Consider the following 115055-nt stretch of genomic DNA (forward strand, 5'->3'; position numbering starts at 1 on the left):
ATGCCCGGGTCAAGCCCGTCATGCTCCACCAGGGTTTTTAAACCGGCAATGACAATGCTGTGCTGATCCACCTCAAAGAATGCCCTGAGGTTGTGCCGATTATCGCTGCGGCCAAAGCCGTCGGTGCCCAGGGTGGTGTAGGGCGCCTTCAGGTATTGGGCAATCAATTGCGGCCAGGCCCGGATGTAGTCGCTGGCGGCAATGATCGGGCGGGTGCCGCCCAGCCACCTGTCGAGGTGGCTGTGACGGGTGGCCTCGGTCAGTCGATTGTCGCGCTCGACCTCTCGGGCCTCGCGGGCCAATTCGCTGAAGCTGGTGGCGCTGAACACCTCGCTGTGGATGCCCCAGTCCCGCGCCAGAAGGGCGCTGGCGGCGATCACTTCACGCAGGATCGCGCCACTGCCCACCAGCCGCAGGCGCACCTGGGACGGCTGTTCACAGCTGGACGAATAGCGATAGAGGCCGCGCAACACATCGGCGTGCAATTCAGCATCGAGGGACGGTTGCGGGTAGTTTTCGTTCATCACCGCCACGTAATGAAACTCGTCGCACTGCTGCTCCAGCAGGCGCCGCGCGGCGTGGTCGAGGATCACCGCCAACTCCCCGGCAAAGCACGGGTCCCAGGCCCGGCAGTTGGGCACCATGGAGGCCATCACCAGGCTCGAACCGTCCTGGTGTTGCAGGCCTTCGCCGCCCAGGGTGGTGCGGCCTGCGGTGGCCCCCAGCAGGATGCCGCGGGAGCGTTGGTCGGCGGCGGCCCAGATCAGGTCGCCGACCCGCTGGAAGCCGAACATCGAGTAGTAGATGTACACCGGCAGCATCGGCTCGCCGTGCACCGAATACGAGGTGGCCGCCGCGACCCAGGACGACAGGGCGCCGGCCTCGGTGATGCCTTCTTCGAGCAGTTGGCCGTCCCGGGATTCACGGTAGGAAAGGATCGATCCGCAGTCTTCGGGCTCGTACAGCTGGCCGTGGGGCGAGTAGATCCCGATCTGCCGAAACAGGCTGGCCATGCCGAAGGTGCGCGCCTCATCGGCCACGATCGGCACCACGCGCGGCCCCAACTGCGGGGCCTTGAGCCAGGCGGTGAGCATGCGCACCGCGGCCATGGTGGTGGACATTTCCTTGCCGTCGGCCTGTAAGGCAAACCCGCCTGCCGTGGCCAGGGCTGGCACCGGGATCTGCGGCGCCTGGCTCTTGCGTGCCGGCAACGGCCCGCCCAGGGCCTGGCGCCGGGCGTGCAGGTAGCGCATTTCCGGGCTGTCGGCAGGTGGGCGATAGAAGCGCAACTGCTCGACATCGGTGTCCGACAGCGGCAGGTGGAAGCGATCACGGAACGCCAGCAGGGCGGCGACATCGAGTTTTTTCGCCTGGTGCGCGGTCATCCGCGACTCGCCGGCGGCGCCGATGCCGAAGCCTTTTTTGGTCTTGGCCAGGATCACCGTCGGCCGGCCCTTGCAGGCCTTGGCGGCAGCGAAGGCGGCGTAGAGTTTGCGCAAGTCATGGCCGCCGCGCTTGAGGCCGTTGATCTCCTCGGCGCTCATGTGCGCCACCAGGCGCCGCACCTGCGGGTCCTTCTCGAAGAAGTGTTCCAGGTTGTAGGCGCCGTCATGGGCACCGAGGGTCTGGAACTCGCCATCCGGGGTGGCCGCCAGGCGCTTGAGCAGCAGGTTGTCGCTGTCGCGGGCGAACAGTGCATCCCACTCCGAACCCCAGAGCACCTTGATCACGTTCCAGCCGGCGCCGGCAAACAGCGCTTCCAGCTCCTGGATGATCTGGCCGTTGCCGCGCACCGGTCCGTCGAGGCGCTGCAGGTTGCAGTTGACGATAAAGGTCAGGTTGTCCAGCTGCTCGCGGGCCGCCAGGGACAGGCCGGCGATGGATTCCGGCTCGTCCATCTCGCCGTCGCCGAACACGCCCCACACATGGCGGCCCTCGGTCTGGGCGATGCCCCGGTGCTGCAAGTAGCGCATGAAGCGCGCCTGATACACCGCGCTGATGGGGCCGATGCCCATGGAGCCGGTGGGGAACTGCCAGAAGTCCGGCATCAGCCAGGGGTGAGGGTAGGAACACAGGCCCTGGCCGTTGATTTCCTGGCGGTAGTTGGCCAGTTGTTCCTCGCTCAGGCGCCCTTCGAGAAAGGCCCGGGCATAGACTCCCGGCGCTGAGTGCGGCTGGAAAAACACCAGGTCGGCGTTACGCTGCCCGGCCTCGCCGTCGCCACGGAAAAAGTGCTGGAAGCCAACCTCGAAAATCTCCGCCGCCGAGGCGTAACTGGCGATATGTCCGCCCAGTTCGCCATAGGCGTGGTTGGCCCGCACCACCATGGCCAGGGCGTTCCAGCGCAGCAGGCCGGTGATGCGCTCTTCCAGCGCCAGGTCGCCGGGGTAGCTGCCCTGTTGCGCCAGGGACAGGGTGTTGCGGTAGGCGGAAAAGGCCTGGGCCTCGCGGTTGATGCCGTGTTCGCCGGCGAACTCCTCCAGGCGCTTGAGCAGGTAGCGCGCCCGCTCCGGGCCGCAGGCTTCCAGGGTTGAAGCCAGGGCATCGAGCCATTCCCGGGTTTCCTGCGGGTCCAGGTCTTCGGCGCTGTGCTCGCCAGGGGGCATGGTAATAGGCGTGGCCATGGCAACCTCCCTCACGCGCAGGCATCCAGGGCCTGGGTCACGTCGGCCAGCAGGTCGGCGATGTCCTCCAGACCCACCGACAGGCGTACCAGCCCCTCGGAGATCCCGTGGTGCGCGCGCTCTTCAGGGGTGTAGGTGGAGTGGGTCATGCTCGCCGGGTGCTGGGCCAGGGATTCGGCATCCCCCAGGCTCACGGCGCGGCTGAACAGCTCTAGGGCATTCATGAAGCGCTTGCCGGTGGCCAGCCCGCCCTTGAGTTCAAAGGCGATCATGCCCCCCGGCAGTTTCATCTGGCGCTGGGCCAATTCGTATTGCGGGAACGATGGCAGGCCGGGGTAGGTGACCCACTCGACCGCCGGGTGATTCTGCAGGTACTGCGCGACCTGCAGTGCGTTGCTGCAATGGCGCTCCATGCGCAGGGACAGGGTCTTGAGGCCGCGCATCAGGAGGAAGGCGTCCTGGGGCGAAAGCACCGCGCCGGTCAGGTCCTTCAGCCCTTGCAGGCGAATGCGGTCGGCCAGGGCCTGGCGGGTGACCACCATGCCGGCAGTGATGTCGCCATGGCCGCTGAGGTACTTGGTGGCGGAGTGCACCACCACGTCCGCACCCAGTTCCAGGGGGCGTTGCAGGTAAGGGGTGCAGTAGGTGTTGTCCACCACCAGGGTCAGGTTGCGGTGGCGCGCGGTGATTTCGGCCACGGCCTGGATGTCCACCAACTGCATGTTGGGGTTGGCCGGGGTCTCGAAATACACCATGCGGGTGTCCGGGCCGATGGCGTCCCGCAGTTCGGCGAGGTTGGACATGTCGACATGCCGCACCTTGACCCCGAACTCGCCGATGCCGTGGTGCAGCAGGGCGAAGGTGCAGCCGTACAGGGTGCGATTGACGATGATCTCGTCACCCGGTCGCAGCAACGTCCAGAAGGTCGCGGCAATCGCGCCCATGCCGGAGCTGAAGGCCACGCCGGCTTCGCCGTTTTCCAGGGCGGCCATGCGGGTTTCCAGCAGGGCCAGGGTCGGGTTGGAAATGCGCGTGTAGAAGTGCCCGCTTTCTTCGCCGGCAAAGCAGCCGGCGCCGTATTCGGCGGTGGCAAAGGCAAAGGTCGAGGTCAGGTAGATCGGCGGGATCAGCGCGCCGTTGTTGTCCAGCGGGTTGTAGCCGTGATGGATCGCACGGGTGGAAAAGCCCAGTTCATTGTTTTTATTGTGCATGGTGAATGCTCCCGGTTTTGTTGTAATGCTATGCTCAATTTCGCTGCGATAAATTCCAAATTTGCCCGCGAATTCACGGCGAAATGGAACAAAACCAAATAAAAACAAGATAAAGAGGCAAAACATGCCTATTGGCCTGGACCGTACCGACAAAGCCCTGCTCAGCGCCCTGCAAGGCAACGCCCGACTCACCGTCGCCGAGTTGGCCGACAGTGTTTCCCTCACTACCTCGCCGTGCTGGCGGCGGGTGAAAATCCTCGAAGAAAACGCAGTCATCGTCGGCTACCAGGCGATCCTCTCACCCAAGGCCCTGGGCTTTGGAGTCACGGCGTTTGTCAGCGTGATGATGGAGTCCCACTCCCAGGACACCGCCCGCGCCTTTGAACAGCGGCTGCTGGAAATCCCGGAAATCGTCGCCTGCCACAACGTCTCCGGGCGCTATGACTTCCTGCTGGAAGTGGTGGCCAAGGACCTGGAATCCTTCGGCGAATTCGCCCGCGAAGTCCTGCAAACCCTGCCGGCGGTGAAAGAGATCTACTCGAGTTTTTCCTTCAAATCGGTGAAGCCGTCACGGGTGATTCCGGTGCTGGGGTGAGCGTTGCGGGTGTTGCCGGGCTTGCGACGGCCGCGCTAACGCGGTAGTCGTGGCGGGGCAATTACCTGCAACTACCCCTTAAGGATGAGCACCATGACCGATGATTTGAAGCAATCGGGTTCCACCACCACGACCCAAACCACCACCTCCCTGGAACAGGTCAAGACCGGGCGGGTCCTGGACTTCAGCTGGGCGCCGAACAGCAACACGACCACCACCACGGTTTCCGCGGATTTTGTCGATTATCGGGTCGATACCGCCCAGGGCAGCCCTACCGGCGACAGCCATTCGATTGCGCGCTTTACCTACGTGCAGGGCAAGGGCGGCGGGCAGATCAGCCAGTTGTTCCTTGAAGAGCTGCGGGCCGGGGTGCGGGCCAATACCCAGCTCGGCCTGCTGGTGGGACGCAAGTGGGTTCTGGACCCGGACGCCGAGACCTCGGGCAGCGTTGGCACCTATGTGATCGAGCAGTTCGATGACATGCGCGCCAGCGTCAACTACGTCGCGCGCTTTGCCCGGGTATTCGCCGACCCGCGCATGGTCACCTACCATGCTGGCGGCCATGTCCACCCCAACGTGTCGATCAGCACCAGCCAGTCCCTGGGCATGGCCGACTCCGGCAAATCGTTCCTGGTGATCAGCGACAGCGATGTCACCCTGACCCTTGGCGCAGACGTGACCGAAGGCTTCAAGTCCACCTTCATCCAGGCCGGTGCCGGCAAGATCAACATCGCGGTATCGCCCAGCCATACCCTGTACAGCAACGCCGGGACCCGGACCCACACCCTCAACCCGCTGGATGAACTGGAGGTCAGTACCTTCCCGTTCGGGCCGGTATACCTGGCGTTCCGCGTGCGGCCGACGGCCTGATGAGTGCGCGTGCCGCCCAGGGGCCGGGCGGCACGCCAACGCCGCGCTAGCCCACGCTCGATAGCCGCGCGGTTTGATGCCGCACTGATTACGTCTGCCACGCGGCTACCCGTTGGCGATGGCAAAAGCACCGGCGGCAAGCCAGGCAAATCATGAGCATTGCATGGCTGGGGTGACGGTGCAAAAGGGCTCGAGGCGCGGCATCGCTTATAACCAGAAAATATTTTCTATGCGATAGAACTATTGGAATGTTTATAAGGGAATGCTTTTAATCCCCGCCTCAACCTTTTGTGTTCGCTGGATTTTTTAGCGGCCATCCTGTTCCGGGATTTTTTATGAGTGCGCCTGTCGCCGTGGCACCCGAGCCGCTGATTCGTGTGCGTGAACTAAGCAAGACCTTCGGCGCCAACCGGGCACTGGACCGGGTCAGCCTGGATATTTTCCCCGGTGAAGTGGTGGCCTTGCTGGGCGCCAACGGCGCCGGCAAATCGACCCTGGTCAAGATTCTCGCCGGCAGCCAGGCCGCAGATGCCGGCGAACTGTGGCTCGACGGCCAGCCCCGGTGCTTCAGCTCGCCCTTGTCGGCGCGGCGGCTGGGCATTGTCGCCGTGCACCAGCAGGTCAACGATGGCATTGCCCCGGGCTTGAGCGTGGCGGAAAACCTGCTGCTGGATGAACTGTGCCAGCCGGGTGCGGACTTCTGGCTCAACCGCCGGCGCCTGCTGGAACGTGCCGTCAGCATCGCCGCCGGCCTGGGCCTGGAATTGCCCCTGGAGCACCCGATCGAACACCTGGGCCAGGCCGAGCGGCAGCTGGTGGTGCTGGCCCGGGCCCTGGCCTTGCAGCCACGGCTGCTGATTCTGGATGAGCCCACTGCCGCCTTGTCCGATGTCGAGGCCCAACGCCTGTTCGGCTTGATCGATACCTTGCGCGGGCGGGGGGTGGCGATCCTGTACATCTCCCATCGCCTGTCCGATCTGCAACGCCTGGCCGACCGCGCGCTGGTGCTGCGCGACGGGCAACTGGCCGGTGAGTTTGGTGCCGGGCAGTTGTCGGCGGCAGTAGAGGCCATGCTCGGCCAGGCCCTGGACACCCATGTCTACCAGCCACGTGCGGCCGGAAGGGAAGTCCTGGCCCTGCGTGCGGCGCAAGTCTGGCCCCATAGCCAGGCCTTTGACCTGCGCCTGCATGAGGGCGAAGTGGTGGTGCTGTGCGGGCTGCTGGGGGCCGGTAAAACCGAGATCGCCGAGTTGCTGTTCGGCCTGCGCGAAGCGGCGGCCGGCACGTTGCAGCTGGATGCTGTCGACTGGCAGCCGGGCTCGCCGCGCCAGGCGATTGCCAGCGGGGTGTATTACGCCGCCGAAGATCGCGCCAGCCAGTCGCTGATCGCCGACTTTTCCCTGCGCCGGACCCTGACCCTGCCGTTTCTGGAGCGCTTCACCCGGGCCGGTTTCATCCGCAACCGCGCCGAGGCGGCGGCGGTCCAGGCCCAGGTTGCGGCCCTGGGGATCAAGACCGCCGGTATCGACCTGCCGATGAGCGCGTTGTCCGGTGGTAACCAGCAAAAAGTGGTGCTCGGGCGCTGGTTGCTGGGGCAGGGCCGGGTGCTGATTCTCGATGAGCCGTTCCAGGGCGTCGATGTACGAGCCCGGCGCGAGATTGGCCAGTTGCTGCGCGACAGCGCCGATGGCCGCGCGACCCTGGTGATCTGTGCCGACGTCGACGAAGCCCTGGAAATTGCCGACCGCATTCTGCTGGTCCGCGACCACGCCGTGGTCGCCCAATACCCCCGTGCCAATCTGGCCCGCGCGACCCTGGTCGCCGCGCTGGCCGGTGCCGGCGCGCCATCGACGATTGCGCCGATTGCCGCCACATCAAGGAGTAGAGCCAGTGCCTGATTCACGTTCGCGGGTGCTCAGCGCCCCCCCTGTCACCGAGCGTCTGCTGCAGGCCGCGATCCGTTATGGGTTGTTGTGGCTGCTGGCGCTGATCCTGGTGTTTTTCAGCGTTGCGGAGCCGGCGTTCTTGCGGGTCGGCAACCTGTTCAGCATCTTGCAGTCGGTGTCGATCGTCGCGCTGCTGGCCCTGGGTGTGACCCTGACCATGGCTGTCGGCGGCCTCGACCTGTCGATCGGCGCGGTGGCGGCCATGAGCCTGATGATCGCCAGTTACGTGATGGTGGTGCTGGGCTGGGGCGCGCTGCCGGCGGTGTTGATCAGCCTGGCGGGCGGGGCGCTGGTGGGCCTGTTCAATGGCTGGCTGATCGTCAAGCTGCGGGTGCCGGACATTCTCGCGACCCTGGGCAGCATGTTTCTGGTGATCGGTGTGCAGTTGATCCCCACGGGCGGGCGTTCGATTGCGGTGGGCATGACCCTGCCCAATGGCGACGAGGCCGAGGGCAGCTTCAGTGCGCTGTTCCTGGCCCTGGGCCGTGGGCGGCTATGGGACACGGTGCCGGTGCCGGTGCTGATCACCGCCCTGGTGGCGCTGGTGGTCTGGCTGTTCCTGGAGCGCACGCGCATCGGTCGGCTGTTCTACGCCATTGGTGGCAACGAGCAGGCCGCGCGCCTGGCCGGTGCGCCGGTGCAGCGCTTCAAGTTGCTGGCGTATGTGCTCTCGGCGTTGCTCGCTTCCCTGGGGGGCTTGCTGTTGGCGGCGCGCCTGGGGCGGGGGGATGTCAGCTCCGGCAACGGCCTGGTGCTGGATGCGCTGGGCGCGGCGCTGATCGGCTTTGCCGTGCTCGGTGCGCGCAAGCCCAACGCCTTCGGGACCCTGGTCGGGGCCTTGCTGGTGGCGACGCTGCTCAACGGCCTGACCATGCTCAACGCGCCGTATTACGCCCAGGACTTCGTCAAGGGTCTGGTGCTGGTACTGGCCCTGATGTTCACCTTCGGCCTCGCGCATCGGGCGCGCTGAGCCGGTTTTGTTGGTTGCCTAGGAAATCTCATGCACGGATCAATCAAGCTGTTCGTTCGCCACTGCCTGGCCGGGGCGGTGCTCTCGGCCCTGGCCCTCAACGCCCAGGCCAAGCCGCTGCCCGGCGCCCCGGCGCCGTTCGACAAGGGCCAGGTGCAAATCGCCTTGGTGGGTTACCTGTTCTCCGGCGATTTCACCGAAGCCTACCTGCGCGGAGTGGAGAAACAGACCGAGGCCCTGGGGGCGACCCTGCGGGTATTCGATGCTCGGCAACAGGCTGCCAGCCAGCGGGAAATGATCGATCAGGCGATTGATCTGGGGGTGGACGGCATCATTGTCCAGCTGGGCCTGGCGGAAACCCTCAAGGGCCCGATCGACCGCGCGATTGCCAAGGGCATCAAGGTCGTGGCCTTCGATGTCGACCTTGGCAGCCCCCAGGTGACCCAGGTCGAACAGGACCACCACGCCCTGGCGCAGTTGGCCCTGGACCAGGCGCTGAAGGATAACGGCCCGCGCTTCGATGCCGGTTATGTCTACATCAGCGGCTTTACCCCGATGGAGCGTCGCGACGAGATCTGGCGCCAGGTCAAGGCCGCGAACCCGGGGATTGTCGAGAAGGCCCGCTTCGGAACTCTAAACCCGCCGATCGCCAACTCGGTGGCCGACCAGGCCAGTGCCGTGCTGCGGGCCAACCCCAGCATCAGCGTGATCTTCGCCCCGTTCGACGAGTTCGCCAAAGGCGCGAAAATTGCGGTGGATGAAGCCGGTCGCGGGCAGCAGGTGAAAATCTACAGCGCCGACATTTCCACCGCCGATATTCAGATCATGAAAGAGCCCGGCAGTGCCTGGGCCGCCACCGCCGCGGTTAACCCGCAGGTGGCCGGGGCCATCAGTGTGCGCAGCCTGGCCATGTTGATCGCCGGCGACAACCCGGGGCACAAGGTGCTGGTGCCGCCGACCCTGATCACCCGTCAGCAACTGCTGGACCTGGACGTGAAAAACGTCCGCGACCTGGCGCAGAAGCTGCCGGCCTTTGGCGACAGTGCCCAGGTGGCGCGCGCGCCGTGGATCCCCGTGGCCGACTGAGGACTTGCCATGCATGACAAGGCTGCCCGGGTGCGCAAAAGCCGCGCGCCCAAGGCCGATCCGGCCCATGGCGGGCGACTGCCGCCGGGTCAGGTGCTGACCGAGCGTTTCCCGATCCTGCACGAGGGCGCGGTGCCCGAGTACGACCTCGACACCTGGTCCCTGAGGCTGTCCGGCGCCGTCGACCGGCCGCGGCAACTGAGCTACGCCGATCTGCTGGCCTTGCCCCAGCGGCAGTTGCGGTGCGATATCCATTGCGTGACGCGCTGGTCCAAGTTCGACACCCAGTGGAGCGGGGTGCACCTGAGCGACCTGTTGCAGGCCCTGGATATCCAGCCGCGCAGCGGGTTCGTCATGGCCCATGCCGACCCCGATTACCAGACCAATCTGCTGCTGGACGACCTGCTGCACCCCGACAGCCTGCTGGCCCTGACCTATGACGGCCAGCCCCTGGCCCCGCAGCATGGTTGGCCGTTGCGCCTGGTGGTGGCCGGGCGGTACTTCTGGAAAAGCGCCAAATGGCTGCGCGGCCTGGAGTTTGTCGAGTACGAACAACCGGGGTTCTGGGAGCGCAATGGCTTTCATCTGCACGCCGATCCGTTTCGCGAACAGCGCTTCAGCGGCGAGGCCCTGGACATTGCCGAGGATGAATGGCTGAACAAGGACTTCGATTAGCCACTGCTGCAACTAAGCATTGACTCGTGACTATTAAAGTCTTGGAACTTGTTGATCATCGACAAGGGTTTTTCTGTGCCCGGCTTAGTTGCATGAAAGTTAAGCCGCCTGTTGTTGCAGCAGCACTTTTGCTGCCTGGGCAGCCGTTGGTTCGGCTGATCTAACCTAAGCGTTATTAGTTCTTTTGCAATGTGCGGCGTCTCGCCTAGCATCGGTGCCATGGGGCGTTTTACTGACATTGGGGTGTGCACTAAACCCTTCTTTCCAGGCGTTGATTAATCGCACTTTCTGGGATTAAGCGCGTTCTGCCTTTCGGATTACTTAAAACTAAAGCAGAGATAAACCAGCCTTGATGGTCGACTACTTTTGTCGGCCAGGGCCGGTATCAGCTGCGATTCAAGGAGCTGTTCCATGTATCACCGATCTCGTTCTTTACTGGCGGCGGCTGTCGTCACTGCGATTGCCCAGTTCCCGGCCCAGGCCGAAGAAGCCACCCAGGCAAACGGCGATGCACGCCTGGGCACGGTGCTGGTCACCGGCACCCGCGGCACCGCGCGCACCGTGCTCGATTCACCGGTGCCGGTGGACGTGCTGACCGCTGCCGACCTGAAGTCGACCGGCGCCAGCAACGGTGAACTGGGCCAGGCCTTGCAGACCCTGCTGCCCTCGTTCAGCTTCCCGCGCCAGTCCAACTCCGGTGGCGCCGACCATGTGCGGGCCGCGCAACTGCGGGGCATGAGCCCGGACCAGGTGCTGGTGCTGGTCAACGGCAAGCGCCGTCACACCTCGGCACTGGTCAACGACTCGTCGAAGATCGGCCGGGGCACCGCGCCGGTGGACTTCAACTCGATCCCCATCAGCGCGATCAAGCGCATTGAAGTGCTGCGCGACGGCGCGGGTGCGCAGTACGGCTCCGACGCAATTGCCGGGGTGATCAACATCATCCTCGACGACGCCCCGGAAGGCGGCGAAGTCTCCACCACCTACGGTGCCTATCACACCCACCAGGACGCGATCGGCAAGACCACCACCGACGGCCAGAACAGCCTGACCACGGCCAAGATCGGCACGCGCCTGGGGGAGGACGGCGGTTTTGTCCGCGGCGGCACCGAGTACAAGGATCGCAACCCGACCAACCGCGCCGGCTTCGACGGTTTTGCCGATACCCCGGGCCAGCGCAACTACGTGATGGGCGATGGAGTGGCGCGTGACGTCAACGCCTGGTTCAACTCCGAATTGCCCCTGGCCGGCGGCAAGGCCTATTCCTTCGGCACCTACAACCAGCGCCACACCACCGGCGCCGAGTTCTACCGCTACCCCTCGGAGCAGCCGCAGTTCTATCCCAACGGTTATCTGCCGCAGTCCCTGAGGGACAACCTCGACCTGTCGGCCACCGCCGGCTTCAAGGGCCTGATCGGCGAGGACTGGGATTTCGACAGCAGCCTGACCCATGGTCGCAACCGTTTCGAATCCGCCACCCGGCGCACCCTCAACGTGACCCTGGGGCCGGACTCGCCGACCCGTTTCGACACCGGCGACTACGAACTGCGCCAGACCACCGCCAACCTCGACTTCAACCGCGAACTGCGCCTGGGTGGGCGCTCATTCGTGCTGGCCCTGGGCGGTGAATACCGCTACGAGCACTACCTGACCACCGCTGGCGACGAAGCCTCGTACACCGGCAGCGGTGCCGATGGTGCCAACGGCTTGCGCCCCAGCGAAGAGGCCGACCTGGATCGCAATGTGTTCGGCAGCTATGCCGAGCTGTCCGGGGACGTGACCGACCGCCTATTCGTCGACGCCGCCACCCGCTGGGAGCATTACGACGATGCCGGCAGCAAGCTCACCGGCAAGCTCAGCGCGCGTTATCGCCTGACCGATCAGTGGGCGTTGCGCGGCGCGGTGTCGAACAACTTCCGCGCGCCGTCCCTGGCGCAAACCGGCTTCCAGCACACCACCAGCAACTTCGGCACCGGCGGTACCCTGACCGATGTCCGCGTGCTGTCGGTCAACGACCCGATCGCCCGCGCCCTGGGCGCCGAGAAGCTGGACCCGGAGACCTCGAAAAACTTCAGCCTGGGCCTGACCGCGCAATTGAGCGAACGCTTCGACGCGTCCCTGGACGTGTTCCGCATCGATGTCAAAGACCGCATCACCCTGTCCCAGCGCATTGGCAGCGACGCCCTGGAGCAGTACATCAATGACAACTTCGGCGTGGCCGGGGTGCATGACGTCAACTTCTTCACCAACGCCGCCGACACCCGCACCGATGGCGCCGAGCTGGTGCTCAACTACCACCAGCCGTTCTTCGAAGGGCAATTGGGCCTGACCAGCGCCTACACCTACAACCACACCAAGGTCACCAAGACCAAGGGCACGCCGTCCCAGCTCAGCGCCCTGGGCATTGGCGCCGACGCCCTGGTGGGCGTCGAGGAACGCAACACCCTGACCGACGCCGCCCCCAAGGATCGCCTGGTGTTCTCGGCCAACTGGGCCAGCCAGCACTGGGGCCTGCTCGGGCGCCTGACGCGCCAGGGCGAGACCACCCGGGTCTTCGACTTCGGCGACTCGCAGCCGGAGCAGACCTACGGCGCGGTGTGGCAGCTGGATGCCGAGGTGCAGTACAAATTCACCCCGACCTTCGACATCGCCCTGGGCGGCAACAACCTGACCGACAACTACCCGGACCGCTCCAACTCGCAGATCAACTACGGCGGCAACCTGCCGTATGACGTGCTGTCGCCAATCGGCACCAATGGCGCCTATTACTACGCGCGCGCCACCTACGGCTTTTGAGCCAGGGCGCCACCGTTCGCGGTGGCGCCTACCTGACGAGTATTGCCATGAGTGAACACGCCAACGCCGGCCCCGGGCGCCATCTGCCGGTGTTCCAGGCGCTGTTGGTGACCCTGGGCATGGTCATCACCACCGATATCCTCAAGACCGCGCCGACCGTGGCGCTGAATGTGGGCCTGGAGCATTTCTACTGGGTCTGGATCCTCGGCGGGCTGGCGTCCATGGTCGGCGCCTTGTGTTTTGCCGAGATGGCCACGGCCTTTCCCCATCCCGGCGGGGACTACCACTTCCTGCGCACCGCCTACGGCGAACGCCTGGGTTTTGTCTTCGCCTGGTCGCGGTTTTCGGTGATGCACACCGGCTGGATCGCGCTGTCGGCGTTTATGTTCGCCGACTACTTCAACGCCGTGTTTCCCCTGGGTCCGTATGGCAGCGGGCTGTTTGCCGCCGGGCTGATCGTGGCCCCGGTGCTGCTCAATCTCAGCGGCAAGCACATTGGCTTTATCACCCAGACCTGGCTGGTGGCCTTGCTCGCCCTGGGCTTTTTAAGCATTGCCGGGGCAGGGGTGTGGCTGGCCTGGCAGGGGATTGAGCCGCCACTGCCTACGGCCCCGGTGCTGGCGGAAAACAGCGGCCTGGGCGGATTTTCGGCGGCGCTTATTTTTGTGTTCCTGGCCTTTGGTGGCTGGAGCGATGCGGCGACGCTGTCGGCCGAAGTGCGGGACGGGCGGCGCGGGATCTTTATTGCCATGCTCGGCGCCCTGACGGTACTGCTGGTGATTTACCTGGCGCTGAACTGGGCGTTCGTCCGCGGCCTGGGGTTTGCCGGGCTGGCCGCGAGCAATGCGCCGGCGGTGGAGTTGCTGGAGCGTGCGTTCGGCGCCCCGGGCGCACTCCTGATTCTGCTGGTGGTCGGGGTTTCGGCCATCGCCAGCATCAACTCGACCTTGCTGGTGGGCGCCCGCACCACCTACGCTGCCGCGCGCGATGTACCGCAGTTGCGGGGCCTGGGCAGTTGGGAGGAGCACGATGGTGTACCGCGTCGGGCGTTGCTCGCCGAAGGAGCGGTGGCGTTGTTGCTGGTGCTGTTTGGCAGCCTGACCCACAGCGGCTTCAACAGCATGGTCGAGTACATTACTCCGGTGTATTGGCTGTTCCTGAGCCTGAGCAGCCTGGCGCTGCTGATCTTGCGCCGGCGCTTTCCCCAGGTGCCGCGCCCGGTCAAGGTACCGTTGTACCCGGTGCTGCCGCTGCTGTTTTGCGGACTGTGCCTGTACATGCTGTATTCCAGCGTGGCCTTTGTCGGCTACGGCGCCTTGTTCGGGCTTGGGGTGTTGCTGGCAGGGGCGCTGGTGCTGGGGCTGTTGGGCCGGGGCGGGCGCCGGGTGGCGCTTGAATCGGCCGCACCCGGCGTCAGCCCCGAGTAGCCGAACCTAGAACGAGACTTGCGCCGGCTGCGACAGGCGCAACACCGACAGGTCGCCGGTAATGCGCTTCCAGGCCAGGCGAATGGCTTCGATGTCGGCTTCATGCCGGGCGTTGTTCTCATGCAGCACCACAATCACCTTGGTGCCCAGGCGCTCCGGTTCCTTGGCGCCCCGGTCGCGCCATTGGCCGTAGGCATCGAGCACGCTGAAGCCATCCGGAAAGCGCGGGGTCACTTCCTGGTCGAGAAACACCCGCCAGCGCTCCGGGCTGATCACGCCTTCCGTGCCTTGCAGCGGCCCCACCGAAAAATACAGCTCGGTGCGCACCCACTGCGCTTGCGCCGGGCGCCCGGCATCACCGATCAGGGTTGAACTGGCGGGGTCCTTGGTGTGCACAGAGGCGGGCGGCTGGCTGACACAACCGGCGACCGCCAGGCACAGCGCGGCCAATAAAAAGCGTCGAGGCATGGAACGTCCTTAGTTGAATAGTTGAACTAAGTGGCCAGTATAGGGGCGGCGCCTAATAGCGATAAAAGATTAAAAAGTATTCGGATTGCAGTTGAGTGGAATAAGCGGCGCCACTGAAAAAACTTTCAGTTGTTTAGAACGAATATTTCTTTCGGTTATTTATATAGTTTCTATTCGCATATCTACAACCGACTAAACACTGTGATGGCCTGCACTTTATCTGTCGTGACGATGTTTAGGCTGCTGTAGCAGCGTCTACTGTTCCGGCGCACACACTAAGGACGTTTGAGCAGCGGTTATTGCTGTTCGATAGCCACCTTGTCGCCTGCCGGGGAGTCCTTAGAATCGCCTCCATCCGCTTCGTCCAACTATCGAAACCTTCAGGGAGCAACACCATGATGAACGCCATGCAGATGCAAATGCCGATGAACGCCAACATGCCGATGATGCCGATGATGGGCATGCCGATGATGATGGCGACCATGAGCTGCGAAATGATGGACGACGGCATGCAGTGCAAGATGATGCCGGCCGCTGGCATGGACATGGCCATGTTCAAGAACAGCGCTGAAATGATGCAGATGATGATGAACTGCGGCATGCCGATGATGATGCACTGCGGCAACATGAGCATGATGTGCATGTCCCAGTCGGCCATGGCCATGCCGATGATGAACATGATGATGCCAATGCCGATGATGGGTATGCCCATGCCTTCGATGAAGTGCGTGATGGAATGCACCATGATGGCCGACGGCATGCTGTGCAAAATCATGCCGATGGCCGGCATGAACATGGACATGATGAAAAACTGCTGCGCCCTGATGATGAAAATGATGAACGACTGCAGCATGCCGATGATGATGAGCTGCAACGGCATGCCGCTGATGTGCTGCACCTGCTGAAGCACCCGCCATTGAAAAAGCCCGGCAGGGGTGACCCTGCCGGGCTTTTTCGTGGCTGCGATCTGGCTGGGTCAATCAGTCCAGGCGTTCCGGGTAGGTCACCACCAGGTAGGCGACGGCCTCGCTGTCCGCCGGATTGCGGTAGCGGTGCGGCTGGTCGGCATAAAACAGAATCGAGTCGCCGGTGGACAGCAGGTAGCGCTCGTCGTTGACGCTGATTTCAATCACGCCCTGGGCCACCACCAGGTTCTCCTGCACCCCCGGGCCATGGCCTTCGGATTGATCCTCGCCCAGTGGCCGCAGGCGCAGTTCGTAGAATTCCGATTGGCGTGCCACATCGAACGGGAACAGCGCGCGGCTGACAAAGTCACCGCTGGCGCTGACCAGGCGCTTGCTCTGGTTCACCGACAACACCGCCACGCCTTCAAAGGCCCGGTGTTCGAGAAACGCCGCCACCGACACCTTCAAGCCCTTGGCGATTTTGCACAGCACCTTGATCGACGGCACGCTGCGCCCGGACTCGATCTGCGCCAGCATCGCCCGGCTGACCCCGCACTGGCGGGCCAGGGCGTCCAGGGACAGGTGGCGCTTGCCGCGCAGGCGCTGCAGGTTCTGCCCGACCCGTTCACTGGTCGGGTCTTCCTCCTGGGTGTCGAGGGCATTGAGCTCCAGCACGGGATCGTCGGCGCTCGCCAGAAAGCGCGAGGGTTGCTGCGCACTCACCCGTGACGGGTCTCGGTCGACTGGGCTGCCTGGACCCATTGCAAGGCCTGGTAGCCGGCGTTGCGTGCGTACATTTCCCACATGGCCCGTGCCCGTTGCTGAGCGTGTTTGCGTTTGCGGTAGCTGACGAAGTCGATGAGGTTGGCAGTCGGATTCATGGGGCACTTCACTGTGGTCATCAATGACGGGATGAGGCGAGAGTACGCCCCTATTTTTATAACTATAAATATCGATTATTTATTTATTAATTCCTTTGTGTTCTATGTGCTGGTGCTGCCTGCCGGTATTGATTCCAGGTGTTGGTGGAGCAACAGAGATTAAGCAGGCTGCGCTGGGGTGATACAGGTCGGGCCCCACGGGCTGTTTTATAACTGATTGATAAATATAGGTTTAGTGGCTGGCACGGAGGCTGCAATGGCGTTTGCCTGAGCATTTCCCAAGGAACCCTCCATGACCCAGACCTTGCCCCTGGCCCTGTTGCAACAAGCCGCCACCCGAGGCGCGGCCACGGCCCTGCGCTATAAGCGCCTGGGCATCTGGCATCCGCGCAGTTGGCAGCAACTGGCTGACGAGGTCGGCCGGCTGGCGGCAGCGCTGCAACAGAGCGGGTTTGCCCGCGAGGATGATCTGTTGATCATCAGCCAGGCCCGGGCCGAAGCCTTGCTGTTGGCTCTGGCTGCGCAATGGCTGGGGGGCAGCGTGACGTTGCTCGACCCGGACCTCGACCACCGCCCGCTGTTGCGCCGTCTGCAACCGGCCTTTGTCCTGGCCGAAGCCGAGGCGGGGGTGCAGCAGGTGCGCGAGGCGCAGAGTTCGACCCGGCTGCTGCTGTTCCTGGATGGACGCGGGCTGGATGCCGGCGCCGACCCGACGCTGACGGCCTATGAAACGTGGCTCGCCGGCACGCTGGCTGCGGCCCCGGCGCACGTGGCCGAATCCACCAGCACGGCTTTTGTCTTCCACGACACTGACGACCAACCGCCCCGGCGCCTGAGCCATGGGCAGTTGCTGGAGGGGGCGCGCAAGTTGCTGGCGCGCGAACGCCTGGGGTCGGATGAAGAGGCCCTGGCGGCCCGGGTTTTCGCCGCCAGCGGCCAGGCGCGCTACCTGCTGACGCCCTGGCTCAACGCCGGGTTCTGCCTGAACTTCCCCGAGGCCCTGGCCACCCGCGACACCGACCGCCGCGAGCTGGGGCCGACCCTGGTGCTGGGCACCCGCGAATCCTATGCCCGCCTGGAACTCTGGGCCCGGGAGCGGCTGCCGCTGCCCGGCACCTTGAGCCATCGCCTGTACCACTGGGCAATGGCCCCGGGCGGCAACGGCGTAAGGCGCTGGCTCGGCCATTGGCTGATCCGCCGGCCGCTGCTGGATGTGCTGGGCATGAGCCGGCTGCGGGTGCCGTTGCTGGCAGGCCCGGCGCTGACCCCGCAGAGCGCCGAGTTCTTTGCCGCCCTGGGCGTACGCCCGGGCAACTGGCAGGAGCCCGGCAGCCAGCACGCCAGCGCCGATGCGCCGACCCGACTGCTTCCTCAATCAGTGTAGCGAGCCCCCATGAGCGCAACCCCAGAATCCGTACTGCTGCGCCTGGATGACATCTCCCTGTCGTTCAAGGGCGTCAAGGCCATCACTTCCATCAGCTTTGCGGTGCAGGCCGGGGAGATCTGCGCCCTGATCGGCCCCAACGGCGCCGGCAAGAGTTCGCTGCTGAACATCATCAACGGTGTCTACCAGGCCCAGAGCGGCAGCATCCACTATGCCGGGCAAACCCGGCGCCGCATGCGCCCGCACCAGGCCGCCGAGCGCGGCATCGCCCGCACCTTCCAGAACATCGCCTTGTTCAAGGGCATGAGCGTGCTCGACAACGTGCTCACCGGGCGCAACCTCAAGCGCCGCAGCAGTTGGCTGGAACAGATGCTGCGGCTGGGCAGGGCGCCACGGGAGGACGACGCCCAGCGCCTGCACGCCGAGCGGGTGATCGAGTTTCTACGCATCCATCCCTGGCGCGATGTGCTGGTGGGCAAGTTGCCCTATGGCCTGCAAAAGCGCGTGGAACTGGCCCGAGCCCTGGCGGCCGAGCCGCGCCTGTTGCTGCTGGACGAACCCATGGCCGGCATGAATGCCCAGGAGAAAGGCGAAATGAGCCAGTTTATCCGCGACATCAACCGTGAATTCGGCACCACGGTGGTGTTGATCGAGCACGACATCGGCGTGGTCATGGGTTTGTGCGACCACGTGGTGGTGCTCGACTACGGACGCAAGATCGGCGATGGCAGCCCGCAACAGGTGCGCGCCAACCCGGAGGTGATTGCCGCCTACCTCGGCTCGCGCCGCCCACGCAGCGAGGGGCGCTGAGCATGGAATTCTTCTTCGAAGTGCTGATCGGCGGGCTGCTGGCCGGGGGTCATGTACGCCCTGGTGGCCATCGGTTTTGTGCTGATCTACAAGGCCAGCGGGGTGTTCAACTTTGCCCAGGGCGCCATGGTGCTGTTTGCCGCGCTGACCTTTGTCAGCCTGCTGGAGCGCGGCCTGCCGTTCTTCTGGGCGTTTGTCGCGACCCTGGCGAGCATGGTGCTGTTGGCGCTGCTGATCGAGAAAGCGGTGCTGCGGCCCCTGGTCAACCGGCCGCCGATCATCCTGTTCATGGCCACCCTGGGCCTGTCCTACCTGATTGAAGGCTTGGCCCAGATGCTCTGGGGCGCCCAGGTGCACGGCCTGGAACTGGGCATCGCCGATGAGCCGCTGGAGATCCGCGGCATGCTGCTCTCGCAGTTCGATCTGTTCGCCGCCGGCACCGCCGCGCTGCTGGTGATTGCCTTGTCGCTGCTGTTCAACCGGACCCGGGTCGGCCTGTCGTTGCGCGCGGTGGCCGACGACCCCCTGGCCTCCCTGGCGGTGGGCATTCGCCTGCCACGGATCTGGGCTCTGGTGTGGGCGGTGGCGGGTTTTGTCGGGCTGGTGGCCGGGCTGCTCTGGGGCGCGCGGCTGGGGGTGCAGTTCTCGCTGTCGCTGGTGGTGCTCAAGGCGTTGCCGGTGCTGATCATCGGCGGCTTCTCGTCGATCGGCGGGGCGATCGTCGGCGGGCTGATCATTGGCGCCGCGGAAAAACTCGCCGAGATCTACCTCGGGCCGATCATCGGCAGCGGCATCGAAAACTGGGTGCCCTATGTCCTGGCCTTGCTGTTTCTGCTGGTGCGTCCGGCCGGGTTGTTTGGCGAACGGGCCATCGAGCGGGTCTGAATTTATTCAAGGAATGCCTTCATGCTGTATCAAGAAGCCGGTCAACTGAGCACCACTTACGCCGCCCAACGCCGTACCTTTCGCCTGCGCCAGGACCGCCTGGGGCTGTGGCTGCTGCTGGCGTTCGCGTTTGTCGCGGTGCCCTGGCTGGGCAATGACTACTGGTTCAGCGCGATCCTGGTGCCGCTGCTGGTGCTGTCCCTGGCCGGCTTGGGGCTGAACCTGCTGACCGGCTATGCCGGGCAACTGTCCCTGGGCTCGGCGGCGTTCATGGCGGTGGGCGCGTTTGCCGCCTACAACCTGCAACTGCGGGTGCCCGGCCTGCCGTTGCTCGCCAGCTTCGCCCTGGGCGGGGTGATCGCGGCGCTGGTGGCGGTGCTGTTCGGCCTGCCGAGCCTGCGCATCAAAGGCTTTTACCTGCTGGTGGCGACCCTGGCCGCACAGTTCGTGGTGGAGTGGGTACTGACCCGCTTCAGCTGGTTTACCAACGACAACGCTTCCGGGGTCATCACCTCACCGCCGTTGCTGATTGCCGGGCTGGATTTCAGCTCGCCCCGGGGCCGTTACCTGCTGACCCTGAGCCTGGTGGCCGGGCTGTTCTGGCTCGGCAAGAACCTGGTGCGCAGCGAGCTGGGGCGCAACTGGATGGCGGTGCGCGACATGGACACCGCCGCGGCGGTGATCGGCATCCGTCTGTTCAAGGCCAAGCTGCTGGCGTTCGCCATCAGCGGCTTCTACCTGGGGGTGGCTGGCTCGCTGTGGGCGTTCGCCTACCTTGGCACCGTGGAACCCCACGGTTTTGACCTCAGCCGGTCCTTCCAGGTGTTGTTCATCATCATTATCGGCGGCCTGGGCAGCATCCTCGGCAACTTCCTGGGGGCGGCCTTTATCGTGCTGTTCCCGATTCTGCTGGGCAACCTCTGCGCCTTGCTGCCGACCGGGCTGATCGACTCCGGGCAACTGGAAAACCTGCAGAAAATGCTGTTTGGCGCCTTGATCATCGCATTCCTGATCAAGGAACCCGAAGGCCTGGCCCGGCTCTGGCAGCGCTTGCGCCAGCGGGCCCGGGTCTGGCCGCTGCGTTACTGAACCGCCCTTGAATTCAACCACCCCCCGCTACTGTCCCCACGAGGAACTGCCTACATGACTCACCGCACATCGCTGCGCCGCCTGGCGCTGGGCCTGGCTTTGCTCACCGCCGGGCTCAGCGCCGGCGCCCAGGCCGCCAACGAACAGTACTTCCCCCTGCAAAGCTATCGGGTCGGACCCTACGCCGCCGGCGGCACTGGGTTCTTCGGCGGGTTTATCGACTACCTGCAATACATCAACGCCAAGGGCGGGGTGAACGGGGTCAAGCTGACTTGGAGCGAGTGCGAAACCGAGTACGTGGTGGAGAAGGGCGTCGAATGCTACGAGCGCCTCAAAGGGGGCCTCAACGGTGCGCCGGCCGCAGCCACCAACCCGTTGTCGGTGGGCATTGCCTACGCCACCCTGGAGCGCTCCACCGCCGACAAATTGCCGCTGATCACCATCAACCACGGGCGCACCGATTCCACCGACGGCAGCGTGTTCCCCTATGTGTTCCCGTTGCAGCTCAACCCCTATTCGGAGGTCTCGGCCATCATCAATTACATCGGCCAGCGCGAAGGCGGGGCCGACAAGCTCAAGGGCAAGAAAATCGCCGTGCTCTACCACGGCTCGCCCTATGGCAAGGAAACCAACGGCGTGCTGCAGACCCTGGCCAGCAACGCCGGATTTGAACTGACCCTGCTGGAAGTGCCGCATCCGGGCAACGAGCAGCAATCGCAATGGCTCAACATCCGGCGCCTGAAACCGGACTGGGTGATTCTGCGGGGCTGGGGGGTAATGAACCCGGTGGCGCTGAAGTCGGCGCAGAAGGTCGGTTACCCGGCCGATCACATCATCGGCAATATCTGGAGCAACTCCGAAGAAGACGTGGTGCCGGCCGGTGCCGCTGCCAAGGGCTTCATCGCCATCACCACCCACCCCTCGGGCACCGATTTCCCGGTGCTGCAAGGCATCAAGCAAAGCGTGGTCGACGCCGGCAAGGGCAACCTGGCCGACCCCAAGCGCTTTGGCACCGTGTATTACAACCTGGGCGTGGTCAACGGCATCCTCAACGTCGAGGCCCTGCGCCTGGCCCAGGAAAAATACGGCAAGCAACCGTTGACCGGGGAACAGGTGCGCTGGGGCTTCGAGCACCTGAACCTGGACGATGCGCGCTTGCAGGCCCTGGGCGCCAAGGGCCTGGTGCAGCCGTTGCAGTTGTCTTGCGCCGACCATGAAGGCGGTGGTGCGGTGCGCTTCCAGCAATGGGATGGCCAGCGCTGGAACCTGATCAGCGACTGGGTCCAGGCCGACCGCGCCTTGCTGCGTCCGATCATCGAAGCCTCTGCGGCGCAGTACGCCAAGGAAAAAGGCATCACCCCGCGCAACTGCAGCCAGGAGCAATAAGGTCCGATGAGCCAGAGCCCGGAGATCGCCGCGCCATTGCTGCGCGTGGAGCAGGTCGAAGTTTTCTACGAGCAGTCGATCCTGGCCTTGCGCGGGGTCTCGCTGCAGGTCGGGCAGGGGCAGATGGTGGCGTTGCTTGGGGCCAATGGCGCCGGCAAGAGCACCACCCTCAAGGCGATTTCCAGCCTGGTGCGGGCTGAGCGCGGGGAGGTGACCCAGGGCCGGATTGTCTACCAGGGCCGGGAAATTACCGGCGCCGACCCGGCCAACCTGGTGCTGGCGGGGCTGGCCCAGGTGCTGGAGGGGCGGCACTGCTTCAGCCACCTGAGCGTGGAGCAGAACCTGCTGATCGGCGGCTTTGCCGGGCGCCCGTCACGCAAGGTGCTGAACCAGCGGCTGGAGCGGATCTACGGCTACTTCCCGCGCTTGCGCCTGTTGCGCAAACGCCTCACCGGCTACACCTCCGGTGGCGAGCAGCAGATGGTCGCCATCGGCCGCGCGCTGATGTCCGAGCCGCAACTGCTGCTGCTCGACGAGCCATCCATGGGCCTGGCGCCCCAGGTGGTGGAGGAGATTTTCGAGACCCTGGCCCGGCTCAATCGCGAGCAAGGCTTGAGCCTGCTGGTGGCTGAACAGAACATCAACATCGCCCTGGATCACGCCCAATACGCCTATGTGCTGGAAAACGGCCAGGTGGCGCAAGCGGGCCCGGCGGCGGAACTGGCTGGGCGTGAACAGTTGCAGAACTACTATCTGGGCGCGGCTGGCTAGGACGGCGCGAGCCGGTTCAACGCTGCCGCGACAGTTCGGCCACGGCCCGGGCCAACCCGGCGACCGGGCTGCTCAGCGGCGGCGGTCCGTTGCTCACACGCTCGCTGGCACCGGCCATGGAGGCCTGGGCCAGGACCACCAGGCTGAAGCCTTCGGCATAAGCGGCACTCGCCGCGTCGGCAATGGCCTCCAGATAACCTTCGCCATCGCCGGCCTTGAACAGCGCCCAGGCGCCAGGCACCAGGCGCACCTCGACCTCGACCTCGATTCCACTGCCACTGGCCGCTGCGCTGAACAGCGCCAGGGTCGGCTGCAGGGTGGTTTCCACGGCGCACAGCGCCAGCACCCGGCCGCCATGCTCGACGGCCTGTGCGGCGAGTGCCGCGTCGACCCGCAACAGCGGCACTGCAGATGCCTGCGCCGCCCCCAGCACTGCCGGGCCCAGGGTGGAGCAGGTGAGCATCACCGCATCGGCCTGCTGCGCCAGTTGCAGCAGCGCCGTGCGTACCCCGTGTTCGATATCGGCCGTCAGGCCGCCGGCCTGTTCCGCCAAGGTCAGCCACTGCGGCTGCACCTCATGCAACAGTGTGCCGTCGGCCAGCCCCAGCTGGCGTGCGGCGGCTTCAAACACGGCGATGTTGCTGTGGGCGCTGTGCAGGCAGGCAATTTTCATGGGCGCTCGGACACCCGTTCGGCGCCGCGCAGCAGCGGACTATGGTGGGTGCAGAGTTCCATCAGGTAGTCCCAGACAATCCGCAGCCGCACCGAGTGGTGCAGGTCGCGCCGGGTGCACATCCAGTAGTGGCGCTCGATGCTCAGCTCCGGCAGCACCGGGCGCAGCAAAGGGTCCTGGTCGCCCATGTAGCGCGGCAGCACCGCCAGGCCCAGGCCGCTTTGCGCCGCCTGCTGCTGGGCGATCACGCTGGTGCTGGTGAACACCACCCGCGGGTGGCGGCAGAAGTGAGTCAGCAGCGACAGTTCCTGGGTGAACAGCAGGTCGTCGACATAACCGATCCACTGCTGGGCATTGAGGCTCTCGCGCTGCTCGATCGGCGGCATGCGCGCCAGGTAGTCGGGGCTGGCGTAGAGCGCGAGGGTGTAGGGCGTCAGCTCACGCACGATCAACTGATCGATGCTGGGTTTTTCCAGGAGGATGCTGATGTCCGCCTCGTGGTTGATGATGCTGACAAAACGCGGCACCGCCACCAGTTCCACCTCCAGCCCCGGGAAGCGTTCGAACAACGGCCCCAGGCGCGCCGCCAGAAACATCACCCCCAAGCCTTCGGTGACCCCGATCCGCACCTTGCCCAGGGGCGAGACGGTCTGGGTCAGTTCTTCCTGGGCCAGCAAGGCCACGTTTTCCATGGCTTCGGCATGCTTGAGCAGGGCCTGGCCGGCGGGGGTCAGGGTGTAGCCCTGGGCCTGCTGCACGAACAGTTGACTACCCATGGCCTTCTCGATGGCATCGATATGCCGGGCCACGGTGGCATGGGTGGTCTTGAGGCGGCGGGCCGCCAGCAGCAGGCGCCCGCTGCGGTGCAGCTCAAGGAAAAAGCGCAGGTCGTTCCAGTCGAACATGGTGGGATTTCCATCGGCAGGGCGCGAGGGGCACTGTTTAAAAACGCACAGGGGGTGTTCTTAAATGGATAGTTTTTTTTGAAAAACAAACTTATAGCATGGGCCCCGGATAACAACAAAAGTCCCGCGAGGATCCCATGCAAGCTGCTGATGTGCTCTATGACTACGTGATTGTCGGTGCCGGTCCAGCCGGTTGCCTGTTGGCCAATCGACTGTCGCAAAACCCCCAGCATCGGGTGCTGCTGCTCGAAGCGGGCGGGCAAGACAACTATCCCTGGATCCACATCCCCGTGGGTTATCTGTACTGCATCGGCAACCCGCGCACCGACTGGTGCTTCAAGACCGAACCGGAACCGGGCCTCAACGGCCGCTCCCTGAGTTATCCCCGGGGCAAGGTGCTGGGCGGCTGTTCTTCGATCAACGGCATGATCTACATGCGTGGCCAGGCCCGGGACTACGACCTGTGGGCCGAGCAGGGCAATGCCGGCTGGGCCTGGAAAGACGTGCTGCCACTGTTCAAACGCTCGGAGAGCCACTACGCCGGCGACAGCGCCGAACATGGCGCCGGCGGCGAGTGGCGGGTCGAGGAGCAACGCCTGTCCTGGGGCATTCTGGATGCCTTTCGCGAGGCGGCGGCGCAGACCGGCATCGAGTCCATCGCCGACTTCAATGGCGGCGACAACGAAGGCTGCAGTTACTTCCAGGTCAACCAGAAACGCGGTGTGCGCTGGAATGCCTCCAAGGCCTTTCTGCGCCCCGTGGCCCAGCGCAAGAACCTGACCGTGCTGACCGGCGTCGAAGCCTCGCGCATCGAGCTGGACAACGGCCGTGCCAGCGCCGTGCTGGCCCAGTACCAGGGCCGGGAACAGCGCTTTCGGGCGCGCCGGGAAATCATCCTGTGCTGTGGCGCCATCGGTTCGCCGACCTTGCTCCAGCGCTCGGGGATCGGCCCGCGACCGTTGCTGAAAAAGCTGGGGATCGGCGTGCGCCACGAGCTGCCCGGCGTCGGCAACAACCTGCAGGACCACCTGCAACTGCGGCTGATTTACCGCATCGGCAATGGCCGCACCCTGAACCAGATGGTCTCCAGCCTGTGGGGCAAGATGAACATGGGCCTGCAATACATGGTCAGCCGCAGCGGCCCGCTGGCCATGGCGCCGAGCCAGTTGGGCGCCTTCGCCCGCTCTGGCCCGGAGCAGACGAGCGCCAACCTCGAATACCACGTGCAGCCGCTGTCTCTTGAACGCTTTGGCGAGCCGCTGCATGAGTTCCCGGCCTTTACCGCCTCGGTCTGCGACCTGCGTCCGCAAAGCCGCGGCAGCGTGGCGATTCGCGATGCCCAGTTGGGCTCGGCGCCGCTGATCCGGCCCAATTACCTGAGTCATGAAACCGACCTGCAAGTCGCCGCCGATGCCATTCGCCTGACCCGGCGCATTGTCGCTGCCCCGGCCCTGGCCAGCTTTGAACCGGTGGAGTACCTGCCCGGCGCCAGCTTGCACAGCGAGGCCCAACTGCGCGAAGCGGCCAGCGCCATCGGCACCACGATTTTTCACCCGGTGGGCACCTGCAAGATGGGCCAGGGCCGGGATGCAGTGGTCGATGAGCGCCTGCGGGTGCACGGCATTGCCGGCCTGCGGATTGCCGATGCGTCGATCATGCCGACAATCGTCTCCGGCAATACCTGTTCGCCGACCCTGATGATCGGCGAGAAGGCCGCTGAAATGATCCTGGCAGATGCCGCTGCGGCCCAGCGCGCAGCGTCCGCCGTCGAGCAGGCCCTGGCCTGATCGTCCCCCACAAGAATCTATAAAAAAGGAGCTGAGCGTGAACGCCCCAACTGAAATCCTGACCCTGAAAAACTACATCAACGGCCAATGGCAGGCCTCGCGGACCGAGCACTTCGACACCGTGCGCAACCCGGCCACCGGCGAAGTGCTGGCGCGGGTGCCGCTGTCCACCGCCGCCGAACTGGATGACGCGGTGGCGGTGGCGGCCGAGGCGTTCGACAGCTGGCGCCAGGTGGCCGTGCCCCGGCGTTCCCGGGTGTTGTTCCGCTATCAGCAGTTGTTGATCGAGCGCCAGGAAGAACTGGCAAGGCTGATCACCCAGGAAAACGGCAAGAGCTACGAAGAAGCCTACGGCGAAGTGCAGCGCGGCATCGAGTGCGTGGAGTTCGCCGCGGGGGCGCCGACCTTGATGATGGGCAGCCAACTGCCGGATATCGCCACCGGTATCGAGTCGGGCATGTACCGTTACCCGCTGGGGGTGATCGCCGGCATCACGCCGTTTAATTTCCCGATGATGGTGCCGTGCTGGATGTTCCCGTTGGCCATCGCCTGCGGCAACAGTTTCGTGCTCAAGGCCTCCGAGCGTACGCCGCTGCTGGCCCAGCGCCTGGTGGAACTGTTCACTGAGGCCGGCCTGCCCAAGGGCGTGCTCAACCTGGTGCACGGTGCCCACGACGTGGTCAACGGCATGCTGCGCCATCCCGAGGTCAAGGCCGTGTCCTTTGTCGGCTCGCAGCCGGTGGCCGAGTACGTCTACCGCGAGGCCGCCAGCCACGGCAAGCGGGTCCAGGCCCTGGCCGGGGCCAAGAACCATTCGATCGTGCTGGCCGATGCCGACCTCGACATCACGGTGAAGAACATTATCGCCGCGGCCTTCGGTTCGGCCGGTGAGCGCTGCATGGCCTGTGCGGTGGTCGTGGTGGTCGAGGAGATTGCCGATGCCCTGGTGGCACGCCTGAAACAGGAAGCCGACGGCCTGAGCATCGGCAACGGCATGGACAAAGGGGTGTTCCTCGGGCCGGTGATTCGTGACGAACACCGTCAGCGCACCCTGGGCTATATCGAAAGCGGCGAGCGCGAAGGCGCCACCTTGCTCCGCGACGGCCGCCAGGACGCGGCCTGTGCCGGCCCCGGCTATTTTGTCGGGCCGACGCTGTTCGACCACGTCACGCCGCAGATGAAAATCTGGCAGGAGGAAATCTTCGCCCCGGTGCTGTCGATTGTCCGGGTCAAGGACCTGGCCGAAGCCATCCGCCTGACCAACCGCTCGGAGTTCGCCAACGGCGCCTGCCTGTACACCGACAGCGCCAAGGCCGTGCGCCAGTTCCGCGACGACATCGACGCCGGGATGCTCGGGGTCAATGTCGGGGTGCCGGCACCGATGGCCTTCTTCCCGTTCTCTGGCTACAAGAAATCCTTCTACGGCGACCTGCACGCCAATGGCCGCGACGGCGTGGAGTTCTTCACCCGCAAGAAAATGCTCACCGCTCGCTACTGAGCCGCCGCAAGGCAATAGCGCAATACCCATAACAAGAAAAAGGCCGTGCTCAGCGCGGCCGCAACACCTTTTCTAACTGTCGAGCACCGTCAATTTTTCTGGCTGAGCCAGCCGCTTCGGACATTTAGGGAGATACCCATGACTTGGTTCATTTCGCGCATAAAACAACAAGGAAACGCAGATGAGTAAGTTCAAAGAGTGGTTTCAGGGGCCTCAGGACATCACTGAGGCCGAGGCAGTGGAAGACTACGCCGTCGGCCGGGTGCCGAGCCGCTATCGCTGGCCGATCCCGGCGATCATCCTGGTGTTGCTGGGCAACTCCACGGCCATGTTCTGGTTCAGCCTGGGGGCTGACATGAGTTACAAGGTGGGCTGGCCGACGCTGTTGCTGCCCATCGGCTACATGGTGGTGCTGGCGACCATCATCGGTGCCTGCATCATGAAACTGGCGAGCAAGGAAGGGCTATCGCTCAACCTGCTGACCCGGGGGCTGGGTTTCGGTTACCTGGGCTCGGCGTTCACCTCGTTGATCTACGCGGTGAACTTCATCTTCTACTTCCTGTTCGAGGGCACCATCGTTTCCCATGCGATCGCGCACTATGCCGGGGTCGAGGTGGATTCGTTCAAGGGCGTGCTGATTTTTGCCAGCATCGGCCTGGTGACCATCTGGTTCGTGTGGAAGGGCATGTCGTCGATGCAGTTCCTGCAGACCTGGGGCGTGCCGATCTTCATCCTGCTGTTCGGCTTCTGCCTCTATCAACTGACCCACAACTACGACGCGGTCGGCCCCAGCGGCTGGTTCGCCCGGGGCGAGGTCGACGGCACCGCGCTGTGGGTGGTGATGAACATGGCCAACGGGCAGATTGTGTTCCAGGGCCTGCTGGCCACCGACTACGGGCGCTTCGCCAAACCCGGGATCAGCCACAAGGGCACCGCCACCATCATGCTCGGGATGCTGATCCCGATTGTCGCGGTGATGCTCTGCGGCGCATTCCTGGCCTACACCCTGATGCCGCATATCCAGAGCGGTGATCCCTTTGCCCTGGCCCTGGATCCGGGCTTCGTGTTTCCGTTCGTGATTGCCCTGGTGGGGGTGATCTTCACCATCATCACCCAGATCCGGATCAACGTGATGAACCTCTATTCGGGGTCGATCGCGCTGTCCAACACCATGGACATGGCCTTCAACTACCGCCCGGGCCGGCAGTGGTGGATGGTGCTGGTGTGGGGGTTGGGGGTGGTGTTCTACATCTTCAATATCCTGCAATACACCGGGACCTTCCTCGCGATCACCGGGATCCTGACCAACACCTGGGTGTTCATCATCCTCGCCGACTATTTCGTCTGCCGCAAAATGCTCAACCTGGCGCCCAGTGATTTTGTCGAATTCCGCCGCGAATACCTGCGTTCCTGGAACCCCTGCGGCGTGATTTCGCTGCTGGTCGCGGTGGCCATCGGCGCGGCGGGCATTCTCGGCGCCTATCCGCTGTATTACGCCTCGTTCATCGCCATGCTGGTGGGCCCGCTGCTTCACGTGGCCTTCACCGTGGCGACCCGTGGCCGTTACTATTTCAAGACCTTCCCCCAGGACATGCCTACCACCTGGCGCCCGGCGCAGGACTACCAGGGGCCGCGCCCGGACGGGCTGGCGGCGCAAGCCTGAATCACGGAGAAACGACCCATGAGCACAGCATCGATCAACGTCGCGGCGGTTCAGTTCGAGCCGACCCTGTTCGACAAGCAAGGCAATATCGAGCGCCTGTACGCGCTGGTGGAAGAGGCGGCCGAGGCCGGGGCACAGCTGATAGTCGCCCCGGAAATGGCCACCACCGGCTACTGCTGGCAAAGCCGCGAAGAGGTCGCGCCCTATGTGGAGCCAATCCCCGGGCCTACCAGCGCGCGCTTCGCCGAATTGGCCAGGCGCCATGGCTGCCACATCGTCGTCGGCATGCCGGAGGTCGACCCGGTCGACGACCTGTACTACAACTCGGCCTTTCTGGTCGGCCCCGAAGGGCTGGTGGGGGTGCACCGCAAGACGCACCCCTACATCTCTGAACCCAAGTGGGCGGTGTGCGGCGACCTTGAGCACCAGGTGTTCGAGACCCCCATCGGCAGGATCGCGCTGCTGATCTGCATGGACATCCACTTCCTGGAAACCGCGCGGGTCACGGCGCTGGCCGGCGCCGATGTGATCTGCCACCTGAGCAACTGGCTGGCCGAGCGCACCCCGGCGCCGTACTGGATCAACCGCGCCTATGAAAACGGCTGCTACCTGATCGAGGGCAACCGCTGGGGTCTGGAGCGCGGGGTGCAGTTCAGTGGCGGCAGTTGCATCATCGAGCCCGACGGTTCGGTACAGGCCGCACGCGACACCGGCGACGGCGTGGTGCTGGGCCAGATCGACCTGGCGCGGGTGCGCGCCGAGCGTCAGGCACGCCAGGGCTTGCGGCGCCCGGCGCTGTACAAGGAACTGCTGAACAATTCCTACACCTGGAACCCGCTGGACTTTTTCCGCCTGTACGGCCTTGAGCCGCTGCCGGCCGGTGGCGTGGCCCAGGTCGGCGTCGGCCAGTTCAACCCCGGCCCGGACAAAGCCGAGAACCTGGGGTGCATCCGCGAACTGGCCCATGAGGGGCAACGTGCCGGAGCGCGCCTGCTGGTGCTGCCGGAACTGTCGCTGAGCGGGCCCTTTGCTGGCGCGCAGATGGCCGAACCCCTGGACGGACCGAGTGTGGCCGGGTTGATTGAGCTGGCGGGCAGCCTCGACCTGTACCTGGTCGCCGGCCTGGTGGAAGCGCACCAGGGGCAGCTCTACAACACGGCAGTGCTGGTGGGGCCCGAGGGCCTGCTGTGCAGCTATCGCAAGATCCACCTCAGCGCGCAGGATCGGCGCTGGGCCGAGGCGGGCGGGCAGTGGTGCACCTACGATCTGCCCTTCGCGCGGGTCGGCCTGTTGCTGGGCGACGATGCCCTGGTGCCGGAAGCCGGCAGGATCCTGGCGCTCAAGGGTTGCGACCTGATTGCCTGCCCGGCGGCGCTGAGCGGGCCGGTGCCGGGTGCCCATGCCGGCAGCCAGATACCGCAGCAGGCACCGATCCCCATGGGGGCAGACGCGTATCACTGGCACCTGGGGCGGGTACGCGGGGGCGAGAACAATCTGTATTTCGCCTTTGCCAACAGCCAGGACGCGGCCAGCGGCAGCTTCGGCGCCAGCGGCGTATTCGGCCCGGACACCTTCGCCTTTCCCCGGCAAGAAGCGCTGGTGGAGACGACCCGTGGGGTGGCGGTGGCGAGTATCGATACCGGCAACCTGGCCAGCGGCTATGCCACCAACGTGGTGCGGCGCAAGGACCTGGTGCTGATGCGCAAACCTCACCAGTACCGGTCGTTGATCAAACCTTCGGCGCTCTGAAAGGCCGCGCCGACACCTGGCGTCGGGCGCAATGCCCACGCCAGGTTCGGTTATTCAGGGAGGGCCGCAGGGCTGCGGCCTTTGCCCGGCCGGCAGCAGCGTGGGTGCCGCTGCCGGATCTTGCCCGGCAACCTAGTGCTTGAACATCACGTGGCGGATGGTGGTGTAGTCCTCCAGGCCATACATCGACATGTCCTTGCCATAACCCGAGAGCTTGGCGCCGCCGTGGGGCATTTCGCTGACCAGCATAAAGTGCGTGTTGACCCAGGTGCAGCCGTATTGCAGGCGTGCGGCCAGGCGGTGGGCGCGGCCGACATCGGCGGTCCACACCGAGGAGGCCAGGCCGTAGTCGGAGTCGTTGGCCCAGGCCAGGGCTTGGGCTTCGTCGTCGAACTCGGTCACGGAAACCACCGGGCCGAAGATTTCATGGCGCACCACTTCGTCGTCCTGGCGGGCGCCGGCGAGCACCGTCGGCTCGAAGAAGAAACCCGGGCCGTCAACGCGCTGGCCACCGGTCACCACCTCGATATGGGACAGCTCGCGGGCACGTTGCACAAAGCCCTCGACCCGCTCCAGGTGCTGGCGGGTGATCAAGGGCCCAAGCTCGGTGTTCGGGTCGTCCTGCAGGCCGTACTGGAGGCTGGCCACGGCGGCGCCGAGCTTTTGCACGAACTGCTGATAGATGCCTTTTTGCACGTAGATGCGGCAGGCGGCGGTGCAGTCCTGGCCGGCATTGTAGAAACCGAAGTTGCGCACGCCTTCGACGGCGGCGTCGATGTCGGCATCGTCGAACACGATCACCGGCGCCTTGCCCCCCAGTTCCATGTGCATGCGCTTCACGCTGTCGGCGGTGCCGGCGATGATCCGACTGCCGGTGGCCACCGAGCCGGTCAACGACACCATGCGCACCTTGGGATGGCTGGTCAGGGGCGCGCCGACACTCGGGCCACGGCCGAAGACTACGTTGACCACGCCGGCCGGGAAGATCCCGGCCATCAATTCGGCCAGCTTCAGCGCGGTCAATGGCGTCTGCTCGGACGGCTTGAGGACCACGGTATTACCGGCCGCCAGGGCCGGGCCGAGTTTCCAGGCGGCCATCATCAGCGGGTAGTTCCAGGGCGCGATGGAGGCCACCACGCCCACCGGGTCGCGGCGGATCATCGAGGTATGGCCCGCCAGGTACTCGCCGGCAGCACTGCCTTGCAGGCAGCGGCTGGCGCCGGCGAAGAAGCGGAACACGTCGGCGACCCCCGGCAGCTCATCGTTCAGCGCGGCGGCGTAGGGCTTGCCGCAGTTGTCGGATTCCAGGCGCGCCAGGTCCTGGGCGTGGGCGTCGATGGCGTCGGCCAGTTTCAGCAGCAGCAGCGAACGGTCCTTGGGCGTGGTCTGGGACCAGGCGTCGAAGGCGGCGTCGGCGGCGCAGACCGCGGCGTCGACCTGGGCCAGGCTGGCCTCGGGGATTTCCACCAGGGTGGTGCCCAGGGACGGGTTGAGCACCGACAGTTTTTCGCCTTCACCGGCGATGAGTTGGCCATTGATCAGCAGGCAGGTTTGCATGGATTCTCCTGTGGGGCGGGGGAGGCCGCCGCCTTGAAAAAGTCGCAACTGCCCCGGCAGGCGCATGGAGCATGCGCATGAAGGGGCCGTTACAGGGGGGCTTGGAAGAAGGGGGTCAGAGCGCCGGTTCCGGCACCGCAACACTGAACAGGCGGGTGCGGCAGGCCAGGTACACCAGGCCCAGCAGGACCCAGCAGCAGCCGAGAATCAGCGCGTCCTGGTCCAGGCTGATCAGCATCCAGCCGGAGGTGAAGGCGCCGGCCAGGGGGAACAGCACCCCGCGCAGCACGCCGGCCTTGTCGCCGACCTTGCGGTCGAAGGTCAGTTTCAGCGCGCACAGGTTGACGGCGGTGAAGGCCAGGAAGGCGCCGAAGTTCACCAGCGAGGTGGCGGTGGCGATGGTCAGGCCGAACCCGACCAGGCCAAAGGCACCGGACAGCATGATGTTGAACACCGGGGTCTTGTAGCGCGGGTGGAGCACGCCGAACAGCTTTTGCGGCAACTGGTTGTCGCGGCCCAGGGCATACAGCAGGCGCCCGACACTGGCCTGGAACGACAGACCGGCAGCGAAGTGGGCAATGATGATGCCGGTCAGGACCACGCCGAAGAACAGGTCGCCACCGATGGTCTTGGCGATTTCGAAGGCTGCGCCGTCGATGTTCTCGAACACGCCCGCCGGGTGTGCCAGGTACATGAAGTACGAGGAACCGATGTACAGGCTGCCGCCAATCAGGGCCACCAGCAGGATCGCCCGGGGAATGGTGCGTTCCGGCTCGACGGTTTCTTCACTCAGGGTCGACAGCGCATCGAAACCGAGGAACGAATAGGCCGCGATGGCCGCGCCCGCCATGGTCGCCGAAAACGGCACGTCGACGTTGAAGAACGGCTTGACCGAGAGCAGTCCGCCCGGGCCGTTGATTGCCGCCACGTAGTGCCAGCACAGGCCGATGAAGACCGCGATGATCGTCAGCTGGATCAGCATCAGGATGATGTTGAAACGGTTGGCGACCTGGATCCCGAGGATATTGAGCAGGGTGGTGGAGACAATGAAACCGGTGATCCAGCACCACTGCGGCACATCGGGAAAGGCCAGGCTCAGGTAGCTCGCACCCAGCAGCCAGATCAGCATCGGGATAAAGAAGTAATCGAGCAGGGCGGCCCAACCGACCATGAAGCCGATGTTGGGGTTGAGCATCTTGCGGGTGTAGGTGTAGGCCGAGCCGGCTGCGGGGAACACCCGCACCAGGCGACCGTAGCTCAATGCGGTGAAGATCACGCCGATGGACGCCACCACGTAGGACAGCGCCACGGTGTTCTGGCTGGCCTGGGCAATCACGCCGTAGGTGCCGAATACGATCAGCGGAGCGATGAAGGCCAGGCCGAACAGCAGCACTGAGACCGGCCCGAGGGTCCGGCGCAGATGAGGAGAGGAAGTCGATGCGCTCATGGGTCTGGCCTCAAGCTGAGTAGTTGTAGGCGGCGCGGATCACATCGAGGTAGCTCTCGACGGACATGTCTTTGATGTTGCTCGCATCGGAAATATTGCTTTTGGACTTCTGCGCGATGGCCAGGAAGTCTTCTTCGCGCACCCCGGCCACATCGGCGAAACGCGGGATGCCCAGCTCCCGGTTCATGCAGAACAACTGCTCCACGGCCGCTTCGGCTGCAGCCACCGCACTCAGGTTGGGGTCGATGCCCAGGGCGTAGGCGACATCGGCGTGGCGGCGCAGGTCGGCGTCGCGGTTATGGCTGAACACAAACGGCAGGAAGATCGCATTGCCGACCCCGTGCGGAGTGTCGTACATGCCGCCGATGGCTTCGGAAATGCAGTGCACGCTGGCGATGTCGGCGTTGCCGAAGGCCATGCCGGCAATCAGGCTGGCGATCAGCATCTGTTCCCGGGCCTCGCGGTTGTCCGGCTCTTGCACGGCGGGCTTGAGGTGCTGCGCGATCAGGCGGATGGCATGCAGGGCCAGGCCGTCGCTGATGGGGTTGGCCGGCTTGCCGGTGTAGGCCTCGATGGCGTGGGTCAGGGCGTCCATCCCGGTGGCGGCGGCAATGTGCGGCGGCAGGGTGGCGGTGATGTCCGAGTCGAGCAGCGCCAGGACCGGGCCGATGCGGTAGTCGAGCAGGCTCATCTTGAACTGGCGGCGGGTGTCGGTGATCACCGAGAAGAAGGTCACTTCGCTGCCGGTGCCGGCAGTGGTCGGAATCGCCACGATCGGCAGCACCGGGCCCTTGAGGGTAAAGGCGCCTTCATAGTCTTCGACCCGGCCTTCATGGGTCAGCAGCACGCTGATGGCCTTGGCCGCGTCCATCGCGCTGCCGCCACCGACGGCCAGCACGCCGTCGATGCCCTTGCCGCGGTACAGCTCGGCGGCACGGTTGACGTCTTCGCTGCGCGGGTTGGGCTTGACGTCGGCGATCTCATCATAGCGGATCCCGGCCTGCTCCAGGCTGGCGTAGATGCTGTCGAGCAGGCCGGCGTTCTTGACCCCCGGGTCGGTGACCAGCAGCACATGGCGCAAGCCGAGGCCGGTCAGGTATTCGCCGGTGCGCTGGCGCAGGCCGGGCTCCATGACGATTTTGGTGGGTAACAGAAACTGGAATTGCATGGGTAGGTTCCTCTCGCTCTCTGGCGCTCTTGCAATGTTGTAGTTATGGCAGACGAGTCAGGGCGCCGCGTGTGCGGCCAATGCTGGTTTTTTATTGTTCCGGATGCCGATCGGTCGAGCCCGTGGGGCTGGCATCTCCAAGGCTGCGCGGCGAGCGCAGGCCGGTATGGATCGAGAGACTAAGACCCGGGGGAGCAATCGACAAATACTAAAAACTCAAGGGAGCATTCGATTTAATCGAATGCTCGGGGAGCGCCTCGTTTGGCAGCGGTGCCCAGCGCTGCAGCTCGGGCAGATTGCAGCGCAATTGCAATTGCGTACTGCCATCAGGCAATATACGAAACATATACACTTCGTATCAGGTGATGTTTGTGGGAATCGTCAAAATTTCAGACGCCATGCATGAGAATCTGCGCGTCGCCAGCCATGCCCTCAGCCGTTCGATCAATGCCCAGGCCGAGCACTGGATGCGCATCGGCATGCTCGCCGAGCTGTACCCGGACCTGGACCACAGCGGTATCTGCCGCTTGCTGATCCGCGCTGAACAGGCCGGTGGCCTCGACCTCAAGCAACTGAGCGAGCTGGCGGAGACGTCTCGCGGCGCCACCATGCGTGCCGTCGGGGGTGCCCGCCCATGAATGGCAAAGTCGTGTTGAAGACGCGCGAGGAAGTGGCCCAGTCCAAAGTGGCCGGCACCTTGGCCGCCGAAGTCCTGGCCATGATCACGCCCCACGTCAAGGCCGGGGTCAGCACCGATCAGCTGGACCAGATCTGCCATGACTACATCGTCAACGTGCAGCGGGCGATTGCCGGGAATATCGGTTATCACGGCTTCCCCAAGACCGTGTGCATCTCGGTCAATGAGGTGGTGTGCCACGGCATTCCTTCGGGCCGGGTGCTCAAGGACGGCGATATCGTCAATATCGACATCGCCGTGGTCAAGGACGGCTGGTACGGCGACACCAGCCGCATGTATTTCGTCGGCGAGCCCAGCCCCGAGGCGCGGCGCCTGGTCGCCACCACCTACGAGGCGATGTGCGCCGGCATCCGCACCGTGCGCCCGGGCGCGACCCTGGGCGATATCGGCCATGCGATCCAGAGCGTGGCTGAACGCGACGGCTTCAGTGTGGTGCGCGAATACTGCGGCCACGGCATCGGCAAGATCTACCACGACGAGCCCCAGGTGCTGCACTACGGCTACCCGGGTCAGGGCCTGAAGCTGAAAGCCGGGATGATCTTTACCATCGAACCCATGCTCAATGCCGGCAAACGCCACGTGAAGACCCTGGCCGATGCCTGGACCGTGGTGACCAAGGACCACTCGCTCTCGGCCCAGTGGGAGCACATGGTGGCGGTGACCGACCAGGGTTTCGAAATCCTGACCCCGTGGCCGGACAGCGTCGAGGGCTTTCCCGCGATCGTCTAGCGCGGTGAGGCGCTCCACCCCGGCTGCGCCAACGCCCCTATCGGCCAGCACCGGTGGGGGCGTTTTGCCAGGTCGGAGGCTGGCTGTACGGTGGGGTCGACCGACGATTGGACAACAGCCCGGCGCGGGGCGGTAAACTGCCGCGCAGATTTTTCCTTACCCACTCCTTGAACAAGAGCAGCCCATGGCCCACCACGACATCACCTTTATTCCCGATCCTGACGCGGACTCCATTTCCTCCGACGTTGCCGGTTTCGGCGGCCTGCTGGTCTCGACCCAGATCCCGACCCATGCCGATGGCAGCCTGGAGCTGGGGGACATCACCCGGCAAAGCGAATGCACCCTGCAAGCGTTGAAAGTCGCACTGGAGAAGGCCGGCAGCTCCATGGACCGGGTCCTGCACCTGACCATCTACCTCACCGACATGGCCGACCGCGGCGCATTCAACGAGGTTTACCAGCGTTTCTTCGCCAAGCCCTGGCCGGTGCGCGCCGCCGTTGGCGTGGCGGCATTGGCGGTCGAAGGCATGCGGGTGGAAGTCACCGCCATGGCCGCCAAGGCCTGATTCACCGAGGGTTTCGGCGGTTGCGCGCAAGGCGTGACCGCCACCTGGCAGCACACGGGTGCCGGTCGCGCATTTGGCCGCTACAATGCACGCCTCGACCGTGACCAGCCTGACTAAAAAAATTATGTCCCTGCCTAAACATCACCTGGAATTGCTCAGCCCCGCCCGTGACGTGGCTATTGCTCGCGAGGCCATCCTGCATGGCGCCGACGCCGTGTACATCGGTGGCCCCAGCTTCGGCGCACGGCACAACGCCTGCAACGAAGTGAGCGATATCGCCCAGTTGGTGGAGTTCGCCCGGCGCTACCATGCCCGGGTGTTCACCACCATCAACACCATCCTCCACGACAACGAGCTGGAGCCGGCGCGCAAGCTGATCCACCAACTGTACGATGCCGGCGTCGATGCGCTGATCGTCCAGGACCTGGGGGTGATGGAGCTGGACATTCCGCCGATCGAGCTGCACGCCAGCACCCAGACCGATATCCGCACCCTGGCCCGGGCCAAGTTCCTCGACCAGGCCGGCTTCTCGCAACTGGTGCTGGCCCGCGAACTGAACCTGCAAGAGATCCGCGCCATCGCCGACGAGACCGACGCGGCCATCGAGTTCTTCATTCACGGTGCTTTGTGCGTGGCCTTTTCCGGGCAGTGCAACATCTCCCACGCGCAGAACGGCCGCAGCGCCAACCGTGGCGACTGCTCCCAGGCCTGCCGCCTGCCGTACACCCTCAAGGATGAGCAGGGCGGGGTCATCGCCTACGAGAAACACCTGCTGTCGATGAAGGACAACAACCAGAGCGCCAACATCCGCGCCCTTGTGGAGGCCGGCGTGCGTTCGTTCAAGATCGAAGGCCGCTACAAGGACATGGGCTACGTGAAGAACATCACCGCCTATTACCGGCAGCGCCTGGACGCCGTGCTCGAAGACCGCCCGGACCTGGCCCGGGCCTCCAGCGGGCGCACCGCGCACTTCTTCGTGCCCGACCCGGACAAGACCTTCCACCGTGGCAGCACCGACTACTTCGTCAGCGAGCGCAAGATCGACATCGGCGCCTTCGACTCGCCGACCTTCACCGGCCTGCTGGTGGGCGTGGTGGAAAAAGTCGGCAAGCGTGACTTGCAGGTGGTGACCCGCGAGCCACTGTCCAACGGCGACGGCCTCAATGTGCAGGTCAAGCGTGAGGTGGTGGGCTTTCGCGCCAACATCGCCGAGGCCAAGGGCGAATTCGAGGAAGACGGCGAGAAACGCTACCGCTATCGCGTCGAACCCAATGAGATGCCCGAAGGCCTGCACCGCCTGCGGCCCTTGCATCCCCTGAGCCGCAACCTGGACCACAACTGGCAGCAGGCGTTGGTCAAGACCTCCGCCGAGCGTCGGGTAGGCCTGGCCTGGACGGTGCAGTTGCGCGAAGAGCGCCTGGAGCTGAGCGCCACCAGCGAGGAGGGTGTCAGCGCCAGCGTGGTGCTGGATGGCCCGTTCGGCGTGGCCAACAAGCCGGAGCAGGCCCTGGAACAACTGCAGGACCTGCTGGGCCAACTGGGCACCACCCAATATCACGCCACCGGGATCAAGCTGGATGCGCCTCAGGCGTTCTTCATTCCCAACTCCCAGCTCAAGGCCCAGCGCCGGGAAGTCATCGAAGCCCTGACCGCCGCGCGGATCGAGGCTCACCCACGGGGTAGCCGCAAAGCCGAGACCAGCCCGCCACCGGTGTACCCGGAAGCGCATCTGTCGTTCCTGGCCAACGTCTACAACCAGAAGGCCCGCGACTTCTACCACCGTCACGGGGTGAAGTTGATCGATGCCGCCTTCGAGGCCCACCAGGAAACTGGCGAAGTGCCGGTGATGATCACCAAGCACTGCCTGCGTTTCTCCTTCAACCTGTGCCCGAAACAGGCCAAGGGTGTGACCGGGGTGCGGACCAAGGTCGCGCCGATGCAATTGGTGCACGGCGATGAAGTGCTGACCCTGAAGTTCGATTGCAAGCCGTGCGAAATGCACGTGATCGGCAAGATCAAGGGCCACATCCTCGGCCTGCCGTTGCCGGGCAGCGTCAACGAGCAAGTGGTCGGCCATATCAGCCCCCAGGATCTGCTCAAGACCATCCCCCGCGCACCGCACTGAGTGCCTGCCGGGCGCGCCGCAATGGCGCGCCCGGCGGCCGAAAAAAACGCCGTTTGCTCACTCGGGGCAAACGGCGTTTTGCGTTGGGGGGAGGGGGGATGCTCAGGCGATTTTCAGCACCGTGCGCCCCACCAGTTGCCCTTTGCGCATGCGCTCGAATATCTGGTTGATTGCTTCCAGCGGCTCGGTGACGATCTGCGCCGTGACCTGGCCCCGGGCGGCGAAGGCCACCGCTTCGTTGAGGTCCTGGCGGGTACCGATGTTGGAGCCGGTGATGGTCAGTTCCCAGCCGCTGATGGCCGAGATCGAGGCGCGCACGGTGTCGGCGTCGCCGCCGGGCAAGCCGATGAAGACGGCGGTGCCGCCCGGGCGCAGCATGCCCACGGCCTGTTCGAAGGCGGCGTTGGCCACTGCCGTGACCAGGGCCGCGTGGACCCCGCCGAGTTGCTCCTTGATCGCCTGCACTGGCTCTTCCCGGGCGTTGATCAGGCGGTCGGCGCCCAGGCTGCGGGCCAGCTCCAGTTTGTCGGCCGAGACGTCCACCGCCACCACGCGAAAGCCCATGGCCTTGGCGTATTGCACTGCCACGTGCCCCAGGCCGCCAATGCCGAGCACCGCCACCCATTGCCCGGGACGGGCTCTGGAGCGCATCAGCCCGCGATACGTGGTGACCCCGGCGCACAGAATCGGCGCCATGGCATACAGGTCCACGCCGTCAGGAATCCGCGCGACAAACGCCGCTGGCGCCAGCATGTATTCGGCGTAGCCGCCGGGTTGGCTGTAGCCGGTGGATTCGCGGTGGGCGCAGATGGTTTCCATGCCCGCCAGGCAGTACTCGCAGGTGCCGCAGGCGCTGTACATCCACGGTACGCCCACCGCTTCGCCAATCGCCGGTTGCTGCACGCCCTCGCCCTGAGCCACCACGTGCCCGGTGATCTCGTGGCCGGGTATCAACGGCAGCAGGGGCAGCTCAGACCAGTCGCCGTCGATGGCGTGCAGGTCGCTGTGGCACACGCCGCAGGCGACCACCTTGATCAGCACTTCACCGCGCCCGGGTACTGGAATCGGCACCTGCTCGATGCTCAACGCTTCGCCGACACGGTGCAGTACGGCAGCCTTCATGGTGTTGCTCATGGTGTTCCCCTGTGTTTCAAGGGCAGCCCGCCTGGGCTGCCGGATCGTTCGAGAGTGGAGGGCGGGCTTACTGGGCGACGAACAGGGCAAAACGCTTCTGCATGGCGTCCTGGTTATCGACCCACCAGTCGGGGTTGACCATCACCACGCGCGAGGCGTTCTGCGGCGAGGTCGGCAGGCGCTTGGACAGCTCTTCGCTGATCAGCCCCGTCTGGTAGGCATGGCTGTTGACCGGCGCGTAAGGAATAAAGGTCGCGAGCATGGCCTGGCTTTTCGCGCTCATGATCTGGTTGATCACCTGCATCGCCAGTGCCTTGTTCGGCGCGCCCTTGGGCACGATCAGGCAGTCGTGGCTGAGCAAGGCGCCGTCGAAGCTATAGTCGACATTGGCGTCGTCATGCTTGACGTCGTTGACCCGGCCATTCCAGATCGCCAGGAAATCCACCTCGCGGCTGCGCAGCAATTGCGCGGAATCGGCGCCCGCGCTCCACCAGTTGGCGACTTGCGGCTTGATCCGCTCCAGGGCGCGGAACGCTCGCTCCACATCCAGCGGGTAGAGCTTGTCCGGGGCCACGCCATCGCCCAGCAGTGCGGCTTCCATGGTCAGCCAGGGTTGCCGGTACAGGGCGCGGGCGCCTTTTACCGAAGGGTCGAAGAACTGGTTCCAGGTTTTTGCCACCGGTTTGCCAGTGTCATTGGCCCAGGCCACCACCGTGGCGTAGGCGTGGGTGCCGATCCAGTTCTGGCCGACCACGTTTTTATCCACGCCATCGGTGCCGATCACGCTGTAGTCCAGGGGTTCGGACAGGCCTTCGCGCTGGGCCTGGGCGCATTCCATGCTGCCCAGTTCGACGATGTCCCACTTAGGTTTGCCCGACAGCACCTGGGCGCGCACCGCGGCCAGGCCATCCATGCTGTCTTCCTTGATGGTGATGCCCAGGGCCTCGGCGGCCGGTTGCAGGTAGGCCTTGCGCTCGGCGTCCTGCAGGGCACCGCCCCAACCGGAGAAGGTCAGGGTGGCGGCGCCGGCGCTCAGGTGCGCGCTCAACAGCAGGCAGCCGGCGATGCAGCGGGGAAGGGAAAGAGGGGACAGTTTCATATCGATTTTCCTATGAGGTGCGTTTCGGGCAGCCGTCAGCCCAGATACAGGGGTGGTTGGCAGGCTGGCACAAGGTGGCGAAACGTAAATTTATTATTGTTCAGGCGTCATCGAGGTCGCTGATTCGCTGTTAAATATCGCATTGCGATAATTAAAAATCGAATAAAGTCAAGTCTTATGGTTATTTGATTGCCTGTCAATGCGATTTTCGAAATCGACAGCGGGGAAAATTGTTAAAAATAATCGTTGACCGATATCGGTATTCGCTTCTAGTCTGTTAAAAACCGATTAGTTGATATCGCACAGCGATAATGCGAGGCCAGATGTACGATCCATTGGTGCATTCCCATCCCGGCACGGGCGAAGCTCACTCCGCTTCCTATTGGGTCGATACCGCCGGCCAGGCGCCGGCGGATGACGGCCCGGTCACCGGGCCGCTGGACGTCGACGTGGCGGTGATCGGCGCCGGCTATACCGGCCTCAGCTGTGCCCTGCACCTGGCCCGGGATCACGGCGCCCAGGTGCTGGTGCTGGAGGCCAACACCACGGCCTGGGGCTGCAGCGGGCGCAATGGCAGTTTTGCGCGGATATCCGGCGGCCGTGTGCCCCTGGCGGAATTGATCGGCCGCTACGGCAAGGACACCGCCCGGGCCTACTTCGGCGAAATGCAGGCGGGCCTGGCCACGGTCAAGCGTCTGATCGCCGAGGGCGGGATCGAGTGCGACGTGCAGCCCGACGGGGTGTACAAAGTGGCGACCAAGGCCGCCCACACCGAAAGCCTCAAGCGCGAGGCCGGGCTGTACAACGAGGTGCTGGGTTACCCCGCGCATTTTGTCGGGGCCGAGCAATTGCAGGGCGCCCATGCCGGGGCCGAATCCTTTGGTGCGCTGCGCATGCCCGACGGCTTTGCCATGCACCCGTTGAAACTGGCCTGGGGCGTGCAACGCATGGCCCGCGCCGCCGGGGCCAGGGTTCACGTGGCGTCGCCGGTGACCGGCTGGAGCAGTGACGCCAAGGGCCACCTGCTGGTGACCCCGGGCGGTGTGGTGCGGGCCCGCAAAGTAGTGGTGGCCACCAACGGCTACACCTCGTCGGACCTGCATCCGCAACTGGCCGGCCGGGTACTGCCGGTGCATTCGCAGATCATCGTCACCGCGCCGTTATCCGCCGAGCAGGTGCGCAACAGTCTGCCGTCCACTGACTGCATGTTCGATACGCGCAACCTGTTGTTCTACTACCGCCGCCTGCCGGACAACCGCCTGCTGTTTGGCGGGCGCAGCGCCGTGACCGGGCGCGAGGCCGAGAACCCGGTGCACCGTCAGTTCCTCCTCGACTCCCTGCGGCGCAAGTTCCCGGTGCTCGGCCAGGTGCCAGTGGACTACGGCTGGGGCGGCTGGGTCGCGGTGAGCCAGAACTCGCTGCCCTACATCTATCAGGTGCCGGACCTGGACCAAGTGTTCAGCGCCGGTGGTTATGCCGGTAGCGGCGTGTCGTTTTCGCTGCACGCCGGCCAGCGCCTGGCGGACATGGTGATGGGCACTGGCCTGCCGAGTGCCGCGAGTTTCCTGCACCAGGTGCCACAACGCTTTCCCTTCCAGCCGTTCCTGCGCCTGGGCCAACGCCTGGCCTACAGCTGGTATCGCTTTCAAGACGCCCGCTGAGGCGGGTCATTTTTCTGGAGCTTGTCATGATCTACCGTGAGTTTTTGATTGATGGTCAGTTGGTCCCGGGCCTGGGTGCCGAAGAGCGGGTAATCGCCCCGGCCGATGAGCGCCAACTGGCCGTCATTGCCGAAGCCACTCCGGCACAGCTGGACCAGGCCGTGGACGCCGCCGAACGGGCCTTTCCGGCCTGGGCCGCGACCCCGCCGCGCCAGCGTGCCGCGCTGCTGCTCAAGCTGGCCGATGCCATCGAGCGCCACGCCGAGGCCCTGGGCACCCTGGAAAGCCAGAACTGCGGCAAGCCGTTGCAAAAAGCCATAGGCCATGAAATGCCGGCGGTGGCCGATGTGTTCCGTTTCTTTGCCGGGGCCAGCCGCTGCCTGTCGGGCAGTGCCGCCGGGGAGTATGTGGCGGGGCGCACCAGCATGATCCGTCGCGATCCGTTGGGGGTGGTCGGGCTGATCGCACCCTGGAACTACCCGCTGCTGATGGCCGCCTGGAAACTCGCGCCGGCCCTGGCCGCCGGCAATACCCTGGTGTTCAAGCCATCGGAACTGACGCCCCTGAGTGCCCTGTACCTGGCCCGGTTGTGCGCCGAGATCTTCCCGCGCGGGGTGGTCAATATCCTTTCCGGGCGCGGCGCCAGCCTGGGCGAGCAGCTGTCGAGCCACCCGAAGATCCGCATGGTCTCGGTCACCGGCGATATCGCCACCGGGCAGGCGGTGGTGCGGGCGGCGGCGAGCAACTTGAAACGCACCCACCTGGAACTGGGGGGCAAGGCGCCGGTGCTGGTGTTTGCCGATGCCGACATCGACGCTGCGGTGAACATGTTGCGCACCGGCGGCTATTACAACGCCGGCCAGGACTGCACGGCTGCCTGCCGGGTGTATGTGGCCGATGCAATCCATGACCGCTTTGTCGAAGCCCTGAGCGCGAACATTGCCACGCTCAAGACCGGTGCCCCCACCGACCCGAGCAGCGATTTCGGGCCCTTGATCAGCCGCCGCCAGCAACAGCGGGTAGCCGGCTTCGTCGAGCGTGCCCGTGGCCTGGCCCATGCCGAAGTGCTGGTGGGCGGCGCGGTGGTGGATGGCCCCGGATTCTTCTACGCCCCCACCCTGATTGCCGGAGTGCGCCACGAAGATGAAATCGTGCAGAAGGAAGTCTTCGGCCCGGTGGTCAGCGTCACCCGCTTCGACGACGAACAGCAAGTCATGGCCTGGGCCAATCAGAGCGAGTACGGTCTCTCGGCCTCGGTCTGGACCCGCGACGTGAAGCGTGCGCTGCGCACCTCCAGCCAATTGCAGTACGGTTGCGTGTGGGTCAACGATCACATGACCCTGGCCACGGAAATGCCCCACGGCGGCCAGCGCCAATCCGGCTACGGCAAGGACCTCAGCGTCTATGGCCTGGAGGACTACACCTGCGTGCGGCATGTGATGCTGAATTTCAACGATTGAGTACCCGCGACACCGGCGATACCCAGAATAAAAATCAGGATCGAGTTCGATTGGAGGGCAGGACGCCCGCGTTTCAGCTGTTGCCTGTCCTTTGACAACGACCCAGGGAATACACCCAATGCAGATCACCGCCAGCACCAGAACCATCAGCGCCTTGACCCTTTCACTGCTGTGCATCGGCGCCGCCCAGGCCGCCCCGAGCATCACCTTCGCGGGCTGGGGAGGGGCCCTGCAGGATGCCGAGCGCAAGGCCTACCTGGAACCCGCGGCCAAGGCCCTGGGCGTGACCATCAAGGAGGACAACATGGATGGCCTGGCCGCCGTGCGTGCCCAGGTGCTGTCCGGCAAGCCGCAGTGGGATGTGGTGGAACTGGCCTCCAACGATTGCGTGCTGGCCGAGCGCCAGGGCCTGACCGAACCCCTGGATTTCTCGGTGATCGACACCTCGGGCGTGGCCAAGGGGCTGTACGGCAAGAACTGGATCGCCAGCAATGCCTATTCCACGGTCATGGCCTGGGCCACCGACACCGGCAAGGCGGTGCCCAAGAACTGGAAAGAGTTCTTCGATCCCAATTTCAAGGGCGCGCGCTCGCTGTACCGCCAACCGTTCACCACCCTGGAACTGGCGCTGATGGCCGATGGCGTGGCGCCGAAAAACCTCTACCCGCTGGACGTCGAGCGGGCGTTCAAGGTGCTGGAGAGGATCAAGCCGCAAGTGGTGAACTGGTGGCGCAGCGGCAGCGATTCTGCACAGTTGCTGCGCAGCCGTGAAGTGGACTTCCTGTCGATCTGGGCTTCGCGGGTCAATGAGCTGAAACAGGGCGGCGAAGCGGTCGACTACACCTACGACCAGGCGCTGCTGGACTACGATTGCGTGGTGGTGCCCAAGGGCGCGCCAAACAAGGAACTGGCGATGAAGCTGATCGGCCAGATCATGTCCGCAGAGAGCCAGGCACGGCTGGTGATGCTGATCCCCAACCCGCCGATCAACAGCAAGGCCTACGACACCGGGATCATTCCTGCGCAGATGGCGGCCACGCTGCCCACCGCGCCGGCCAACATCGACAAGGTGGCGATGTTCGACCCGGTCTGGTGGGTGGACAACCAGGCCGAGCTGCAACGCCGCTTCGACCTGTTTATCCAGAACTGATTCATGCTCGACTCCCCGCTGGCCCAGGCCGCCGGGGAGGTTGCGGGCCGCGTGGTTGGCGGCCCTGAAGTTGAGCCTTTACCTTGCGCTGAGTTGACTATGTCCCAAGAAAAAAGCCAGTCGATCGCCATCGACATCGAGCGATTGACCAAGACCTACGGTGCCTTTGCCGCCCTGGACGATGTGTCGTTGAACATCCGCAGTGGCGAGTTCATCTCCCTGCTGGGTTCGTCCGGTTCGGGCAAGACCACCTTGCTCATGGCCCTGGCCGGGTTCGTCCAGCCCGACAGCGGCAGCATTCGCTTCGGTGGCCGCGAGATGGTCTTCGAACCGCCGCACAAGCGCGACGTGGGGATGATGTTCCAGAACTACGCGCTGTTTCCCCATATGAACGTGTTCCAGAACGTGGCCTATCCGCTCAAGCTGCGAGGCTACAAGCGCGAGGACATCCGCCGTCGGGTGCACGAAGCCCTGGCCACGGTGGAACTCGATCACCTGGTGGAGCGGCGCATCGATGAAATGTCGGGTGGCCAGCGCCAGCGCATCGCCCTGGCGCGGGCGATTGTCTTTGAACCGAAGATCCTGCTGATGGACGAACCGCTGTCGGCCCTGGACAAGCGCCTGCGGGAAACCATGCAACTGGAGATCCGCCGTCTGCACGAGCGCCTGGGCATGACCGTGGTCTATGTGACCCACGACCAGCGCGAAGCCCTGACCCTGTCCGATCGCATCGCGGTGATGACCAAGGGCCGCATCCAGCAGATCGACACCCCGCAAAACCTCTACGAGCGCCCGGCCAACCGCTTTATCGCCGAGTTTGTCGGCGAGTCCTCATGCCTGCCGGTGCAGGTCCGCGATGGCGCGGTGTGGCTCGGCGAATCGCAGTTGCAATGCACGCCGCCCGCAGGCCCGCTGCTTAACCCGAACCTGGTGGTGCGCCCGGAAAAACTGCAATTTATCGGCGCCGACACGCCAGGTTTCAACGGCTTGCAAGGCCAGGTCCGCGATGTGATCTACCAGGGCGACAGCCAACTGATCCAGATCACCCTGGAGCAGGGCGCCGAAGTCTCGATCCGCCGCCCGACCCGCAGCTCCGAGGTCGAGCGCTTGCCGCAGCGTGGTGAACAGGTACGCCTGGGCCTGCACCCGATGGACACCCTGGTGGTGGGGGACGCGCCATGAACCTGGCCCTCAACCCTGGCGAGGCCCCCCATCGCCAGCAATTGCAACGCGCCGGGCGCCGCCATGGCTGGTGGCTGCTGAGCCCGGGGCTGCCGGCCTTGCTGTTGGTGCTGGTGACCTTTGTGCTGCCGATCGGCTGGCTGTTTGGCCTGTCGCTGTTCGACGCCGAGGGTCAGTGGACCACCGAGAACTACAGCCGCCTGCTGCAGCCGATCTACACCCTGGCCTTCAGCCAGACATTCAGCGTGAGTTTTATCGTCACCGCGATCTGCGTGGTGATCGGCTACCCCTACGCCTATTGCATGGTCCACGGCCCGCGCCTGCTGGCCAACCTGGCCATGGCCTTGCTCCTGGTGTCGCTGTGGACCTCCTTGCTGGTGCGCACCTACGCCTGGCTGGTGATCCTGCAACGCCGTGGCCTGGTCAACGAAATGCTGCTCGGCCTGGGCCTGGTGGACACGCCCCTGGCCCTGGTGCACAACCTCACCGGCACGGTGATCGGCATGACCCACATCATGCTGCCGTACATGATCCTGCCGCTGTATGCGGCGATGAAGAGCATCAACCCGATCTACCAGCAGGCCGCCGCCACCTTCGGCGCTTCGCCGGCGCGGGCCTTTCGTGATGTGTTCCTGCCGTTGTCGCTGCCGGGGCTGACCGCTGGCGCGACCCTGGTGTTCGTCCTCAGCCTGGGCTTCTACGTGACCCCGGCACTGCTCGGCGGCGGCAAGGTGCAGATGCTGTCGATGCGCATCGAAAGCGACGTATCGATGTACGCCAACTGGGGCGCGGCCTCGTCCCTGGGGGTGATTCTGTTGTTGGCGACCCTGGCCCTGATGTACCTGGTCAAGAAGGTCGCCGGCCTTCGTCAGCGGAGTGAGTGAAGCCATGTCCCGTCTATCCCGAAACCTGGTCCGCGAGGCCAAGCGCAGCTGGCTCTACCTGTTCATGCTGCTGGCGATGGTGTTTTTGATTGCGCCGACCTTGATCGTGCTGCCGATGTCGCTGTCGGATGCGCGCTACCTGAGCTTCCCGCCCAAGTCCCTGGGCTGGCAGTCGTACCTCAATTACTTCGGCTCCCTTGAGTGGCAGAGTGCGACGCGTATCTCGCTGTTCACCGCGACCCTGACCATGCTCATCGCCACCAGCCTCGGCACGGCGGCGGCCTATGCCCTGCATGTCAGTGGCAAGCGCTTCACCGCGCTGCTGCGCGGGCTGATGCTGGCACCGATGATCGTGCCGGTGATCTTCACCGCCATCGGCCTGTTCTTCGTCTATGCGCGGCTGGAGCTGAACAACACCCTGTTCGGCCTGGTGCTGGCCCATACCCTGGTGGCCTTGCCCTACGTGATCATCAACGTCGAGGCCGGGCTGCGTTCCTATGACATGACCCAGGAACACGCGGCGTGCATCCTCGGCGCCACCAGGCTGCGGGCGTTCTTTGACGTGACCCTGCCGCAGATCCGTTTTTCGGTGATCGGCGCGGCGATGTTCGCCTTTGCCGTGTCCCTGGATGAGGCGGTGATTTCGCTGTTTATCAGCGGCGGCGACACCTCGACCCTGACCCGCAAGATGTTCAGTTCGCTGCGTTCGGAAATCGACCCGGTGATCGCGGTGGTGGCGACGCTGATGACCCTGCTCTCGATCATCATGCTGGCCATCAGCCTCACGGCCCAGAGCCGGGCCAAGAAGAGGGCGCAGCCATGAGCCGGCCGTGTCCGCGCCTGGCCCACGGTGCGCAGCAGGCGGTGGAGTTTTTCTGGAATGGCCACGCCCTGCAGGGCCGGCCGGGTGAGCACCTGGCCGCGGCCTTGCTGGCCAACGGCGTTCGCACCCTGGCCTGGACCCGCAAGTCGCACCGGCCCATGGGCCTGTCGGGCAGTTACGTGAATGGCGTGCTGGCGCGGGTCGATGGCGTGCCCAATGTGCGCCTGGATCAGGTCCGGGTGCGCGCCGGGCTGCGGGCCGAGATGCAGAATTGCTGGCCCAGCGCCGGTTTCGACCTGTTGCGCCTGGCGCGCTGGATCCCGTCGGGCTGGATCCAGGGCGGCTTCGAGCACAGCAACCTGATCCCCAGTGGCAACCGGCTGTTTCAGGTGTGGGAAGCCCTGCTCGCGTTCCTGGCCGGCGTAGCCCGGCCGGCAGACCGTGCGCGCCTGGCGGGCCAGACATTGCCCCAGGCGCGGGCCCTGAGCTGCGAGGTGCTGGTGATTGGCGCCGGCCCTGCCGGGTGCGCGGCGGCCAATGCGGCGGCCGAGCAGGGGCGGGATGTGTTGCTGGTGTCCCGTGGCCCTGGTCCTGGGCGCGGGTTGCAGGCGGCCGGGCAGCGGGTGCCCGAGGTGGCGGCGGCGGTGCGCACCCTGTACGGGGTCGAGGTGTTTGGCGCCTATCGCGACGGCGACTTGTTGTTGGCCGCGCCCCAGGACCCGAGTCAGGGTGCCGTGGCCCTGAGTGCCGGCGAGGTGCTGCTGGCCACCGGCAGCCGCAGTTGTCCGCCGTTGGTGCCGGGGGCCTGGCTACCGGGGGTGATGGACGCCCGCTGCGCCCTGGCCCTGGCCCATGAATGCGCAGTGGCACCAGGGCGCGCGGTAGTGGTGGCCGGCACCGGCCAGGAAGCCCAGGTCGCCGAACGCCTGCGTCAGCTCGGGGTGACGGTGGTGGCGGTCAAGAGCCTGGAGGGCTTGCGTTGCATCAAGGGCCGGCATGCGGTGGAGAGCGTCATGTTCGACCAGCCGATTGTCTGTGATGCCTTCGTGCACGTCGGCCCCTGGTTGCAGGAGGCCAGCCTGGAATTTCAGAGCGCGGCCCACGGCCTGGGCCAGTTGCGCAGCGGCAACAGTCGCTTCCAGCGCATCGGCCGCGCGGCGCGGGCCGACCAGGTATTGCCGGTCAGTGATCTTGAGCCGCTGCTGCTGTGCCCCTGCATGGACGTGTCAGGCAAGGAGGTCGCGGCGCTGATCGATGAGGGCATCGTCGACCTGGAAGTGATCAAGCGCCTGACCTCCTGCGGCATGGGCCCGTGCCAGGGACAGCCGTGCTGGGATGCCTTGCGCGCCTTTGTCAGCGCCCGCAGCGGTCTGCCGTTGCAGGCCCTGGCCCGACCGACCCTGCGCCCACCCAGGCGCAGCCTGACCGTGGCCCAGGCGGCGGGGCTGGTGGATGTGGTGGAGCCTTTGCAATGACGGAATCAAGCAAGCTGCCGCGCCAGGCGTCGGTGGTGATTGTCGGCGGCGGCATCCAGGGCCTGGCCCTGGCGTTCAACCTGGCCGAACTCAAGGTGCGCGACATCCTGGTGCTCGACGCCGGCTACTGGCAGGGCGGGGCTTCCGGGCGCAACGGCACGCTGATCCGCGGTGCCTTCAGTTCGCCGGAATGGACGCGCTTTTTCGCCCACTCCAACCGCCTGTGGCTGGGGCTGTCCAAGCGCCTGGGGCAGAACGTGATGTTCTCCCGCCGCGGCTACACCATGGTCGGCGAGCGCGAGGCCACTGCCCAGTTGCTGCAGCGCACGCTGCAGGTCCACCGTGACTGCGGCATAGACTCGGAAATGCTCAGCCCCGGGCGCTTGCGCAAGGTTCTGCCGGCCCTGGCCCATGAACGGGTCAGCGCCGCGTTGCACCTGCCCGACAGCGGGGTGGCGCCGCATCATGCGGCGATGCATGGCTACCTCAAGGCCTGTCAGGCCCGGGGAGTGGATGTGCGCTATCGCACTGAAGTCAGCGCCATCGACCGTCGCGACGGCCAGGTGGAAGGGGTGTGGGTCGGCCAGCAGCGGATTGCCTGCGACACCCTGGTCCTGGCCGGCGGCGCCCAGAGCAATGCCTTGGCGGACATGGCCGGGGTGCCGCTGGAAGGCTACCCGATGCGCCTGGAGGCCATGGCCCTGGAGCCGACCCGGGCCCTGATCGGCCCGGCGGTGGCCTTGCTCGACCGCCTTTGCTACATGCACCAGACCGCCCGTGGCGAAGTGGTGGGCGGCGCCGAAGTGGCCGAGCGCCCGCAAGTCAGCCTCGGCGCCGACGTGCCGGTGATGGCCGCCACGGCCAAGGCCTACGCCGAAATGTTCCCGCAACTGGGGGCGGCGCGGATCCTGCGGCAATGGGCCGGGCTGGTGCATATCTCCAAGGACTTCGGGCCGCTGCTCGGCGCCCACCCGCACCTGGGCGGGCTGCACCTGAGCGCCGGCTGGTGTTATGGACATGCCGGCGCGCCGGCCGCTGGCGAGTTGCTGGCCAGGGCCCTGGTCACCGGGGTGGTGGACGAGCGCATGCAGCCGTTCGCGGTCGACCGTTTTCAACGCAATTGCCCAGTGCTCGAACCGGGAATTGTCCTGAGCCACTTCGAATGAACGCGGGCAGCCAGTATCCTGCACACTGTCCGGCTTTTAGCCGCGCCCCAGACGCGGCAGTCACACTCAATCAAGGATTTGTTGCCTGATGACCACACCTGAAGAATCCCCGCTGTTTGTCACTGCGCTGTCCAAGGGGCTGGCCATTATCGCGATCTTCCGCGCCGGGCAGCCGAGCATGAGCCCGGCGGAAATCGCCGAGGCCACCGGGCTCAACAAGAGCACGGTGCAACGCTCACTGTTCACCCTCGAGGCCCTGGGCTACCTGTGCAAGGAGCCGGATACCAAGCGCTACCGGCTGACACCCATGTCCCTGGACCTGGGCACCGGCTACTTGCAGACCAGCGACCTGATCGAGCGCGCCAACCCGTACCTGCATGAACTCAACCGCGATATCGAAGAGAGCTGCAACCTGCTGGAGCCCTGCGGCCTGGACATGCTCTACGTGGCGCGCTTCCCCAGCCACAAGCAGATCTCGCTGCATATTCCCCTGGGCCGGCGCCTGCCGATGTACTGCACGGCGGCGGGGCGCGCCTACCTGTCGGCGCTGCCGGCGGCGGAGTCCGGTGCGATCCTCGAACAGTCCAACCGCCAGGCCTACACCGCCAACACCGTGACCGACCTCGGGCAACTGCAGGCGGTGATCGAGCAGGCACGCACTGAGGGTTATGCCTACGCCAACGAGGAGTACTACGCCGGTGATATCAGCGTCGCGGCAGCGGTGGTGAATGCCGCCGGCTACCCCCTGGGGTCGGTCAACGTGGCGGTGCCGTTCAGCCGCTGGAACCTCGAGGACGCCCGGCGCGAACTGGCACCCAAGGTGATCAATGCCGCCCGCGCCATTTCCAGTGCGGCCCGCAGCCTGCGGCGCATGCCTGGCTGATTGACGGCCGCCCGCCGGGGTGGCCGCTGCCTGAACCTGTGAACTGAACCTGCCCGACGGCGATTGATCGCCGTCACGGGTTTCGTTCGCCCGCGATTTCTTGAAACCGGCCGAATACCTCGGCCGCACCGACCCCTGAAGAGAGGCCAGCATGACCATCAAACGCTACCAGCCCAACGGCAAACGCCTGAGCCACGCCGTGGAATACAACGGCATCGTCTACGTCACCGGCCAGGTCGCCGCCGACCGCAGCCAGGATGTCCAGGGCCAGACCCGCCAGGTATTGGCCCGCATCGACGAACTGCTGGCCGAAGCCGGCAGTGACAAGAGCCGCATCCTGTTCGCCCAGGTCTGGCTCAAGCACGCGGTGCAGGACTTCGCCCAGATGAACGCCGCCTGGGATGCCTGGGTACCGGAAGACGCACTGCCGGCCAGGGCCACCGTGGAATCGAGCCTGGCGGCCGAGAACATCCTGGTCGAGATCGCCGTCCAGGCGGCCCTCAGCCATTAATTTTCCGGGCGCCACGGCGCCCGCTTCAGCGAGGTTGTACCGAGCATGAGCATCGAACATTTGATCAATGGCCAACTCCTGGCCGGGGGCACGCGCCAGGTCGCGGTCTTCAACCCGTCCACCGGCGCCAGCATCGCCCAACTGACCCTGGCCGACAGCGCCACCGTGCAGTTGGCGGTAGAGGCGGCCGTGGCGGCTTTCCCGGGGTGGCGCGACACACCGCCGGCCAAGCGCGCCCAGGTCCTGTTCCGTTTCAAGCAGCTGCTCGAAGAGCATCAGCAAGCCATCGCGCAACTGATCAGCCTGGAGCACGGCAAGACTCTGGAAGACGCCCTGGGCGAGCTCAAGCGCGGCATTGAAAACGTCGAGTACGCCTGTGGCGCCCCGGAGCTGCTCAAGGGCGAATACAGCCGCAACGCCGGGCCGGCCATCGATTGCTGGTCAGATTTCCAGCCCCTGGGTGTGGTGGCCGGGATCACCCCGTTCAACTTCCCGGCCATGGTCCCGTTGTGGATGTACCCCCTGGCCATCGCCTGCGGCAACTGCTTCATCCTCAAGCCTTCGGAGCGCGATCCCAGCTCGACCCTGCTGATCGCCCAGCTGTTGAACCAGGCGGGCCTGCCCAAGGGCGTGCTCAACGTGGTGCACGGCGACAAGGAAGCGGTGGATGCGCTGCTGCAAGCGCCACAGGTCAAGGCCCTGAGCTTTGTCGGCTCGACCCCGGTCGCCGAGTACATCTACGCCGAGGGCACCCGTCGCGGCAAGCGCGTCCAGGCCCTGGGCGGGGCGAAAAACCACGCACTGCTGATGCCCGATGCTGACCTGGGCAGTGCGGTCGGGGCGTTGATGGGCGCGGCCTACGGTTCCTGCGGCGAGCGCTGCATGGCGATCTCGGTGGCGGTGTGCGTCGGCGATCAGGTGGCGGATGCCTTGATCCAGCGCCTGCTGCCACAGATTGCGGCATTGAAAATCGGCCCTGGCACATCCCCAGGGTTGGACATGGGGCCGTTGGTGACGGCTGCGCACCTGGCCAAGGTCAGTGCCTATGTGGACGCCGGGGTCGAGGAGGGTGCCGAGCTGCTGGCTGACGGTCGCGGGCTGCAAGTGCCGGGGCATGAACAGGGCTTTTTTATCGGCGGTTGCCTGTTCGATCGGGTCACGCCGCAGATGAGCATCTACCGCGACGAAATCTTCGGCCCGGTGTTGTGCGTGATGCGGGTGGCGAGCCTGGAGCAGGGCATCGCCCTGATCAATGGGCACGAATACGGCAATGGCACCTGCATCTTCACCCGGGATGGCGAAGCGGCGCGGCTGTTTGCCGATCAGATCGAAGTCGGCATGGTCGGGATCAACGTGGCCTTGCCGGTGCCGGTGGCCTACCACAGCTTTGGCGGCTGGAAACGCTCGCTGTTCGGCGACCTGCATGCCTATGGCCCCGATGGCGTGCGTTTCTACACCCGACGCAAGGCCATTACCCAGCGCTGGCCGAAGGCGGCCACTCAGGAATCCACGCAGTTCGCGTTTCCCAGCCTGTAAGCGTCGAGGCCGATGACCAGGGCAGCGTCCCTGGTCATCGGCCTGGGCCCGGGGTTACACGCCGAGGCTTTCCAGGTCCCGGGCCAGCATCACCAGTTGGTGGGCCAGGGAGTTTTCGAGTTTCTCGCTCGACAGCTGGAAGCTCGGGGCACCGCAGGTCAGGGCCATGATGCTGCCGTCTGCCAGGTGCAGCGGCACGCCGGCGCCATTGACGTTGCGGTCCCACTCGCCCAGGGACAGGCAAAAACCCAGGGACTCGTATTCGCGGAACGAGGCTTCCAGGGATTTTTCCAGGGCCGGCCATTCGTCGCCGGCCTTTTTCGCCACTTCCCCCAACAGATGGTCGCGCTCGTTTTTCGGCGTGGCGGCCAGGTAGGCACGCCCGGCGGCGCTGGTGGCCAGGGGCAGGCGTACGCCGGGCTCCATGCGCAGGCTGGCGACTTCCGGCGGGCGGCTGCTGTCGACGTGAATCATCGACAGCCGATCGCGGCAGGTCAGGCTGACGGTGGTGTTGGTCCGGCGCGAGAACTCATCCATATACGGCTTGCCGAGCTGGCGCACCCGCAGACTGGCGGAGTAGGCGTACCCGAGGGCCAGCACGGCGGAGTCGAGCTGGTACTTCTCCAGGTCCTGGTTGTACTTGAGGTAGCCCAGTTGCGTCAGGGTGTAGGTCAGGCGCGAAACCGTCGGTTTCGGCAGCCCGGTGATGCGTGCGATGTCCTGGTTGCCGCGCACCGCATGGCCATGGGTAAAGGCCCGCAGGACTTCCAGGCCACGGGCCAGGGCCTCGACGAACTTGCGGTCCTTGGGGTCTTTTTCCGGGGAATCGTTCTGGTCGTGCATAGGCGTATCCGATGGGGGCTGGTGCCGGTCCAGTGCCTAAGGTCTGCACGAAAACTACCTGCGCTTCGATCATGCTGCGTTAAAAACACGCTCAGAATGCTCATGTAGGCCTCTACACTCCGCTTCCTCGCCTGTTTTTGCCTTGCCTGATCTTTGCTCGGCAAGTTTTCCTACAGACCCGAGTGACCACACAGCAGGTTCGTGAAATTCAACTGAAAAATGGTAGCGCGGAACCGCTTGAATTGACATCGCCGATTCCCTGTCGAAACCCGGTTTCGCAGGTGCGTGGCAGGCGCGTGTATTGGGCTTGTCTGCACGCGCGCCGCGCAATCGCCTCAGTCGCCATCCGGCGCGAGGCGCCCGCGCTTGAAAACCCCTTCTGCGCTCGCGAGTAATTGCCCCTCGACGTCGAGCAGGTCGCAGGTTGCCATAAAGATCTTGGCGCCACCGCCCCGGGTCCGTGCCACGGCTCGGACCTCGGTCCCGGGGGGGGCAGCAGCCATGTAGATGATGTTCAGCGACAGGGTCAGGGCCAGTCGCCGTTGGGCGGGAACGGCGTGCCAGGTTCCGCTCATGCCCATGGCCGAGTCCGCCAGTGAGGCGATCACTCCGCCGTGCAGGTTGCCGGCCCGGTTCAGGTGATGGGCCTGCACGGTGAAGCCGATGATGGTTTGCGCCTGGCTGTACTCGTGCAGGACCAGGCCGATATGGGCGGAAAAACCGTTGAAGGGGTCTTGCTGCGGTGGTTGCGGATGAACGGCGGTCATGGGCGATAGCTCGTGTGGGTCAGTCAGTGAGACAGGAATCAAGGGTTGCTTCCCGTGCCAGCGATGGCTGTACGGTGTTTCGCAAAGGTCTATTTAAGTCCAGTTAAGCGGATGAATCTAATTATTTCATGAGATATATGGAACCATATTCCGCAGTGCGAAATAAAAAAGATTGAAATAGGCTTGCGTCATGGGGCAGGATCGGCCCTGATGTGACGGCCATTGCGACCTGTGCCTGCCTTATCGCGTTCAGCGCCGGCAAGCCGCGAACAGGGCCCAGGCGCCAGGTCGCGCAAGCGTTGCCGGCCCTGATCCAGGCCGCTCGGGGGACATCCGCAAGAGCCCCTGCCAGCGCAACTCGTGCTTGATCACCTTCGGAGTCAAGGAGTCTCGATGCCCACTATCAGCAGCGTGCGCCCCCACCAACGCGTCTGGCCTAAACGCCTGCCACACGCGTTATCGGTCCCGGCCACTTCCCTGTGGTTCAACCTGGAGGTGTCTGCGCGGCGCTACCCGGACAAGACCGCCTACCTGTTTTTTGGCCAGTCCCTGAGTTTCAGCGCCTTGCAGGCCCAGGCGCAGGCCGTGGCCGGCTGGCTGCAAAGCGTGGGGGTCAAGGCTGGTGATCGGGTGGCGCTGTACCTGCAGAACTGCCCGCAATTCGTCGTTGCCTATTACGCCATCCTGCGGGCGAATGCGGTGGTGGTGCCGGTCAACCCGATGAACAAGATGGAGGAGTTGACCTACCAATTGCAGGACGCCCAGGCACAGGTGGTGATCTGCGCTGCCGACCTGGCGGCGACCGTGCAGGCCGCCCAATCAACCCTTGAACCTCACGAACGCCTGCGGCAGGTGCTGGTGACCCATTACAGCGACGCGATGCCGCCTGTCTCCGCCATGGACCCGGCCGAGCTTGCTGCCGAGGCCACCGATGCCTGGCTGCGCGCTGAGCCGGCATTGCCCGCAGCCTGCCTGCGCTGGAGCGAGATCCTCGGCCAGGCCTGGCCCCTCGGTCCGCACACCGCCGAGGCGGACGATCTGGCGATGCTGCAATACACCTCGGGCACCACTGGCCATCCCAAAGGCTGCATGCACAGCCACCGCAGCTTGATGAGCAATGCCGTCACCGGCTGCTGGACCCAGTCCACGGTGGCCTCGGTGGGGTTGGGCGTGGTGCCGTTTTTCCATATCACCGGCCTGGTGTGTTTTGTCCTGCGCGCGGTGTTCGATGCCACCAGCACGGTGATCCTGCCGCGCTGGGACCGGGAGCTCGCCGGGCGCCTGATTTCGCGGCACAAGGTCACCCACTGGACCTGCATTCCAACCATGGTCATCGACCTGTTCGGCAGCCCCAACTACAAGGATTTCGGCCTGGGCGGGCTGGTTCATATCAACGGTGGCGGGGCGGCGATGCCCCAGGCCGTGGCCGAGCGCCTGCAACAGGAGTTCGGGCTGACCTTCCTCGAAGGCTACGGGCTCACCGAAACCGCAGCGGCCACCCATGGCAACCCACCCGAACGGGCCAAGCTGCAGTGCCTGGGCATGCCGTTCTTCGGCGTCGATTCGCGGGTGGTCGACCCCAATACCCTGCGCGAGCTCGAACCCGGCGAGGTCGGGGAAATCGTCAGCCGTGGGCCGATGCTGTTCCAGGGCTACTGGCGCAACCCCGAGGCTACGGCGGCGGCCTTTATCGAGTTTGAGGGGCAGCGGTTTTTCCGCACCGGCGACCTGGGGCATATGGATGAAGAGGGCTACTTTTTTCTCACCGACCGGCTCAAGCGGATGATCAATTCCAGCGGCTTCAAGGTTTGGCCGGCCGAGGTGGAAGCCCTGCTGTTCAAGCATCCGGCGGTGCACGAGGCCTGCATCATCTCCAGCCAGGACGCTTACCGGGGCGAGAGCGTCAAGGCGCTGGTGGTCCTGCGCAGCGAAGCCCGGGGCCAGACCACCGAGCAGCAGATCATCGACTGGTCCCGTGAACACATGGCGGCCTACAAGGTGCCGCGCCAGGTGCAATTCGTCGAAAGCCTGCCCAAGTCCGGCTCGGGCAAAGTCATGTGGCGCCTGTTGCAGGAGCGTGAAACCGCGGGCACCTGAGCACCGATCCCCCCGTCCCAGCAATTACCCACTCTGCCGGAGATGACCATGACAACAAAAATAATAAACGTCCAAGGTCCGCAATCCCTGCCGACCCATGCTGCTCGGCTCGACTCGCTGTATTCCAGGATCCGCTGGCGCCTGCTGCCGTTGTTGATGCTGTGCTACATGGTTGCCTTCCTTGATCGGGTCAACATCGGCTACGCACAATTGCAGATGAAGCAGACTCTGCCGTTCAGCGACGCGGTGTACGGCTTGGGCGCGGGCATTTTCTTTGTCGGCTATTTCCTGTTCGAAGTACCCAGCAACCTGATGTTGCAGCGCAGCGGGGTGCGCAAGACCCTGCTGCGGATCATGGTCTGCTGGGGCCTGGTGGCATCGGCGATGATGTTCGTGCGTACCCCTCTGCAGTTCTACGTGCTGCGGTTTTTGCTTGGGGCGTTTGAAGCCGGGTTTTTCCCTGGGGTCATCCTGTATTTCACCTTCTGGTTCCCGGCGGCCCGGCGTGGCCAGGTGATTGCTTTGTTCATGACGGCTGCGGCGTGCGCCGGCCTGATCGCCGGGCCATTGTCCGGCAGCATCTTGAAGTACCTCAACGGCGTGGCCGGTTTTAATGGCTGGCAATGGCTGTTCGTGCTCCAGGGGCTACCGGCCAGTGTGCTGGGGGTGGTGGCGTTCCTTTACCTGCAGGATGGCCCGGATCAGGCAAAGTGGCTGAGCACCGCTGAGAAACGCCTGCTGAGCGACGACCTGGTGCAGGAATTGAAGAACCGCAAGGACCGCTCCCTGCACACCGTGGGCCAGATGTTTCGCGATCCCAAGGTGTACCTGCTTTCCACGGCGTACTTCATGTTCCTGGGGGCCACCTACATGCTGGTGTTCTGGATGCCGAGCCTGATCCAGGGCTGGGGTGTGGCGGACCTGTTGCTGGTGGGATTGATCACCACCATCCCCAACATCGTCGGCATCGTCGGCACCATCGTCATTGGTCTGCACTCGGACAAACGCCGTGAGCGGCGCTGGCACTTTGTCTGCTGCATGGGGTTGGCAGTGTTCGGCCTGGGCATCACCACGCTGTTGAACGGTCATCTGGTGATGTCGGTGGCGGCGCTGTCCTTGGCGTACCTGGGAATCAAGGCGGCGACACCGTTGTTTTTCGCCCTGGTCAGCGAATACCTGTCTGTGGCCTCCGCAGCGGCCGGCATTGCCCTGATCAGCAGCCTGGGCAACCTCGGGCCGGCGGTGACGCCGTGGCTCAACGGGGTCATCAACAGCCATACCGGTGGCCACGTATCGAGCATGTACCTGGGCATCGGCATGTACCTGCTGGCCGGGTTGCTGGTGTTGCTCTCTGCCGGAACCGCCGGGGCGGCGAGGGTCAGTCCGGGGATCGCCCTGGCCACCAAGTGAACAAACGCCTTATGCCGCCGGCCCTGGAGCGGCAGGCGCATGGGGCCTGGCTCAGTTGCCGAATTTCGTCGGTGACGGGCATGTTGATCGATCTGAAAGGAGGTGTTCCATGAGCTTGCCCGAGGTGTTGTCCCGGCGTCTGCGCCTGCCGTTGGTGGCCGCTCCGCTGTTTATCATTTCCACCCCGGAGCTGGTGATCGCCCAGTGCAAGGCCGGGATCGTCGGTTCGTTTCCGGCACTCAATGCCCGCCCTGCGGCACAGCTGGAGCAGTGGATCGAACGCATTACCCGGGAGTTGGCCGAGCATGATCGGCTGCACCCCGAGCGGCCCTCGGCCCCCTTTGCCGTGAACCAGATTGTCCATCGCTCCAACGAGCGCCTGGAGCAGGACATGGCGGTCTGTGTGCGGCACAAGGTGCCGATCATCATCACGTCCCTGGGTGCGCGCCCCGAGATCAACCAGGCGGTGCACAGTTACGGCGGCATCGTGTTGCACGATGTGATCAACAATAAATTCGCGCACAAGGCCATCGACAAGGGCGCTGACGGCTTGATCGCAGTCGCGGCGGGGGCGGGCGGGCATGCCGGGACGCTGTCGCCCTTTGCCCTGGTGCAGGAAATCCGCCAATGGTTCGACGGGCCCCTGTTGCTTTCGGGTTCGATTGCTTCTGGAAGCTCGATCCTCGCGGCCCAGGCAATGGGAGCTGACCTGGCCTATATCGGTTCGGCCTTTATCGCCACCCGCGAGGCCAATGCGGTGGATGGCTACAAACAGATGATCAGCCAGGCGAGTGCCGACGACATCGTCTACACCAACCTGATCACCGGGGTGCATGGCAATTACCTCAAACCGTCATTGCAGGCGGCAGGGCTCGATCCGGAGAACCTGCCCAGTAGCGACCCCTCACAGATGAATTTCGGCAGCGACCGCCAGCGGCCCAAGGCCTGGAAGGAAATCTGGGGCTGTGGCCAGGGTATTGGCGTGCTTGACCATGTACCGACAGCCGAGGCTCTGGTGGCACGTTTTGCCAGGGAGTACCGCGAAGCGCGCCTGCGTCTGGACAAGGTATCGGGCGAGTTCCAGTGGCCCACGGCGGCCGTGAGCCGGGAGTAGGCAACTGCCGGCCAGTGCCGGCAGTTGGGGGCGGGGTTACCAGATTTTCAGGTTGTATTCGACGATCAGCCGGTTCTCATCGACGTTGGCCGCATAGTTGGCGCGATACACCACGTTGCGCCAGCGCAGGCCGAGGTTTTTCAGCGGGCCTTGCTGGATCACATAAGCCAGGTCGGTATCGAGTTCTCGTTCTCGGCCATTGCGTTGTCCGATCTTGAAGTGGTTGCCCTGCACGTAGCGGCTCATCCACGTCAGACCGGGCAGGCCTGCTGCGGCGAAATCGTAGCGGTAGCGCAACTGCCAGGCGTCCTCCCCGGCGTTGATGAAGGATTTGTAGGTCGAGGTGTTGAATCCGTAAGGGTCGGTACCGTTGATAAAGGGCAGGCCGCTGCGCCCGCTCTGGTTGTGATAGATGAAGCCCAGGGCATGGCCCTTGTAGCTGAAGGTTTCCATGATCCCCAGGTAACGGTTGTCCACCTCAGCCCGGCCCTGGCTGCCGCTGTTGAAGTAACGCACTTCGGATTTCAGCGAGAGGCTGTCGGTCAGCCGCGCATCATGGGTCAGGTTGCCGTAGTGCTGATCATAGTTGTCCTTGAGCTCGGCGTAGAAGTAGCTGGCCTTGAGCGCGGGCGTTACGGCGTAGCTGGCCCCGGCATAGCTGAAACGATCGCTGCTGACCCGGCCTGCGACCTGGCGGCCGTTTCTGGCGAGGGCCGACATGCTCATGTCCTCGTAGTCCGTGGAGTTGCGCAGGCGTACCGCCGTGAACTGGCCGAGGGTCAGGGTAAGATCCTTCAGGTCACTGGAGACCAGTTGCGTCCCCCTGAAGGTCTGCGGCAGCAGGCGGGTATCGTTTCTGAAGGCGACTGGAAGCAGCGGCTCGTGGGTGCCGATGCTCAATACGCTGCTGGCGGCCCGGGCTTTGGCGGTCAGGCCGAACGAGCCGTATTGATCGGCGACATCGCCACTGCGGTCGGCCAGCAGTGCCCCGGTATGGGCCGTGCCACCACCGGAATCGAGCTTGAGGCCGAGTGTACCCAGTGCGTCAACGCCAAAACCTACGGTGCCTTCGGTGTAGCCAGACTGGTAACGCAGGGTAAAACCCTGGGCCCATTCTTCCGCCTTGCTTTGAGGCGGTGCCTCACCGTGGAAGTCGCGGTTCATGTAGAAATTGCGGGCGCCCAGGGTCAACTGGCTGTCTTCAATCAGTTGTGCCTGGCACACCAGCGGCAGCATGCAACCACCCAATAGGGTGGAAAGGGGCAGTAAAGGTTTGGATGCCGAATGCATGGATCTTACCTATGTTGTTGTTTTTATTTTTAGGAGCGCCCACGTCGTATTCGTCCATGCCGGGGTTAGCCTGCTCGCAGCACCTGAAGGCTGCTGAGGAGGCAGCAGGCTATGCCAGGCTTCGTCGCGGGCGTAGCAACCCCTGACCCAGCCGAAGGCGAGGGTCATGCAAGCGGGCGCGAAAGACGAGGGGGCTGAGTGGGGGGCTCAACTACGCTTGCCGGGGTATTTCAACCCTGGATAGCGCAGTTGCGGACCCGCCCGGTGGAGGCTTTCAGCGCAGCGTGAAGTAGCCCGCTGCGCGCCAGTCAAGGAAGGCGGCGACACCTGCGATGGTTGCGGCGGCGCGATGCCGGGTCATCGACATGGAGTTCATGCGGCGAGTTCTTTGCCGAGGGCAATAAAGCGCTGCAAGTGGTGATCTTCATCGCCCAACTGATGGTCGATCATCACCAGGCGCTTGGCGTAATGGGCCAGCGGCAGTTCCCAGGTCATGCCGATGCCGCCGTGCAACTGGATGCTTTCCTCGGCCACCAGGGTACCGATGCGCCCGATGCTGACCTTGGCCGCCGACAGTGCCCGCTCGCGAGTCAGCCGGTCGGCGTCCAGGGCGGCGGCAGCGTTGATCACTGCCGAGCGGGCTTGCTCGATCTCCAGCAGCAGCACTGCCATGCGGTGTTGCAGGGCCTGGAAGCTGCCGATCAGGCTGCCGAATTGCTTGCGGGTACGCAGATAATCCAGGGTGGCTTGCTTGGCCACCTCCATCGCCCCCAGCGCTTCTGCGCACAGGGCCAGCACCCCCCGGCCAATGGCACGCTCCAGGGTGGCGTAGCCCTGGTGTTCGGCCCCCAGCAGGGCGTCGGCCGAGAGCTTCACGTTGTCCAACTGCACCTGGGCGACGCGGCCGCCATCGATGGTGGCGCAACCCTGTATCTGCAGACCCGCAGTGTTGCTCGGCACCAGGAACAGGGAGATTCCCGCTTCGTCGTCAATGGCACCCGCGGTGCGTGCCGAGACCAGCAACAGGTCGGCGTGCTCGCCTTGCAGCACCATGGCCTTGCTGCCATTTAGCAGCCAGCCTTGGCCGTCATGCTCGGCGCGGGTGGCGACCCGACTGGTTTCATAGTGAGTGCCAGGTTCTTCATGGGCGAAGGCGGCGAGCAGACTGGCGTCGACAATGCCCTGCAGCAGGGCCTTCTGCTCAGGGGAACCGGCCGTGGCGATGGCGTCGCCGACCAGTATCGCGCTGCCCAGCAACGGCTCGACCAGCAACCCGCGACCGATGGCTTCGAATACCACGGCAATGTCGAAACCGCCGCCGCCAAAGCCGCCGTGCTCTTCGCTGAGCAGTGCGCCGATCACACCGAGCTCGGCCAGTTGCTGCCAGATCTCGCGGCTGAAGCCGTGGGTTGCCTGGAGAATGTGTTCGCGTTTGTCAAAGCTGTATTGCTCCGCGATAAAGCGGTTCAGGCTGTCGGCGAGCATGCGCCGCTCTTCGCTGTGTTCGAAGTTCATGTGCGTGCCCTCATAGCCCGAGAATCGTTTTCGAAATGATGTTTTTCTGGATTTCGTTGGACCCGCCGAAAATCGACAGCTTGCGGTTATTGAAGTACTGGGCGCTGGCATTGGCGGCAAACGCCGGGCCCAGGTCCAGGGCACTGAAGTCGTCTGCCTCGGCTTCAGGCACCAGGGCCCGGGCGCTGGAACCCATGGCCCGGCGCATCAATGAGGTCAGCTCCTGGCGGATTTCCGTGCCGCAAATCTTCAGCATCGAGCTTTCTGCGCCAGGGACGCCGCCTCCGGCCACTGCGGCGATGACCCGCAGGTTGGTGGTCTTCATGTTTTCCAGGTCGATCTCGACCCGTGCCAGTCGCGCAGCGAAGGCCGGGTCTTCGGCCAGTGGCCGGCCGTTGCGGCTCTGCAGGGCGGCCAGGCGCTTGACCCGTTCAAGGGCTGCCATCGAAAGGCCGACCCCGGCGATGTTGGTGCGTTCGTAGGTCAGCAGATATTTGGCACAGGTCCAGCCCTTGTGTTCCTCGCCCACCAGGTTGCCTACCGGCACCCGCACATCGGTGAAAAACACTTCGTTGATTTCGTGGGCGCCTTCCAGGGTAATGATTGGCCGCACCTCGACCCCAGGCGAGTTCATGTCGATCAGCAGGAAGCTGATGCCTTCCTGCTTCTTCGCTTCGCGGTCCGTGCGCACCAGGCAGAAAATCATGTTGGCGTGCTGGCCGAGGGTGGTCCAGGTCTTCTGGCCGTTGACCACATAGTGGTCACCGTCGCGCACGGCGCTGGTTTTCACCGCTGCCAGGTCCGAGCCCGCGCCGGGTTCCGAATAGCCCTGGCACCACCAGTGCGTGCCATCGAGAATGCGCGGCAGCCAGTAGCGTTGCTGCTCCGGGGTGCCGTATTTGATCAGCACCGGGCCGAGCATATTGACGCCGAAGGGCACGATGCGCGGTGTATTGGCGAGGCTGCATTCGTGCTCGAAGATAAACTTCTCGAACGCACTCCACCCCGGACCACCGTGTTCGACCGGCCAATGATTGGCCAGCCAGCCACGGGCATTGAGGATCGAGTGCCACTGCTCCATGTCGGCCTTGGACAGGTGCCTGCCGTTGGCCACTTTTTCGCTGAGGTCCGCAGGCAACTGTTCGGCGAGAAAGGCCTGTACTTCGCTGCGAAAAGCTTCTTCTTGCTCGGTAAAACGCAAATCCATGTTGGCTTCCCCCGGTTAGTGCGGCTGGTTGAGGCTGTCGAAGCTGGCGCCGCGTTCCACCAGCTGCACCAGTAACGGCGAGGGCTTCCAGAACTGCGGGTCGGTTTTGGCGAACTCGTGGATATCGGCGAGCACCTGGGGCAGGCCGATCCCGTCGGCGTACTTCATCGGGCCACCCAGGTGCCGGGCGAAGCCGTAGCCATGGATAAAGGTCACATCGACATCCAGGGGGCGCAGGGCGATGCCTTCATGCACCACATTGGCCCCCTCGTTGATCATGGCGGCCATGTAGCGGCGGACGATTTCCGAGTCGCTGAAGCTGCGAGGGGTGATGCCGGCCCGAGCGCGTTCGGCGTCGATGATCGCCAGCACTTCGGGATCGGGCGTGGCGCTGCGCGCGCCGGCGGGGTAGAGGTAATAGCCACGGCCGGTCTTCTGCCCGAACCAGCCGCGTTCGCAGAGGCGGTCGGCAATCTGCACATAACGGGCTTCGGCGGGGCGGGTGGCGGCCTTGCGTTTGCGGGTGGCCCAACCGATGTCGCCACCGGCCAGGTCCGACACCTGGAACGGGCCCATGGGGTAGCCGAAGTCGCGCAGGGCCTGGTCGATCTGATAGGGCGAGGCGCCGTCTTCCATCATGCAGTCGACTGCCTGGCGATACACCGCGAGGATCCGGTTGCCGATAAAACCATCGCAGACCCCGGCCCGGACCGGAACCTTGTTCAGTTGCCTGGCGAAGGCGAAGGCACTGGCCACCACCTCGGCCGAGGTTTTGGCCGGGACCACGATTTCCAGCAGTTTCATGATGTTGGCGGGAGAGAAGAAGTGCAGCCCGAGCACATCGGCAGGGCGCGAGGTGCTGTCGGCAATGGCATTGATATCCAGGTAGGAGGTGTTGCTGGCGAGGATGGCGCCGGGCTTGCAGACCTGATCCAGCTGGCTGAATACCGCCTGCTTGACGGCGAGGTCTTCGAATACGGCCTCGATCACCAGGTCGGCCTGGGCCAGGCTGGCGTAGTCGAGGCTGGTGTTGAAGCGTGTGAGGGTTGCGACTTTGTCGGTGGCCTTCAGGCGACCCTTGGCGATCAAGGCGTCGTAGACCTGCTCGACATGGGCCTGGCCGCGCGCAAGTGCACCTGGGTCGCGCTCGATCAGGGTTACGTGCAGGCCGGCATCAAGTGCAGCCACGGCAATGCCGGCGCCCATGGTGCCACCGCCGATCACGCCCACCCGTTCGATTCGGCGGGGTGTGGCGTCGCGGGTTTCGGGTGCCTTGAGCACTTCGCGCTCGGCGAAGAAGGCATGCACCAGGCCTTTGTGCTGCGGGCTGGCGAGGCATTGCAGGAACAGCTCGCGTTCCAGGCGCAGGCCGTCATCGAAGGGCTGCTCCAGGGCTGCCTCGACCGCCAGGATAATGTTCAGCGGGGACAGCAGGCCCCGGGCTTTGCTGATGGTTCCAACGCGTGCGGCATCGATTGCGGCGTAGTGGCTGGCTGGCTCGGCCAGGGCTTGGGCGTCCCGGGTGCGGCGGACTCCGGCGTTTGCCGCGAGAAGTTGACGGGTATAGGCCAGACCCTCGGCGAGCACATCGGCGCTGCCGGACAATTGATCGACCAGACCCAGGGCCTGGGCTTCTTCGGCTCCCAGGTGACGGCCGCTCAGCATCAGGTCCAGGGCCGGGCCGGCGCCGATCAGGCGTGGCAAGCGCTGGGTACCGCCGGCCCCCGGGAGCAGACCGAGCAAGACCTCGGGCAAGCCGAGCCGCGAGCCGCTGACGGCCAGCCGGTAATGCGCGGCAAGCGCCACCTCCAGCCCACCTCCCAGGGCCACGCCCTGGATCGCTGCCACCACCGGTTTGTGGCAGCTCTCGATGCGGTTGACCACCTCGGGCAATGAAGGCGGCTGGGGCGGCTTGCCGAATTCGCGGATATCGGCGCCCCCGGCGAAGTGGCGACCGGCCCCGACCAGAAGCACGCCTTTCACCTCGGGGTCATTGTCGGCCTGTTCGATCGCGGCCAGCAGTCCGCGTCGTACCTCGACCCCCAGCGCGTTGACGGGAGGGTTGTCGAGGGTCACCACCAGGATATTTCCGTGCAGGACAGACTCCACGGCTGGGCGGGGGGTATCGGGGCTCATCGCAAAAATCTCCAAAGTGGGGGGAGGTTTGAGGTCGTTTGCGTCGACAGCGTGTTGTTCGAGACACCTGTCCAGCGACAAAGTCTGTTTCGCTGGGCGTTTATTTATTCGAAATTGATCCTGTCATCAATAAATTGTGTGGTCAATACGGAATCTACTTCCGCACAGCGGAATAAGAAATTTCATTTAAGCACTGAAGACTTGTGCTGATTCATGCAGAAACAGCCCTGTGTACAGGGGGCGTGACTGAGGGGCGGGATGCGGGAGGCTGGTGCGGTTTGAAACCTGGCCTGTGGCGAAGGCGCTTGTTCCTGTTCGGCCGTGGGGTGGGCGCAGGGGCTGCTATCGCGATCTATCTGTTACACCGCGAATGCTCGGTTTAGGGGCACTGCGCACCCCAGCGGGAGCAAGCTCCCTCGCCACGCTGTAGGGGCTGTATTCGAGGTGCTTTGAGGGATCGCGAGGTCGGGCATGCTCGGATCGTCTTGCGGGCAGGGGAGCTTTCTGTGGCGAGGGAGCTTGCTCCCGCTCGGCTGCGTAGCGGCCGCAGCGATCTGTCTCTCAGACCGCAACGGCCGCTTTTGCAGGCGCCGCTTACCAGCGATAGGTGATGGAGCTGACCAGTTGCCGCTCGTCGCCATAGCGGCAGATGGCGGCTTCGCAGTAGGTGTAGCGTTTGTTGGTGACGTTGTTGGCGTTGACCGCGACTTCCCAGTTGGTGTCGATTTCGTAGCTGGCCCGGGCGTCGAACAGGGTGTAGGCCGGCATTTGCGACGGCACTGCCGAGGCCTGGGTGGTGCCTTTGTAGCGGGCGCCGCCGCCGATCCTGGCCTTGGGCAGTCCCAGTTCGGCCAGGCGGTAGTCGGCCCAGAGTGCGGCCTGGTGGTAGGGCGTGTCTTCGCTGCGCTGGCCGACTTGGCCGACGACGTTGCTTTTGGTGATGCGCGCGTCGATGTAGGCGTAGGAGCCGATCAGGCTCAGGTTGGCAGTGGCCTCGGTCTTGGCTTCCAGTTCCAGGCCCCGGGAGCGCATTTCGCCAGTCTGGACAAAGTAGGTGGAGGTGGTGTCGGTGGGGTCCGGTGTCAGCACGTTTTTCTGCACCAGTTCGTACACCGCCGCGCTCAGCAGGGTGGCGCTGCCTTCGGGCTGGTAGCGGATACCGATTTCATACTGCTTGCCTTCGGTGGGTACAAAGGCCTGGTTCTGCTTGTTCAGGCCCGCCACCGGGAAGAACGACTCGCTGTAGCTCAGATAAGGCGCCAGGCCGTTGTCGGCCTTGTACACGAGGCCGGCGCGCCAGGTGGTGGACTCATCACTCTGGCTGGTCTTGGCCGAGGTGCGAAACAGCTCGGTGCTCTGGTCGGCCCAGTCATGGCGTCCGCCCAGCAGCGCAATCCAGTGTTCGTCGAATTTGATCTGGTCCTGGAAATAGATGCCTTTTTGCAGGGTGTCGACCTGGGAGCCCCGGTCCTGGGCCAGGGATTTATTGACCACCACCGGCTGCCCGTAGTTGTAGGTGCTCAGGTTCAGGGCCGGCGCATTGCCCCGGAAGTTGTGCGAGTCGTAGCTGGTGTCGTAACCGTCGAAACCCACCAGGAAGGTGTGGTCCCATTGGCCGAACTGCCATTTGCTTTCGACGCTGGTGTCGCTGGCCAGGCCCCGGGAGCGCTCTTCACGGTCGCTGTATTGGCGGCTCAATATGCCGGTGCGTAGCGAATTGTCGAGGGTGGTTTTGGTGGCATTCACTTGCAGATAACGCCAGGTCACGTCCGACTGGTAGTAGCGCAACTTGTGGCTGATGCGGGTGTGCTCGTCGAAGCGGTGCTCGAATTCATACCCCAGGGCGGACATCTCGCCGTTCATTTCGTCGTAGTCCGGCTCGCCGATAAAGTCATGGCGACCGATCTGGTAGCGGTTGTCACCCACACCCTTGACCAACTGATAAGGCAGCGGCGCGGAGAAGCGGGTTTCGGTCTTCTGGTAGAACGACAGCAGGGTCAGCGAGGTGTCATCGTCCGGACGCCAGGTCAGGGCCGGGGCGACGTAGATCTTGTCGTTGCCGATGTGGTCGCTGCTGGTGTCGCTCTTGCGATCGAGCAGGGTCAGGCGATAGCTGAGGGTCTCGCTGTCGCCCAGGGGGCCGGTGAAGTCGGCGGACAGTTGCTTGCGGTTGTTCTGCCCGGCCTGCACGTTGACTTCATGGTAGGGCGTCTGGCTTGGGCGCTTGCTGACGGTGTTGATCAGGCCGCCGGGTGACAGTTGGCCGTAGAGCACCGAGGCCGCGCCGCGGATCACTTCGGCGCGTTCCAGGCCGTAGGGCTCCTGCACCCCGTCATAGGAGTTGTTCTGCAGGCGCAGGCCATCGCGCAGGGAGCCGCCAGTGGCCGACTCGACATCGAAACCACGGATGCGGAAACGGTCCGAGGTGCGGTTGAAACTGGTTGGTTGGCTGGTAAAGCCCGGCGTCATGTCCAGGCTCTGGGACAGGGTTTCCGATTGCCGGTCGCGGATCTCGTCGCTGGTCACCACCGACAGTGATTGCGGGGTTTCAATGATCGGGGTGTCGGTCTTGGTGGCGCTCATGTTGCGTTTGGCGACATAGCCCTTGAGGTGGCCGGTGGTGCTTTCTTCGCTGTTCAGCCCGGTAATGGCGGTGGGGGCCAGCTCCAGGCTGCCGGTGGTGACGGCGGGGACCAGCACGAAGCCGTTGTCGCTTTGCCGGGCCTGGTAGCCGCTGCCCTGGAGAATCCGCGCAAAGCCCTGGTTGATTTCAAACTCGCCCTGCAGGCCCGGGCTGTTGAGGCCGGCGACGGTTTTGGCGTCGAACATCAGCGCAACTCGCGATTGCTGGGCAAACAGGTTCAGCGCCGGGCCCAGGGGGCCGGCGGAAATGTCATAGCGCTGTTGAGCCTGGGCCTGGGCCGCGAGGGGCATGCACAGCCCAAGCCCCAGCAGGGTGCAAGTCGCCAGATTGACGGCCAGGATCAGGGGAGCGAAGGGCACGCGGGGACGCTGGATGTGGGGCATTGGGGTGCAATCTGACGGCATGGAAGAAGTTCCTGTCATGGGGTTCTTTCTTCCTTGACGCGGCAGGTAAAAAAAGCGGAACCCTGCCTGCAGAAATTAGTGCGGGTGCGCCTCCAGGCGCTCAACCCTGATCCACCAGGGGCCGTACGAATGGACCCGGACCGGGAAGGCATCGGCAATCAATTGCAGGGCGCGGCGCGGGTCGTCCAGCGGCAACACTGCCGATACCCGCAGGTCGGCCAGTTGCTCACGGTCGAACTGCACATGGCCGCCATACTGCCGGGCCAGTTCATCAAGCACTTGCGGCAATGGCCGGTCCTGGACCACCCATTGATGGGCCTGCCAGGCGTCGTTGAACAACGCGCTGTCGACGCTCCCCAGCAGCTCGACCTGCTCCGAGGTGATGCGCGCCTGTTGCCCGCCCTGAACCTGGGTCTCGACGCTGCTGTGGGCGCCCTTGGCTGCCACTTTGGATTCCAGCATGGTCAGCAGGGTGCCCGGCGCTTCGCGTTTCACCGTGAAGCGGGTGCCCAGTGCCTGCATGCGTCCATCGTCGGTGACCACGGTGAATGGCCGGGCGGGGTCGTGGGCGACCTGCACCAGGATTTCCCCGCGCAACAATTCGACCTCGCGCTGCTGGCCGTTGAAGGTGATGTCCACTGCGCTGTTGCCGCCCAGGACCAACTGCGAGCCATCCTCCAGGCGCAGGCTGTGCCATTCGCCCGGCGCCGTGCGCTGGTCGGCCAGCAGGTAGCTCGGTGGGTAGCTGCGCAGCATCAGGGCCAGGGGCAGGGCGAGCAGCACCCCGAGCACGGCCGTGGCGCCCAGATGGCGCCGACGATTGACCAGGGCCGCATCGAGGGCCGCCTGGACCGGCGCCTGCTGCGCGCTCAGGGCTTGCAGGTGGCCGACAAAACCTTGCAGGCGCGCCAAGCTGGCGGCATGGCGCGGGTCCTGGGTTTTCCAGTGCTCGAACGCCTGTTGCTCGTGGGCGTCGAGTTCGCCTTCACCGAGGCGGATCACCCAGTTGGCCGCTTGCTCTTCAATCGTCGGTTTCGGCTGGCCCATCAGCGGTTACACATCCAATGCATGGTGGCAATGCACCAGGGCATTCATCAGATGCTTGCGTACCATGCGCTCGGAAATCTGCAGGCGGCTGGCAATCTCGGCCTGGCGCAAGCCTTCGAGAAAGTGCATCAGGAACACTTGCCGCGCCTTCAGGCCAAGGCCATCGAGGACGAAGGCAATCTGCTCCAGGGCTTCGAGGGTGACCAGGATCTGCTCCGGCGACTGTTGGCAGCCTTCGAGCAGGTCAATGGTCAGCGCCAGTTCCCGCAGGTAGGCGTCTTCGATTTTGCGCCGGCGGGCACGGTCGATAATCAGGTGCCGCGCGGTGGTGGTGAGGAACGCCCGCGGCTCGCGCATGCCACCCAGGGCCTCGCGCGAAGAAAGGATGCGGACAAAGGTGTCATGGGACAGGTCGGCGGCATTCTGTGGGCAGCCGAGCTTTTTTCGCAGCCAGCCCAATAGCCAACCGTGGTGCTCGGTGTAGAGCACATTGACGGCATGTTGCATGGGCAGTTCGGCGGTCGACATGGAGATGCATCTGCGGATAAGAACTATTCGCGATGTTAGCGGGGCCGCAGTCCCGAACGCAAGCGGCAGAAGTGCCGGTGCTGGCGATTTGCCTCAAGGCGCGTCGACGGCACCCGATTGAGTGAATGGCCCAGTATCCGAGCACTGTTCGCCAAGCAACAGCCGATCAATAGACTGTCATCCCGCGTACAGCGCCGACCTCCATATGTCGGTGTTAAGTCATTGATTTTGCGTGATTATATTGTTGGCATGGATTGTGGTTCAGGTCAGGCGCAACCGATGACTCGACCCGGCCACGGGAGGGCGACCCCTTACCCTTGATAAGAAGCCACCCCCATGCGCAAAACCTTGCATCGCACCCTGGCTGCCAGCCTCCTGGCCCTCGGTCTCTTTACCGGCTTGGCGCCGGCTGGCGCCCAGGCCGCCGATAACCAGCAGTTCATTCCCCTGGCCACTTACCGGGTCGGCGCCTATGCCTCCAGCGGGATTCCGTGGTGGGCCGGGGAGATCGACTATTTCCGCTACATCAACGAGGTCGAGGGCGGGGTCAACGGGGTCAAGCTGGTCTGGCAGGAGTGCGAGACCGAGTGGAACACCGACCGGGTCATCGAATGTTATGAGCGCTACAAGAAAGGCCTGGACGGTGCGCCGACGGCGTTTTTCTTCACCCACAGCACGCCGGCCTCCTATGCCTTGATGGACCGCGCGGCAGTCGACCATATCCCGCTGATCGACGGGGCCGGCGGCCGCACCGAGTCCACCGACGGCAGCGTATTCCCCTATGCTTTCCCGCTGCTGCTGAACTACTACGGCCAGGCGTCGGTGGGCATCAATTACATCGCCCAGCGCGAGGGCGGGTTCGACAAGCTCAAGGGCAAGAAGATCGTCACCGTCTACCACGATTCGGCCTACGGCCGCGAAACCCAGGCGCCGATGCAACTGCTGGCGCAGAAGTACGGTTTCGAGAATATCCAGATACCGGTGGCGGATCCGGGCAGCGAGCAATCGACCCAATGGCGCCAGGTGCGGCAGATCAACCCGGACTGGGTGTTTTTGCGCACCTGGGGCGTGTCGACTCCTGTAGGAATCAAGACCGCAGTGCGTTTTGGCATCCCGGTGGACCACATCATCGGTGACGTCTGGGCCGGTTCCGAGGCCGATGTGATTCCCGCCGGCACGGCCGCCAAGGGCTACCAGGCGCTGGCGCCGTTTCCGGGGGGCGATGGTTTCGAGATCCATCAGCGGCTCAAGCAACACCTCCTCGATGCCGGCAAGAGCAACCTCAAGGACCCGAGCTACTTCGGCAAGGTTTACTACAACATCGGCCTGATCAACGCCGCGATTGCGGTGGAAGCGCTGCGCACCGGCCAGGCCAAGTTTGGCCAGCGTCCACTGAACGGCGAGGAAACCCGCTGGGCGTTCGAGCACCTGGACATCGACGCCGCGCGCCTCAAGGTCATGGGGTTCGAAGGGCTGCTGGCACCGTTGAAACTGTCCTGCGCCGACCACGAAGGCGGCGGCTCCGCCCGGGTGCAACAGTGGGACGGGCAGAAGTGGGTTCTGGTCAGCGACTGGCTGCAAGCGGACCGCGCCACCCTGCGTCCGCTGATCGAGGCCAAGTCTGCGGCCTATGCCAAGGAGAAGGGCATTACGCCGCGCGACTGCTCGGCGGAGTAAACCGGTACTCGGCGCGGATAGGGGCCAACCCTGGGTTAGTGGAGTTGGCCCGGGCATGAAGGAGGGCGCTGTGCACGGTTGCGCCAACCCGGCGCAACGGGAGCAGGCTGCCTCCTTTCAGGGATTTTCCACGAGGATGTTTTCGCGAATAACCACAATGTTATAAGATAACCACAAATCCGGTTCTGCGCTGCGTCCAAGGCAGAACCTTCAACCCCTGCGTTGCGAAAACTCCATGCCTGAAACTGTTGTTCGTCCTACCGTTGCCGGTCGCCTGCTCTCCATCGATGCGTTGCGGGGGCTGGTGATTGTGTTCATGTTGCTGGACCACGTGCGTGAAACCTTTTTCCTGCATCGCCAGGTCACGGATCCCATGGATGTCGCTGGCACCGAGCCGGCCTTGTTCTTCAGCCGGACCCTGGCCCATTTGTGCGCCCCGGTGTTTGTCCTGCTGACCGGCTTGTCGGCCTATCTGTTTGGCGAGAAGTACGCCGGCAAGGCTGACGTTTGTGCCTTCCTGTTCAAGCGCGGGCTGTTCCTGGTGCTGCTGGAAATGACCCTGGTGAACTTCGCCTGGACCTTCCAGGTGCCGCCGACGGTGATCTACCTGCAGGTGATCTGGGCCATCGGCCTGAGCATGCTTGCGTTGTCGGCCATGGTCTGGCTGCCACGGCCGCTGCTGTTGCTGCTGAGCCTGGCGATCATCGCCGGGCACAACCTGCTGGACGGCCTGCACTTTGCGCCGGAGTCGGCCTTGCACCTGCCGTGGGCGGTGTTGCATGACCGCGGCTGGATCGAGTTTTCCGAAACCCTGCGCCTGCGCACCTCGTACCCGGTGCTGCCGTGGATCGGCGTGATCGGCCTGGGTTACGCCCTCGGACCCTGGTTCGGCAGGGCGGCGGATGCTGCGCTGCGCCAGCGCAGCCTGCTGGTGGCGGGGCTGGCCGGGCTGGTGGGGTTTGGGGCGCTGCGCCTGCTCAATGGTTATGGCGAAAAGCCGTGGGCGGTGGGGGAGACCTGGTTGCAGACCCTGATGAGTTTTTTCAACATCACCAAGTACCCGCCGTCGCTGCTGTTTATCAGCCTGACCCTGAGCCTCGGCCTGTTGCTGCTGTTGTGGCTTGAGCGCCGCCAGGGCAGTCGCTGGCTCCTGCCGCTGACGGTGTTCGGTTCGGCGCCGATGTTTTTCTACCTGCTGCACCTGTATGTGCTGAAGGTCCTGTACCTGGTGGCCGTGGCCTGTTTCGGCCTGAATCAGGGCCGCTACTTCGGCTTCGATTCGGTGTGGGCGGTATGGCTGGTGGCGGGGTTGCTGGCCCTGGCCTTGTACCCGCCGGTGCGCTGGTTTTCCGCGCTCAAGGCGCGGCGTCGGGACATTGCCTGGCTCAAGTATTTTTAAGCCTCGGGCGGACCCCGTCCGGATCTATTGAAGGTCAATGTCAGTGCCGGGCCGCAGGCGGCTGGCTTGAAAATCCGTTCGATGAGTGCAAACAGGCATCGCACAAGCCTATAGAATGCATCCCCTGCGGGTGCCGTTCGCCAGGATGCGCCGCCTTGCCCGCAGCCTTGGGTCCAGCCTGGACCTGTTTGATCATCGATTGAGTACTACGACCTTTACATGAGCAATTCTGCGGCTACACCTCAGGCTACTTGGCAGCCGGTCATCGCTCTGGCGCTGGCGGCCTTTGTATTCAATACCACCGAGTTCGTGCCGGTGGGGCTGTTGAGTTCGATCGGCAGCAGCTTCGACCTGTCCACCGCACGGGTCGGGCTGATGCTGACGATTTATGCCTGGGTAGTGTCCCTGACGTCACTGCCGGTGATGCTGCTGACGCGCAACGTCGAGCGCCGCAAGCTGTTGCTGGTGCTGTTCGGGATGTTTATCGCCAGCCATATTGTGTCCAGCCTCGCCACCAGCTTCGGCATGTTGCTGGTCAGCCGGATCGGCGTGGCGCTGTCCCATGCCCTGTTCTGGTCCATTACCGCCTCCCTGGCCGTGCGCCTGGCGCCGGAGGGCAAGCAGGTGCAGGCTTTGGGGCTGCTGGCCACTGGCACGTCTCTGGCCATGGTGCTGGGCATTCCCCTGGGCCGGCTGCTGGGCGAGGCCATGGGCTGGCGCACCACCTTTCTGGTGATCGCCGGGTTTGCTGCGCTGCTGGTGTTGTGGCTGACCCGGGCCTTGCCGCTGTTGCCGAGCCAGAACTCGGGCTCCCTGCGCAGCCTGCCGCTGCTGTTCAAGCGCCCGGCGCTGGTGGCCGTGTATGTGCTGACGGCGCTGGTGGTGACCGCGCAGTTCACCGCCTACAGCTACATCGAACCCTTCGTGCAGGAAGTGGCTGGCCTCAGCGGTGAGGTGGTGACCCTGATCCTGCTGCTGTTTGGCGGTGCCGGGATCCTGGGGTCGCTGTGCTTCAGCTGGTTTCACCGCTACGGCCCGCAGCGCTTCCTGATGACCGCCGTGACCTTGCTCACCCTGTGCCTGCTGCTGTTGTGGCCGGCCAGCGCCGGGGTCGAGTACCTGGGGATCCTCAGTGTGGTCTGGGGTATGGCGATCATGGGGTTTGGCCTGGCCCTGCAATCCAAGGTGCTGGTGCTGGCGCCGGATGCCACCGATGTGGCGATGGCGATGTTTTCCGGCATCTACAACATCGGCATTGGCGGCGGCGCACTGCTGGGCAGTTGGGTCGGCGGTCAGCTCGGTTTCGCCTACATAGGGCTGGGCGGTGGATCTCTGGCGGCCCTGGCCCTGCTGTTTTACGGGGTGGCCATGCACCGCCTCGCTCGCTCGGCGGGCTGATTTGCCCGGGGCGTCAGGCCGGCGATTTCGCTGTCGGGTAGCTGACGTCCCGCAAGACCCCGATGTAGCCGTTATAGAGATTGCGGCTCGGCACCAACTGTTGCGCGACCAATTGCCGATGCACCCGCTGCAGGTGGTAGAAGGGCAGCCGCACATAGAGGTGGTGCTCGATGTGGTAGTGGATGCCATGGGGGCCGAAGATAAAGGTCTGCCAGTTCGGCCGTACAATACTGCGCGCGTTCTGGCTCTGATCGTCGCAGGCGGGCAGGCCGGCATGTTCCATGATCGCCCGCACCCGGCCCATCAGCGGCAGCAGGGTAATGGCTGGCAGCAACCACAAGCCCAAGTAGAGCCAGGGGTGTCCCGCCCAGGCCAGCAGGCCGAACAACAGCCCATTGCCGAGCAGCATGGAACAGACTTCCGAGAGCACTTGCCGCGGCGACTTGTCGACCTTGGGCATGATCGCGCGGTAGTCGCCCCGGGCGAACCTGAAGGCGCTGATGACGTAACCCACCCCGCATAGATCCGCCAGCAGCCGCGTCGCCAGCTTGCCCCGTGGCAGTGGGTAGTCCCCCAGGCCAAACACCGCGACCACCGGGTCGTCATGCTGCATGGGGTCGAGGTGATGCTTGAGGTGCCCGGCGCGGTAGGTCTGCATCGAAATAAACAGCGGGCCGGCGGCGCACCATTGGCCGAGCAGGTCGTTGAGCTTCTGACGCGGCAACAGCACGCCATGGGCGCTCTCATGCATGATCACCGCCAGCGCCAACTGGCTGCGGGCGATGAGCAGCGCCGCCAGCAGGTAGGTCACGGGGTGCGGCCAGAAGATGGCGCCAGCGAAGGCCGCAGCGATCAGGCCCCAGTCGGCCAGCAGCGCCAACAGGCTGATCCAGGGCTTGAGCGCAAACAGCTCGGCGGCCGGCGCAAAGGCATTCAGCGCCGGGTTGTTGCCGGCACGGGAGTTAGACGGGGACACGGGCGTTGCTTCCTTGTCGTTGGGTGGCCAGGGCACAGGTCAGGGCCAGCAGTACACCGCCGGCGACATCGACCAGCGTGTGTTGCTTGAGGGTCAGGGTCGACAGGCAGATCAGCAGCCCGACGCCTGCGGTGAGCCAGCGCCGGGGGTGATCCCAGAGCGCCCGGCAGGCGAGGCCAGTCACTGCCACGTGCAGGCTGGGGCAGCCATTGGACGCCAGGTCCAGCTGCCACATCCGGCTCAGACGCTGTTGCAGAAAAGCATTGTCGAGTGCGCCGATATCGGGCCGTGGCACGAACTCGGGGAACAGCCAGAAGCACAGCAGGGCGACCACGAACGCCAGCCCGGTGGCGCTGCGCAAGCGCCTGAAGCCGTCGGCGCTGGTGTAGGCCGCCGCCAGCACCACAAACGGGAAAAACAGCACATACAGCCACCACGAATGAGGGATGAACGGGATCAGCTCATCCAGCGGCGTGACCCAGTTGTAGCGCGGGGTAATGCTGTGCTCCAGGGCGATGAAAACCCCCAGGCCCAGCAGCAGGCCGAGCAACGCCAGCAGCGCCTGGCGATAGTCCGGGACCGGGTGCGGCAAGGGGCGCTGGGGGGAGGGCTGGCGCATTGCAGAGGACTCAGAGGCTGAGCAGGCGGCTGACCCAGGCGTCGATCCGCGCCTGGGCGCGCTCCGGGCCTGCCGCGCTTGCCGGGCTCGGCGCCGCGGCGGCCAGTTGCGTCGCTGCCTGAGTCACCTGGCGCTGGAAGTCGGCCCCATCGCCGCGCCAGGTCACCACTCGGTGCAGCACCTGCAACTGGGCGGCGCGGGCCGCATTGGTGGCTTGTTCGGGCTGGTCGCTGAGGACCAGGATGATCGGCCGCTGGTAGACCAGGGCAATCGACAGTGCGGCCATGCCCGGTGCCGACACCATCAATTGCGCCTGCGCCGCACGGCTGGCCCAGTCCGGGTCCACCGCCAGCCAGCCGTCGCGCCCGGCATAACCCTCACCTACCCGGTGCGCATCGAGGCCCGCAGCCGCCAGGCCCGCGCTCAAGGCGTCGGCCAGGGCCGGCTCGCTGAAATGCGGGTTGAGGTACACCGCCGCACCGTCGCAGGGTTCGGCGGGCAATGGGTTTGCCAGGGCCACCGGGGTCGGCAGGCAATACAGGGCCGGGGCCTGGGTGTCGTCGATGTCGTAGGCGAAGTCATGTTCGATCGAGGCACGCGCCGCGTCGATCTGGCGCCCGACAATCCAGCCGAACAGGCGCCCGAACTGGCGTGGCCACATGCCCTCGAAATTGTTGATCAGGGCGACCTTGAGGCTCGCCCCGTACACATGCACCACCTTGCGCCGCCAGCCGGGCAGCATGCCCATGTACAGCAGCGCCGGGTGGAAGGAGTCGTTGATCACCAGGTCTGCGTGCTGCAGCCGCCGACGCAGGCGGCCGATATCGCGCAGCATGCGGGCGGGGCGGAACAGATAATGGGCGACATTGCGGTTGGTGGCCTTGCGCAGCATGTTCTGCTCGCTGTCGAACTGCACCGCGTAGTGCTCGGACAGGATCTCGGACTCGACGCCAAAGCGCTGCAGGAAGCGCTGCCCTTGTTCAGAGGTGGTCAGTACATCGACCTGGGCCCCGGCCTGGCGCAGGGCATGCACCAGCAGTTGCGCGCGCATCAGGTGGCCGCGGGCGTCGGCAGTCGCCAGGTACAGAATGCGTGAACTCATCGGGCATGGCCGCCTGTGCTGCGCAAGCCGCCAAACACCCAGCCGGCGATGTACATCGCCAGCGCGCCGGTCACGCCAAAACGGGCGTCGACGGCACGAATCTCTTTCAGCAAGCGCGCCAGATGCGGCAGCTCCCGGGGCGCGACGATGCGGCGCAGGGTGTTCTCGCACAGGCGCACATGGCCTTTTTCATCGGCGAGCACGCGAGACAACAGCGGGTACAGGCCGTGTTCGGCACCAATCACCCCACAGTGACGGCCCAGCACGCGCTCGGCCATCTGCTCGGCGCAGAGCCCGGTGGCATAGGCGGGCACCAGCAGGCCGTGTTCGAAATGCCCGGCGTACTCATGGGCCAGACGTTGCCAGCGCTGGATCTTGCGCCGGCTGAGCCAGTCCGGTTCGAGGCGTGTGGCGCCGTCGTCGCCGACCGCGCGCAAGGCCTCGGTGAACAGCGTCACGTGCCGGCGTTCATCGGCCAGGTGCTGTTCGACCTGGCGTTCGAGCCAGGGCGGCGATTGCGGCATCAATTCGTCGAGCAGCGCGCGTTCCGTGGCGTCTTCGCCGGCCAGGTACATGCGCAGCAGCAGGCGCTCGCCACGAGGGCTGCGGTGCAGGCGCGACAGGGCTGCGCGCTTGATGCGGTCCACCAGACGCGCTTGCAGCGCGCCCAGACCCTCGGGGCTGGGCGTGGCCAGGCAACTGAAGTCAGCGGCGTCGGCGCTGTGTTCGAGCACATTCATTGGGCGGGCTGCGGCGCGCCGCCGCTGGCCACCGAAGTCACAACCTGTGGGCTGCGGTGCCACGCCAGGATCAGGCCGATAAAGCTGTCGCGCATAAAGGCAGCACCTGAGGCGGCTGCCTCGGGAAAGCTTTCTTCAACACCGTTGTAACGCAGGTAACCCTTGCCGTTGATGGCGCCCAGTTCCAGGGTGTCGCGCTTGTTGAACCCGCGCTGGCGCACGTCCTTGAGCAGCGGGCTGTCTTCCAGGCCGAACACGAACAGTTGGCGCTGCACCACCCAGTCCGGGATCTGGCCGCTCAGGGCCTGCAACTTGAGGTTCCAGGTGCCGCTCGCCAGCAGTGGGTTCAATTCGGCGCTGTTCGGTTGGTCCGAGGTAAAGCTGGCGCGCATCAGGGACTTGGAGACGCGACCGACGCCGAGGGCGATGGTGATGTCATCGGCGGCCGGGTTCTTGGCGTCGCTGGGGCGTACGGCGACGAAGTAACTGGCGACACGAGCGGCCAGCGACGGCTGGGCCAAGACCTTGCGGGCCTGCTCGGCAGTGAACAGTACGCGTTCGCTGCTGCCCTCGCGGACGCTGATCTGGTACGGATCGAGTTCGATCGCGCTGAACTTGCCGCGCACCGGGGAGTGCACGTAGGTGTCGGACTTCCACACCTGGCCCGTGCGCCGCAGCAGCACATGCAGGCTCAGGGGTACGCGCTGGCCATCGGCGGCCAGGCCGCTGCCGTGCAGCAACACATCGCCGATCACGGTCTTGCTGTCGTGCTTGGCGTCGGCGGCAATCACGATGGCGTGGGTCTGGGCGTCGACGCTGGCGCGGGCGTCGGCCACGTCCAGGGCGATGCGGTTGCAGCTGTTGTCAACGCTGCTGGCGGTGGCGCAGCCGGTGCCGGAGGCGAAGTGGAACACCCCGCGCCCGCTGAACTCGGAGGGCGCGGCCTGGGCCTGGCCGCTCAGTGTTAGCAGTGCCAGGCACGCCAGGGAATAGCCGAGTGACGCAATCGAATGGGGTTTCATGCTGACTTCCTGTGGGCACTTGATGGGCGGCGACAAAGGGGGAGGGATGGGGATCAATCCAGGTTGCGGTGGTAAGACAGCGCTTCACTGTGACGGGCACTGGCGCGACCCACCGAGACGCCGCAGCCACGGATCACCGCGCCGGCGGTGTCCAGCAGCGACATGCCGATCACGACGGCCATCGCCGCCAGGCGCCGTACGCCGTGCACGGGCGGCAGGTCCTGGTGATTCAGCGCTCGCAGGCTGTAGCCCAGGCGACCGGCCATCACGCACAAGGGGCCGATCGGCCCGCTGCGTCCCAGCCATTGCAGCCAGCTCGGCATATAGGCGCGTACCAGGTAGGGGGTGAGGTCGACGCTGTCGCCGCCCCGTAGCCAGCGCAGCTTGATCACTTCGCCCTGGCTGTCGGGCAGGCGGTGTTCGGTATGCGCCCGCGGCGCATAAGCCACCGCCACGCCTGCGGCCTGCATGCGCAAGCCCATGACCTGGCAGTGGGCGCGGTACACGCCATCGAGAGGCTCGTAGCGGTGCTGCTCGAAAGTGTCACAGCGAAAGGCCACGTTGTTGGCGTAGAAATTACGCGTGGCGCCGCTGCGCAGCGGGCTGGGGAAGTACATGAAGTCGATGGAGGTCAGTGCGCTGCCGGTGATGCTCGGCGCGTAACTGGTGCGCCCGGCCACCGCGACCGGTGCGTCAGGCGCGGTGAAGGGCAGAAGCAATTGTTGCAGCCAGTCGACGCAGGGCAGGCAATCGGCATCGGCGAACACCACGTACTGGCAGCGCGCCTGGTCGACACCGTCGAAGCCGACATTCTTCGCGTCGTAGTAGCCGGTGCGGGCATCGATCTCGACGAAGTCCAGGGGCCGTCCGGCCAGGACGCACAGCGCCTGGCGCGCCTGCGGGTCGAGGCCGTCGTGGGTGATGACCCACTGCGCCAGGGACAAGGGGGAGACACTCTGCTGGGCAAACCGGGCGATCAGGCGCTTGAGGCTGTTCAGGGCCTCCACGGCGTCTTTGCCACCGCGCAGGTTGTTGGTTTCCAGGACCAGGGCGGTCGTGGCGGCGATGTCGGCCAGGCGTTGCTGCATGCCGTCGCCGTGGGGCGGCGTCGACATCCCGGCTGTCGTTTCTTGGCTATCCATTTCGGGCGTATCTCTGAAAAAAGCGGGGCTGCCGGCCGGCCTGATATGCAGTCGTTCCAGCAACTCGGGGTGTCGCGGGCGCAATCACAGCATTATCCTTGAAAATATTCAAACACTGACTGTGACCGGACATTGCCCATGCCCCCGCCGATCGACCTTCCCGAGACCCTTCGCCCCTTGTTCGTGGCCGCGGGCTGGCCGGCCACCCACACTGAACCGCTGCCGGATTTCGTTCCGCCCTGGCACCCGGCCACAGCCCTGCTCCAACAGCTCGCCGGCCTGCAGGTGGGCACCTGTGACACAGGCGAAGAGTGCGCCACCAGCGATGTCGTCTTTGGCACCTTCGAGCACCTGCATGGGGACGAAGACTTTCTGGCCTGGCAACAACGCCTGGGCAGCACCCTGGTCAGCATCGCCGAAGTCCATCACGGCCACGGCGCGCTGTTGATGGACGAACAGGGCCGCTGCTACGTCTTGAGCATCATTCATGACGGGTTCTGGCTGCAGGGCCGGACCTTTGCCCAGGCCGTTGAAACCCTAGTGTTCGGGCGCAAGGCCGGTGCGCAGGTGGCGCTGGCCACCCCCGGCGCCGTGCCCGCCATTCCTTGAACCCCGAGCACTGAGAGGCGACGGCCCATGGCACGGTGCAGGCCGTGGCATGGGCGTGCCGTTCCTGATGGCCGAGTCGGAGATGTTCGCCAGTGTGCCCATGGCGGTCGGCCGGAGGGTTTATCACCACCCGGCCAACCGCTGGCTGGGGGCCTTCATCCGCTTGCCGGGGGATTTTGCGCCCCTGGAGTGAAGGCTGCATTCCGGTGGAACCCCGGTGCGCGCGGCGGGTTCTGACCTAGTACCTGCCAGAACAAAAGGGATGCACCTATGGGCCGCGCGATCAGTGCCAGTGACCTGGGTATCGACTTGCAGCCGGGGGCTGAACCGGCGTTGTTCTGCTGGTTGATCGCCAGCTTCCTGATGGGCAAGCGCATCCAGGCCGATATCGCAGCCCGGGCCTACCGGGTGATCGTGCAGCAGCATGGGCGCGATACCCCGCGCAAACTGGCCGCGTGCAGCCATCGCGAGCTGGTGCGGATGCTCGGCGAGGCGCATTACGTACGCTATGACGAAAGCACCGCGCAGCGCCTATCGAGTCTGTGTCAGGCGTTGCTCGATGAGTATGCGGGCCAGGTCGGCGAGATCCGGGCCGCCAGCCTCGACCGCAAGGCCTTCGAGCAGCGGCTGCTGGCGTTTGCCGGGGTCGGACCGAAGACCGTCGAGATCTTTATGCGCGATGCCGCTGCGGTGCTCTTTTGAACGCCCCGATCGCCAGGCCGGCGCTGGCAATCGGCTGCGCCGGGTGGAGCCTGCCCCGTGAGCATTGGCCGCGCTTTCCCACCCAGGGCAGTCAGTTGCAGCGCTATGCCACGCAGCTTTCGGCGGTGGAGATCAACAGCTCGTTCTACCGCCCCCATCGTCCGCAAACCTACCTGCGCTGGGGGCAGTCAGTGACGCCGGGGTTTGCCTTCTCGGTCAAGCTGGCGAAGCAGATAACCCATGTGCAGCGCTTGCAGGCCTGTGACGGGCTGCTCGACGAATTCCTCGGCCAGTGCCTGCAATTGGGGGCCGCCATGGGCTGCCTGCTGGTGCAATTGCCGCCATCCCTGAGTTACGACGAGGCCACGGCCCGAGGGTTTTTCGAGGCCTTGCGCCAGCGCTATGCCGGGCCGGTGGCGCTGGAGCCGCGCCATGCCAGCTGGCTTCACGCCCAGGCCTTGCTGGTTGAATTGCAGATCGCCCAGGTCGCGGCCGACCCGTCGCCGATTGCCGGCGGTGATCAGCCCCGGGGCTGGTCGGGCCTGCAGTATTGGCGCTGGCATGGCTCGCCGCGGATCTATCACAGTGCCTACTCCCACAGCCGCTTGCAGGCACTGGCGGATGAGGTGCGGCGCGCACGTGCGGCGCAGATCCCGACCTGGTGCATCTTCGACAACACGGCCAGCGGCCATGCCGTCGAGGATGCCTTGACCCTGCAACAGCTGGTGCAGGCCTAGGCAGTGAACAGCAACTCCTGCAGCAGGCTGAACACCGTGGTTTTGACTGCGCTGTCGAGGTCGACCCAGGCCAGGCCGGTGGTGGCGCGGTAGCTGCCCAGGTCCAGGGGTCTGGCAATGACATTGGCCGGCAGCGCACGCCCGGCGTTGGCTGGCAGCAGGCCGACCCCAAGCCCGGCCGACACCAGGGCCAGCATGGTGGTGAATTCGCCCAGCTCCGAGGCGATTTGCAACTGCGCGCCCTGGCGCTCCAGCGCCTGCAGCAGCCCATCGTAAAACCCTGGCGCGTAACGCCGGGCCAGGATCAGCAGCGGTAGCTGCACCAGGTCCGTGGGGTGCAGGCTGCTACTGGAGGCCAGGGGATGGTCACCGGGCAGGGCGACGATAAAACTTTCCTGCAGCACCTCACGGGTCTGGATCCCGGGGATGATCGCTGGCAAGCGCATCAGGCCGAAATCCAGTTGGGCATTTTTCAGCGCCGTGGCCTGGTCCGGGCCGGGCATGTCCTTGAGCTCCAGTTCGATCCGCGGGAAGCGCTCATGCAGAGTCCGGATCAGGTCAGGCAGCAGTTGGGGCAGCACTGAGGAAATAAACCCCAGGCGCACCCGGCCGATTTCCCCCCGCCCGGAGGCCCGGGCCACGTCGGCGGCATGGGCGGCCTGGTGCAGGGTGGCGCGCGCCTCGGGCAGGAAGATCGTACCGACCTGAGTCAGCGCCACCGAGTGTCGGTTGCGCTCGAACAGACGCACCCCCAGCTCTTCTTCCAGCAGCTTGATCTGCATGCTCAGTGCCGGCTGCACGATGGACAGGCGCTGGGCCGCGCGACCGAAGTGCAGCTCCTGGGCCAGGGTCACGAAGGCGCGCAAATGTTTGATTTCCACGGGGTGGCTCCGGGGCTGGGTGGGGTCTGGGATGGTGATCATAGATTTTGATGACTAGATCAGCAATGACGATTGGACGTTGTCCGTGCCCTGGGGTGAACTGGCGCCCAAGGCCTGCAGCACAATAAACGGCCGCTTTACGGAGAACAGCATGTCATTCAGCACCAGCAGCTTCCTGCTTGAAGGCCGCACGGCCCTGATCACCGGTTCCGGCAAGGGCATCGGCCTGGAGCTGGCCCGGGGCCTGGGCGCCGCCGGCGCCAGGGTGGTGATCAACGATCGCAATAGAGACAAGGCTGAGTCTATTGCCAGTCTGTTGCGCGACGAAGGGCTTGAGGTCGAGATCGCGGTATTCGACGTCACCGACCGCGCGCAGTTGTTCGAGGCCATCGACGCTTTCGAGGCGCAGTACGGGGCCATCGATATCCTGGTCAACAACGCCGGGATCCAGCGTCGCGCGCCGCTGGAGGATTTCGCTGCCAATGACTGGCACGAGCTGATGCGGGTCAATCTCGACGGCGTGTTCCATGTCTCCCAGGCGGTGGCGCGGCATATGATCGGTCGCGGTCGCGGCAAGATCATCAATATCTGCTCCGTGCAAAGCGAACTGGCGCGCCCGACCATCGCCCCTTACGCCGCGTCCAAGGGCGCGGTGAAGATGCTGACCAAGGGCATGTGCGCCGAATGGGCACGCCACGGGATCCAGGCCAATGGCCTAGCGCCGGGCTACTTCGCGACCCAGATGAACCAGGCGCTGGTGGACAACCAGGCGTTTTCCCAATGGCTGTGCCAACGCACGCCGGCCGGGCGCTGGGGGCGGGTCGAGGAGCTGTGCGGCACCGCGGTGTTCCTGGCATCCGCGGCGTCGGACTTCATCAACGGACAAACCATCTTTGTCGACGGCGGCCTGACCAGCGTCGTGTGAAACCGTACTGCGTACCTGAAAAAAACAACAACAGGGGACACCCATGAGCACACTCAAATCCCGGTCACTGCCGCTGCCGGCCATTAGCGGCGAGGCGTCCACGGCCTTCGCGCCGAAACGCTGGCTGTACCTGATTCCACTGATTTTCATCACCTACAGCCTGGCCTACCTGGATCGGGCCAACTACGGCTTCGCCAGCGCCGTGGGCATCGAGCAGGACCTGGGCATCAGCAAGAGCACGTCGTCGCTGATCGGCGCGCTGTTTTTCCTCGGCTACTTTTTCTTCCAGGTGCCGGGGGCCATCTACGCGCAGAAATACAGCGTACGCAAACTGGTGTTCTGCAGCCTGATCCTGTGGGGCGTCTGCGCCATGGCCACCGGGCTGGTGACCAATATCCCGATGCTGATGGTGATCCGCGTCTCCCTGGGTATCGTTGAAGCCGCGGTAATGCCGGCGATGCTGATCTTCATCAGCAACTGGTTCACCCGCAAAGAACGCTCCCGGGCCAATACCTTTCTGGTGCTGGGCAACCCGGTCACCGTGCTCTGGATGTCGGTGCTCTCGGGCTACCTGATCCAGGCCTGGGGCTGGCGTGAAATGTTCATCATCGAAGGTGCTCCGGCGGTGCTCTGGGCCTTTGTCTGGTGGCGCATGGCGCGGGACAAACCGGAACAGGTCGACTGGCTGAGCCGCGAGGAAAAGACGCAACTGGCCGCGACCCTGGCCAGTGAGCAGCAAGGCCTGAAGGCCGTGCGCAACTATCGCCAGGCCTTTACCAGCCCGGTGGTGATCCAGCTGTGCTGTGTGCATGCGTTGTGGAGCATCGGGGTCTACGGCTTCATCATGTGGCTGCCGACCATCATCAAACAGGCGGCGGCCGCCGATATCGTCACCGTCGGCTGGCTGAGCGCGGTGCCCTATGTCGCGGCTGTGGCGGCGATGCTGGTGGTGTCCTGGGCCTCGGACAAATCCCAGCAACGCAAACATTTCATCTGGCCGCTGCTGGCGCTGGGGGCCTTGGCGTTTTTCTGCTCGTACCTGCTGGGCTCGACCCACTTCTGGCTGTCGTTCGCCCTGCTGAGCATTGCCGGCGCGGCGCTGTACGCACCCTACGGGCCCTTTTTCGCGCTGATCCCGGAGATCATCCCGGCCAACGTGTTCGGCGGTGCCATTGGCCTGATCAATGCCTGCGGTGCCCTGGGGGCCTTTATCGGTTCGTGGATCGTCGGCCACCTGATCGGCCTCACCGGCAACCCGGGGGCGGCCTACATCTTCATGACTGTTGGGGTGCTGTCCTCGGCGCTGCTGATGGCCTGGGTCAAGGTCCGGCGCTGACCCCACCACCGGGATAACGGGCGCGCAGCCCGGTATCCCGGTCGGCTTACTCGGCGTTGCCCAGGTCCACCACATGCTCAAGGATCACCGGCTGCTGGCGAATGATCTGCTTGCGCCAGTACCAGTCGGCAATGTGCTGGATCTGCTCCACCTGTTGCGCACCCACTGCCAGCAAGGGCGAGGTGTTGGTCGCGCCCAGTTGCCGAGCGACCTCTTCACCCTGGTTACCCATCTGCCTGGCCCAGATCCGACCCGCTTCCAGAGGGTGCTCGCGGGCCCAGCGGTTGCTGCGTTGCAGCACCTCCAGCACGGCTTTCACCACCTGGGGATGAGCCGCGAGGAAGTCCTGGCGGATAAAGTAGCCGGCGGCGTTCTCCGAACCCAGTTGCTGGCCGTTGATCAGCAGGCGCCCGCCGTAATTGTTTTGCGCCAGGGCCAGGTACGGGTCCCAGGTGGCCCAGGCGTCCACATGCCCGGAGGCAAACGCCGAGCTGCTGTCGGTGGGGCTCAGGTACTGCTTGTGCACGCTGCCTTCATCGATGCCGGCGGTTTCCAGGGCGCGGGACAACAGGTACTCGCCGGTGCCGCCCCGGTTGACCGCGACTGTTTTGCCCGGCAGGTCGGCCAGGCTGTGAATCGGTGCCTGGTCCTTGACCACAATCCCTTCACCATTGGCCGGCATCGGCTGGTAGCCGAACATGCTCATTGGCATGCCCCCGGCAATCGCCGTGACAAAGGCGGTGGAGCTGCCGCTGGTAAGGTCCAGGGAGCCGCCATTGAGGGCTTCATAGGCCGGCGCCGCCGCCGGGAACGGCCCCAGCCAGCGGACCTTGACCGCAAGCCCGGCCAACTCTTTTTCCAGCTCGCCGGTGTCGCGTACCAGGGACAGGTCCGAAGGGCCACGCAGGTAACCGATGCGCAGTTCCAGTGGCTCGGCCTGGGCGTTGGCGCACAGCAGCCAGGCGCTCAGGCCGAGGCTGGCGAACAGCGCTATGGCGCTAGGGCTCGATGCTTTCATGACAGCTCCGTGGACAGTGACAAGTCGCGGCCGAGGCTCGGTGGCAGGGCATTGTTCAGCAGCCCGGCGCTGAACAGCAGGCGGGCCTGCTGGTCCTGCTCGTCAAGGATTGGCTGCCGGGCCGGCTCAATGCCCCAGGGGCGCTGACGCAGGCTGGCGGCCCAGGTGCTGGCGGCAACCTGTTGCGGGTGGCTGCCGGCCAGCAACTCGGCTGCCTGCTCGATATGCCCGGCGATCCAGCGGTCATTCTCGGCCAGGGCCTGGAACACCAACTGCGCCTGCTGCGGCTCGCGCTCGACCCAGGACCGGTTGGCCCAGAACAGCGAGCGATTGGGGATGAAGTCGCCGGCCTGGCCCAGGGCTCGCACCTGGCCGGTCTGCAACTGCTCGCTGAGCAGCGGGTCGAGGGCGGCCCAGGCCTGGACCCGACCTGCCTGCAGCGCGTGCTGGCCTTCGCGCCCGGGCAGGTCCAGCACCTCCACGGCCTGGTAGTCCAGGTGGTGGCTGTGCAGGGCCTGGGCCAGGAAGTGATCGGTGTAGGACCCCACGGTGCTGGCGATGCGGCTGCCCCGCAGTTGGTCGATGCGCTGCAGCGGGCTGTCGGCCAGCACCAGCAAGGCGCTGCTGGTCTGGCGCGAGGCCGAGGCGCCGACGTAGACCAGGTCGACCCCGGCGGCCCGGCTATAGAGCGGCGGTGTCGAGCCGGTGCCGACCCAGTCGACCTGGTCTTGTTGCAGGAGCCTGCCGCTGTCACGGCCTTCGGCGTAATCCAGCCAGTGCACGGTCCAGCCCCGGGCCTCGGCCAGTGCCTCCAGGTGCCGGCGCTGGCGCAGGATAAACAGCGACAGGTTCATCGGATGGCTGCCGATACGCAGGGTGTGGGCGCGGCTCATGAGGGTTGCTCCGCACTGGCGACCGGGCTGTCCCAGAGGTTGCCCCAGGTAAAGCGCTGCTCGGTATCGGCCTCGACTGCCTGGATCGGCAGGCGCGTGACCGGGAGCCGTGGCAGCACCTGTTCGCCGAAGCGGTAGGCCTCTTCGAGCAGGGGGAAGCCGGAGAGGATAAACACCTCGATGCCGGCATCGGCGTATTCCTTCATGACCCGCTCCACGGTGTCCGGGCTGCCGACAATCGCGGTGCCCGGGCCGGGCCGCACCAGGCCGATGCCGGCCCACAGGTTGGGGTAGATCTCCAGGTCGCGGGCGTTCTGTGGCCGGCGTTCGCCGTGCAGCGCGGTCATGCGTGCCTGGCCCACCGAATCGGAATTCTTCGCCAGGGCCTGGCGGTTGGCGATGGCTTGATCGTCCATCCCGGCGTACAGCTCATCCACTGCGGCCCAGGCTTTTTCATCGGTGTCGCGCAGGATCACATACAGCCGGATACCAAAGCGCAGGGTGCGCCCATGGGCCGCCGCACGCTGGCGTACCTGGGCAATTTTCTCGGCGGCCTGGGGCGGGGTTTCGCCCCAGCTCAGGTAGGTGTCGACGTGTTTTGCGGCAATTTCCTGGGCCACCTCGGACGAGCCGCCAAACCACAGCGGCGGCGCATATTGCGGGCCGCCTGGCAGGGCCAGGCGTGCTTCGCGGATATCGAAATACTCGCCCTTGAAGTTCACCGTCTCACCGGCCAGCAGCGGCTTGAGCACGCTCAGGAACTCGTCGCCCAGGGCATAGCGGCCGTCGTGGCTCATGTTCAGGCCGTAGGCGCCCAGGGTGTTGGCGTCACCGCTGACCACATTGAGCAGCAGCCGGCCCTTGGACAGGTGGCTGAAGGTCAGGGCCATCTTGGCCAGCAGGGTGGGCGAGATCAGCCCCGGCTGGATGGCGATCAGAAAGCGGAAATTTTCGGTAAAGGGAATCAGCGATGCCCCGAGAATCCAGGGGTCGTGGGCGCCCGTGGCCAGCAGGGCCCCGGTAAAGCCCAGGTGGTCGACGGCCCGCGCCACTTGTTGCAGGTAGGGGTAGGTCACCGCGCGCGAACCGCTGGCGGTCCAGGGCTGAGGGCCATCGGGGGCGGTCAGGTACCAATAGATTTCCATGTGTTGCTCCTCGATCAATGACGAATGAATTACCAGCGCGTGGTGACGGACAGCCCGAGGGTGCGTGGCTCGCCGTAGAAAATGGCGTTGCCGCCGTAGGAGACCGGCAACGAGTGATTGACGTATTTGCGGTCGGTGATGTTTTGCGAGTAGAGCGAGATGCGCAGTTTTTCGTCCTGGGACAGCCAGGCCAGGCTGGCATTGCCGAGGGCGAAGGCGTCTTCGCTCAGGGCCGGATCGGTCTGGTTGTTGGCGAAGTAGTACTGCTTGCTGCGGTAGCTCCAGTCGGTCTGCGGAATCAGGTAGCCGCCAATGCCCAGGGGGTAGCGATACTCCACGCCAAAGGTGGCCGAGACGCTGGGGGCGCGGACAAAGCGATTGCCGGAAAAATCATCGCTGCCGGACTGGTAGTCGGTGAACTCGCTGTGCAGCAGGCCGATCCCGGCCTGCAGGTGCAGGCCATCCACCGGCAGGGCTTCAATTTCCAGCTCGGCGCCGCGCAACTTGCCGCGGGCACCGTTGGTCAGGGTCGACAGCGCCCCGGTGCTGGTGCCGACTACGGCATTGAGCTGGATGTCCTTGTAGTCGTAGTAGAAGACGCTGCCGTTGAGGTTCAGGCGGCCATCGAACCACTCGGACTTGAGCCCCAGTTCATAGGCCGAGAGGTACTCCGGGTCGACCGTGGCGACGCTGCCCTGGCTGGTGGCGCCGGTATTGAAGCCGCCGGAACGAAACCCCTTGGCGTAGCGCAGGTAGACCCGGGCGTGATCGTTGAGCTGGTACTCGGGGGTCACGTCCCAGGTGAAGTCGTTCCAGGTCCGGCTTTCATCCTGGACCGCCGTGACCTGCAACGGGTTGCTGACACTGCTGCGCGACCACCAGCGGCTGGGGTCACTGAATTGCGCGCTGCCGACCGCCGCCACGCGGTTGAGGTCGATGTCTTTCTGTTCGCTGGTCCAGCGCAGCCCGGTGGTGATGCGCAATGGCTCGGTCACCTGCCAGGTGGTGCTGCCGAATACGGCGTAACTGGTGTTGCCTTGCTCGGTCTGGGTGTTGTTGAAGTAGGGCGTGAGGAAGCTGCCGTCGACGGCGGCGCGGGCTTCGGTGTAGTCGAGCTTTTCATGGAAGTAGTGCACCCCGGCGACCCAACTCAGGGTCTGCTCCTTGGGCGAGGCCAGGCGCAGCTCCTGGGACCACTGGCGGCTGTGCAGGTCGCGATAACCACGGGCCAGGTCGGCCGGGGTGTAGTCGCTGTCGCCGCGAATGGTGCGGGTGACATCCTCGAAGGCGCTGATCGAGGTCAGAGTCAGGTCCCCCAGTTGCCAGTTGAGGGTGGCCGAGCCGCCCTTGTGCTCCAGGTCATCCTTGCCGGGGAGGGTGTAGTCGACGTTGGTCCGCGACAGCCTGGGGCTATAGCCGAAGGCATTGGTGCCGTTCGCACCCCGGGCGAGGATCCCGGCGGTGCTGCCGTCAAGGCCGTTGCCACGGCTCTTGAAGGTGCGGTAATGCAGGTTGAACACGCCGTCCAGGCTGTCGTTGAAGTTCACCGCCAGTTGCAGGCGCAGGGCGTCGTCCTGGGTATCGCCGCTGCGTCCGCCGCTGCTGTTGTCTTCGGCCAGGCCGTCGCGCTGGTTATGGCGGAACGACACCCGGCCGGCGATCTTGTCATCCACCAGCACGGTCCCGGCGGCGCCTTCCACCGTGCGGCTGGCATGGCTGCCGGCGTCGAGCTTGAGGTAGCCGGGGTTGTCCTTGAAGTCGGGTTTGCGCGACACGAAATTGATCGCGCCAGCGGTGGTGTTCTTGCCCCACAAGGTGCCCTGGGGGCCCTTGAGCACTTCCACTCGGTCCAGGTCGAACAGCGGAAAACTGGTGGCGTCGACGTTGTTCAGGTACACGTCGTCGAGGTAGATGCCCACCGGGCTGACGGTATTGGCGCGCTGGTCACCGGTGCCGATCCCGCGGATCCACCAGCGCGGTCGCTGGTTGTCGATGGTGGCGGACGAAGTGTTGGGGATGAAGCGGGTGATCTGGGTGGCACTGGCGCCGGCATTGGTGTCTTCGATCTTGCGCCCGCTGACCACGCTCATCGGCACCGGCACCCGTTGCAGGGTTTCCTCGCGTTTCTGCGCGGTCACCAGCACGCTTTCCAGGCGTGGGGTGCTGGCTTCGCTGCGGGGCGCAGGGCTGACGGTCGCGTCCGCCGCCGCAGTCGGCTGGCCCTGGATGCTCAGGGCGCCCGAGGCCTCACGCTGCACGTGCAGGCCGGAACCCTTGAGGGCCCGTGAGAGTGCCTGTTGCAGGTCCAGGTCGCCGGTGATCGCCGGGCTGCTCAGGCCTTCCATCAGGTGCTGATCAAAGGCGATCAGTTGCCCGCTTTGCCGGGAAATCGCCAGCAGTACGCTGTTCAGCGGACCCGCCGCAATGGCGTAGTGCTGACGTTGCTCGGCGGCTTGCAGCGGCGCGGCCAGCATTGGCAGCAGCGGCGCTCCGGCCAGGGCAATGGCCAGGGTCAAGCGGTTCAGGGGGATGCGCACGCACGCGACATGGGGCATTTTTTTATCGATCCTGGTTGAGAGTGACTGCCGGGTTGACGGGGCAGCCCGGGTCATTTCCAGTCGCGGCTCAGATCGATTTGTTCCTAGCTTATGCCGGCTCGATATTCGCCCACAGGCGGCTGCGCCAAGTGACCCGGATCGGCGCGATGCTGGCGAGCATGTCCAGGGCCTGGTGACTGTTATCCAGGGGGAACAGGCCGCTGACCCGCAGCCCGGCCACCGCCGGCGACAGGTGCAACAGGCCGGGGTGGTAAGGGCGCAAGGCGGCCACCACCTGCTCCAGGGGCAGGGCATCGGCTTCGAACAGCCCTTTGAGCCACAGGGTCTCGCTGTCGGGTGCGGGGCCGGTGTGCCAGGCGCCGTCGCGGCTCAAGCGAGCCCAGTGGCCGTGGGGCAGGGTGCGGCTGGCACTGGCGCCGTGCAGGCTCAAGTCGGCATCCAGGGCGGCGACGTAACAGGCGCTGGCTTCCTGGCGCAACAACAGCCGCTGTTGCCGGGCCTCGACCCGCAGGTTGCCTGCCTGCAGGACAAACGCCCGTTGCGAGTGCTGGCGCACGTCCAGCAGCAATTGCCCGGCGTGCAGGGTCAGGCCGCGCTCGGCGCCGTCGAAATGCGGGCTGATGCGGGAAGCGGCGTCGAGGGTCAACTGGCTGCCATCGGGCAGCTGGAACTGGCTGCGCTCGCCGATCCCGGTGTACAGGTCACCCGGCCAGGCCAGGCCGGTACTGCCCAGGCGACTGAGCAATCCGGTGGTGACCGCCAGTCCCGCCAGGCCGAGGCTGGTGCGCAAGAACCGGCGGCGGCTGGAGGGTGCATCCAGGGCTTGCTGCAACTGCCGGGGGTTGAGATCGCGCAGCTTCGACGCCTGGATAAACCCCAGCTGCTGATTGATCCGCGCGATGCATTCGGCGTGCTGCGGGCTGCGCGCCTGCCAGTCGAGAAACGCCGCGTGGCGCGCCTCATCGGCTTCGCCGGAATGGAGGAAGGCCAACCAGCGGGCGGCTTCGATCCGGATCTGTTGCTGCGAATCCGTACTCATTGCGCCAAGGCCTCCAGGCAACACAGATACGCCTGCTCCATATGCTGATGGACGCGGCTTTTGGAAATCCCCAGCTGACGCCCGATCTGTTCGTAGGTCATGCCGTCGAACAGGCTATGGATAAACGCCTGCCGCGCCTGATGCCCAAGGCCCTTGAGCAGGCGGTCCAACTGCAACAGGGTTTCGATCAGCATCGCGTGTTCCTGGGGGGAGGGCAGCTCGCTGTGAGGTTGCTCCTCCAGGGTCGCCAGGTACGCCCGCTCCAAGTCGGCCCGGCGCCAGTGATCGATCATCAGCCGTTTGGCGATGGTGGTCAGCAGCGCCCGGGGCTCGCGCACCGCGGCCAGATCCTCGATCCCCAGCAAGCGCATGAAGGCCTCGGCGGCAATGTCCTCAGCACTGTCCTGGCAGCCCAGCAAACGGCTGACCCGAGCGCGCAACCAACCGTAGTTTTTGCTGAACAGGCGGGTGAAATGATGATGGGATGTGCTGGGCATGGCAGGCAATCACGAGCAAGCGGACGGGCAATGTTGGCGAATGTGCTTGATTAAATAAAAGAATAAAAAGTGTGAGGGTTATTACTTTTTATCCAGTGCGGAGGCTGCGTACCGCCCTGCATCGGGCAGCACGCGGCCCGGCAGCCCGCTACTTGTAGCCGTTGTTGGCGAGATAGGTCAGGGTCACCCGCGACAACGCGCGCACGCCCACTGGCAGGGCCTGGTCGTCCACCAGGAATTTGGGTGAGTGGTTGGGCCAGGCCTTGGCCGGGTCGATACCGTCGGGGGTGACGCCAAGGCCGAAAAACAGCGCCGGAATGCGCCGCGAGTATTCGGCGAAGTCGTCGGCGGCGTAGACCCCGGAACCCAGGGTGACGGGCTTGCCCGACGAGGCTTCGAGCTGGGGCAGGAGTTTGTCCACCAGATCGGTGTTGTTGTAGCCGGCCGGGTAGCTGCCGGGGAGGATCTCGACCTTGGCGCTGGCCCCGGCGCTTTCGGCGATTTTGCTGGCGGTGCGTTGCAGGCGGCTGATCACATCGTCGCGCTGGGCGTCGGTGAGGGTGCGCAGGGTGCCTTCCATGCGCACTTCGGCGGGGATGATGTTGCTGCGCACGCCGGCGTCGATCTTGCCGATGGAGATCACCGGGGCGGGCAGGGCCACCAGGTTCACCTGGCGGCTGGGGATGGTCTGCCAGCCGAGGATGATCTGCGCCGCCAGGGGGAAGGGGTCGATCCCGGCCCAGGGGAAGGCGCCGTGGGTCTGTTCGCCGGTGATGGTGGCGACGAAGTTGTCCGAGGCGGCGGTGGTGCGTTGGCGACTGACCGAAAGGGTGCCGGACACCCCCGGCCCCACGTGCAGGCCGAAGATCGCTTGCGGCGCCGGGTTGGCCAGCACCCCTTGTTCGATCATCAGCCGGGCGCCGCCGGTTTCTCCCACCGGCACGCCTTCTTCGGCCGGCTGGAAAATGAACTTGATGGTGCCGGGCAGGCTGTCCTTGTGCGCCGCCAGGACCTGGGCCACCCCCAGCACAATGGCGATGTGCGCATCGTGGCCGCAGGCGTGCATGACCCCGACTTGCTTTCCGGCCTGGCTGAAGTCATTGCCGCTGTAGGCCTGGGTCACGGTCGAGGCGTAGGGCAGGCCGGTCTGCTCGGTGACCGGCAGCGCGTCCAGTTCGGAACGAATGGCCACCACCGGTCCCGGCTTGCCGCCGCGCAACAGCCCGACCACGCCGGTGTGGCCGATGTCGGTTTGCACTTCCAGGCCCAGCTCACGAAGGCGCGCGGCCACCAGCTTGGCAGTGCGCACTTCGCGGTTGCCCAGCTCCGGGTGTTGATGGATATCGTGGCGCAGCTCGATCAGTTGCGGGGTGGCCTGGCGGATATCCCGGTCGAGTGTCTGCAGGCGCTCGGCATCCACCACAGCGGCGCTGGCGGTGTTGTGGAGCAGGGAGGAGAAAAGCAATCCGGCGCTGATGCCGAGTCGGGCGAAAGAGTGATTCATGCAAGGCCTCTGGGTTGGAACGGCAGGGCCCGAAGTCGGGCGCAATGGCGTTAACGCAGAAAGCATGCCAGCCCGCTTGCTGGCCGCCAGGCTGGCGTCGCGGGGAGATGAGGCGTGGGGATGCACCAGGCGCAACAGCCGGTTGCTGATGGTCTGCTGCTCTTCCAGCAGCCAGCGCCGGGAACCTGCGGGGTCCCCGGTGCCTGGCTCGGGCGGCGTTAAACGTGCCCGAGGGTTGCCCGCTACAGCGTGACCGGCACTTAGAAGCTGTAGTCGGCGGTGACGAAAAACGAGCGCGGCTCACCCATCAGCCATTGCTGGCCATTATTCTGCTGGGCCACGGCGTAGCGCCGGTCGAGCAGGTTGTTGAGCTGCAGGCCCAGGCGCACATCCCGTTGCAGTTGCCAGCCGAGGTTGGCGTCGAGCACCGTGTAGCCCGGAACCTGGGTGGTGTTGGCCGTATTGGCATAACGCGCGTCGACATAACGCACGCCCATGCCGGCTGTCAGCTCCTGGCTCAGGGCCTTGTTCAACCACAGGTTGGCGCTGCGGCGCGGCACGTTGCTCGGGCGATTGCCGGCGCGCGAGACCACCTGGCCCGACACCACTTCATCGAAGTCGTCGTATTCGGCCCGCACCAGCGCGGCATTGGCCGAGACCTGCCAGTCGTGGGCCAGGGCCAGCTCCAGGGATGCCTCCAGGCCGTCGGCGGACTGCTGGCCGACCTGTTGCGCCAGGCGCGTGATTGGGTCGCTGCTGAGCAGTTTTTTCTTGACGATATGGTAGGCCGCCAGGGTCCATTCACCGCGCCCGTCCCAGAACTGTTGCTTGAGGCCGAACTCGGTCTGCCGGGCCTCGGTCAGGTCCATCTGCTGCTGGCTCGGGTTCAGGCTGATGAGGTTGTTGACCCCGTCCTCGCTGGTCGAGTACTGGCCGTACAGCGACAGTTGGTCGGTGACCGCGAACACCAGCCCGGCGCGCCAGTTGCCGCCCGTGAGGCTGCGGTCGCTGCGGCTGCCGGCACGCTGGTCGTCGCGCTCGATGTGGTTCTGGTCGCGGCGCACGCCGGTCACCAGGGACCAGCGCTCGGACAGCTGCAAGCGGTTCTCGGCAAACAGGGCAAAGGTGTGGGTGCTGCTGGCGGTCTGGGGCGAAAATGCCGAGCGACTCTGGAAGTAACCCGCTGCCGGCTGCCAAGGGTCGATGTAGTCGCCGCCGACATCGGTATAGGGCGAGTTGTTGCCCACGGCGAACCTGATTTTGTTGTACTCGGTACCGACCACCGTGCGGCTGTCCAGGCCGAACAGCGAATGGTTGAAGGTGAAGCTCTGACGGTCGCCCATCTGCTCCTGGTCGTGCTTGATCTCCAGGTAGCTGTTGCGCAGCAGTTGCTGGCGGGGGCTGTCCCAGCTGTAGGTTTCGGCGTTGCGCCAATGGCGTCGGCTCTTGATGTAATACAGCTGGTTGCTGGCGCTGAGGCTGTCGCTCAGGTTCCAGTCGGTATTGAGTCGGGTCCATTCGTCGTTGTATCGCTGCACGGCGTTGCGCAGGTTGTAGTTCTTGTCGCGCAGGCTGTCGCGGTAGTGCCCGTCGAGCAGGGGCGTGCCGAAGTAACTGCTCGGTTCGCTGTCGCCACGCTCATGGGCGAAGGTGAAGCTCAGGTCATCGTTGGCCTGCCAGCGCAGGGCCGCACTGAGGGCCAGGCTGCGCGAGTCGCCGTGGTCGACCCAGCCGTTGCTTTGCTGCTGGTTCAGGGTCAGGCGATAGCTCAGGGTGTCGCTGAGGGAGCCGCCGCTGTCCAGGCCCAGCTGCTGGCGGTCGTTGGAGCCATAACCCAGGCGCAGGCGGTTGCGCACTTCACCTTCGAAGGGCTTCTTCGAGATCACATTGACCACCGCCCCGGTGGCGCCTTCGCCATAGAGCACCGAGGCCGGGCCACGGATCACGTCGATGCGTTCAACCATCCACGGGTCGACCGGAAACGTCAGGCTGCCGGCACCGGTGTACAGGCGGGCACCGTCGAACAGGGTCATGACCGAGCTGTGCCCGGTAAAGCCCCGCGCCGCCAACGCGGTGTTGCCGTTGCCCGGGGCGGCGATGCTGGTGATGCCCGGGGAGCGGGTCACCGCGTCCTGCACCGTGAGGTTATTGCGGTTGTCGATGGCGTCCTGGCCGATGCTGCTGGTGCTGGCGGGGTTTTCCAGGGCGCTCAGGTTGAGCCGTGAGCCGGCGGGCAGCGGTGTGCTGAGGGAAGTGTCATCGCCCTTGGCGACTTCGCTGACCAGGGTCGCCGGCAAGGCGAGCGCACGGTGGTCGGTTTCGGCAAAGGTCAGGGATGAAAAGGCCATGCAGGGGACAAAGGTGATCGGCAGGGATCGGCTTGCGAGGCTTTGGAGCAGGGGATTGCGGGACATGCTATTCCAACTGAGTCAGGAAAGAATGAAACCCGGAGGGAACAACGCATAAGGAATCGCAGGCGCACGCGCCCACGCAAACCGGACTGCGCCCGCCCACCGCGGGGTTGCCAAACGAAGTTGCAGGCCGGTCTCCGGGCTCGCGAGGGTCATGAAGCATTCACCTTCCCATGCCGGAGCACAGTGGTCTGTCGAATGCTTCGCTCGCTTACCGTTGCGGGGGCAGCGCCGGACTGATCACCGAAGTGACGCACCGGCTTCCCGTTTAATCCCATGCACGGCGGCATGGGACACCTGAAACTGGCGCGCATATGACCATTGATGAATTTCTTCGTCAATGCGCAAAGCTGCTACAGGGGAAAACAGTCTGTGCCGCCGCCGGTCCTCGGCAGCGGCTACGCGATAGGCGGGGGATGCTTCAGGGGGTGGCCAGGGTCTGCTGCGGCTCGTATTCGGTTTCGGCGAAGTTGAAGTAGGTGGTGCCGGCATGCTGGGTGATCTGCGGTTCGCAGCGGCCAAAGGGTTCGGACAGATGCCCCTTGCCGTTGACCACTTTGAGCAATATTTGCTCTTGGGCACTGCAGCCATTGCCGGCCCACGCGGCACTCACCAGAAACAGCCCATCCCCCAGGTGCTGCACAGCTTCGAACGACATGCCGTCGCTGAGCAGGGCCGACTTCTGGATCAGGGCACCGTTGACCAGCAATTGGCTGGGCGGGTTTTTATTGCCGTCATGCTGTTCGGCAATCACCTGCACCTTGTCGTTGCCGTTGACGGCCTGGGTCTGGGTGCCGATCTCCAGTGCCGGGTAACGACGGGCCTTGGCCGCTTCCGCGGCGTTGGCTTCGCGGGGCACCAGGCCCAGGCCGGCAGGGCCGCGCACGGTCATGAAGTCGGCGGGCTTGGCGGCTTCGAGGGCGCGCACGGCGTCGAAGTCCCAGTAATTGACCCGGGTCACCGCCATGCGCGAGGGCGCAGGCTCGATCACGCTCAGCTCGAACTGCTTGCCGGTCATATTCGGCGCATACAGGTAGGACAGGTGATCCAGCGATGCCTGGGCATGTACCGCGACCTTGTTGGTCTGGGTGAACGCCTGCAACGGGCCTGAATAACGGGCCAGGGCCTCGTCGGCGAGCTTTTTGCCGGCGGTGAGCGAGCCTTTTACCTCGGCTTCCAGGGCAATGACCCTGTGATCGGGGCCGAAGGTGTAGGTCGCCGATTCATAGGGCTTGTCGCGGTTGACCTCGGTGCGCCGGGTGTTGCTGAAGTAGATGGTCTGGTAGCGCAGGAACACCGTCAGCGAATGGATGCCCGCCGGGCCGGAGCCGGTGTAGGTCATGCAGCCCCGGGGGCAGGTTTCCTGAAGCAGCAGATTGACTTCGTCATAGGGCATGCCGAGTGCAACGTCATGCACGGTAAAGCCCGGGGCCGCCAGCAGCGTCGGCGAGACCAGCGCCGCCGCCAGCGCGAGCGCGTTGAATGTGTGCTTCAAGACCATCTCCTGGTTGTCCAATGGCGGGGCCGTCGTGCCCCACGCCGCAATCCTTGCCAGCGAATGGCATGGCCTGTGTGGCTATCGGCTGCTGGCGATTGGCCTTTAGCTGCAATGTGCTGCAAGCCGCGCGGGAGTGTCCCGGGCGCAGTAAAACCTCAGCAATCAGACGCAACATGGTGAAGAATATGGCGCTTGCCTGATGAGCCCCGACCGGGACCATCACCCTGAAATCGCTGCCGCCGGCGGCAGGTAACCAAGGAACAGAATGCTTTTTGTAGTGATGCTGGGGGGCAAACACCCCAGGGCCAAGATTGAGGTCCACGACGTGGTGTTCGCCATCGCCGACAGCCTGGAAGCGGCCTACCCGCAACTGCGCGAAGGCTGGTTTGGCAGCCCGGCGGGGCTGCATGTCGATTCGTGGATGCAGGTCGATGGCGTGGAAGGGTGGAAGGTGCAGTTGAGCCCGCTGGCGCCTCTGCCCGGGGCCCCGCGCCTGTATTTCATCAACCTCGGCGGCTATGAGGCCCAGGCCTTCGGCGAGGCCCACCACTACCTGCTGGTGGTGGCCCATGACAAGGCTGAAGCCAAGGCCAAGGGCAAGCGGCAGATGCTCAGCCACTGGAGCAAGGCCCATACCGACGCGCTGATGGACGTAGACGATTGCCTGCCGATCGACGCCGTGGACGGGCGCTATATCCACCTGGTGGAGGGCGAGCATCGCGGGGTGGTCCAGCGCAACGACTACATCGTGATTCCCCGCTGAGCCCCGGTGGCTGACGCTGGATCTCAGGCCGGAGCGTCGAGCTTTTGCGCCAGTTCCAGGTTCAGCCGGTAGTGTTCTTCCAGCGGCACGGCGCGCCGACTGCTGCTGTTGATGCTGCCTTCGGCGGTCCACAGGAACGGGTAGAAGCTCATGCACTGGTCTGCCCCAAGCTGCGGCAGTTCACGCTGCCAGCCGTCCCAGCGCAGGTCCTGGTAGAACTGCCCGAGGCGTTCGCTCAGGGCCCATTCGACGAAGTCCGAGTAACCGATTTCCAGGGCTTCCCAGCGCAGGGTGTCCGGGGCCCAGTAGTACAGGGCCCCGGTATCGTCGCCGAGGCTGCCGCCGTTGATGGCGAAGAAGCCGCCCACGGCATCGTCGGCGACCAGCATCGCCCCCTGAATGCGGTCCTGGTTCCAGTCCCGCAGGTTGCGTGGCAGCTGTGGATGGCCCGACCCCAGCAGTCGCAGCCAGCCGTCATCGATCAACAGCCCACCGCTTTCGTAAGCCATGGCCCCGAGCACCGAGCGGGTGCTCACGCCGAGTGCCAGCAGGATGGCCTCGCGATCCGGCGCCGGCGCCAGCCATTCGCAGCGATGAGGGGAGCGGGCGATCCACGCCTCGATCAAGGGCAGTGCCGGGTCGGTGAGGTTGAGCAGTTGATCGAGGGTTGGCACGTCAAAATCCTTTTTTGCAGCAGGCACTCGCCAGGGGGCGCTGATCATATCAGGCGCGTAGCCGCTGCCGAAGGCTCTGGCCTGCGTTCGCAACACCGCGAAAGCTCGGCAGCGGCTACAGGGCTACAGGGCTACAGGGCTACAGGGTGAATGTGGAGGATTGGATATTTTTGGAGGCTGATGAAAAGCGCCGCTCACTTAGTCACACTGTGCAGGCTTTTCCTGGGTGCTTTCGGGCAGCCACACAGAGTCGGGCACCAGGGCAGGATCCTCTTATTGTTTGATGGAGCACTCAGACGTCATGGTTAAATCAACGCAGAAAAACAGCCGTTTCAAAATGGCATCCATTGGCGTACTGACCGCGTTTCTGGCGGTCGGCGTGGCCAAGAGTTTCGCCGAGGACAAGGGAGTCCAGGGAATGCACAGTCTCCAGTTTCGCAAGGTCATCGACCTCAGCCACGTTATCAGCCCCTCCATACCGTTATGGCCCAACGACCCGCCAGTGACCTTCGATGTCGTGGCAACGCTGGACAAGGACGGCTATTACCTGCGGCGCTTCAGTATCGGTGAGCACAGCGCGACCCATATGAATGCGCCCAACAGTTTTCACGCCAAGGGCATGGGCATCGACGGCTATGCGCCCGAGTCCCTGATCCGGCCGGCGGTGGTGATTGATGTGCGCAGCCAATCCAAAGCCAACGCCGACTACGTGATCGGCGTGCAGGACATCGAAAAATGGGAACGCGAGCACGGCACGATCGCCAAGGGCTCGCTGGTGCTTTTCTACACCGGCTGGCAAGCCCTGTGGAACGACCCCAAGGCCTTTATCAATGCAGACGCCAAGGGCCCGCACTTCCCCGGTGTCGGTGCCGAGACCAGCAAATTCCTACTTGAGAAGCGCCAGATCGCCGGCGTGGGCATCGACACCCATGGCGCCGATCCGGGCCAGGATGAGGTGTACGCCACCAACAGCCAGGTGCTGGAGAAAAACGGCATCATCCTCGAATGCCTGACCAACCTTGACCAGTTGCCGGCCAAGGGCGCGACGCTGGTCATCGGGGTACTGCGGCTGCAGGAAGGTTCGGGCTCGCCCGTGGCCGTTACCGCCCTGGTGCCTTGATGGGTCATTGACGGGAACGCGTGTCCACTGGCGGGGCGCTGGCCTGGATCTGTTGCCGGTAGTTGGATGCGCGTTGCAACACACTGGTCAAGGCCTGCAGGTTGGCCGGCTTGGTCAGGATGTCATTGGCGCCCGCCGCCCTGAAGCGCTCGACCTCGCTGGAAAACGCGCTCGCGGTAAAGGCCACGATGTAGCAGTTCTCGCTCAAGGGCAGGTCACGGATTTCCTCGATGGCTTCGAGTCCGGTCATCACCGGCATGTTGATGTCCATCAGAATCAGGTCCGGGATCGCGCCCACGCAGTACTTGATCGCCTCCAGCCCATTGTCTGCCAGCTGCGGTGCGTAACCGAGCCGTTGCAGCATCGCCATCGCTACTTTCTGGCTCACCGGGTGGTTCTCCACCAGGAGGATGTCGAGGGGGAAGCGCTCGGCGAACGACGAGTCGAAGTCCACCACCACATCCTGCTCCTCGCCCTTGGGGATCTCCGCCCCGGAGAACGGCTCCATGGGCAGGGAAAACGAGAATATCGAGCCGACGCCAAACTGGCTGCTGAAGGACAGGGTGCCATTTTGCGCTTCCACCAGGTTCTTGCAGATCGACAAGCCCAGGCCGCTGCCGGAAAAGCGTTGGTTGATCGGCCCCTCGAACTGGGCAAAGGGCTTGAACAGGCTGTCTTGCAGCTCGTTGGGGATGCCGACCCCGGTGTCGTAGATGGAAAACGCCAGGCGCGCGCGGGGGCCATAGCCGTTGGTGGTCACCACCAGCGACACCTTGCCGGTCTCGGTGAACTTGACCGCGTTGCCCAGCAGGTTGATGAGGATCTGGTGCAGGCAGTCGGCATCAGTCTTCACCAGCGCCGGGACCTGGGGCGAAATCTGCACCTCCAGCACCACCGGTTTGTCCTGCAGCCCCTGGCGGATCATCTCGACGCTGGAGGCAATCAGGGTGCGCAACTCGAAGACCCGGGGCTTGAGTTCAAGCTTGCCGGCTTCGATTTTCGCCAGGTCGAGAATATTGTCGATCAGCGACAGCAGGGTGCGTCCGCTGCTGTGGATGGTCTTCACCAGGCCGCGTTGTTCCGGGCTCAAGGGCGAGTCGGCGAGCAGCTCGGTCGCACCGATCACGCCATACATGGGGGTACGGATCTCATGGCTCATGGTGGCCAGGAATCGGGTTTTGGAGCGGTCGGCATCTTCAGCGGCATTCTTGGCCTGTTTCAGCACCTGCTCGTTGATCTGCAGTTGCTGCAGGTGAGAGCGCACGCGCAGCAGGTCCACGACAAACAGCAGGCTGAAGGCGAGAAACACCAGGATCGCCAGGATGATGTGGTGCAGGGAGTCCCGATGGAGCTGGTGGTAGTAATCGGCCAGGGTGATTTCCGCACCCGCAACGTAGACGGTCCCGTCCTTGGAGTGCAGGGGCACGAACACCGCTCGAAAGTCTCCCCAGTGATCGGTGTAGTCGATCCACACCGGCTTGGTGCTTTCGAAACTGTCGACCAATGCCTGGCTGGCGTCCGGGTAGGGGTCGAAAAAGCGCACGAAATTCTGGTTCTCGACCTCGGTCTTCGACGCGCTGGAACTGGCCAGGTAAGCCACGCCCTCGCGTTTGATCACGGTGTAGACGAACGCCGTGCCCAAGGCTTCGTTGAACCGCGACAGCCGATTGATGGCGTCCAGGTCTTCGGCTTCGGTCTTGGACTGCTTGTCGACCAGGTGGTCGTGGTAGTTGTCGCCGAGGATCGCTGCGGTGCCCAGCGCGGCATACAGCAGCTTGTTGTTGATGTTCTCAGTGAGGATTCCCTGGGTTTCAACGTAGAGGTAATAGATGTAGCCACTCACCCCGACGATATAAACCAGCAGCAAAGCCCATGTTTTCCTTCTGAGTTTGAACATTGATCCCAGCCTCCGTGCCAGTAGAACCGGACGATCAATGTGCGATCTCCGGGGGTTCCTTGCGCGGAGCATAATTTGGCAGGGGGTGGAAAACCATTGTTTTATTTTCAGCCTGCCGCCGCTGCCGGGCCTATGGCCATGGGGCGCCGCGCGCGTACCGGACAAAAAATCAATATGGCACGCAGATGCAAATAACTGGCATACACAGACACGTTTTGCTGATCCAGCTTTGATCTAATCCCGTTCACCGGACAGGCACCCTGCAAGTGCCTGCCACGCTGTCACCCAGAACGGGATAACAAGAATAATGAAACGCTTGATACCGCTTGCTGCTATTTGCCTCTCGACCCTGGCCCTGGCCGCGCCGCCGACCCCAGGCGCAGTCGACGAGAAACGCCTGCTCAACGCTGACCAGGAACCCCAGAACTGGATGGCCCACGGGCGCACCTACGATGAACAGCGCTTCAGCCCGCTGAACCAGGTCAACGACAAGAACGTCGCCGGCCTGGGCCTGGCCTGGACCCAGAAGCTCGACATCGACCGTGGCACCGAAGCCACGCCGATCGTGGTCGATGGGGTGATGTACACCACCGGCGCCTTCAGCATCGTCTATGCCTTCGATGCTGCCAGCGGCAAGCCGCTGTGGAAGTACGACCCGAAGATCCCCATGGAGAAACTCAGCCAGGGCTGCTGCGACGTGGTCAACCGTGGCGTCGCGGTGTGGCAGGGCAAGGTCTACCTGGGCAGTTTCGACGGACGTCTGATTGCCCTCGACGCCGCCACCGGCAAAGAGGTCTGGAGCGTCAACACCATCCTCGATCCGAACAAGAGCTACACCATCACCGGGGCACCGCGGGTGGTCAAAGGCAAGGTGCTGATCGGCAATGGCGGCGCCGAATTCGGCGTGCGCGGCTACATCACGGCCTATGACGCCGTGAGCGGCAAACAGGCCTGGCGCTTCTTCACCGTGCCGGGCGACCCGGCGCTGCCGCCGGAAAACCCGGCCATGGCCAAGGCCATGAAAACCTGGAAGGGCAATGGCTGGGTCAAGTGGGGCGGGGGCGGCACGGTGTGGGACTCGATGTCCTATGACCCGCAGCTGGACCTGCTGTATGTCGGCACTGGCAACGGCTCGCCCTGGAACTACGAGTTCCGCAGCCAGGGCGAGGGCGACAACCTGTACCTGTCGTCCATCGTCGCCCTGCGCCCGGATACCGGCGAATACGTCTGGCACTTCCAGGTGACCCCGGGGGATCGCTGGGACTTCACCGCCACCCAGCAGATCATTCTTGCCGATATCAAGATCGACGGCGCCGTGCGCAAGGTGCTGATGCAGGCGCCGAAGAACGGCTTCTTCTACGTCATCGACCGCACCAACGGCCAGTTCATTTCCGGGCGCAACTTCGTCCAGGTCAACTGGGCCAGCGGTCTCGACCCCAAGACCGGGCGTCCGATCCTCACCGCCCAGGCCGATTACTCCAAGGCGCCCAAGGTGGTGCAGCCAAGCTTTCTCGGCGGCCACAGCTGGCACCCGATGTCCTATAACCCGGCCACCGGCTACGTCTACATCCCGGCCCAGGACACCCTGGCCGAGCTCAAGGCGGCAGACAAACCGCTGTTTCTGCCGAGCAAGTCGGTGGTCAATTTCGGCCTCGACGTGCCGGACCTGCCGGAGGATCCCAAGGTCCTGAACCAGATCCGCAGCGCCTGGCGCGGGCACCTGATTGCCTGGGACCCGGTCAAGCAGCAGGCCGCCTGGACCCACGACTATGTCGAGTCGGGTAATGGCGGCACCTTGAGCACCGCCGGCAACCTGGTGTTCCAGGGCACTTCCGATGGTCGGGTCATGGCCTTCAGCGCCGACAAGGGCGAGCCACTCTGGGAGCACCGCGCCAACTCCGGGGTGCTGGGCGGGCCGGTCACCTACCAGATCAAGGGCGAGCAGTACGTGGCCTTCATGGCCGGCTGGGGCGGGATCATGCCGCTGATTGCCGGGCCGCTGACCGACAAGGGCAAGGTCCGGCCCGAGTCCCGGGTGCTGGTATTCAAGCTCGGGGCCAAGGAGCAGTTGCCGCCACCGCGCCAGGCGCCGGTGCTGCCACCGCAAGTGCCAGCACTGACCGCCTCGGCGGAGCAGATCAAGCAGGGGCGGACCTTGTTCAATGGCATGTGTGGTGCCTGCCACGGCCTGAACGCGGCCAGCGGCGGGGTGATTCCCGATCTGCGCTACCTGACGCCGGACAAGCACCTGGCCTTTGTCGGCATCGTCAGCGGGGCCTTCATGAACAAGGGCATGCCGAGTTTTGCCGGGGTCCTGGACATGCCGCAAATGGAGCTGATCCACCAGTACATCATCAAGCGCAGCCTGGATTTGCGTGCGCTGACCGACACCGCCGCAGCCCAGTAAAGCGTCACGGGGGCCCCCCGGCATCTGCCGGGCAGGCTCACGGGCGTGCCGTGCCTTAGCCATTCCAACAACAATATCCGCTAGACAGGTGAACTGATGAAAACGCTTTTTTCCAGCAAAAGTGCTGCCTTGCCGTGCTCGCTGTTATTGGCCTTGCTGGCCGGCCAGGCCCAGGCCGACGTCAAGCCCGACTCCGGCGACTACGCGGCGCTGCCGGCGGGCACCGACCTGCTGTTGCTGTACCAGCAGAACCCGCGAATCGACAAGTCGTACCAGGGCGGTAAAAAAGTCGCCGACAACCTCGACCTCGACCTGACCGTCGAAGTGCTGCGGCTGGTGCACTTCACCGAGTTTTTCAACACCGGCTATATCTGGGACCCGCAGATCGTCATCCCCTACGGCCATCAGGACCTAGGGGCCAGCGGGCAGAAGTACACCGGCTTGGGTGACATCACCTTTGGCGCCACGCTCTGGACCCTGGCCGACATGGAGCGTAACCGGCACCTGGGCTGGTCGATGTTCATCACCGCGCCCACCGGCGACCACAAGAACCAGGGGTTTGCCCTGAGCAACAACCGCTGGGCGGCGGATTTCCAGGTCGGTTATGTCCATGGCTTCAACGACAAGTGGACCTGGGACGTGATTGGCGAAACCGAGTTCTACCAGGAGCAGCGCGACACCGGCGCCCACCGCGACCCGCTGATCCAACTGCACAATCACTTGCGCTACAACTTCACCCCGCAGACCTCGGTGGCCCTGTCTTATCGGCATAACTGGGGCTCGCGCGAGACCCTCGACGGGCAGACCCTGGACACCAGCCACAACAACGGCACCGTGGGGCTGTCTGCAACCACTATGCTCGGCAAACAGTGGCAGGTGATGGGCCAGTACTGGCGCGACGTGGCGGTGCGCTCCGGGCCGATGACCGACCATTCGCTGCAATTTCGCCTGGCTTATATCTACTGAAGATGGGGGCCTCGGGCATGGCAGGGCAGGTCGGGCGAACCCCGGGTGAAAGCGGTGGTCTGACTGGCGTCGAGCGCGTATGCTCGCCGACGCTTTTCAGGGGTCGACCCCGGCAAGCGCTTATCTTTTTTCGGAGGTCCATGACATGAAGTCCCTGTTTCGTCCCGGTTTGCTGCTGGTTCTGGCGCTGCCCCTGGTACTGGCCGCTTGTGGCGACAAAGAACCCGAGCAGCGCGCAGCGTTCAGCCAGTTTCTGCAGACCCGCATCCTCGACAAGCCTGGCGTACGCGTGCCGCAACTGACCGCCGATGAGAGCAAAGCGTTTGGCGACTACAGCCGTCACTACGCGGTGATCAGCGATTTCAATGCCGGCATGGACGCGTCGGTCAAACCTTTGGGCGAGCTGATGCAGAAGGGGTCGATGCGTTCCCTGGGCGATGTCATCGCCCGTCGTGACGATATCCAGGCGATCCAGGCCGGACTCAATAAGATGAGTACCCAACTGACCAGCGAACAGGCCAAGGCGGATGCGGCGCATGCCCAGCTCAAGCAGCCCGAGGACTTGAAGGTGGTGTATGACAAGGCCTACGACAAGACCGTCAGCGTGCCGGCCAACACCTTTCGCGAGGTGCTGCCGCAGATCAACGGCACCTTCGACAGCAGCCTGAAGATTGCCGATTACGTGAACGCTCACAAAGGCCAGATCGAGATTTCCGGGGCGGTGGTCAAGGTCCAGGACCCTGCAGTCCAGGCCGAGTTGAATGCCCTGCTGCAAGAACTGAACAGCCAGGCGAAAAACGTCCAGCAGGCCCAGGCCCGCTTGCAGAGCCTGATGACCGGCCGCTAAGCCGGCGCAAAAAAAACGCCACTCAATCGAGTGGCGTTTTTGTATGGGTCGCCGACGGTCAGTGGGAATGCCGCGGTTCGCCGCTGCGGGCGATGATGCGCAGGTGCAGGGTGGCGGGCTCCAGGCAGCCGCCAGTGGAGAGTTGGCCGACCAGTTGTCGGTAGAGTTCCTGCCACGGGGTTTGCGAGGCGGGGATGCTGGGTTTCCACAGCGCTCGGCGCCGCTCCAGCTCGGCCTCATCCACCAGCAGATTGACCTTGCGCGCGTTGAGGTCGACGCTCAGCCGGTCGTTGGTTTGCAGCAGTGCCAGGCCACCACCCACGGCCGCTTCCGGCGACATATTGAGAATCGACGGGCTGGCCGAGGTGCCGCTCTGGCGGCCGTCGCCCAGGCACGGCAGGGAGTCGATGCCGCGCTTGATCAGGGCTGCGGGCGGGGCCATGTTCACCACCTCGGCGCTGCCCGGGTAGCCAACGTTGCCCACGCCACGGATCACCAGGATGCAGCGTTCGTCGATATCCAGCGCCGGGTCGTTGATCCGTGCGTGGTAGTCCTCAGGGCCTTCAAACACGATGGCCCGCGCCTCGAAGCTGTTTTCCGCACCGGGCTCGGAGAGGTAGGTCTTGCGAAACGCCTCGCCCACCACCGACATTTTCATGATCGCGCTGTCGAAGAAATTGCCGCTGAGCACGATAAAGCCCGCACGGTGTTTGAGTGGCGCGTCAAAGGCGTGAATCACGTCGGCATTGCTGGTCAGGCTATTGCGCACGATCTCGCCGATGCTCAAGCCGCTGACCGACGCACAGTCCTCGTGCAGGCGCCCGGCCTTTTGCAACTCGTGCATCACCGCCGGTACGCCGCCAGCGCGGTGGAAGCCTTCGCCCAGGTACTTGCCGGCTGGCATGCAGTTCACCAGCAGCGGCACGTCTTCGCCGATGCGTTGCCAGTCATCCAGGCTCAGCTCGACTCCCATGTGCCGGGCGATGGCGATCAGGTGCGGCGGGCAGTTGCTCGAAGCGCCCAGGGCCGAGGCCACGGCAATCGCGTTTTCGAACGCCTCGCGGGTCATGATCTGTGACGGGCGTACATCCTGGCGCACCAGCTCGCAAATACGCTTGCCGGTGGCATAGGCCATCTGCCCGCGCTCACGGTAGGGCGCCGGAATGCTCGCGCAGCCTGGCAGCGACATGCCCAGGGCTTCGGCCAGGGCGTTCATCGACAGCGCGGTGCCCATGGTGTTGCAGTGACCGACCGAGGGCGAGGCCGCGGTGGTCATTTCCATAAAACCTTCGTAATCGATGTCGCCGGCGGCCAGCAGGTTGCGTGCATGCCACAGCACGGTGCCGGAGCCGATCAGCTCACCCTTGTGATGGCCGTCGAGCATCGGCCCGCCCGACAGCACGATGGCCGGCAGGTCGGTAGTGGCCGCCGCCATCAGGCAGGCGGGGGTGGTCTTGTCGCAGCCGGTGGTCAGCACCACGCCGTCCAGCGGGTAGCCGTGGAGGATCTCCACCAGCCCCAGATAGGCCAGGTTGCGGTCCAGCGAAGCGGTGGGCCGGCGAGTCTGCTCGGCGATGGGGTGCACCGGAAATTCCATGGGGATGCCGCCGGCATCGCGAATCCCGGCCTTGACCCGCTGTGCCAGCTCCAGGTGGTGGCGGTTGCACGGGGTGAGGTCGCTGCCGGTCTGGGCGATGCCGATGATCGGCCGCCCCGATTGCAGCTCTTCGCGGGTCATGCCGTAGTTCATGTAGCGCTCGACGTAGAGCGCGGTCATATCGGCGTGGGCAGGGTCGTTGAACCATTGTTCGCTGCGCAGCGGGCGTCTCGGGGTGTCGCTCATGGTGCGGTTCTCTCTTGTAATTGGGATGAATCGATACCGGCGGCGGCCTCAGCGGGCGAGCAGGCCGCGCGCGGCCAGGTTGCGCAGCAGGGCGCTCAGGCCAAAGGTCCAGGGCGCGGCCTCGCTGCTGTGGGTCACCTGATTGTGCAGGCTGCCCAGCAACGGGCTGCTGATGCTGACCTGGTCTCCCAGCTTGTGGGTGAAACCGCCGCCGACGTGATCACGGTCCTCGGTCGGGGCGAACAGGGTACCGAGAAACAGCAGGAAGCCGTCGGGGTATTGGTGATTGGCGTTCAGAGTCTGCTGCACCAGGTCCTGGGGATCGCGGCTGATCTGGTCCATGGAGCTGGAGCCCTGGATCCGGTAGCCATCTTCGCCCCGCACCTCAAGGTCGACCACGCAGCGGCGCACGTCATCCAGGCTGAAGCCTTCATCGAACAGACGAATGAACGGCCCGATCGCGCAGGACGCATTGTTGTCCTTGGCCTTGCTCAACAGCAGCGCACTGCGCCCCTCGAAGTCCCGCAGGTTGACGTCGTTGCCCAGGGTCGCGCCGTGGATCTGCCCTCGGCTGTTGACCGCCAGCACCACCTCCGGCTCGGGGTTGTTCCATTGCGAGCCGGGGTGGATACCGATCTGGCTGCCGCTGCCGACCGCGGCGAGCACCGGGGCCTTGGTGAAAATTTCCGCATCCGGGCCGATTCCGACTTCCAGGTATTGCGACCACATGCCTTGTTCGATCAGCAGCGCCTTGAGGCGCTGAGCCTGCTCGGAGCCGGGGACGATCGAGCGCAGGTTGTCGCCGATGACCCCGTGGACGATGGCCCGAACCGCTTCGGCCTTGCCCGCATCGCCGCCGGCCTGCTCCTCGATGACCCGCTCAATCATGCTGGCGGCGAAGGTCACGCCGGCGGCCTTGATCACTTGCAGGTCCAGGGGCGGCAACAGGAACGGCTTGCCCGGGTCGCTGCCGGCACCGCTATTGGCCAGCAGCTCGTCGAGGCTGCAGATAAAGGTGCCTGGGGTCTGGCGCAACGCCTCCAGCGGCGAATCCGACTCCAGCAGCTCGCTCAAGGTGGCAAAACGTGCCGACAGATCGAACACGCCGTCGGCACGCAGAGCAATGGCCGATGGGCCGGCGATGGCTCCCGGGACCCAGGCGCGGCCGATCAGGGTGCCGCTCACGCCATCGGCGGGCAGGGTGTTGTGTGGGGTAAGCAATATCGACATGACGACTATTCCAGGTCCGTAAAGCCTTCACGCTAGGGCTGGCGGTCGATAAACTCCAATGACATATTTTCAATTATCGATAACGTACGGTTATTGTTTTGCGGGGGAGTGTCATGTCGGACCTGTCATTTTCAAGCTTCTGCGGTTGGCTCAAATTCAGGCATTTGCTGCTGATCGACACCCTGGGACGCACGCGCAACATGCACCTCGCGGCGCAGCAGATGAACCTCAGCCAGCCGGCCATCAGCAAGATGCTCAAGGAAATCGAGAGTCTGCTGGGCTTCGCCCTGTTCGAACGCCAGCCGCGTAGCATGCCGCCCACTGCCCTGGGCGAGCACGTGGTGCGGTATGCGCAGATTGCCCTCAATGATGCCCGGGCCTTTGTCGGGCAGATCAGCAGCCTGCGCGAAGGCGGCCACGGCCATCTCAAGGTCGGCGGGATTTTTGCCGCGACCGCGATCGCGCTGCCCGAGGCCATATTGCAGATCAAGCAGCGCTGGCCGTTGCTGTCGATCGAAGTGGTGGAACAGACCAGTAACCACTTGATGGAGATGCTCGAAGAGAAAAAGCTCGACCTGGCGGTGGCGCGCTTCACCGAACAAAGCCAGCGCCGGCGCTATGACTTCCAGCCCCTGGCCCCGGAGCCGTTCTGCATCGTGGTCAACAGCCGTCACCCGCTGGCCGAGGCCGGGCCGATCTCGCTGCAGCAACTGGTGGACCTGCCCTGGATCCTGTACCCGGTCGGCACCCCGATTCGCGGGCGCATGGAGCTGGCGTTCGCCGACGCCGGGGTGGAGATGCCGCGCAATACCGTGGACACCATTTCCATGCAGACCTTTCTCCAGGTCCTGCAACGGGGGCCGATGATCGGCATGCTGCCCGATGCCATGGTCAAGCCGCTGCTCGACAGCGGCCAGCTCAGGACCCTGGACACGCCTCTGCACCTGGTGCCCCAGGACTACGGGATCCTGACGCGCAAGGGCGAGCCGCTGGTGGGCGCGGCCTTGGAGTTTGCCGAAATACTCCTGGAAAACGCCCGGCTGACCCGGGAACAGGGCGGTTGAAAGGGCACCGATGAAGCGGCGCTTCCGATAACGAGGCGTTATCGGTTAATCCAAAAATGCCATTGGGAAAGAATCGCGACCGGGCAGTAGAGTACGGACCAGATTTCAATCCGGGTCAGGAGACTGTCATGCCCCAATTGTCCGGTCACAACTTTATCGCCGGCGGCCGCAGCGCCGCTGGCTCGGTGCTGCTGCACAGCGTCGATGCCAGCACCGGCGAAGCGCTGCCGGGTGCTTTCGTCCAGGCCACCCTGGCCGAAGTCGACGCCGCGGCGAATGCCGCTGCCCAGGCCGACCAGCTCTACCGCCACTTGCCGGCCGCGCGCCGCGCCGAATTTCTTGATGCCATCGCCGCCGAGCTGGATGCCCTGGGGGACGATTTCGTGGCCCTGGTGAGCCGTGAAACTGCACTGCCGGCAGGCCGTATCCAAGGGGAAAGGGCGCGCACCAGCGGCCAGATGCGCCTGTTTGCCCAGACCCTGCGCCGGGGTGACTTTTACGCTGCGCGCATCGACCTGCCGCTGCCGGCACGCCAGCCGCTGCCCCGGGTCGACCTGCGGCAATGCCGCTTGGGTGTGGGCCCGGTGGCGGTGTTCGGTGCCAGCAACTTCCCCCTGGCGTTCTCCACCGCCGGCGGCGACACCGCTGCCGCCCTGGCCGCCGGCTGCCCGGTGGTGTTCAAGGCCCACAGCGGGCACATGGCGACCGCCGAGCAGGTGGCTGAAGCGATCGTGCGCGCCGCCGAGAAAACCGGCATGCCGGCCGGGGTGTTCAATATGATTTTCGGCTCCGGGGTCGGCGAAGCACTGGTCAAGCACCCGTTGATCCAGGCCGTGGGTTTTACCGGTTCACTCAAGGGCGGCCGCGCGCTGTGCGATATGGCCGCCGCCCGGCCGCAGCCGATCCCGGTGTTTGCCGAGATGAGCAGCATCAACCCGGTGCTGCTGCTACCCGAAGCGCTGGCGACCCGAGGCGAGCAGATCGCTGCCGAACTCGCCGCTTCGGTGGTGATGGGGGCCGGGCAGTTCTGTACCAACCCGGGGTTGTTGATCGGTATCCGGTCGCCGCAGTTCAGCGCCTTTATCCAGCGCCTGAGCACCCTGATCGGCGAGCAGCCCGGGCAAACCATGCTCAATGCCGGGGGCCTGCGCAGTTATGTGCAGGGCTGCGATGCCTTGCGGGCGCATCCGCAGATCCGCCATCTGGCGGGCGCGGCGCAACAGGGCCAGCAAGCCCGGGCGCAGGTGTTCCAGGCCGATGTCAGCCTGCTGCTGAGCGGCGCCGAACTGCTGCAGGAAGAAGTCTTCGGCCCGGCCACGGTGCTGGTGGAAGTGGCCGACCGCGCCGAGTTGCTGGCGGCCTTGCACGGCCTGCACGGGCAACTGACCGCCACCCTGATCGGCGAGCCGACCGAGCTGGGGCACGCTGGCGAACTGGTGACGTTGCTGGAAAGAAAGGTCGGCCGGGTCCTGGTCAACGGCTACCCGACCGGGGTCGAAGTGTGTGACGCCATGGTCCACGGCGGTCCCTGGCCGGCCACCTCCGATGCCCGAGGCACCTCGGTCGGGACCCTGGCCATCGAGCGTTTCCTGCGCCCGGTGTGCTACCAGAACTTCCCCGACGCCTTGCTCCCCCAGGCTTTGCAGAACAGCAACCCGCTGCACCTGACGCGCCTGGTCAATGGGGAAAATACCAACCAGGCCGTGTAATCCGCTGCACCGCCGGCTGAACGACTCAGCCGGCGCGACCCATTCGATAAAAACAATCAGGCATGTCCACATGCCCAGGGGTTATCTCCATGCAAACCATCTCCGAGCACCTGCCGGCGCAGGCGCAAGCCCGCGAACTGGATTTTGAAGACCGCACCTACCGCAAAGTCATCTGGCGCATCCTGCCGGTGCTGTTGCTGTGCTACATGGCCGCCTACCTGGACCGGGTCAATATCGGCTTTGCCAAGTTGGACATGCTCAACGAGCTGCAATTCAGCAACACCATCTACGCCCTGGGCGCGAGCATGTTCTTCTGGGGCTACTTCCTGTTCGAGGTGCCGAGCAACCTGTTGCTGCATCGCTTCGGCGCGCGCTTCTGGATCGCCCGGATCATGCTCAGTTGGGCGGTGATCTCCATGGCGGTGGCCTACACCGTGCCGCTGGCGGGGCTGTTCGGCATCGAATCGCACACCATGTTCTACGTGCTGCGCTTTTTGCTGGGGATCTGCGAAGCCGGCTTCTTTCCCGGGGTGATCCTGTACCTCAACTACTGGTTTCCAACCCATCGCCAAAGCCGGGTGATGTCCGGGTTCCTGATGGCGATGCCCATCAGCCTGACCCTGGGCGGCATTCTTTCCGGCTGGCTGATGAACAGCATGCAAGGGGTGCAGGGCCTGTCCGGCTGGCAGTGGATGCTGATCATCGAGGGCATTCCGTCGATCATCATGGCGTTCGTGGTCATCGTTTGCCTGGCCGATAACATCGACAAGGCCAAGTGGCTGTCGGCGGCAGAGAAAGCCCTGCTCAAGGCCAATCTGCAAAGCGACAACCAGGGTAAGGCCACCCGCTTGAGCGAGGTGTTTTTCAACCCGCGGGTGTGGTTGCTGGTGCTGATCCTGCTGACCTTCAATACCGGCTTCTACGGCCTGGCGTTCTGGATGCCGTCGATCATCAAGAGCACCGGCATCACCAACAGCCTGCACATCGGCTTGCTCACGGCGATTCCCTATGCCGTGGCCACGGTGGCGATGCTGCTCAATGCACGGCATTCCAACCGTACCGGCGAGCGCCGGCTGCACGCGGCGATCCCGGCTTTTATCGGCGGTGTGGGGCTGATCCTCAGTGCGTTTTTTGCCGACAACCTGCTGCTCTCGGTGTTGTTCCTGAGTGTCGCCGCCTCCGGGATCCTGAGCCTGATGCCGATTTTCTGGACCCTGCCGGGCACTGTGTTGTCCGGGGTCGCGGCGGCTGCCGGGATCGGCATGATCAATGCCATCGGCAACCTCTCGGGTTTTACCGGCTCGATGATCACGGCCGTGGCGGAAAACCTCACCGGCAATATCAACAACGGCACCTACGTCCTGGCCCTGTGCCTGTTTGTCAGCGGCGGGCTGATCCT

Annotated in this window: 94 protein-coding genes, 1 pseudogene and 1 riboswitch (2 of these 96 running past the window's edge); of the genes and pseudogenes, 54 read left to right on the forward strand and 41 right to left on the reverse strand. The window is 64.7% G+C overall.

Features of this window, described 5'->3' with window-relative positions:
- Nucleotides 1–2624: the 5' portion of an alpha-ketoglutarate dehydrogenase gene (mdeB, locus tag AC19YX_RS23120; RefSeq protein ID WP_500607124.1), read on the reverse strand. Its footprint begins 64 nt before the window's first position; the window shows 2624 of its 2688 coding nt (coding positions 1–2624); its start codon is at nt 2622–2624; its stop codon lies off the left edge, out of view.
- A gap of 11 nt (nt 2625–2635) precedes the next feature.
- The gene (locus tag AC19YX_RS23125; protein WP_500607125.1) at nt 2636–3835 is read right to left on the reverse strand and encodes a methionine gamma-lyase; all 1200 of its coding nucleotides are present in this window, start codon (nt 3833–3835) and stop codon (nt 2636–2638) included.
- A gap of 124 nt (nt 3836–3959) precedes the next feature.
- Here AC19YX_RS23125 and AC19YX_RS23130 point away from each other — a divergent pair, with 124 nt between their 5' ends.
- The 8 genes from AC19YX_RS23130 to AC19YX_RS23165 all read left to right on the forward strand — a co-directional run bounded on the left by AC19YX_RS23130 (nt 3960) and on the right by AC19YX_RS23165 (nt 14200).
- Nucleotides 3960–4430, forward strand: coding sequence for an Lrp/AsnC family transcriptional regulator (locus AC19YX_RS23130; RefSeq protein ID WP_421546576.1), 471 nt, complete (start codon nt 3960–3962; stop codon nt 4428–4430).
- Between the two features lie 93 nt (nt 4431–4523).
- Nucleotides 4524–5300 (forward strand): hypothetical protein, encoded by a 777-nt coding sequence (locus AC19YX_RS23135; protein WP_500607126.1) that lies wholly within the window; start codon nt 4524–4526, stop codon nt 5298–5300.
- A 335-nt stretch (nt 5301–5635) separates the two neighbouring features.
- Entirely contained in the window at nt 5636–7198 is a 1563-nt protein-coding gene (locus tag AC19YX_RS23140; protein ID WP_500607127.1) for a sugar ABC transporter ATP-binding protein, read from the forward strand.
- On the forward strand, nt 7191–8216 hold the full coding sequence (locus tag AC19YX_RS23145) for an ABC transporter permease subunit (RefSeq protein WP_201208203.1): 1026 nt from the start codon (nt 7191–7193) through the stop codon (nt 8214–8216). Before AC19YX_RS23140 ends, AC19YX_RS23145 begins: the two co-directional genes overlap by 8 nt.
- 30 nt (nt 8217–8246) lie before the next feature.
- Nucleotides 8247–9302 (forward strand): substrate-binding domain-containing protein, encoded by a 1056-nt coding sequence (locus tag AC19YX_RS23150; protein ID WP_201131246.1) that lies wholly within the window; start codon nt 8247–8249, stop codon nt 9300–9302.
- Between the two features lie 9 nt (nt 9303–9311).
- Nucleotides 9312–9977: a sulfite oxidase-like oxidoreductase gene (locus AC19YX_RS23155; protein WP_078469018.1), complete on the forward strand. Its 666-nt coding sequence runs from the start codon at nt 9312–9314 to the stop codon at nt 9975–9977.
- A 411-nt stretch (nt 9978–10388) separates the two neighbouring features.
- A complete protein-coding gene (locus tag AC19YX_RS23160) occupies nt 10389–12773 on the forward strand; it encodes a TonB-dependent receptor plug domain-containing protein (protein WP_500607128.1) in 2385 nt (794 codons plus the stop codon).
- 47 nt (nt 12774–12820) lie between these two features.
- Nucleotides 12821–14200, forward strand: a complete 1380-nt coding sequence (locus AC19YX_RS23165) for an APC family permease (RefSeq protein ID WP_078469148.1) — start codon at nt 12821–12823, stop codon at nt 14198–14200.
- Between the two features lie 6 nt (nt 14201–14206).
- Here the strand turns inward: AC19YX_RS23165 and AC19YX_RS23170 are convergent, their stop codons facing one another.
- Complete coding sequence (locus AC19YX_RS23170; protein WP_078469021.1) at nt 14207–14668, reverse strand: DUF3574 domain-containing protein; 462 nt, start codon at nt 14666–14668, stop codon at nt 14207–14209.
- A 395-nt stretch (nt 14669–15063) separates the two neighbouring features.
- Between AC19YX_RS23170 and AC19YX_RS23175 the strand changes: the two genes are divergently transcribed.
- On the forward strand, nt 15064–15573 hold the full coding sequence (locus AC19YX_RS23175; RefSeq protein ID WP_078469023.1) for a hypothetical protein: 510 nt from the start codon (nt 15064–15066) through the stop codon (nt 15571–15573).
- A 75-nt stretch (nt 15574–15648) separates the two neighbouring features.
- Here AC19YX_RS23175 and AC19YX_RS23180 read toward each other — a convergent pair whose 3' ends face one another.
- Nucleotides 15649–16296: a helix-turn-helix domain-containing protein gene (locus tag AC19YX_RS23180; protein ID WP_078469024.1), complete on the reverse strand. Its 648-nt coding sequence runs from the start codon at nt 16294–16296 to the stop codon at nt 15649–15651.
- Nucleotides 16293–16454: a hypothetical protein gene (locus AC19YX_RS23185; RefSeq protein WP_201131241.1), complete on the reverse strand. Its 162-nt coding sequence runs from the start codon at nt 16452–16454 to the stop codon at nt 16293–16295. Before AC19YX_RS23185 ends, AC19YX_RS23180 begins: the two co-directional genes overlap by 4 nt.
- Before the next feature lie 292 nt (nt 16455–16746).
- Here AC19YX_RS23185 and AC19YX_RS23190 point away from each other — a divergent pair, with 292 nt between their 5' ends.
- The 6 genes and pseudogenes from AC19YX_RS23190 (at nt 16747) to AC19YX_RS23215 (ending at nt 22779) form a co-directional block, all read left to right on the forward strand.
- On the forward strand, nt 16747–17838 hold the full coding sequence (locus AC19YX_RS23190) for an AMP-binding protein (RefSeq protein WP_500607129.1): 1092 nt from the start codon (nt 16747–16749) through the stop codon (nt 17836–17838).
- 9 nt (nt 17839–17847) lie between these two features.
- Complete coding sequence (locus AC19YX_RS23195; protein ID WP_201131239.1) at nt 17848–18648, forward strand: ABC transporter ATP-binding protein; 801 nt, start codon at nt 17848–17850, stop codon at nt 18646–18648.
- Between the two features lie 2 nt (nt 18649–18650).
- Nucleotides 18651–19533, forward strand: a pseudogene (locus AC19YX_RS23200) (branched-chain amino acid ABC transporter permease).
- Between the two features lie 21 nt (nt 19534–19554).
- Nucleotides 19555–20622: a branched-chain amino acid ABC transporter permease gene (locus AC19YX_RS23205; RefSeq protein WP_078469028.1), complete on the forward strand. Its 1068-nt coding sequence runs from the start codon at nt 19555–19557 to the stop codon at nt 20620–20622.
- A gap of 54 nt (nt 20623–20676) precedes the next feature.
- The gene (locus AC19YX_RS23210; RefSeq protein WP_078469029.1) at nt 20677–22008 is read left to right on the forward strand and encodes an ABC transporter substrate-binding protein; all 1332 of its coding nucleotides are present in this window, start codon (nt 20677–20679) and stop codon (nt 22006–22008) included.
- A 6-nt stretch (nt 22009–22014) separates the two neighbouring features.
- Nucleotides 22015–22779: an ABC transporter ATP-binding protein gene (locus tag AC19YX_RS23215; RefSeq protein WP_500607130.1), complete on the forward strand. Its 765-nt coding sequence runs from the start codon at nt 22015–22017 to the stop codon at nt 22777–22779.
- A gap of 16 nt (nt 22780–22795) precedes the next feature.
- Here AC19YX_RS23215 and AC19YX_RS23220 read toward each other — a convergent pair whose 3' ends face one another.
- Nucleotides 22796–23452 carry an aspartate/glutamate racemase family protein gene (locus AC19YX_RS23220; RefSeq protein ID WP_500607131.1) on the reverse strand — a complete coding sequence of 219 codons (657 nt, stop codon included), beginning with the start codon at nt 23450–23452 and terminating at the stop codon, nt 22796–22798.
- Entirely contained in the window at nt 23449–24357 is a 909-nt protein-coding gene (locus AC19YX_RS23225; protein WP_078469032.1) for a LysR family transcriptional regulator, read from the reverse strand. The genes AC19YX_RS23220 and AC19YX_RS23225 overlap by 4 nt, the downstream gene beginning before the upstream one ends.
- Nucleotides 24358–24494: 137 nt before the next feature.
- Between AC19YX_RS23225 and AC19YX_RS23230 the strand changes: the two genes are divergently transcribed.
- From AC19YX_RS23230 to AC19YX_RS23245, 4 genes are all read left to right on the forward strand, one after another.
- Nucleotides 24495–26144: a GMC family oxidoreductase gene (locus AC19YX_RS23230; RefSeq protein ID WP_500607132.1), complete on the forward strand. Its 1650-nt coding sequence runs from the start codon at nt 24495–24497 to the stop codon at nt 26142–26144.
- A gap of 37 nt (nt 26145–26181) precedes the next feature.
- On the forward strand, nt 26182–27642 hold the full coding sequence (locus AC19YX_RS23235) for a CoA-acylating methylmalonate-semialdehyde dehydrogenase (protein ID WP_421546589.1): 1461 nt from the start codon (nt 26182–26184) through the stop codon (nt 27640–27642).
- A 181-nt stretch (nt 27643–27823) separates the two neighbouring features.
- Nucleotides 27824–29305: a purine-cytosine permease family protein gene (locus AC19YX_RS23240; RefSeq protein ID WP_421546590.1), complete on the forward strand. Its 1482-nt coding sequence runs from the start codon at nt 27824–27826 to the stop codon at nt 29303–29305.
- Nucleotides 29306–29323: 18 nt separating this feature from the next.
- Complete coding sequence (locus AC19YX_RS23245) at nt 29324–31054, forward strand: nitrilase-related carbon-nitrogen hydrolase (RefSeq protein WP_500607133.1); 1731 nt, start codon at nt 29324–29326, stop codon at nt 31052–31054.
- Between the two features lie 132 nt (nt 31055–31186).
- On the opposite strand, the gene AC19YX_RS23250 is transcribed toward AC19YX_RS23245, so the two are convergent.
- From AC19YX_RS23250 to AC19YX_RS23260, 3 genes are all read right to left on the reverse strand, one after another.
- Nucleotides 31187–32611 (reverse strand): gamma-aminobutyraldehyde dehydrogenase, encoded by a 1425-nt coding sequence (locus tag AC19YX_RS23250; protein WP_201131230.1) that lies wholly within the window; start codon nt 32609–32611, stop codon nt 31187–31189.
- Between the two features lie 115 nt (nt 32612–32726).
- Nucleotides 32727–34058 carry an APC family permease gene (locus AC19YX_RS23255; RefSeq protein ID WP_500607134.1) on the reverse strand — a complete coding sequence of 444 codons (1332 nt, stop codon included), beginning with the start codon at nt 34056–34058 and terminating at the stop codon, nt 32727–32729.
- Nucleotides 34059–34068: 10 nt separating this feature from the next.
- Entirely contained in the window at nt 34069–35226 is a 1158-nt protein-coding gene (locus tag AC19YX_RS23260; RefSeq protein WP_500607135.1) for an iron-containing alcohol dehydrogenase, read from the reverse strand.
- Nucleotides 35227–35597: 371 nt separating this feature from the next.
- Here AC19YX_RS23260 and AC19YX_RS23265 point away from each other — a divergent pair, with 371 nt between their 5' ends.
- The 4 genes from AC19YX_RS23265 (at nt 35598) to AC19YX_RS23280 (ending at nt 39342) form a co-directional block, all read left to right on the forward strand.
- Nucleotides 35598–35864, forward strand: a complete 267-nt coding sequence (locus AC19YX_RS23265; protein ID WP_078469149.1) for a ParD-like family protein — start codon at nt 35598–35600, stop codon at nt 35862–35864.
- Nucleotides 35861–36652 carry a type I methionyl aminopeptidase gene (gene map / locus AC19YX_RS23270; RefSeq protein WP_078469040.1) on the forward strand — a complete coding sequence of 264 codons (792 nt, stop codon included), beginning with the start codon at nt 35861–35863 and terminating at the stop codon, nt 36650–36652. The genes AC19YX_RS23265 and map overlap by 4 nt, the downstream gene beginning before the upstream one ends.
- Before the next feature lie 184 nt (nt 36653–36836).
- The gene (locus AC19YX_RS23275) at nt 36837–37217 is read left to right on the forward strand and encodes a RidA family protein (protein WP_078469041.1); all 381 of its coding nucleotides are present in this window, start codon (nt 36837–36839) and stop codon (nt 37215–37217) included.
- 124 nt (nt 37218–37341) lie between these two features.
- Nucleotides 37342–39342 carry a peptidase U32 family protein gene (locus AC19YX_RS23280; protein ID WP_500607136.1) on the forward strand — a complete coding sequence of 667 codons (2001 nt, stop codon included), beginning with the start codon at nt 37342–37344 and terminating at the stop codon, nt 39340–39342.
- Between the two features lie 102 nt (nt 39343–39444).
- Here the strand turns inward: AC19YX_RS23280 and AC19YX_RS23285 are convergent, their stop codons facing one another.
- Together AC19YX_RS23285 and AC19YX_RS23290 are read right to left on the reverse strand one after the other, a co-directional pair.
- Nucleotides 39445–40476, reverse strand: coding sequence for a zinc-dependent alcohol dehydrogenase (locus tag AC19YX_RS23285; protein ID WP_078469042.1), 1032 nt, complete (start codon nt 40474–40476; stop codon nt 39445–39447).
- A gap of 67 nt (nt 40477–40543) precedes the next feature.
- Nucleotides 40544–41575, reverse strand: coding sequence for an ABC transporter substrate-binding protein (locus tag AC19YX_RS23290; RefSeq protein WP_421546593.1), 1032 nt, complete (start codon nt 41573–41575; stop codon nt 40544–40546).
- Nucleotides 41576–41898: 323 nt separating this feature from the next.
- Here AC19YX_RS23290 and AC19YX_RS23295 point away from each other — a divergent pair, with 323 nt between their 5' ends.
- The 11 genes from AC19YX_RS23295 (at nt 41899) to AC19YX_RS23345 (ending at nt 54306) form a co-directional block, all read left to right on the forward strand.
- Nucleotides 41899–43236: an NAD(P)/FAD-dependent oxidoreductase gene (locus AC19YX_RS23295; RefSeq protein WP_500607137.1), complete on the forward strand. Its 1338-nt coding sequence runs from the start codon at nt 41899–41901 to the stop codon at nt 43234–43236.
- Nucleotides 43237–43265: 29 nt separating this feature from the next.
- On the forward strand, nt 43266–44696 hold the full coding sequence (locus AC19YX_RS23300; RefSeq protein WP_500607177.1) for a gamma-aminobutyraldehyde dehydrogenase: 1431 nt from the start codon (nt 43266–43268) through the stop codon (nt 44694–44696).
- Between the two features lie 118 nt (nt 44697–44814).
- Nucleotides 44815–45846 (forward strand): ABC transporter substrate-binding protein, encoded by a 1032-nt coding sequence (locus AC19YX_RS23305; protein WP_500607138.1) that lies wholly within the window; start codon nt 44815–44817, stop codon nt 45844–45846.
- 99 nt (nt 45847–45945) lie between these two features.
- Nucleotides 45946–47028, forward strand: coding sequence for an ABC transporter ATP-binding protein (locus AC19YX_RS23310; protein WP_020299017.1), 1083 nt, complete (start codon nt 45946–45948; stop codon nt 47026–47028).
- Nucleotides 47025–47912 (forward strand): ABC transporter permease, encoded by an 888-nt coding sequence (locus AC19YX_RS23315; protein WP_078469048.1) that lies wholly within the window; start codon nt 47025–47027, stop codon nt 47910–47912. The genes AC19YX_RS23310 and AC19YX_RS23315 overlap by 4 nt, the downstream gene beginning before the upstream one ends.
- A gap of 4 nt (nt 47913–47916) precedes the next feature.
- Nucleotides 47917–48735 (forward strand): ABC transporter permease, encoded by an 819-nt coding sequence (locus AC19YX_RS23320; RefSeq protein WP_020299019.1) that lies wholly within the window; start codon nt 47917–47919, stop codon nt 48733–48735.
- Nucleotides 48732–50210 carry a 2Fe-2S iron-sulfur cluster-binding protein gene (locus AC19YX_RS23325; protein ID WP_500607139.1) on the forward strand — a complete coding sequence of 493 codons (1479 nt, stop codon included), beginning with the start codon at nt 48732–48734 and terminating at the stop codon, nt 50208–50210. Before AC19YX_RS23320 ends, AC19YX_RS23325 begins: the two co-directional genes overlap by 4 nt.
- Nucleotides 50207–51376, forward strand: coding sequence for an NAD(P)/FAD-dependent oxidoreductase (locus tag AC19YX_RS23330; protein ID WP_500607140.1), 1170 nt, complete (start codon nt 50207–50209; stop codon nt 51374–51376). Before AC19YX_RS23325 ends, AC19YX_RS23330 begins: the two co-directional genes overlap by 4 nt.
- Nucleotides 51377–51464: 88 nt before the next feature.
- On the forward strand, nt 51465–52259 hold the full coding sequence (locus tag AC19YX_RS23335) for an IclR family transcriptional regulator (protein WP_078469051.1): 795 nt from the start codon (nt 51465–51467) through the stop codon (nt 52257–52259).
- Nucleotides 52260–52410: 151 nt separating this feature from the next.
- Nucleotides 52411–52770, forward strand: coding sequence for a RidA family protein (locus AC19YX_RS23340; protein ID WP_078469052.1), 360 nt, complete (start codon nt 52411–52413; stop codon nt 52768–52770).
- A 45-nt stretch (nt 52771–52815) separates the two neighbouring features.
- The gene (locus tag AC19YX_RS23345; RefSeq protein ID WP_078469053.1) at nt 52816–54306 is read left to right on the forward strand and encodes a CoA-acylating methylmalonate-semialdehyde dehydrogenase; all 1491 of its coding nucleotides are present in this window, start codon (nt 52816–52818) and stop codon (nt 54304–54306) included.
- A gap of 54 nt (nt 54307–54360) precedes the next feature.
- Here the strand turns inward: AC19YX_RS23345 and AC19YX_RS23350 are convergent, their stop codons facing one another.
- Entirely contained in the window at nt 54361–55149 is a 789-nt protein-coding gene (locus tag AC19YX_RS23350) for an IclR family transcriptional regulator (protein ID WP_020299389.1), read from the reverse strand.
- A gap of 335 nt (nt 55150–55484) precedes the next feature.
- Nucleotides 55485–55916, reverse strand: a complete 432-nt coding sequence (locus AC19YX_RS23355) for a PaaI family thioesterase (protein WP_500607141.1) — start codon at nt 55914–55916, stop codon at nt 55485–55487.
- A gap of 393 nt (nt 55917–56309) precedes the next feature.
- On the opposite strand from AC19YX_RS23355, the gene AC19YX_RS23360 reads away from it, so the two are divergent.
- From AC19YX_RS23360 to AC19YX_RS23370, 3 genes are all read left to right on the forward strand, one after another.
- Nucleotides 56310–58013 carry a long-chain fatty acid--CoA ligase gene (locus AC19YX_RS23360; RefSeq protein ID WP_500607142.1) on the forward strand — a complete coding sequence of 568 codons (1704 nt, stop codon included), beginning with the start codon at nt 56310–56312 and terminating at the stop codon, nt 58011–58013.
- A gap of 48 nt (nt 58014–58061) precedes the next feature.
- Nucleotides 58062–59423, forward strand: a complete 1362-nt coding sequence (locus AC19YX_RS23365; RefSeq protein ID WP_500607143.1) for an MFS transporter — start codon at nt 58062–58064, stop codon at nt 59421–59423.
- Nucleotides 59424–59532: 109 nt separating this feature from the next.
- A complete protein-coding gene (locus AC19YX_RS23370; RefSeq protein ID WP_500607144.1) occupies nt 59533–60537 on the forward strand; it encodes an NAD(P)H-dependent flavin oxidoreductase in 1005 nt (334 codons plus the stop codon).
- Nucleotides 60538–60573: 36 nt separating this feature from the next.
- Here the strand turns inward: AC19YX_RS23370 and AC19YX_RS23375 are convergent, their stop codons facing one another.
- From AC19YX_RS23375 to AC19YX_RS23405, 7 genes are all read right to left on the reverse strand, one after another.
- On the reverse strand, nt 60574–61827 hold the full coding sequence (locus AC19YX_RS23375) for an OprD family porin (protein ID WP_500607145.1): 1254 nt from the start codon (nt 61825–61827) through the stop codon (nt 60574–60576).
- Between the two features lie 372 nt (nt 61828–62199).
- Nucleotides 62200–63342: an acyl-CoA dehydrogenase family protein gene (locus AC19YX_RS23380; RefSeq protein ID WP_078469059.1), complete on the reverse strand. Its 1143-nt coding sequence runs from the start codon at nt 63340–63342 to the stop codon at nt 62200–62202.
- A gap of 10 nt (nt 63343–63352) precedes the next feature.
- Entirely contained in the window at nt 63353–64549 is a 1197-nt protein-coding gene (locus tag AC19YX_RS23385) for an acyl-CoA dehydrogenase family protein (protein WP_500607146.1), read from the reverse strand.
- A 15-nt stretch (nt 64550–64564) separates the two neighbouring features.
- Nucleotides 64565–66685, reverse strand: coding sequence for a 3-hydroxyacyl-CoA dehydrogenase NAD-binding domain-containing protein (locus AC19YX_RS23390; RefSeq protein ID WP_421546605.1), 2121 nt, complete (start codon nt 66683–66685; stop codon nt 64565–64567).
- A gap of 594 nt (nt 66686–67279) precedes the next feature.
- Nucleotides 67280–69733, reverse strand: a complete 2454-nt coding sequence (locus AC19YX_RS23395) for a TonB-dependent siderophore receptor (protein WP_500607147.1) — start codon at nt 69731–69733, stop codon at nt 67280–67282.
- A 75-nt stretch (nt 69734–69808) separates the two neighbouring features.
- On the reverse strand, nt 69809–70780 hold the full coding sequence (locus AC19YX_RS23400) for a FecR family protein (protein WP_500607148.1): 972 nt from the start codon (nt 70778–70780) through the stop codon (nt 69809–69811).
- 6 nt (nt 70781–70786) lie between these two features.
- Nucleotides 70787–71308 (reverse strand): sigma-70 family RNA polymerase sigma factor, encoded by a 522-nt coding sequence (locus AC19YX_RS23405; protein WP_078469064.1) that lies wholly within the window; start codon nt 71306–71308, stop codon nt 70787–70789.
- Nucleotides 71309–71644: 336 nt separating this feature from the next.
- Between AC19YX_RS23405 and AC19YX_RS23410 the strand changes: the two genes are divergently transcribed.
- The 3 genes from AC19YX_RS23410 to AC19YX_RS23420 all read left to right on the forward strand — a co-directional run bounded on the left by AC19YX_RS23410 (nt 71645) and on the right by AC19YX_RS23420 (nt 75782).
- A complete protein-coding gene (locus AC19YX_RS23410) occupies nt 71645–72985 on the forward strand; it encodes an ABC transporter substrate-binding protein (RefSeq protein WP_500607149.1) in 1341 nt (446 codons plus the stop codon).
- Nucleotides 72986–73220: 235 nt separating this feature from the next.
- Nucleotides 73221–74384, forward strand: coding sequence for an acetyltransferase domain-containing protein (locus AC19YX_RS23415; RefSeq protein ID WP_500607150.1), 1164 nt, complete (start codon nt 73221–73223; stop codon nt 74382–74384).
- Nucleotides 74385–74603: 219 nt separating this feature from the next.
- Nucleotides 74604–75782: a sugar transporter gene (locus tag AC19YX_RS23420; protein ID WP_078469067.1), complete on the forward strand. Its 1179-nt coding sequence runs from the start codon at nt 74604–74606 to the stop codon at nt 75780–75782.
- A gap of 13 nt (nt 75783–75795) precedes the next feature.
- On the opposite strand, the gene AC19YX_RS23425 is transcribed toward AC19YX_RS23420, so the two are convergent.
- Genes AC19YX_RS23425 through AC19YX_RS23450 form a run of 6 tightly spaced genes read right to left on the reverse strand, consistent with a single transcriptional unit; the run spans nt 75796 to nt 81356 of the window.
- A complete protein-coding gene (locus AC19YX_RS23425; RefSeq protein WP_421546611.1) occupies nt 75796–76758 on the reverse strand; it encodes a fatty acid desaturase family protein in 963 nt (320 codons plus the stop codon).
- A complete protein-coding gene (locus AC19YX_RS23430) occupies nt 76745–77377 on the reverse strand; it encodes a phosphatase PAP2 family protein (RefSeq protein WP_500607151.1) in 633 nt (210 codons plus the stop codon). Before AC19YX_RS23430 ends, AC19YX_RS23425 begins: the two co-directional genes overlap by 14 nt.
- Nucleotides 77378–77387: 10 nt before the next feature.
- Nucleotides 77388–78479 carry a glycosyltransferase family protein gene (locus AC19YX_RS23435; RefSeq protein WP_078469070.1) on the reverse strand — a complete coding sequence of 364 codons (1092 nt, stop codon included), beginning with the start codon at nt 78477–78479 and terminating at the stop codon, nt 77388–77390.
- Entirely contained in the window at nt 78476–79219 is a 744-nt protein-coding gene (locus AC19YX_RS23440; protein WP_078469071.1) for a hypothetical protein, read from the reverse strand. The genes AC19YX_RS23435 and AC19YX_RS23440 overlap by 4 nt, the downstream gene beginning before the upstream one ends.
- Nucleotides 79216–80241, reverse strand: a complete 1026-nt coding sequence (locus AC19YX_RS23445) for a hypothetical protein (protein ID WP_500607152.1) — start codon at nt 80239–80241, stop codon at nt 79216–79218. Before AC19YX_RS23445 ends, AC19YX_RS23440 begins: the two co-directional genes overlap by 4 nt.
- A 53-nt stretch (nt 80242–80294) precedes the next feature.
- The gene (locus tag AC19YX_RS23450; protein WP_500607178.1) at nt 80295–81356 is read right to left on the reverse strand and encodes a glycosyltransferase family 2 protein; all 1062 of its coding nucleotides are present in this window, start codon (nt 81354–81356) and stop codon (nt 80295–80297) included.
- 165 nt (nt 81357–81521) lie between these two features.
- Between AC19YX_RS23450 and AC19YX_RS23455 the strand changes: the two genes are divergently transcribed.
- The 4 genes from AC19YX_RS23455 to AC19YX_RS23470 all read left to right on the forward strand — a co-directional run bounded on the left by AC19YX_RS23455 (nt 81522) and on the right by AC19YX_RS23470 (nt 83431).
- Complete coding sequence (locus AC19YX_RS23455; protein WP_078469074.1) at nt 81522–81992, forward strand: SUKH-3 domain-containing protein; 471 nt, start codon at nt 81522–81524, stop codon at nt 81990–81992.
- Nucleotides 81993–82041: 49 nt separating this feature from the next.
- Entirely contained in the window at nt 82042–82185 is a 144-nt protein-coding gene (locus AC19YX_RS23460) for a hypothetical protein (protein ID WP_421546617.1), read from the forward strand.
- 77 nt (nt 82186–82262) lie between these two features.
- Nucleotides 82263–82694: an HhH-GDP family DNA glycosylase gene (locus AC19YX_RS23465; protein WP_421546618.1), complete on the forward strand. Its 432-nt coding sequence runs from the start codon at nt 82263–82265 to the stop codon at nt 82692–82694.
- On the forward strand, nt 82691–83431 hold the full coding sequence (locus AC19YX_RS23470; RefSeq protein ID WP_421546619.1) for a DUF72 domain-containing protein: 741 nt from the start codon (nt 82691–82693) through the stop codon (nt 83429–83431). Before AC19YX_RS23465 ends, AC19YX_RS23470 begins: the two co-directional genes overlap by 4 nt.
- Here the strand turns inward: AC19YX_RS23470 and AC19YX_RS23475 are convergent.
- Nucleotides 83428–84312 carry a LysR family transcriptional regulator gene (locus AC19YX_RS23475; protein ID WP_078469151.1) on the reverse strand — a complete coding sequence of 295 codons (885 nt, stop codon included), beginning with the start codon at nt 84310–84312 and terminating at the stop codon, nt 83428–83430. The two genes, AC19YX_RS23470 and AC19YX_RS23475, sit on opposite strands and share 4 nt — an antisense overlap.
- A 151-nt stretch (nt 84313–84463) precedes the next feature.
- Here AC19YX_RS23475 and AC19YX_RS23480 point away from each other — a divergent pair, with 151 nt between their 5' ends.
- Nucleotides 84464–85237 (forward strand): SDR family NAD(P)-dependent oxidoreductase, encoded by a 774-nt coding sequence (locus AC19YX_RS23480; protein ID WP_201131205.1) that lies wholly within the window; start codon nt 84464–84466, stop codon nt 85235–85237.
- 43 nt (nt 85238–85280) lie between these two features.
- On the forward strand, nt 85281–86573 hold the full coding sequence (locus AC19YX_RS23485) for an MFS transporter (protein WP_078469078.1): 1293 nt from the start codon (nt 85281–85283) through the stop codon (nt 86571–86573).
- Between the two features lie 46 nt (nt 86574–86619).
- Here the strand turns inward: AC19YX_RS23485 and AC19YX_RS23490 are convergent, their stop codons facing one another.
- From AC19YX_RS23490 to AC19YX_RS23530, 9 genes are all read right to left on the reverse strand, one after another.
- A complete protein-coding gene (locus AC19YX_RS23490; RefSeq protein WP_078469079.1) occupies nt 86620–87591 on the reverse strand; it encodes an aliphatic sulfonate ABC transporter substrate-binding protein in 972 nt (323 codons plus the stop codon).
- Entirely contained in the window at nt 87588–88484 is an 897-nt protein-coding gene (locus AC19YX_RS23495; RefSeq protein ID WP_500607153.1) for an ABC transporter substrate-binding protein, read from the reverse strand. Before AC19YX_RS23495 ends, AC19YX_RS23490 begins: the two co-directional genes overlap by 4 nt.
- Complete coding sequence (locus AC19YX_RS23500; RefSeq protein ID WP_500607154.1) at nt 88481–89629, reverse strand: LLM class flavin-dependent oxidoreductase; 1149 nt, start codon at nt 89627–89629, stop codon at nt 88481–88483. The genes AC19YX_RS23495 and AC19YX_RS23500 overlap by 4 nt, the downstream gene beginning before the upstream one ends.
- 29 nt (nt 89630–89658) lie before the next feature.
- A complete protein-coding gene (locus AC19YX_RS23505) occupies nt 89659–92184 on the reverse strand; it encodes a TonB-dependent receptor (protein ID WP_500607155.1) in 2526 nt (841 codons plus the stop codon).
- Nucleotides 92185–92275: 91 nt separating this feature from the next.
- Nucleotides 92276–93226 carry a FecR family protein gene (locus tag AC19YX_RS23510; RefSeq protein WP_078469082.1) on the reverse strand — a complete coding sequence of 317 codons (951 nt, stop codon included), beginning with the start codon at nt 93224–93226 and terminating at the stop codon, nt 92276–92278.
- Nucleotides 93223–93723 carry a sigma-70 family RNA polymerase sigma factor gene (locus AC19YX_RS23515; protein ID WP_078469083.1) on the reverse strand — a complete coding sequence of 167 codons (501 nt, stop codon included), beginning with the start codon at nt 93721–93723 and terminating at the stop codon, nt 93223–93225. Before AC19YX_RS23515 ends, AC19YX_RS23510 begins: the two co-directional genes overlap by 4 nt.
- A gap of 148 nt (nt 93724–93871) precedes the next feature.
- A complete protein-coding gene (locus tag AC19YX_RS23520; RefSeq protein WP_201131200.1) occupies nt 93872–95227 on the reverse strand; it encodes an amidohydrolase in 1356 nt (451 codons plus the stop codon).
- A gap of 260 nt (nt 95228–95487) precedes the next feature.
- Nucleotides 95488–97641, reverse strand: coding sequence for a TonB-dependent receptor (locus AC19YX_RS23525; protein ID WP_500607156.1), 2154 nt, complete (start codon nt 97639–97641; stop codon nt 95488–95490).
- Between the two features lie 108 nt (nt 97642–97749).
- A riboswitch (cobalamin riboswitch) is annotated at nt 97750–97954 on the reverse strand.
- Between the two features lie 105 nt (nt 97955–98059).
- A complete protein-coding gene (locus AC19YX_RS23530; RefSeq protein WP_500607157.1) occupies nt 98060–99133 on the reverse strand; it encodes a hypothetical protein in 1074 nt (357 codons plus the stop codon).
- A gap of 268 nt (nt 99134–99401) precedes the next feature.
- On the opposite strand from AC19YX_RS23530, the gene AC19YX_RS23535 reads away from it, so the two are divergent.
- Nucleotides 99402–99899, forward strand: a complete 498-nt coding sequence (locus AC19YX_RS23535; protein WP_078469087.1) for a DUF1543 domain-containing protein — start codon at nt 99402–99404, stop codon at nt 99897–99899.
- A gap of 23 nt (nt 99900–99922) precedes the next feature.
- On the opposite strand, the gene AC19YX_RS23540 is transcribed toward AC19YX_RS23535, so the two are convergent.
- A complete protein-coding gene (locus AC19YX_RS23540; protein WP_500607158.1) occupies nt 99923–100573 on the reverse strand; it encodes a DUF2625 domain-containing protein in 651 nt (216 codons plus the stop codon).
- A gap of 301 nt (nt 100574–100874) precedes the next feature.
- Here AC19YX_RS23540 and AC19YX_RS23545 point away from each other — a divergent pair, with 301 nt between their 5' ends.
- Nucleotides 100875–101693 carry a cyclase family protein gene (locus AC19YX_RS23545; RefSeq protein WP_078469089.1) on the forward strand — a complete coding sequence of 273 codons (819 nt, stop codon included), beginning with the start codon at nt 100875–100877 and terminating at the stop codon, nt 101691–101693.
- A gap of 4 nt (nt 101694–101697) precedes the next feature.
- Here AC19YX_RS23545 and AC19YX_RS23550 read toward each other — a convergent pair whose 3' ends face one another.
- A complete protein-coding gene (locus AC19YX_RS23550; RefSeq protein WP_078469090.1) occupies nt 101698–103590 on the reverse strand; it encodes an ATP-binding protein in 1893 nt (630 codons plus the stop codon).
- Nucleotides 103591–103897: 307 nt separating this feature from the next.
- Between AC19YX_RS23550 and AC19YX_RS23555 the strand changes: the two genes are divergently transcribed.
- From AC19YX_RS23555 to AC19YX_RS23565, 3 genes are all read left to right on the forward strand, one after another.
- Nucleotides 103898–105997 carry a PQQ-dependent dehydrogenase, methanol/ethanol family gene (locus AC19YX_RS23555; RefSeq protein ID WP_500607159.1) on the forward strand — a complete coding sequence of 700 codons (2100 nt, stop codon included), beginning with the start codon at nt 103898–103900 and terminating at the stop codon, nt 105995–105997.
- A 96-nt stretch (nt 105998–106093) separates the two neighbouring features.
- On the forward strand, nt 106094–106963 hold the full coding sequence (locus tag AC19YX_RS23560; RefSeq protein WP_421546629.1) for a transporter: 870 nt from the start codon (nt 106094–106096) through the stop codon (nt 106961–106963).
- Nucleotides 106964–107108: 145 nt separating this feature from the next.
- A complete protein-coding gene (locus AC19YX_RS23565; protein WP_078469093.1) occupies nt 107109–107810 on the forward strand; it encodes a DUF3053 domain-containing protein in 702 nt (233 codons plus the stop codon).
- 58 nt (nt 107811–107868) lie between these two features.
- On the opposite strand, the gene AC19YX_RS23570 is transcribed toward AC19YX_RS23565, so the two are convergent.
- Complete coding sequence (locus AC19YX_RS23570; protein WP_020298887.1) at nt 107869–109653, reverse strand: IlvD/Edd family dehydratase; 1785 nt, start codon at nt 109651–109653, stop codon at nt 107869–107871.
- A 48-nt stretch (nt 109654–109701) separates the two neighbouring features.
- Nucleotides 109702–110883 carry a fumarylacetoacetate hydrolase family protein gene (locus tag AC19YX_RS23575; RefSeq protein ID WP_078469094.1) on the reverse strand — a complete coding sequence of 394 codons (1182 nt, stop codon included), beginning with the start codon at nt 110881–110883 and terminating at the stop codon, nt 109702–109704.
- A gap of 113 nt (nt 110884–110996) precedes the next feature.
- Here AC19YX_RS23575 and AC19YX_RS23580 point away from each other — a divergent pair, with 113 nt between their 5' ends.
- From AC19YX_RS23580 to AC19YX_RS23590, 3 genes are all read left to right on the forward strand, one after another.
- On the forward strand, nt 110997–111947 hold the full coding sequence (locus AC19YX_RS23580) for a LysR family transcriptional regulator (RefSeq protein ID WP_078469095.1): 951 nt from the start codon (nt 110997–110999) through the stop codon (nt 111945–111947).
- 128 nt (nt 111948–112075) lie between these two features.
- A complete protein-coding gene (locus AC19YX_RS23585) occupies nt 112076–113656 on the forward strand; it encodes an aldehyde dehydrogenase (NADP(+)) (RefSeq protein WP_500607160.1) in 1581 nt (526 codons plus the stop codon).
- A gap of 89 nt (nt 113657–113745) precedes the next feature.
- Nucleotides 113746–115055, forward strand: the 5' portion of a protein-coding gene (locus tag AC19YX_RS23590; protein WP_421546633.1) for an MFS transporter. The gene runs 73 nt beyond the window's last position; the window shows 1310 of its 1383 coding nt (coding positions 1–1310); the start codon lies at nt 113746–113748; the stop codon falls past the right edge of the window.

The organism is Pseudomonas sp. MF09150 (genome assembly GCF_059862355.1).

Excerpts from the sequence above, each read along its gene's own strand:
- AC19YX_RS23125 (WP_500607125.1), bottom strand. The coding sequence starts at position 3,835 with ATGCACAATAAAAACAATGAACTGGGCTTTTCCACCCGTGCGATCCAT.
- AC19YX_RS23130 (WP_421546576.1), top strand. The coding sequence starts at position 3,960 with ATGCCTATTGGCCTGGACCGTACCGACAAAGCCCTGCTCAGCGCCCTG.
- AC19YX_RS23135 (WP_500607126.1), top strand. The coding sequence starts at position 4,524 with ATGACCGATGATTTGAAGCAATCGGGTTCCACCACCACGACCCAAACC.
- AC19YX_RS23140 (WP_500607127.1), top strand. The coding sequence starts at position 5,636 with ATGAGTGCGCCTGTCGCCGTGGCACCCGAGCCGCTGATTCGTGTGCGT.
- AC19YX_RS23150 (WP_201131246.1), top strand. The coding sequence starts at position 8,247 with ATGCACGGATCAATCAAGCTGTTCGTTCGCCACTGCCTGGCCGGGGCG.
- AC19YX_RS23155 (WP_078469018.1), top strand. The coding sequence starts at position 9,312 with ATGCATGACAAGGCTGCCCGGGTGCGCAAAAGCCGCGCGCCCAAGGCC.
- AC19YX_RS23160 (WP_500607128.1), top strand. The coding sequence starts at position 10,389 with ATGTATCACCGATCTCGTTCTTTACTGGCGGCGGCTGTCGTCACTGCG.
- AC19YX_RS23165 (WP_078469148.1), top strand. The coding sequence starts at position 12,821 with ATGAGTGAACACGCCAACGCCGGCCCCGGGCGCCATCTGCCGGTGTTC.
- AC19YX_RS23170 (WP_078469021.1), bottom strand. The coding sequence starts at position 14,668 with ATGCCTCGACGCTTTTTATTGGCCGCGCTGTGCCTGGCGGTCGCCGGT.
- AC19YX_RS23175 (WP_078469023.1), top strand. The coding sequence starts at position 15,064 with ATGATGAACGCCATGCAGATGCAAATGCCGATGAACGCCAACATGCCG.
- AC19YX_RS23185 (WP_201131241.1), bottom strand. The coding sequence starts at position 16,454 with ATGAATCCGACTGCCAACCTCATCGACTTCGTCAGCTACCGCAAACGC.
- AC19YX_RS23190 (WP_500607129.1), top strand. The coding sequence starts at position 16,747 with ATGACCCAGACCTTGCCCCTGGCCCTGTTGCAACAAGCCGCCACCCGA.
- AC19YX_RS23195 (WP_201131239.1), top strand. The coding sequence starts at position 17,848 with ATGAGCGCAACCCCAGAATCCGTACTGCTGCGCCTGGATGACATCTCC.
- AC19YX_RS23205 (WP_078469028.1), top strand. The coding sequence starts at position 19,555 with ATGCTGTATCAAGAAGCCGGTCAACTGAGCACCACTTACGCCGCCCAA.
- AC19YX_RS23210 (WP_078469029.1), top strand. The coding sequence starts at position 20,677 with ATGACTCACCGCACATCGCTGCGCCGCCTGGCGCTGGGCCTGGCTTTG.
- AC19YX_RS23215 (WP_500607130.1), top strand. The coding sequence starts at position 22,015 with ATGAGCCAGAGCCCGGAGATCGCCGCGCCATTGCTGCGCGTGGAGCAG.
- AC19YX_RS23220 (WP_500607131.1), bottom strand. The coding sequence starts at position 23,452 with ATGAAAATTGCCTGCCTGCACAGCGCCCACAGCAACATCGCCGTGTTT.
- AC19YX_RS23225 (WP_078469032.1), bottom strand. The coding sequence starts at position 24,357 with ATGTTCGACTGGAACGACCTGCGCTTTTTCCTTGAGCTGCACCGCAGC.
- AC19YX_RS23230 (WP_500607132.1), top strand. The coding sequence starts at position 24,495 with ATGCAAGCTGCTGATGTGCTCTATGACTACGTGATTGTCGGTGCCGGT.
- AC19YX_RS23240 (WP_421546590.1), top strand. The coding sequence starts at position 27,824 with ATGAGTAAGTTCAAAGAGTGGTTTCAGGGGCCTCAGGACATCACTGAG.
- AC19YX_RS23245 (WP_500607133.1), top strand. The coding sequence starts at position 29,324 with ATGAGCACAGCATCGATCAACGTCGCGGCGGTTCAGTTCGAGCCGACC.
- AC19YX_RS23250 (WP_201131230.1), bottom strand. The coding sequence starts at position 32,611 with ATGCAAACCTGCCTGCTGATCAATGGCCAACTCATCGCCGGTGAAGGC.
- AC19YX_RS23255 (WP_500607134.1), bottom strand. The coding sequence starts at position 34,058 with ATGAGCGCATCGACTTCCTCTCCTCATCTGCGCCGGACCCTCGGGCCG.
- AC19YX_RS23260 (WP_500607135.1), bottom strand. The coding sequence starts at position 35,226 with ATGCAATTCCAGTTTCTGTTACCCACCAAAATCGTCATGGAGCCCGGC.
- map (WP_078469040.1), top strand. The coding sequence starts at position 35,861 with ATGAATGGCAAAGTCGTGTTGAAGACGCGCGAGGAAGTGGCCCAGTCC.
- AC19YX_RS23275 (WP_078469041.1), top strand. The coding sequence starts at position 36,837 with ATGGCCCACCACGACATCACCTTTATTCCCGATCCTGACGCGGACTCC.
- AC19YX_RS23280 (WP_500607136.1), top strand. The coding sequence starts at position 37,342 with ATGTCCCTGCCTAAACATCACCTGGAATTGCTCAGCCCCGCCCGTGAC.
- AC19YX_RS23285 (WP_078469042.1), bottom strand. The coding sequence starts at position 40,476 with ATGAGCAACACCATGAAGGCTGCCGTACTGCACCGTGTCGGCGAAGCG.
- AC19YX_RS23290 (WP_421546593.1), bottom strand. The coding sequence starts at position 41,575 with ATGAAACTGTCCCCTCTTTCCCTTCCCCGCTGCATCGCCGGCTGCCTG.
- AC19YX_RS23295 (WP_500607137.1), top strand. The coding sequence starts at position 41,899 with ATGTACGATCCATTGGTGCATTCCCATCCCGGCACGGGCGAAGCTCAC.
- AC19YX_RS23305 (WP_500607138.1), top strand. The coding sequence starts at position 44,815 with ATGCAGATCACCGCCAGCACCAGAACCATCAGCGCCTTGACCCTTTCA.
- AC19YX_RS23310 (WP_020299017.1), top strand. The coding sequence starts at position 45,946 with ATGTCCCAAGAAAAAAGCCAGTCGATCGCCATCGACATCGAGCGATTG.
- AC19YX_RS23315 (WP_078469048.1), top strand. The coding sequence starts at position 47,025 with ATGAACCTGGCCCTCAACCCTGGCGAGGCCCCCCATCGCCAGCAATTG.
- AC19YX_RS23320 (WP_020299019.1), top strand. The coding sequence starts at position 47,917 with ATGTCCCGTCTATCCCGAAACCTGGTCCGCGAGGCCAAGCGCAGCTGG.
- AC19YX_RS23325 (WP_500607139.1), top strand. The coding sequence starts at position 48,732 with ATGAGCCGGCCGTGTCCGCGCCTGGCCCACGGTGCGCAGCAGGCGGTG.
- AC19YX_RS23330 (WP_500607140.1), top strand. The coding sequence starts at position 50,207 with ATGACGGAATCAAGCAAGCTGCCGCGCCAGGCGTCGGTGGTGATTGTC.
- AC19YX_RS23335 (WP_078469051.1), top strand. The coding sequence starts at position 51,465 with ATGACCACACCTGAAGAATCCCCGCTGTTTGTCACTGCGCTGTCCAAG.
- AC19YX_RS23340 (WP_078469052.1), top strand. The coding sequence starts at position 52,411 with ATGACCATCAAACGCTACCAGCCCAACGGCAAACGCCTGAGCCACGCC.
- AC19YX_RS23345 (WP_078469053.1), top strand. The coding sequence starts at position 52,816 with ATGAGCATCGAACATTTGATCAATGGCCAACTCCTGGCCGGGGGCACG.
- AC19YX_RS23350 (WP_020299389.1), bottom strand. The coding sequence starts at position 55,149 with ATGCACGACCAGAACGATTCCCCGGAAAAAGACCCCAAGGACCGCAAG.
- AC19YX_RS23355 (WP_500607141.1), bottom strand. The coding sequence starts at position 55,916 with ATGACCGCCGTTCATCCGCAACCACCGCAGCAAGACCCCTTCAACGGT.
- AC19YX_RS23360 (WP_500607142.1), top strand. The coding sequence starts at position 56,310 with ATGCCCACTATCAGCAGCGTGCGCCCCCACCAACGCGTCTGGCCTAAA.
- AC19YX_RS23365 (WP_500607143.1), top strand. The coding sequence starts at position 58,062 with ATGACAACAAAAATAATAAACGTCCAAGGTCCGCAATCCCTGCCGACC.
- AC19YX_RS23370 (WP_500607144.1), top strand. The coding sequence starts at position 59,533 with ATGAGCTTGCCCGAGGTGTTGTCCCGGCGTCTGCGCCTGCCGTTGGTG.
- AC19YX_RS23375 (WP_500607145.1), bottom strand. The coding sequence starts at position 61,827 with ATGCATTCGGCATCCAAACCTTTACTGCCCCTTTCCACCCTATTGGGT.
- AC19YX_RS23380 (WP_078469059.1), bottom strand. The coding sequence starts at position 63,342 with ATGAACTTCGAACACAGCGAAGAGCGGCGCATGCTCGCCGACAGCCTG.
- AC19YX_RS23385 (WP_500607146.1), bottom strand. The coding sequence starts at position 64,549 with ATGGATTTGCGTTTTACCGAGCAAGAAGAAGCTTTTCGCAGCGAAGTA.
- AC19YX_RS23390 (WP_421546605.1), bottom strand. The coding sequence starts at position 66,685 with ATGAGCCCCGATACCCCCCGCCCAGCCGTGGAGTCTGTCCTGCACGGA.
- AC19YX_RS23395 (WP_500607147.1), bottom strand. The coding sequence starts at position 69,733 with ATGCCGTCAGATTGCACCCCAATGCCCCACATCCAGCGTCCCCGCGTG.
- AC19YX_RS23400 (WP_500607148.1), bottom strand. The coding sequence starts at position 70,780 with ATGGGCCAGCCGAAACCGACGATTGAAGAGCAAGCGGCCAACTGGGTG.
- AC19YX_RS23405 (WP_078469064.1), bottom strand. The coding sequence starts at position 71,308 with ATGTCGACCGCCGAACTGCCCATGCAACATGCCGTCAATGTGCTCTAC.
- AC19YX_RS23410 (WP_500607149.1), top strand. The coding sequence starts at position 71,645 with ATGCGCAAAACCTTGCATCGCACCCTGGCTGCCAGCCTCCTGGCCCTC.
- AC19YX_RS23415 (WP_500607150.1), top strand. The coding sequence starts at position 73,221 with ATGCCTGAAACTGTTGTTCGTCCTACCGTTGCCGGTCGCCTGCTCTCC.
- AC19YX_RS23420 (WP_078469067.1), top strand. The coding sequence starts at position 74,604 with ATGAGCAATTCTGCGGCTACACCTCAGGCTACTTGGCAGCCGGTCATC.
- AC19YX_RS23430 (WP_500607151.1), bottom strand. The coding sequence starts at position 77,377 with ATGCGCCAGCCCTCCCCCCAGCGCCCCTTGCCGCACCCGGTCCCGGAC.
- AC19YX_RS23435 (WP_078469070.1), bottom strand. The coding sequence starts at position 78,479 with ATGAGTTCACGCATTCTGTACCTGGCGACTGCCGACGCCCGCGGCCAC.
- AC19YX_RS23440 (WP_078469071.1), bottom strand. The coding sequence starts at position 79,219 with ATGAATGTGCTCGAACACAGCGCCGACGCCGCTGACTTCAGTTGCCTG.
- AC19YX_RS23445 (WP_500607152.1), bottom strand. The coding sequence starts at position 80,241 with ATGAAACCCCATTCGATTGCGTCACTCGGCTATTCCCTGGCGTGCCTG.
- AC19YX_RS23450 (WP_500607178.1), bottom strand. The coding sequence starts at position 81,356 with ATGTCGACGCCGCCCCACGGCGACGGCATGCAGCAACGCCTGGCCGAC.
- AC19YX_RS23455 (WP_078469074.1), top strand. The coding sequence starts at position 81,522 with ATGCCCCCGCCGATCGACCTTCCCGAGACCCTTCGCCCCTTGTTCGTG.
- AC19YX_RS23460 (WP_421546617.1), top strand. The coding sequence starts at position 82,042 with ATGGGCGTGCCGTTCCTGATGGCCGAGTCGGAGATGTTCGCCAGTGTG.
- AC19YX_RS23465 (WP_421546618.1), top strand. The coding sequence starts at position 82,263 with ATGGGCCGCGCGATCAGTGCCAGTGACCTGGGTATCGACTTGCAGCCG.
- AC19YX_RS23480 (WP_201131205.1), top strand. The coding sequence starts at position 84,464 with ATGTCATTCAGCACCAGCAGCTTCCTGCTTGAAGGCCGCACGGCCCTG.
- AC19YX_RS23485 (WP_078469078.1), top strand. The coding sequence starts at position 85,281 with ATGAGCACACTCAAATCCCGGTCACTGCCGCTGCCGGCCATTAGCGGC.
- AC19YX_RS23490 (WP_078469079.1), bottom strand. The coding sequence starts at position 87,591 with ATGAAAGCATCGAGCCCTAGCGCCATAGCGCTGTTCGCCAGCCTCGGC.
- AC19YX_RS23495 (WP_500607153.1), bottom strand. The coding sequence starts at position 88,484 with ATGAGCCGCGCCCACACCCTGCGTATCGGCAGCCATCCGATGAACCTG.
- AC19YX_RS23500 (WP_500607154.1), bottom strand. The coding sequence starts at position 89,629 with ATGGAAATCTATTGGTACCTGACCGCCCCCGATGGCCCTCAGCCCTGG.
- AC19YX_RS23505 (WP_500607155.1), bottom strand. The coding sequence starts at position 92,184 with ATGCCCCATGTCGCGTGCGTGCGCATCCCCCTGAACCGCTTGACCCTG.
- AC19YX_RS23510 (WP_078469082.1), bottom strand. The coding sequence starts at position 93,226 with ATGAGTACGGATTCGCAGCAACAGATCCGGATCGAAGCCGCCCGCTGG.
- AC19YX_RS23515 (WP_078469083.1), bottom strand. The coding sequence starts at position 93,723 with ATGCCCAGCACATCCCATCATCATTTCACCCGCCTGTTCAGCAAAAAC.
- AC19YX_RS23520 (WP_201131200.1), bottom strand. The coding sequence starts at position 95,227 with ATGAATCACTCTTTCGCCCGACTCGGCATCAGCGCCGGATTGCTTTTC.
- AC19YX_RS23525 (WP_500607156.1), bottom strand. The coding sequence starts at position 97,641 with ATGTCCCGCAATCCCCTGCTCCAAAGCCTCGCAAGCCGATCCCTGCCG.
- AC19YX_RS23535 (WP_078469087.1), top strand. The coding sequence starts at position 99,402 with ATGCTTTTTGTAGTGATGCTGGGGGGCAAACACCCCAGGGCCAAGATT.
- AC19YX_RS23545 (WP_078469089.1), top strand. The coding sequence starts at position 100,875 with ATGGTTAAATCAACGCAGAAAAACAGCCGTTTCAAAATGGCATCCATT.
- AC19YX_RS23550 (WP_078469090.1), bottom strand. The coding sequence starts at position 103,590 with ATGTTCAAACTCAGAAGGAAAACATGGGCTTTGCTGCTGGTTTATATC.
- AC19YX_RS23555 (WP_500607159.1), top strand. The coding sequence starts at position 103,898 with ATGAAACGCTTGATACCGCTTGCTGCTATTTGCCTCTCGACCCTGGCC.
- AC19YX_RS23560 (WP_421546629.1), top strand. The coding sequence starts at position 106,094 with ATGAAAACGCTTTTTTCCAGCAAAAGTGCTGCCTTGCCGTGCTCGCTG.
- AC19YX_RS23565 (WP_078469093.1), top strand. The coding sequence starts at position 107,109 with ATGAAGTCCCTGTTTCGTCCCGGTTTGCTGCTGGTTCTGGCGCTGCCC.
- AC19YX_RS23570 (WP_020298887.1), bottom strand. The coding sequence starts at position 109,653 with ATGAGCGACACCCCGAGACGCCCGCTGCGCAGCGAACAATGGTTCAAC.
- AC19YX_RS23575 (WP_078469094.1), bottom strand. The coding sequence starts at position 110,883 with ATGTCGATATTGCTTACCCCACACAACACCCTGCCCGCCGATGGCGTG.
- AC19YX_RS23580 (WP_078469095.1), top strand. The coding sequence starts at position 110,997 with ATGTCGGACCTGTCATTTTCAAGCTTCTGCGGTTGGCTCAAATTCAGG.
- AC19YX_RS23585 (WP_500607160.1), top strand. The coding sequence starts at position 112,076 with ATGCCCCAATTGTCCGGTCACAACTTTATCGCCGGCGGCCGCAGCGCC.